Annotated in this window: 99 protein-coding genes and 1 tRNA gene (2 of these 100 running past the window's edge); 46 read left to right on the plus strand and 54 right to left on the minus strand. The window is 64.9% G+C overall.

From position 1 onward, the window contains the following. A protein-coding gene (locus LSQ66_RS18110; RefSeq protein WP_231766582.1) for a vWA domain-containing protein crosses the window boundary here: on the plus strand, window positions 1-498 show its end. Its footprint begins 672 nt before the window's first position; 498 of the gene's 1,170 nt are visible here — the last part of the coding sequence; its start codon lies beyond the left edge, outside the window; its stop codon occupies window positions 496-498. A gap of 1 nt (window position 499) precedes the next feature. Here LSQ66_RS18110 and LSQ66_RS18115 read toward each other — a convergent pair whose 3' ends face one another. Then, window positions 500-1,327, minus strand: a complete 828-nt coding sequence (locus LSQ66_RS18115; protein ID WP_231766583.1) for a response regulator — start codon at window positions 1,325-1,327, stop codon at window positions 500-502. 121 nt (window positions 1,328-1,448) lie between these two features. On the opposite strand from LSQ66_RS18115, the gene LSQ66_RS18120 reads away from it, so the two are divergent. Both LSQ66_RS18120 and parC read left to right on the plus strand, forming a co-directional pair. Continuing rightward, the gene (locus LSQ66_RS18120; protein ID WP_231766584.1) at window positions 1,449-3,446 is read left to right on the plus strand and encodes a DNA topoisomerase IV subunit B; all 1,998 of its coding nucleotides are present in this window, start codon (window positions 1,449-1,451) and stop codon (window positions 3,444-3,446) included. 18 nt (window positions 3,447-3,464) lie between these two features. Continuing rightward, window positions 3,465-5,798 carry a DNA topoisomerase IV subunit A gene (gene parC / locus LSQ66_RS18125; protein WP_231766585.1) on the plus strand — a complete coding sequence of 778 codons (2,334 nt, stop codon included), beginning with the start codon at window positions 3,465-3,467 and terminating at the stop codon, window positions 5,796-5,798. A gap of 131 nt (window positions 5,799-5,929) precedes the next feature. Here parC and LSQ66_RS18130 read toward each other — a convergent pair whose 3' ends face one another. From LSQ66_RS18130 to LSQ66_RS18150, 5 genes are all read right to left on the minus strand, one after another. Continuing rightward, window positions 5,930-6,418, minus strand: a complete 489-nt coding sequence (locus LSQ66_RS18130) for a hypothetical protein (RefSeq protein ID WP_231766586.1) — start codon at window positions 6,416-6,418, stop codon at window positions 5,930-5,932. A 117-nt stretch (window positions 6,419-6,535) separates the two neighbouring features. Continuing rightward, window positions 6,536-7,945, minus strand: coding sequence for an IgA Peptidase M64 (locus LSQ66_RS18135; RefSeq protein ID WP_231766587.1), 1,410 nt, complete (start codon window positions 7,943-7,945; stop codon window positions 6,536-6,538). A gap of 15 nt (window positions 7,946-7,960) precedes the next feature. Continuing rightward, window positions 7,961-9,289 (minus strand): cyanophycinase, encoded by a 1,329-nt coding sequence (locus LSQ66_RS18140; RefSeq protein ID WP_231766588.1) that lies wholly within the window; start codon window positions 9,287-9,289, stop codon window positions 7,961-7,963. A gap of 4 nt (window positions 9,290-9,293) precedes the next feature. After that, entirely contained in the window at window positions 9,294-9,737 is a 444-nt protein-coding gene (locus LSQ66_RS18145; protein ID WP_231766589.1) for a GNAT family N-acetyltransferase, read from the minus strand. Then, window positions 9,734-10,252 (minus strand): hypothetical protein, encoded by a 519-nt coding sequence (locus tag LSQ66_RS18150; protein ID WP_231766590.1) that lies wholly within the window; start codon window positions 10,250-10,252, stop codon window positions 9,734-9,736. Before LSQ66_RS18150 ends, LSQ66_RS18145 begins: the two co-directional genes overlap by 4 nt. 113 nt (window positions 10,253-10,365) lie before the next feature. Between LSQ66_RS18150 and argH the strand changes: the two genes are divergently transcribed. Genes argH through LSQ66_RS18165 form a run of 3 tightly spaced genes read left to right on the plus strand, consistent with a single transcriptional unit; the run spans window position 10,366 to window position 14,088 of the window. Next, window positions 10,366-11,763: an argininosuccinate lyase gene (gene argH / locus LSQ66_RS18155; RefSeq protein ID WP_231766591.1), complete on the plus strand. Its 1,398-nt coding sequence runs from the start codon at window positions 10,366-10,368 to the stop codon at window positions 11,761-11,763. Window positions 11,764-11,819: 56 nt separating this feature from the next. Then, window positions 11,820-12,392 (plus strand): TRAP transporter small permease subunit, encoded by a 573-nt coding sequence (locus tag LSQ66_RS18160; RefSeq protein ID WP_231770148.1) that lies wholly within the window; start codon window positions 11,820-11,822, stop codon window positions 12,390-12,392. A gap of 25 nt (window positions 12,393-12,417) precedes the next feature. Then, the gene (locus LSQ66_RS18165) at window positions 12,418-14,088 is read left to right on the plus strand and encodes a TRAP transporter large permease (protein ID WP_231766592.1); all 1,671 of its coding nucleotides are present in this window, start codon (window positions 12,418-12,420) and stop codon (window positions 14,086-14,088) included. A 3-nt stretch (window positions 14,089-14,091) separates the two neighbouring features. Here the strand turns inward: LSQ66_RS18165 and LSQ66_RS18170 are convergent, their stop codons facing one another. Then, entirely contained in the window at window positions 14,092-14,751 is a 660-nt protein-coding gene (locus LSQ66_RS18170; RefSeq protein WP_231766593.1) for a hypothetical protein, read from the minus strand. Window positions 14,752-15,229: 478 nt separating this feature from the next. On the opposite strand from LSQ66_RS18170, the gene LSQ66_RS18175 reads away from it, so the two are divergent. After that, on the plus strand, window positions 15,230-17,770 hold the full coding sequence (locus LSQ66_RS18175) for a M4 family metallopeptidase (protein WP_231766594.1): 2,541 nt from the start codon (window positions 15,230-15,232) through the stop codon (window positions 17,768-17,770). A gap of 59 nt (window positions 17,771-17,829) precedes the next feature. On the opposite strand, the gene paaZ is transcribed toward LSQ66_RS18175, so the two are convergent. From paaZ to paaA, 12 genes are read right to left on the minus strand one after another with little or no spacing between them, the layout of a single operon-like run. Next, window positions 17,830-19,881, minus strand: coding sequence for a phenylacetic acid degradation bifunctional protein PaaZ (gene paaZ / locus LSQ66_RS18180; protein WP_231766595.1), 2,052 nt, complete (start codon window positions 19,879-19,881; stop codon window positions 17,830-17,832). A 22-nt stretch (window positions 19,882-19,903) separates the two neighbouring features. Further along, window positions 19,904-20,515: a phenylacetic acid degradation protein PaaY gene (gene paaY / locus LSQ66_RS18185; RefSeq protein WP_231766596.1), complete on the minus strand. Its 612-nt coding sequence runs from the start codon at window positions 20,513-20,515 to the stop codon at window positions 19,904-19,906. Between the two features lie 3 nt (window positions 20,516-20,518). Further along, the gene (gene pcaF / locus LSQ66_RS18190) at window positions 20,519-21,724 is read right to left on the minus strand and encodes a 3-oxoadipyl-CoA thiolase (protein WP_231766597.1); all 1,206 of its coding nucleotides are present in this window, start codon (window positions 21,722-21,724) and stop codon (window positions 20,519-20,521) included. Between the two features lie 13 nt (window positions 21,725-21,737). Continuing rightward, window positions 21,738-23,051 (minus strand): phenylacetate--CoA ligase PaaK, encoded by a 1,314-nt coding sequence (gene paaK / locus LSQ66_RS18195; protein ID WP_231766598.1) that lies wholly within the window; start codon window positions 23,049-23,051, stop codon window positions 21,738-21,740. A 13-nt stretch (window positions 23,052-23,064) separates the two neighbouring features. After that, window positions 23,065-23,517, minus strand: a complete 453-nt coding sequence (gene paaI, locus LSQ66_RS18200) for a hydroxyphenylacetyl-CoA thioesterase PaaI (RefSeq protein ID WP_231766599.1) — start codon at window positions 23,515-23,517, stop codon at window positions 23,065-23,067. Next, entirely contained in the window at window positions 23,510-25,063 is a 1,554-nt protein-coding gene (gene paaH, locus LSQ66_RS18205; protein ID WP_231766600.1) for a 3-hydroxyacyl-CoA dehydrogenase PaaH, read from the minus strand. The genes paaI and paaH overlap by 8 nt, the downstream gene beginning before the upstream one ends. A gap of 2 nt (window positions 25,064-25,065) precedes the next feature. Further along, window positions 25,066-25,857, minus strand: a complete 792-nt coding sequence (paaG, locus tag LSQ66_RS18210) for a 2-(1,2-epoxy-1,2-dihydrophenyl)acetyl-CoA isomerase PaaG (protein WP_231766601.1) — start codon at window positions 25,855-25,857, stop codon at window positions 25,066-25,068. A gap of 53 nt (window positions 25,858-25,910) precedes the next feature. After that, window positions 25,911-26,990 carry a 1,2-phenylacetyl-CoA epoxidase subunit PaaE gene (gene paaE / locus LSQ66_RS18215; protein WP_231766602.1) on the minus strand — a complete coding sequence of 360 codons (1,080 nt, stop codon included), beginning with the start codon at window positions 26,988-26,990 and terminating at the stop codon, window positions 25,911-25,913. 5 nt (window positions 26,991-26,995) lie between these two features. After that, the gene (paaD, locus tag LSQ66_RS18220; protein WP_231766603.1) at window positions 26,996-27,529 is read right to left on the minus strand and encodes a 1,2-phenylacetyl-CoA epoxidase subunit PaaD; all 534 of its coding nucleotides are present in this window, start codon (window positions 27,527-27,529) and stop codon (window positions 26,996-26,998) included. After that, entirely contained in the window at window positions 27,530-28,282 is a 753-nt protein-coding gene (gene paaC / locus LSQ66_RS18225; protein WP_231766604.1) for a 1,2-phenylacetyl-CoA epoxidase subunit PaaC, read from the minus strand. 8 nt (window positions 28,283-28,290) lie between these two features. Beyond that, window positions 28,291-28,575 carry a 1,2-phenylacetyl-CoA epoxidase subunit PaaB gene (gene paaB / locus LSQ66_RS18230; protein ID WP_231766605.1) on the minus strand — a complete coding sequence of 95 codons (285 nt, stop codon included), beginning with the start codon at window positions 28,573-28,575 and terminating at the stop codon, window positions 28,291-28,293. Between the two features lie 10 nt (window positions 28,576-28,585). Next, complete coding sequence (gene paaA / locus LSQ66_RS18235; protein WP_231766606.1) at window positions 28,586-29,575, minus strand: 1,2-phenylacetyl-CoA epoxidase subunit PaaA; 990 nt, start codon at window positions 29,573-29,575, stop codon at window positions 28,586-28,588. 119 nt (window positions 29,576-29,694) lie between these two features. Between paaA and paaX the strand changes: the two genes are divergently transcribed. Together paaX and LSQ66_RS18245 are read left to right on the plus strand one after the other, a co-directional pair. After that, the gene (paaX, locus tag LSQ66_RS18240; RefSeq protein ID WP_231766607.1) at window positions 29,695-30,621 is read left to right on the plus strand and encodes a phenylacetic acid degradation operon negative regulatory protein PaaX; all 927 of its coding nucleotides are present in this window, start codon (window positions 29,695-29,697) and stop codon (window positions 30,619-30,621) included. Window positions 30,622-30,696: 75 nt separating this feature from the next. Further along, window positions 30,697-31,485, plus strand: a complete 789-nt coding sequence (locus tag LSQ66_RS18245) for a PEP-CTERM sorting domain-containing protein (RefSeq protein ID WP_231766608.1) — start codon at window positions 30,697-30,699, stop codon at window positions 31,483-31,485. Here the strand turns inward: LSQ66_RS18245 and LSQ66_RS18250 are convergent. Beyond that, on the minus strand, window positions 31,482-32,567 hold the full coding sequence (locus tag LSQ66_RS18250) for a TRAP transporter substrate-binding protein (protein ID WP_231766609.1): 1,086 nt from the start codon (window positions 32,565-32,567) through the stop codon (window positions 31,482-31,484). The genes LSQ66_RS18245 and LSQ66_RS18250 overlap by 4 nt on opposite strands. 164 nt (window positions 32,568-32,731) lie before the next feature. Here LSQ66_RS18250 and LSQ66_RS18255 point away from each other — a divergent pair, with 164 nt between their 5' ends. Beyond that, the gene (locus tag LSQ66_RS18255) at window positions 32,732-33,859 is read left to right on the plus strand and encodes a M14 family metallopeptidase (protein ID WP_231766610.1); all 1,128 of its coding nucleotides are present in this window, start codon (window positions 32,732-32,734) and stop codon (window positions 33,857-33,859) included. A 3-nt stretch (window positions 33,860-33,862) separates the two neighbouring features. Here LSQ66_RS18255 and LSQ66_RS18260 read toward each other — a convergent pair whose 3' ends face one another. Then, a complete protein-coding gene (locus tag LSQ66_RS18260; RefSeq protein ID WP_231766611.1) occupies window positions 33,863-34,594 on the minus strand; it encodes a helix-turn-helix domain-containing protein in 732 nt (243 codons plus the stop codon). A 121-nt stretch (window positions 34,595-34,715) separates the two neighbouring features. On the opposite strand from LSQ66_RS18260, the gene LSQ66_RS18265 reads away from it, so the two are divergent. From LSQ66_RS18265 to LSQ66_RS18275, 3 genes are read left to right on the plus strand one after another with little or no spacing between them, the layout of a single operon-like run. After that, window positions 34,716-35,123 (plus strand): hypothetical protein, encoded by a 408-nt coding sequence (locus tag LSQ66_RS18265; RefSeq protein WP_231766612.1) that lies wholly within the window; start codon window positions 34,716-34,718, stop codon window positions 35,121-35,123. Continuing rightward, window positions 35,124-35,915: a DUF2145 domain-containing protein gene (locus tag LSQ66_RS18270; RefSeq protein ID WP_231766613.1), complete on the plus strand. Its 792-nt coding sequence runs from the start codon at window positions 35,124-35,126 to the stop codon at window positions 35,913-35,915. It abuts the gene before it with no gap. A gap of 57 nt (window positions 35,916-35,972) precedes the next feature. After that, window positions 35,973-37,058, plus strand: coding sequence for a hypothetical protein (locus LSQ66_RS18275; protein WP_231766614.1), 1,086 nt, complete (start codon window positions 35,973-35,975; stop codon window positions 37,056-37,058). Window positions 37,059-37,144: 86 nt separating this feature from the next. Here LSQ66_RS18275 and ltrA read toward each other — a convergent pair whose 3' ends face one another. The 3 genes from ltrA to pmbA all read right to left on the minus strand — a co-directional run bounded on the left by ltrA (window position 37,145) and on the right by pmbA (window position 41,531). Then, complete coding sequence (gene ltrA / locus LSQ66_RS18280; protein ID WP_231766094.1) at window positions 37,145-38,512, minus strand: group II intron reverse transcriptase/maturase; 1,368 nt, start codon at window positions 38,510-38,512, stop codon at window positions 37,145-37,147. A 452-nt stretch (window positions 38,513-38,964) separates the two neighbouring features. Next, the gene (locus LSQ66_RS18285) at window positions 38,965-40,059 is read right to left on the minus strand and encodes a TRAP transporter substrate-binding protein (RefSeq protein WP_231766615.1); all 1,095 of its coding nucleotides are present in this window, start codon (window positions 40,057-40,059) and stop codon (window positions 38,965-38,967) included. 119 nt (window positions 40,060-40,178) lie between these two features. Then, complete coding sequence (gene pmbA, locus LSQ66_RS18290) at window positions 40,179-41,531, minus strand: metalloprotease PmbA (protein WP_231766616.1); 1,353 nt, start codon at window positions 41,529-41,531, stop codon at window positions 40,179-40,181. 92 nt (window positions 41,532-41,623) lie between these two features. On the opposite strand from pmbA, the gene yjgA reads away from it, so the two are divergent. From yjgA to LSQ66_RS18310, 4 genes are all read left to right on the plus strand, one after another. After that, complete coding sequence (gene yjgA, locus LSQ66_RS18295; protein WP_231766617.1) at window positions 41,624-42,226, plus strand: ribosome biogenesis factor YjgA; 603 nt, start codon at window positions 41,624-41,626, stop codon at window positions 42,224-42,226. Next, on the plus strand, window positions 42,216-42,815 hold the full coding sequence (mog, locus tag LSQ66_RS18300; protein WP_231766618.1) for a molybdopterin adenylyltransferase: 600 nt from the start codon (window positions 42,216-42,218) through the stop codon (window positions 42,813-42,815). The genes yjgA and mog overlap by 11 nt, the downstream gene beginning before the upstream one ends. Then, window positions 42,812-43,480 (plus strand): alpha/beta hydrolase, encoded by a 669-nt coding sequence (locus LSQ66_RS18305; protein ID WP_231766619.1) that lies wholly within the window; start codon window positions 42,812-42,814, stop codon window positions 43,478-43,480. Before mog ends, LSQ66_RS18305 begins: the two co-directional genes overlap by 4 nt. Before the next feature lie 120 nt (window positions 43,481-43,600). Then, entirely contained in the window at window positions 43,601-45,454 is a 1,854-nt protein-coding gene (locus LSQ66_RS18310) for an RICIN domain-containing protein (protein WP_231766620.1), read from the plus strand. A 3-nt stretch (window positions 45,455-45,457) separates the two neighbouring features. On the opposite strand, the gene LSQ66_RS18315 is transcribed toward LSQ66_RS18310, so the two are convergent. Beyond that, a complete protein-coding gene (locus LSQ66_RS18315; protein WP_231766621.1) occupies window positions 45,458-46,009 on the minus strand; it encodes a carboxymuconolactone decarboxylase family protein in 552 nt (183 codons plus the stop codon). A 97-nt stretch (window positions 46,010-46,106) separates the two neighbouring features. Here LSQ66_RS18315 and LSQ66_RS18320 point away from each other — a divergent pair, with 97 nt between their 5' ends. Further along, window positions 46,107-47,444 carry an aspartate aminotransferase family protein gene (locus LSQ66_RS18320; RefSeq protein ID WP_231766622.1) on the plus strand — a complete coding sequence of 446 codons (1,338 nt, stop codon included), beginning with the start codon at window positions 46,107-46,109 and terminating at the stop codon, window positions 47,442-47,444. Between the two features lies 1 nt (window position 47,445). On the opposite strand, the gene LSQ66_RS18325 is transcribed toward LSQ66_RS18320, so the two are convergent. The 4 genes from LSQ66_RS18325 to LSQ66_RS18340 form a co-directional block, all read right to left on the minus strand. Further along, a complete protein-coding gene (locus LSQ66_RS18325) occupies window positions 47,446-48,297 on the minus strand; it encodes a fumarylacetoacetate hydrolase family protein (protein ID WP_231766623.1) in 852 nt (283 codons plus the stop codon). A 48-nt stretch (window positions 48,298-48,345) separates the two neighbouring features. Then, window positions 48,346-49,626, minus strand: a complete 1,281-nt coding sequence (locus LSQ66_RS18330; protein WP_231766624.1) for an MFS transporter — start codon at window positions 49,624-49,626, stop codon at window positions 48,346-48,348. A gap of 9 nt (window positions 49,627-49,635) precedes the next feature. Continuing rightward, window positions 49,636-51,018: a KamA family radical SAM protein gene (locus LSQ66_RS18335; protein WP_231766625.1), complete on the minus strand. Its 1,383-nt coding sequence runs from the start codon at window positions 51,016-51,018 to the stop codon at window positions 49,636-49,638. Window positions 51,019-51,121: 103 nt separating this feature from the next. After that, window positions 51,122-51,703, minus strand: a complete 582-nt coding sequence (locus LSQ66_RS18340; protein WP_231766626.1) for a serine acetyltransferase — start codon at window positions 51,701-51,703, stop codon at window positions 51,122-51,124. A gap of 172 nt (window positions 51,704-51,875) precedes the next feature. Between LSQ66_RS18340 and LSQ66_RS18345 the strand changes: the two genes are divergently transcribed. Together LSQ66_RS18345 and LSQ66_RS18350 are read left to right on the plus strand one after the other, a co-directional pair. Next, window positions 51,876-52,325, plus strand: coding sequence for a cache domain-containing protein (locus tag LSQ66_RS18345; RefSeq protein WP_231766627.1), 450 nt, complete (start codon window positions 51,876-51,878; stop codon window positions 52,323-52,325). A gap of 15 nt (window positions 52,326-52,340) precedes the next feature. Continuing rightward, window positions 52,341-54,014, plus strand: a complete 1,674-nt coding sequence (locus LSQ66_RS18350; protein ID WP_231766628.1) for a methyl-accepting chemotaxis protein — start codon at window positions 52,341-52,343, stop codon at window positions 54,012-54,014. 6 nt (window positions 54,015-54,020) lie between these two features. Here LSQ66_RS18350 and LSQ66_RS18355 read toward each other — a convergent pair whose 3' ends face one another. Next, a complete protein-coding gene (locus tag LSQ66_RS18355; protein WP_231766629.1) occupies window positions 54,021-54,587 on the minus strand; it encodes a DNA-3-methyladenine glycosylase in 567 nt (188 codons plus the stop codon). A 153-nt stretch (window positions 54,588-54,740) separates the two neighbouring features. Here LSQ66_RS18355 and LSQ66_RS18360 point away from each other — a divergent pair, with 153 nt between their 5' ends. The 5 genes from LSQ66_RS18360 (at window position 54,741) to LSQ66_RS18380 (ending at window position 60,976) form a co-directional block, all read left to right on the plus strand. Further along, complete coding sequence (locus LSQ66_RS18360; protein WP_231766630.1) at window positions 54,741-55,607, plus strand: HDOD domain-containing protein; 867 nt, start codon at window positions 54,741-54,743, stop codon at window positions 55,605-55,607. A 24-nt stretch (window positions 55,608-55,631) separates the two neighbouring features. After that, complete coding sequence (locus tag LSQ66_RS18365; protein WP_231766631.1) at window positions 55,632-56,780, plus strand: DUF2863 family protein; 1,149 nt, start codon at window positions 55,632-55,634, stop codon at window positions 56,778-56,780. A gap of 78 nt (window positions 56,781-56,858) precedes the next feature. Next, the gene (locus LSQ66_RS18370) at window positions 56,859-58,034 is read left to right on the plus strand and encodes a tetratricopeptide repeat protein (RefSeq protein ID WP_231766632.1); all 1,176 of its coding nucleotides are present in this window, start codon (window positions 56,859-56,861) and stop codon (window positions 58,032-58,034) included. Window positions 58,035-58,097: 63 nt separating this feature from the next. After that, a complete protein-coding gene (locus LSQ66_RS18375) occupies window positions 58,098-60,044 on the plus strand; it encodes a CocE/NonD family hydrolase (protein ID WP_231766633.1) in 1,947 nt (648 codons plus the stop codon). A gap of 68 nt (window positions 60,045-60,112) precedes the next feature. After that, the gene (locus LSQ66_RS18380; RefSeq protein WP_231766634.1) at window positions 60,113-60,976 is read left to right on the plus strand and encodes an alpha/beta hydrolase; all 864 of its coding nucleotides are present in this window, start codon (window positions 60,113-60,115) and stop codon (window positions 60,974-60,976) included. 9 nt (window positions 60,977-60,985) lie between these two features. On the opposite strand, the gene LSQ66_RS18385 is transcribed toward LSQ66_RS18380, so the two are convergent. Continuing rightward, complete coding sequence (locus LSQ66_RS18385; RefSeq protein WP_231766635.1) at window positions 60,986-61,780, minus strand: isocitrate lyase/PEP mutase family protein; 795 nt, start codon at window positions 61,778-61,780, stop codon at window positions 60,986-60,988. An 89-nt stretch (window positions 61,781-61,869) separates the two neighbouring features. Here LSQ66_RS18385 and LSQ66_RS18390 point away from each other — a divergent pair, with 89 nt between their 5' ends. Together LSQ66_RS18390 and LSQ66_RS18395 are read left to right on the plus strand one after the other, a co-directional pair. Then, entirely contained in the window at window positions 61,870-62,784 is a 915-nt protein-coding gene (locus LSQ66_RS18390; RefSeq protein WP_231766636.1) for a LysR family transcriptional regulator, read from the plus strand. A 176-nt stretch (window positions 62,785-62,960) separates the two neighbouring features. Beyond that, window positions 62,961-64,673 carry a M1 family metallopeptidase gene (locus tag LSQ66_RS18395; RefSeq protein WP_231766637.1) on the plus strand — a complete coding sequence of 571 codons (1,713 nt, stop codon included), beginning with the start codon at window positions 62,961-62,963 and terminating at the stop codon, window positions 64,671-64,673. Here LSQ66_RS18395 and LSQ66_RS18400 read toward each other — a convergent pair whose 3' ends face one another. Next, entirely contained in the window at window positions 64,674-65,504 is an 831-nt protein-coding gene (locus LSQ66_RS18400) for an acyl-CoA thioester hydrolase/BAAT C-terminal domain-containing protein (RefSeq protein ID WP_231766638.1), read from the minus strand. Continuing rightward, complete coding sequence (locus tag LSQ66_RS18405; protein ID WP_231766639.1) at window positions 65,497-66,027, minus strand: DNA-deoxyinosine glycosylase; 531 nt, start codon at window positions 66,025-66,027, stop codon at window positions 65,497-65,499. Before LSQ66_RS18405 ends, LSQ66_RS18400 begins: the two co-directional genes overlap by 8 nt. 91 nt (window positions 66,028-66,118) lie before the next feature. On the opposite strand from LSQ66_RS18405, the gene LSQ66_RS18410 reads away from it, so the two are divergent. The 3 genes from LSQ66_RS18410 (at window position 66,119) to LSQ66_RS18420 (ending at window position 68,250) form a co-directional block, all read left to right on the plus strand. Next, a complete protein-coding gene (locus LSQ66_RS18410) occupies window positions 66,119-66,556 on the plus strand; it encodes an Mpo1 family 2-hydroxy fatty acid dioxygenase (protein WP_231766640.1) in 438 nt (145 codons plus the stop codon). A gap of 267 nt (window positions 66,557-66,823) precedes the next feature. Next, entirely contained in the window at window positions 66,824-67,768 is a 945-nt protein-coding gene (locus LSQ66_RS18415) for a DMT family transporter (RefSeq protein WP_231766641.1), read from the plus strand. After that, entirely contained in the window at window positions 67,765-68,250 is a 486-nt protein-coding gene (locus LSQ66_RS18420) for a GNAT family N-acetyltransferase (protein WP_231766642.1), read from the plus strand. The genes LSQ66_RS18415 and LSQ66_RS18420 overlap by 4 nt, the downstream gene beginning before the upstream one ends. A gap of 115 nt (window positions 68,251-68,365) precedes the next feature. Here LSQ66_RS18420 and LSQ66_RS18425 read toward each other — a convergent pair whose 3' ends face one another. The 8 genes from LSQ66_RS18425 to LSQ66_RS18460 form a co-directional block, all read right to left on the minus strand. Then, window positions 68,366-69,907 carry an ABC transporter permease/substrate-binding protein gene (locus tag LSQ66_RS18425; RefSeq protein WP_231770149.1) on the minus strand — a complete coding sequence of 514 codons (1,542 nt, stop codon included), beginning with the start codon at window positions 69,905-69,907 and terminating at the stop codon, window positions 68,366-68,368. A gap of 5 nt (window positions 69,908-69,912) precedes the next feature. Then, entirely contained in the window at window positions 69,913-71,151 is a 1,239-nt protein-coding gene (gene hutI / locus LSQ66_RS18430) for an imidazolonepropionase (RefSeq protein WP_231766643.1), read from the minus strand. Next, window positions 71,148-71,741, minus strand: a complete 594-nt coding sequence (locus LSQ66_RS18435) for a HutD/Ves family protein (protein ID WP_231766644.1) — start codon at window positions 71,739-71,741, stop codon at window positions 71,148-71,150. Before LSQ66_RS18435 ends, hutI begins: the two co-directional genes overlap by 4 nt. Continuing rightward, window positions 71,738-73,108: a formimidoylglutamate deiminase gene (locus LSQ66_RS18440; protein WP_231766645.1), complete on the minus strand. Its 1,371-nt coding sequence runs from the start codon at window positions 73,106-73,108 to the stop codon at window positions 71,738-71,740. Before LSQ66_RS18440 ends, LSQ66_RS18435 begins: the two co-directional genes overlap by 4 nt. Further along, entirely contained in the window at window positions 73,105-73,893 is a 789-nt protein-coding gene (gene hutG / locus LSQ66_RS18445; RefSeq protein WP_231766646.1) for an N-formylglutamate deformylase, read from the minus strand. Before hutG ends, LSQ66_RS18440 begins: the two co-directional genes overlap by 4 nt. Window positions 73,894-73,905: 12 nt before the next feature. Next, window positions 73,906-75,456 carry a histidine ammonia-lyase gene (gene hutH, locus LSQ66_RS18450; RefSeq protein ID WP_231766647.1) on the minus strand — a complete coding sequence of 517 codons (1,551 nt, stop codon included), beginning with the start codon at window positions 75,454-75,456 and terminating at the stop codon, window positions 73,906-73,908. A gap of 8 nt (window positions 75,457-75,464) precedes the next feature. Continuing rightward, complete coding sequence (gene hutU, locus LSQ66_RS18455) at window positions 75,465-77,168, minus strand: urocanate hydratase (RefSeq protein WP_231766648.1); 1,704 nt, start codon at window positions 77,166-77,168, stop codon at window positions 75,465-75,467. Between the two features lie 81 nt (window positions 77,169-77,249). Next, on the minus strand, window positions 77,250-78,911 hold the full coding sequence (locus LSQ66_RS18460) for an amidohydrolase (protein WP_231766649.1): 1,662 nt from the start codon (window positions 78,909-78,911) through the stop codon (window positions 77,250-77,252). 95 nt (window positions 78,912-79,006) lie between these two features. Here LSQ66_RS18460 and LSQ66_RS18465 point away from each other — a divergent pair, with 95 nt between their 5' ends. Beyond that, window positions 79,007-79,645 carry a glutathione S-transferase family protein gene (locus tag LSQ66_RS18465; protein WP_231766650.1) on the plus strand — a complete coding sequence of 213 codons (639 nt, stop codon included), beginning with the start codon at window positions 79,007-79,009 and terminating at the stop codon, window positions 79,643-79,645. A 505-nt stretch (window positions 79,646-80,150) separates the two neighbouring features. Here LSQ66_RS18465 and LSQ66_RS18470 read toward each other — a convergent pair. After that, window positions 80,151-80,843, minus strand: coding sequence for a 2OG-Fe(II) oxygenase (locus LSQ66_RS18470; RefSeq protein WP_231766651.1), 693 nt, complete (start codon window positions 80,841-80,843; stop codon window positions 80,151-80,153). Next, window positions 80,840-81,898: a bifunctional DNA-binding transcriptional regulator/O6-methylguanine-DNA methyltransferase Ada gene (gene ada / locus LSQ66_RS18475; protein ID WP_231766652.1), complete on the minus strand. Its 1,059-nt coding sequence runs from the start codon at window positions 81,896-81,898 to the stop codon at window positions 80,840-80,842. Before ada ends, LSQ66_RS18470 begins: the two co-directional genes overlap by 4 nt. A 129-nt stretch (window positions 81,899-82,027) precedes the next feature. Here ada and hutC point away from each other — a divergent pair, with 129 nt between their 5' ends. The 8 genes from hutC (at window position 82,028) to LSQ66_RS18515 (ending at window position 94,471) form a co-directional block, all read left to right on the plus strand. Continuing rightward, window positions 82,028-82,747: a histidine utilization repressor gene (gene hutC / locus LSQ66_RS18480; RefSeq protein ID WP_231766653.1), complete on the plus strand. Its 720-nt coding sequence runs from the start codon at window positions 82,028-82,030 to the stop codon at window positions 82,745-82,747. 11 nt (window positions 82,748-82,758) lie between these two features. Then, window positions 82,759-87,375 carry a PAS domain S-box protein gene (locus tag LSQ66_RS18485; RefSeq protein WP_231766654.1) on the plus strand — a complete coding sequence of 1,539 codons (4,617 nt, stop codon included), beginning with the start codon at window positions 82,759-82,761 and terminating at the stop codon, window positions 87,373-87,375. Window positions 87,376-87,501: 126 nt separating this feature from the next. Continuing rightward, complete coding sequence (gene trxA, locus LSQ66_RS18490; RefSeq protein WP_231766655.1) at window positions 87,502-87,828, plus strand: thioredoxin TrxA; 327 nt, start codon at window positions 87,502-87,504, stop codon at window positions 87,826-87,828. Window positions 87,829-87,966: 138 nt separating this feature from the next. Beyond that, the gene (gene rho / locus LSQ66_RS18495) at window positions 87,967-89,229 is read left to right on the plus strand and encodes a transcription termination factor Rho (RefSeq protein WP_231766656.1); all 1,263 of its coding nucleotides are present in this window, start codon (window positions 87,967-87,969) and stop codon (window positions 89,227-89,229) included. Between the two features lie 154 nt (window positions 89,230-89,383). Next, window positions 89,384-89,653, plus strand: coding sequence for a type B 50S ribosomal protein L31 (locus LSQ66_RS18500; RefSeq protein ID WP_231766657.1), 270 nt, complete (start codon window positions 89,384-89,386; stop codon window positions 89,651-89,653). A gap of 92 nt (window positions 89,654-89,745) precedes the next feature. Further along, window positions 89,746-91,458: an ArnT family glycosyltransferase gene (locus tag LSQ66_RS18505; RefSeq protein WP_231766658.1), complete on the plus strand. Its 1,713-nt coding sequence runs from the start codon at window positions 89,746-89,748 to the stop codon at window positions 91,456-91,458. Between the two features lie 92 nt (window positions 91,459-91,550). Continuing rightward, complete coding sequence (locus tag LSQ66_RS18510; protein WP_231766659.1) at window positions 91,551-92,309, plus strand: substrate-binding periplasmic protein; 759 nt, start codon at window positions 91,551-91,553, stop codon at window positions 92,307-92,309. A gap of 248 nt (window positions 92,310-92,557) precedes the next feature. Beyond that, window positions 92,558-94,471 (plus strand): AAA family ATPase, encoded by a 1,914-nt coding sequence (locus LSQ66_RS18515; protein WP_231766660.1) that lies wholly within the window; start codon window positions 92,558-92,560, stop codon window positions 94,469-94,471. A 54-nt stretch (window positions 94,472-94,525) separates the two neighbouring features. On the opposite strand, the gene LSQ66_RS18520 is transcribed toward LSQ66_RS18515, so the two are convergent. After that, window positions 94,526-94,945: a hypothetical protein gene (locus LSQ66_RS18520; protein WP_231766661.1), complete on the minus strand. Its 420-nt coding sequence runs from the start codon at window positions 94,943-94,945 to the stop codon at window positions 94,526-94,528. A 232-nt stretch (window positions 94,946-95,177) separates the two neighbouring features. Between LSQ66_RS18520 and LSQ66_RS18525 the strand changes: the two genes are divergently transcribed. Beyond that, a tRNA-Leu gene (locus tag LSQ66_RS18525) sits at window positions 95,178-95,262 on the plus strand. Window positions 95,263-95,295: 33 nt separating this feature from the next. Here the strand turns inward: LSQ66_RS18525 and LSQ66_RS18530 are convergent. From LSQ66_RS18530 to LSQ66_RS18545, 4 genes are all read right to left on the minus strand, one after another. Continuing rightward, a complete protein-coding gene (locus tag LSQ66_RS18530) occupies window positions 95,296-96,006 on the minus strand; it encodes a hypothetical protein (protein WP_231766662.1) in 711 nt (236 codons plus the stop codon). Further along, window positions 96,003-96,653 (minus strand): hypothetical protein, encoded by a 651-nt coding sequence (locus LSQ66_RS18535; RefSeq protein WP_231766663.1) that lies wholly within the window; start codon window positions 96,651-96,653, stop codon window positions 96,003-96,005. Before LSQ66_RS18535 ends, LSQ66_RS18530 begins: the two co-directional genes overlap by 4 nt. 70 nt (window positions 96,654-96,723) lie before the next feature. After that, the gene (locus tag LSQ66_RS18540; RefSeq protein ID WP_231766664.1) at window positions 96,724-97,881 is read right to left on the minus strand and encodes an MFS transporter; all 1,158 of its coding nucleotides are present in this window, start codon (window positions 97,879-97,881) and stop codon (window positions 96,724-96,726) included. Then, window positions 97,878-98,657 carry a DeoR/GlpR family DNA-binding transcription regulator gene (locus tag LSQ66_RS18545; RefSeq protein ID WP_231766665.1) on the minus strand — a complete coding sequence of 260 codons (780 nt, stop codon included), beginning with the start codon at window positions 98,655-98,657 and terminating at the stop codon, window positions 97,878-97,880. Before LSQ66_RS18545 ends, LSQ66_RS18540 begins: the two co-directional genes overlap by 4 nt. Window positions 98,658-98,755: 98 nt before the next feature. Here LSQ66_RS18545 and LSQ66_RS18550 point away from each other — a divergent pair, with 98 nt between their 5' ends. From LSQ66_RS18550 to LSQ66_RS18565, 4 genes are all read left to right on the plus strand, one after another. Continuing rightward, on the plus strand, window positions 98,756-99,493 hold the full coding sequence (locus tag LSQ66_RS18550; RefSeq protein ID WP_231766666.1) for a FadR/GntR family transcriptional regulator: 738 nt from the start codon (window positions 98,756-98,758) through the stop codon (window positions 99,491-99,493). A gap of 107 nt (window positions 99,494-99,600) precedes the next feature. After that, window positions 99,601-100,512, plus strand: a complete 912-nt coding sequence (gene kdgD, locus LSQ66_RS18555) for a 5-dehydro-4-deoxyglucarate dehydratase (protein WP_231766667.1) — start codon at window positions 99,601-99,603, stop codon at window positions 100,510-100,512. Window positions 100,513-100,525: 13 nt separating this feature from the next. Next, on the plus strand, window positions 100,526-102,106 hold the full coding sequence (locus LSQ66_RS18560; RefSeq protein WP_231766668.1) for an aldehyde dehydrogenase (NADP(+)): 1,581 nt from the start codon (window positions 100,526-100,528) through the stop codon (window positions 102,104-102,106). Next, complete coding sequence (locus LSQ66_RS18565; RefSeq protein WP_231766669.1) at window positions 102,094-102,969, plus strand: SMP-30/gluconolactonase/LRE family protein; 876 nt, start codon at window positions 102,094-102,096, stop codon at window positions 102,967-102,969. Before LSQ66_RS18560 ends, LSQ66_RS18565 begins: the two co-directional genes overlap by 13 nt. A 49-nt stretch (window positions 102,970-103,018) precedes the next feature. On the opposite strand, the gene LSQ66_RS18570 is transcribed toward LSQ66_RS18565, so the two are convergent. The 6 genes from LSQ66_RS18570 to LSQ66_RS18595 all read right to left on the minus strand — a co-directional run bounded on the left by LSQ66_RS18570 (window position 103,019) and on the right by LSQ66_RS18595 (window position 109,594). After that, window positions 103,019-103,402, minus strand: a complete 384-nt coding sequence (locus tag LSQ66_RS18570; protein WP_231766670.1) for a 5-carboxymethyl-2-hydroxymuconate Delta-isomerase — start codon at window positions 103,400-103,402, stop codon at window positions 103,019-103,021. Between the two features lie 3 nt (window positions 103,403-103,405). Next, window positions 103,406-105,280 (minus strand): hypothetical protein, encoded by a 1,875-nt coding sequence (locus LSQ66_RS18575; RefSeq protein ID WP_231766671.1) that lies wholly within the window; start codon window positions 105,278-105,280, stop codon window positions 103,406-103,408. A gap of 69 nt (window positions 105,281-105,349) precedes the next feature. After that, complete coding sequence (locus LSQ66_RS18580) at window positions 105,350-106,342, minus strand: LacI family DNA-binding transcriptional regulator (RefSeq protein WP_231766672.1); 993 nt, start codon at window positions 106,340-106,342, stop codon at window positions 105,350-105,352. A gap of 92 nt (window positions 106,343-106,434) precedes the next feature. After that, window positions 106,435-107,508 (minus strand): aldose epimerase family protein, encoded by a 1,074-nt coding sequence (locus LSQ66_RS18585; RefSeq protein ID WP_231766673.1) that lies wholly within the window; start codon window positions 107,506-107,508, stop codon window positions 106,435-106,437. Then, window positions 107,508-108,887: an MFS transporter gene (locus LSQ66_RS18590; RefSeq protein WP_231766674.1), complete on the minus strand. Its 1,380-nt coding sequence runs from the start codon at window positions 108,885-108,887 to the stop codon at window positions 107,508-107,510. The genes LSQ66_RS18585 and LSQ66_RS18590 overlap by 1 nt, the downstream gene beginning before the upstream one ends. Before the next feature lie 119 nt (window positions 108,888-109,006). Next, window positions 109,007-109,594 (minus strand): TetR/AcrR family transcriptional regulator, encoded by a 588-nt coding sequence (locus tag LSQ66_RS18595; protein ID WP_231766675.1) that lies wholly within the window; start codon window positions 109,592-109,594, stop codon window positions 109,007-109,009. Window positions 109,595-109,674: 80 nt separating this feature from the next. On the opposite strand from LSQ66_RS18595, the gene LSQ66_RS18600 reads away from it, so the two are divergent. Then, entirely contained in the window at window positions 109,675-110,862 is a 1,188-nt protein-coding gene (locus tag LSQ66_RS18600) for a YbfB/YjiJ family MFS transporter (RefSeq protein ID WP_231766676.1), read from the plus strand. A gap of 119 nt (window positions 110,863-110,981) precedes the next feature. Continuing rightward, a protein-coding gene (locus tag LSQ66_RS18605) for an MHYT domain-containing protein (protein WP_231766677.1) crosses the window boundary here: on the plus strand, window positions 110,982-113,071 show its 5' portion. It continues 1,276 nt past the right edge of the window; 2,090 of the gene's 3,366 nt are visible here — the first part of the coding sequence; the start codon lies at window positions 110,982-110,984; its stop codon lies beyond the right edge, outside the window.

Here is a 113,071-nt window from a genome sequence, read left to right on the forward strand (position 1 = left end):
CGCCGCAACAACGTGAAGGTGCTGATGCTCTTCGACGTGGGCGGCACCATGGACGACCACATCGAACGCACGGAAGAACTGTTCTCGGCCGCGAAGACCGAATTCAAGAACATGGAGTTCTATTACTTCCACAACTGCGTGTACGACTACCTGTGGAAGAACAACCGGCGACGCAACTCCGAGCGCTTCCCCACCTGGGACATACTGCGCAAATACCCGCCCGACACGAAACTGATCTTCGTGGGCGACGCCACCATGAGCCCCTACGAAATTTTGCAGCCGGGCGGCTCGGTCGAATACAACAACGAGGAAGCGGGCTCCGAGTGGCTCACGCGCTTCACCAGCGCCTTCCCGAAATTCATCTGGCTCAATCCCGAGCCGGAGGGGCTGTGGGAGTACCGGCAGTCCATCTCCGTGATCCGCCAGCTGATGAACAACCGCATGTTCCCCATCACGCTCGAAGGCCTGGAGCGGTCAATGCGCACGCTGAGCAAGTAAGTCAGCTGAGTCGCAGCAGGCGCTTCAGCACCGAACGCAGCGTCGCATCCGACACCGGCTTGTCCACGAAGCCCGCGATGCCTGCGGCCGCCGCGCGCTCCGCGTCATACTCCGCCGCATCCGCGACCATCGGCACCACTACAGTGGAATCCGGCACCGCCTCAGCCATAGCGTAAGCGTCGACGACAGCCGTATTGACCAGCATGACAGCCACAGCGCGCTGGCGGCAGGCGGCGATGGCCTCGTCCGCGCCGCCCGCCCAGGAGGCGGCAACGTCCTGGCGCCGCATGAGCTTTGCGATGTGGACGGCCAGGGCATCGCTGCGGTCCACCACCAGCACCTCGCCGTGCGGCGCGGGCTGGCGCATGGCGAGGTACTCGGCGGGATCGGTCAGGTCGAGGTCCACGCGCGGGCTGCGGCGGCGCTCCGTCGGCGCTGGCTGGCCGCTGGCCGCGCGCTCGGCCAGCGCTTCGGCGCGGCGCTCCACCAGTTTTCCAAGCTCGTGGAACACACTGTCCCACTGTACCGGCAGGCGCAGGTTCGGATAGGGAAAATCGGGATGCGCGAGTTCGATGCCCGGCGCGCCCAGCACCAGTGCCGGCCGCGTTCCGCCCTGCGTCAGTCCTTCCAGCGCCGCCAGCGTGGACAGATGGGTGCCGTTAGCCAAATATAAATCCGGCTCTTGCAAAGAGTGCGCGGACAGGCAAAAATACGCCGGCCCCTTGCCCGGCGCCCGTTTCAGGCCCTGCGCAATGGCGGCGGCAGCCTGCGGCGGAAAGCCGACCAGGCCTACGGCGAACGGGAACTTCTCGGTCTGCTCAGCGGACATGCGATGTTGACGTTGTTTTTACGGCATTTAACCACAGTTCCCGCCCGGATTCGTTCATTCCCCCTTGTTGAGGATAGAATGCGCAGGAATCCGCGTTAACCAAGAACCGCTTCTCTCAAGTATGGCCACTAAAAAACCTGTTTCCGATTACAGCGAATCATCCATCCGGGTCCTCAAGGGGCTGGAACCAGTCAAGCAGCGTCCGGGCATGTATACCCGCACCGAGAACCCGCTGCACATCATTCAGGAAGTGATCGACAACGCCTCCGACGAGGCGCTCGGCGGCCATTGCAAAAACATTATCGTCACGCAGAACCCTGACGGCAGCGTGACGGTGGACGACGACGGCCGCGGCATCCCGGTCGGCCTGCACCCCGAAGAAAACGTGCCGACGGTGGAGATTGTGTACACCCGCCTGCACGCGGGCGGCAAATTCGACAAGGGCTCCGGCGGCGCCTACGCCTTCTCGGGCGGCCTGCACGGCGTGGGCGTGTCCGTCACCAATGCACTCTCGAAGCGCCTTGAAATCTCCGTCTGGCGCAAGGACGACAAGGGCAACGGCTTCCACACCATCGCCTTCGAGAACGGCGACCTCGTTCAGCCGCTGGCCTCCGAGGCTGCGCCGAAGGACGGCAAGAAGTCCGGCACGCGCGTCACCGCGTGGCCTGATCCGAAATATTTCGATTCGCCCCTGATCTCGCAGGTGGAGCTCCAGCGCCTGCTGCGCTCCAAGGCCGTGCTGCTGCCCGGCGTCACCGTCACCCTGATCAACGGCAAGACCGGCGATAAGCAGGTATGGCAGTACAACGACGGCCTGCGCGGCTACCTCACCGAAGCGCTGGCGCAAACCTCCAGCGGCGAAACCGTGGTGCCCCTGTTCGAGGGCGAGCAGTTCGCCGGACCGGATGCGGAAGGCTTCGCGGAAGGCGAAGGCGCGTCCTGGGTGGTGGCATGGACGGAGGAAGGCGCCATCGTGCGCGAGTCCTACGTCAACCTGATTCCAACGCCGAACGGCGGCACCCACGAATCCGGCCTGCGCGATGGCCTGTTCAGCGCCATGAAGAATTTCGTGGAACTGCACTCGCTGCTGCCGAAAGGCGTGAAGCTGCTGCCGGAAGACGTGTTTGCGCGGGCTTCCTTTGTGCTGTCCGCGAAGGTGCTGGACCCGCAGTTCCAGGGCCAGATCAAGGAACGCCTGAATTCGCGCGATGCGGTGCGCCTGGTATCGACGTATTCCAAGCCCGCGCTCGAACTGTGGCTGAACCAGCACATCGACTATGGCAAGAAGCTCGCAGAGCTGGTGATCAAGCAGGCCCAGTCCCGCCTGCGCTCGGCGCAGAAGGTGGAGAAGAAGAAGTCCTCCGGCGTCGCCGTGTTGCCGGGCAAGCTGACGGACTGCGAATCGAGCGACACCGCGCGCACTGAACTCTTCCTGGTGGAGGGCGACTCTGCGGGCGGCTCGGCCAAGATGGGCCGCGACAAGGAATTCCAGGCCATCCTGCCCCTGCGCGGCAAGGTGCTGAACTCCTGGGAGACGGACCGCGACCGCCTGTACGCCAACAACGAGATCCACGACATCGCCGTGGCCATCGGCGTCGATCCGCACAGCTTCGGCGACTCGCCCGACCTTTCGGGCCTGCGCTACGGGAAGATCTGCATCCTCTCCGATGCGGACGTGGACGGCTCGCACATCCAGGTGCTGCTGCTCACGCTCTTCTTCCGCCACTTCCCGGCCCTGATCGAGAATGGCAATATCTGCATCGCCCGCCCGCCCCTGTACCGGGTGGACGCGCCGGCGCGCGGCAAGAAGCCGATCCAGAAGCTCTACGCGCTGGATGACGGCGAGCTCACCGCCATCGAGGACAAGCTGCGCAAGGACGGCCTGAAAGACGGCAGCTGGTCCATCTCCCGCTTCAAGGGCCTGGGCGAGATGAACGCCGAGCAGCTGTGGGAAACCACCATGAACCCGGACACCCGCCGCCTGCTCCCGGTATCGCTGGGCGATTTCGCCCACACCGAAGCCGCCGCGCGCTTCAACATGCTGATGGGTAAAGGCGAAGCCGCCGCCCGCCGCGCATGGATCGAGGAGCACGGCAACGAAGTGGAAGCGGACATCTAAACAGAACACGAATTCGACATGACTCAAGCAAACCTCTTTGACGAGCCGCAGCCGGAACAGCCGGGCGGCAATGGCGGCGACGGCGGCGAAACGCTGACGCTGTCCACCTTCGCCGAGCGCGCCTATCTCGATTACGCCATCTCCGTGGTGAAGGGCCGCGCCCTGCCGGACGTGTGCGACGGCCAGAAGCCGGTGCAGCGCCGCATCCTGTATTCGATGAATGAACTGGGCCTGAACGCCACGGCCAAGCCGCGCAAGTCCGCCACCGTGGTGGGCGACGTGCTGGGTAAGCTGCACCCGCACGGCGACCAGTCGGTGTACGACGCCCTGGTGCGCATGGCGCAGGACTTCTCGCTGCGCTATCCCCTGATCGACGGCCAGGGCAACTTCGGCTCGCGCGACGGCGACGGCGCCGCGGCAATGCGATATACCGAAGCGCGCCTCACGCCGATCTCGCGCCTGCTGCTGGACGAAATCCACCAGGGCACGGTGGACTTCATTCCGAACTATGACGGTTCCTCCGAAGAACCGGCCCTGTTGCCCGCGCGCCTGCCCATGGTGCTGCTGAACGGCGCATCCGGCATTGCGGTGGGCCTCGCGACCGAGATCCCCTCGCACAACCTGCGCGAAGTGGCCGATGCGGCCGTGGCGCTGATCCGCAACCCCAAGCTCTCGCATGCGGAACTGATGAACATTGTTCCCGGTCCGGACTATCCAGGCGGCGGCCAGCTGATTACGCCAGCGGCGCAGATTGCGGACATGTACGCCTCGGGCCGCGGCAGCATGAAGGTGCGCGCGCGCTGGAAAATCGAAGAGCTGGCCCGCGGCCAGTGGCAGGCCGTAGTCTACGAACTGCCGCCGGGGACTTCCGCGCAGAAGGTGCTGGAGGAGATCGAAGAGCTCACCAATCCAAAGGTCAAGCTGGGCAAGAAGGCGCTGTCGCCGGAACAGCTGGCGCTCAAGTCGCTCATTCTCGGCTCGCTCGACACCATCCGCGACGAATCGGGCCGCAATGCGCCGGTGCGCCTGGTGTTCGAACCCAAGTCCAAGAACCAGGACCAGACCGAATTCATGCTGATGCTGCTGGCGCATACCTCGCTGGAGACTTCGGCGCCGATGAATCTCGTGATGATCGGCGGCGACGGACGCCCGCGCCAGAAAGGCCTGGGCGAAGTGCTGCAGGAGTGGATCGACTTCCGCTTCTCCACGGTTACGCGCCGCACGCAGTTCCGCCTGGCGAAAGTGGATGACCGCATCCACATTCTGGAAGGCCGCGAGACCATCCTCCTGAATATCGATGAAGTGATCCACATCATCCGCAATTCGGACGAACCGAAGGCGGCGCTGATCGAACGCTTCCGCCTCAGCGACCGGCAGGCCGAAGACATCCTCGAGATCCGCCTGCGCCAGCTGGCGCGCCTGGAAGCGATCAAGATCCAGCAGGAGCTGGCGGACCTGCGCAAGGAAAAGCAGACCTTGCAGGACCTGCTCGACAATCCATCGTCGATGAAGCGCCTGATCATCAAGGAAATCGAAGCGGACGCCAAGCAGTTCGGCGACGCGCGCCGCACCCTGATCGAAGAAGCGCAGAAGGCTGTCGTGGAACAGAAGGTGGCGGACGAACCGGTCACCGTCATCATCTCCGAAAAGGGCTGGGTACGCGCGCGTACCGGCATCGGCCACGACCCGGCGCAGTTCACCTTCAAGGCTGGCGATTCGCTGTACGGCGCCTTCGAGTGCCGCACGGTGGACACCCTGCTCGGCTTCGGCGACAACGGCAAGGTGTACTCCGTGCCGGTGGCGGCGCTGCCGAACGCACGCGGCGACGGCGTGCCGATCACCACCCTGGTCGACCTTTCGGGCGGCGCGCGCCTGCTGCACTACTTCGCTGGCCCCGCAAACACCCAGCTGCTGATGGCATCCGATGCAGGCTTCGGCTTCATTGCGAAGGCGGGAGACATGGTGAGCCGCCTGAAGGGCGGCAAGGCCTTCATCACGCTGGATGAAGGCGCGAAGCCGCTGCCCCCGACGGTGGTGGCGGAAGGCAGCAGCGCCATCGCGGTGATTTCGGAAAAAGCCAACCTGCTGGTCTTCGGCATGGACGAAATGAAGGTACTGTCCAACGGCGGCCGTGGCGTCACGCTGATGGACCTGGGCGACAAGGAAAAGCTGGTCGCCGCGCGCGCCATCACGCAAAAAGGCGTGACAGTGCTAGGCACGGGCAACGCCTCCAAGCCCAAGGAAGAGAAGCTCGGTGCGACGGCGCTGGCCCCGCACATCGGCAAGCGCGCCCGCAAAGGCAAGCCCATGCCAACCCGCATCAAACCCACCGGCCTCCTCCCGAACAGCTAAAAGCAGCCGAGCCCGTGTCCAACTCTGGTGCCAGGGAAGAAAATTGGACACGGACCCGGCACTAAGCCGCTAGCGCTGGGCTCGTGTCCAAAAATCTTCCCTGGCACCAGAGTTGGACACGAACTGAGCTGTTAATGCTTGGCGGCTTCGGCTTTCACGTCGGCCATGGCTTTGCCTTTCACTTCGGCCGTCTTGGCGGCGGCCTGGGCTTTGTCCTTGTCGGCTTCGGCTTTTTCTTTCGCTACCTTGGCGTCCTGCTTGGCGTCGACTTTCATGGCCTTGGCGTTCGCTTCGGCCACTTCCTTGTCGCCTTTCGCTTCGGCTTTCAGCTTGTCTTCCGGGTCGGCCTTGGCCACTTTTTCGGCGGCTTTGGCGTGCTCCTTGTCAACTTTGGCGTGGGCCTTGGCTTTCTTCTCGTCCGCTTTGGCCTGGGCCTTCGCTACGTCCTTGTCGGCCTCGGCCGCCTTCTTGGCTTCTTTGGCCTCGGCCTTGGCGATGTCCTTGTTGGCCTTGGCCTGTTCCTTGGCAACGTCCGGATTCGCGGCCGGAGTGGTGGCGGTCTGGGCGTACGCAGCAGTGGCGAAAACGCCTGCGAGCAGGGTTGCGAGCAGTTTGTTCATGATGTGCACCTTTCTGTTTGTGGTCTGGATACGCTTCTTGTTCTTGTTGCGTATCCAGAATAGGCACACCCGGCAGCTGGCACTGTGCGCTGCCGCACCATGAAACATTTTGTTTCCTTACTTACGTGAATAGAGGTCGATGGTCTGGCCGATGGCTTCGGCACATACCGTGCAGAAGGCCTCGCTGCGGTCGAACATCACGCATTGCTGCTGCGGGCGATAGTAGCCGGTGGCCTCGTAGTTCGCGCCTTCGAAGGCTCCCACCACCTTGGCGTTCGGCACTTTCGAGAACAGCGCATTCGTCCACGCCAGGTCTTCCTTGAACAGCTGGCTCATTTCGGATTCCGGGCGGTTCTGCTTACGCAGCTCGGCGCGCCGTTTCTGGTAGTCGCGGGAATGGGCTTCGTATTCGGCTTTCGGCCATGAGGTTGGCAGGGCCGTTCCGGGCTTAACGTGCTTCTTCCATTTGAGATTGGCCGGATCGCGCAGCGCCGTGGCGTTCGGCTCCCAGGGTTCGGGGCGCTCGCCAGTGGACTGGTAGGCCACCGGCGAAGTGTAGTACTCGTCCGCCAGCCCCGCGAAGTGGTGGCCGAATTCGTGGACGAAGAGGTAGTTGGCCCAGTCGTTGCTGGCGGCCGCGGTGCTGAACTGGCCGTAGATGCCGCCACCGCCGTAGGTGTCGTTGTTGACGAGGATTTCGATGAATTCGTACGGCGCGTGCTGGGCGATGTCGCGCAGGGCGCGGTTGTCCGTGGTGAGAACGTAGCGCTCGCTGCCGAAGATGTCGTAGCGGGTGTTGAGCGCGGACGCATGATGCGTATTGGTCGAGGGACGGCTGATGCCCGATTCCTCCGTCGGCACGGCTATCGCCCACACGTTGAAGTCCTTCGCGCGCTCCTTGAAGGGACTCACGCTGAACAGGTAGTCCGCCAGGCGTCGCGCGTTCTGCTCGAATTTCGGCAGTTCTGCCTTGGTATAGCCGTCACCCATGATCAGCAGGTCCACCTTCTGCGGCGAAGGGCCGTTCACGCGGATGGCGATCGGCTTGGCGGGCGCCGGCGGCTGCTTGCGCACCACGTCCAGCGCATTCGGGTCCACATCCACGCTCCAGACGATGGAGAACTCGTTGCGTTCGTCGCGTTTCAGGATGCGCACGCGCACCGGCCCTTCTGGCTTGGGGAAGCGCACGGATTCGCCGAAGCCGCGCGTCAGCTTCGCAGCCTCCTCCGTGGTGCGCCATTCGCCGAAGATGGTGGAGAAGCCGCGCGTGTACAGCAGCTTGCCGCTCTTGATGTCCACTACCTCCACCTTGTTGACGCCGCGGTTGGTGTCGTCGATGGCGCGGTCCAAGTCGCCCGGCCAGGGCAGCGGCTCGAGCACCACTCTTTCGATGGCATAGCTCTCGCTCAGGGCGTTGCCGCTGTGGAGGTAGTCGAGGCGCATGGTCGCGGGCTGGGTGGCGCTGGCGGCGCCGCATGCCAGCAGCAGCGCGGCGGCAGCGAGCCGTGCGCGGGTGATGATGGTCATTCAGGAACTCCTTTTTTACTTGTAGTGGTAGAGAGGACGGGCAATTTCGATGGGGCGTACGTCGAGCCGGATATTGAGCACGGAATAGGCCTCGGCCACGCTGGACACGTAGCCGACGCTGTCGGGCGTTTTGGAGAAGCGGAATTCGAAGCCCAGTTCGGGACCGGCGCTGCGCGGATTGCCCGCGGCGATGCCGATGGCTTCCTGCTGGTCGCTGTCGATCAGCCTTTCCATCAGGTCAATCACGGCGCTGTTGCCGAGGATGTCGTTGCTGTAGACAGGCCCGCGCAGGAAGGGGCGCGCCGTATCGAGCCGCCCGCCAGCCTTGTCCGAGGAGGGTGTGAAGCTGCGGGTGGCGATGTTGAACTTGTCGCCCCGGTCCAGGTAGCTGATCGCCACGTTGGCCACGTTGAAGTGCGGGCTGTCCTTGTCCGTGGTGGCGCGCGACATGTCGATCAGCAGCGCGCCCTTGTAGCCGATGATCTCCACCTCGCGCTGGGCGTTGACGACCATGGCGCTGTCCTCGTCGATGCCGAGGCCGAGCTGGTAGCCCTTGGCCAGCATGGCCGGAATCATGCGAGCGAAACGTCCGCGCACCAGCAGGTGCTGGTCGACGAAGACGTCGTCGCCGATGAAGCCCAGGCCGGGCGCAATCTCGTGGCCGTCCGTAATGCCGCTGCGGAGCATGGCCAGCACCGCCTTGGGATTGTAGAACATGGTGCTGCTCATGATGGCCGCGCCCGCGCTGGTGCCGGCGATGACGCCGCCGCGCCGGTACAGGTCCCACACGGCTTCCAGCGCCAGGGTATGGGTGCCATCCTCGCGCACGAGGGCCTTGGTGATGCGTCCCTGGTCGCCGCCTGCGAAATACACGCCGTCCGCCTTGCGGATCTTCTCGGCGAGCGCGGCATCGTCGGCGGCCTTGCGGTAGTCGCTGCCCGCCAGGCGGATGGCCACCGGCACGGCAAAGGCATCCGCGCCGTATTTCTTCAGGTAGGAGATGATGCCGGCCGCAGCGCGCTCGGGGTTGCCCGCCGCCGATGGGAAGACGGCGATGCGGGCGCCCCTCCCTCCCGCCAGCTTGACCACGCGCTGCCAGACGTCCGCGTTGTCGCCGCGCAGGCCGCCGCCGATGATCACCAGCGATCCCTGGGCGTTCGCCGACGGAGGCTGGGCCGGGGCGGCGGGGGAAGGAGCAGGAGTAACGGCCGCCAGCGCAGGGGCCTGCGGGGCCACCTTGAGCAGAGGGCCTTTCTGCGCCTCCTCCGCGCCCAGGGGCAGTGCGCAAGCTGCGGCCAGAGCGATCCAGATTCGGGCGGTTCGGGCAGTGGGCAGCTTGAACATGGCGCTAGCTTCCTTTCGCGTTCCTGTAAATGTCCGGGAAATTGCGCTCCATGAAAGCCTCGGGCTTGGCGGGGGGCGTGAAGCCGTAGCGCGCGTACAGGGGCGCCGCCGTGCTGGTGGCCAGCAGGAAGCGGCGCAGGCCCTGGAGCGAGGGATGGTCCATGAGCGCGTCCATCATGCGCAAACTATAACCCCGGCTACGGTGTTCCGGCAGCACGAATACATCAACGAGATAGGCGAAAGTGGCGCAATCCGTGATAACGCGGGCGAATGCCACCTGGCGGCCATCGTCAAGATAGCCGCCGAAGCACAGGGAACCGGCAATGCTGCGTTCCACGGTTTCGCGGGGAATGCCGAGCGCCCAGGTGGACTGTTCGCTCAGGAAGCGATGAATTAGGCCGACATCCAGCCGCGATTTGTCGTCACTGACTGTCAGTGGCTCCGTCATCCGCGCGGCTTGGTGTATTCGGCCGGGAGCGGGTTCTTTTCGGTTTCGGCCTGCCACAGGAGCGACTGCACCCACCAGCGCTGGCCGTCGTTCACCAGCTGGATGCTGTTAATACCGCGCATGAAGGGCTTGTCGCCCTTGGCGTGGCGCGCTTCGTAGGTGCTGAAAATCTGTGCAATCTGGCCAAACTGGTCGCCGGTGCGGGCGAGTTCGGATTCGAAGAAGCCGTCCTTGGCGAAAACGGGGCCCACGCGGCTGATATAGTCTTCCACCGTCATCACGCGGGTGTTCATGCCGCCTTCCTTGTTCGGGCTGTGCACGATCATGCGGCCGTCAGGCTTGAACAGGGAGCGCAGGCGGTCCCAGTCGCGCTGCTGGCCGGCGGTGCCGGAAATGGTGTCGTAGAGGGCGGCGATGATGCCGTCCACGCTGGCCACGTCGGCAGGCTTGGCCTGCTGGGCCATGGCGCCGGCCATGGCGGTCCAGAGTACCGCGAGTGCTGCAAGTTTCTTCATCGTTTTTCCTTTTGCGATAAAAACGAAACGATACCACCGATGAGCGGCAAGTTGGCGATTTAACCCCTCCTGCCAACCTTGTTTATAATCGGTAAAACAACGGGACATTTATCATGACAGCACAACTCTCCAAAAAAAGCGAAGCCTGGTCGGCGCGTTTTTCCGAACCAGTCTCGGATCTGGTGAAACGTTACACAGCCTCCGTCTTCTTCGACAACCGCATGGCAAAGGCCGATATCCAGGGTTCCCTGGCTCACGCCGAGATGCTGGCGGCCCAGGGCATCATCCCCGCCAGCGACCTGGCGGACATCCAGCGCGGCATGGCGCAGATCGGCCAGGAGATCGAATCCGGCCAGTTCGAATGGCTGCTGGACCTCGAAGACGTCCACCTGAATATCGAAAAGCGCCTGACCGAACTGGTTGGCGACGCGGGCAAGCGCCTGCACACGGGCCGCTCCCGCAATGACCAGGTGGCCACCGATATCCGCCTCTACGTGCGTTCGGCCATCGACGACATCGTGGGCCTGCTCAAGCAGCTGCGCGGCGCCCTCACCGACCTGGCGGAGCAGCACGCCGATACCATCCTGCCCGGCTTCACCCACATGCAGGTGGCGCAGCCCATCACCTTCGGCCACCACATGCTGGCCTATGTCGAAATGTTCGGCCGCGACGCCGAGCGCATGGCCGACTGCCGCAAGCGCGTGAACCGCCTGCCGCTGGGCAGCGCCGCGCTGGCCGGCACCACCTTCCCTATCGACCGCCTGCGCGTGGCGAAGACCCTGGGCTTCGACGACGTTTGCCACAACTCGCTGGACGCCGTGTCGGACCGCGACTTCGCCATCGAATTCACCGCCGCCTCCTCGCTCATCATGACGCACATCTCGCGCATGTCCGAAGAGCTGGTGATCTGGATGAGCCCACGCGTCGGCTTCATCGATATCGCGGACCGCTTCTGCACCGGCTCTTCCATCATGCCGCAGAAGAAAAACCCCGACGTGCCGGAACTCGCCCGCGGCAAGACAGGCCGCGTCTACGGCCACCTGATGGCCCTCCTGACCCTGATGAAGGGCCAGCCCCTGGCCTACAACAAGGACAACCAGGAAGACAAGGAACCGCTGTTCGACACCGTGGACACGGTAGTCGACACCCTGCGCATCTTCGCCGACATGGCGGGCGGCATCACCGTCAAGCCGGAAGCGATGCGCGCCGCCGCCCTGCAGGGCTACGCCACCGCCACCGACCTCGCCGACTATCTGGTGAAGAAGGGCCTGCCCTTCCGCGACGCGCACGAAGCCGTGGCGCACGCCGTGCGCACCTGCGTGGACGCAGGCTGCGACCTGTCCGACCTGTCGCTGGACCAGCTGCGCCAGTTCTCCCCGCTGATCGGCGACGACGTATTCCATGTGCTCACGCTGGAAGGCTCCGTGGCCGCGCGCGACCACGTGGGGGGCACCGCGCCGAACCAGGTCCGCGCCGCCATCGAAAGAGTGAGAAAACAACTCGCCACGTAGCACCGCAGCGGCTAGCAGCATTCCAATACCGACAATAAGAGGAGACTCAGATGTTCATGCCACTCTCCAGGGCGATCGATGCCCTGAACGACAAGATTGCGAGCGCTGTCTCATGGGCGCTGCTGCTGGCGGTGGTGATCTGCACCGGCAATGCGATCATCCGCTATTCGCTCAATATGAGCTCGAACGCCTGGCTGGAGATCCAGTGGTATCTGTTTGCCGCAGTCTTCATGCTCGCCTCGCCGCATACCCTGCGGCGCGACGAGCACGTGCGCATCGACGTGGTGACCGGCCGCTTCTCGCGCCGCACCCAGGTCTATATCGACCTGTTCGGCTTCCTGCTCTTCCTCATGCCGATCTCGCTCGTCATCCTCTACTTCGGCATCCCCTTCGGCATCGAATCCGTGCGCAGCGCCGAGATGTCAAGCAACGCCGGTGGCCTGATCGTGTGGCCCGCAAAGATACTCGTCCCGATCGGCTTCATCCTCATGATCCTGCAGGGCGTTTCCGAGATCATCAAGCGCGTGGCCTACCTGCAGGGCAAGCTGCCTGAAAGCGCCATCAGCAAGCACGCGGTGACGCCGGAGGAAGAAATCGAAGCAATCAAGTCCGCAAACAAGATCAGCTGATAACAAAGAGAACGGATCAAGAGACATGGAAGCATTCATCATTGCAAACCTGGCGCCGATCATGTTCGGCGCGCTGGTGATTTTCCTGCTGTCCGGTTTTCCGGTGGCGTTCGCGCTGGCCGCCAACGGCCTGTTCTTCGGCCTGGTCGGCATTGAGCTTGGCCTGCTGAAGCCCGAACTGCTGCAGGCGCTGCCGAACCGCATCTTCGGCATCATGGCCAACGACACACTCCTGGCCATTCCCTTCTTCACCTTCATGGGCCTGATCCTGGAACGTTCGGGCATGGCGGAGGACCTGCTGGATACCATCGGCCAGCTGTTCGGCCCCATTCGCGGCGGCGTGGCCTATGCCGTGATCTTCGTGGGCGCACTGCTGGCGGCAACCACCGGCGTGGTGGCAGCCTCCGTGATCTCCATGGGCCTGATCTCCCTGCCCGTGATGCTGCGCTATGGCTACGACCGGAAGCTTGCCTCCGGCGTGATTGCCGCATCGGGCACGCTGGCCCAGATCATTCCGCCTTCGCTGGTGCTGATCGTGATGGCCGACCAGCTGGGCCGCTCCGTGGGCGACATGTACCGCGCCGCCTTCGTGCCGGGCCTCCTGCTCACCGCCATGTATGCGGGCTATGTGCTGGCTGTATCCATTTTCCGTCCCAGCCATGTGCCCGCCCTGCCGCCGGAGGCGCGCAACCTGCGCGAGCCGAACGGCGACAGCGGCGTGCGTTCGCTGGCTGTGCTGCTGCTGGCCGCCGTCGCAGGCGCCTATGCCTTCACCCACTTCTACGATGCAAGCCATCCTGAAGCGCACCAGGACGAAGTCGGCATCTTCTCCGCCGCACTGGGCATCATCGGCGCCTTCGCCTTCGCGCTGGCAAACCGCTACCTGAAACTGGGCCTGCTTTCGCGCATGGCCGAACGCGTGGTGTTCGTGCTGATTCCGCCGCTGGCCCTGATCTTCCTGGTGCTGGGCACCATCTTCATCGGCGTCGCCACCCCGACCGAAGGCGGCGGCATGGGCGCGATGGGCGCCATCCTGCTCGCCCTGATGAACCGGCGCCTGAACTTCGGCCTGCTGAAGCAGGCCATGATGTCCACCACCCGCCTTTCCTGCTTCGTGATCTTCATCCTGATCGGGTCCACCGTGTTCGCGCTGGTGTTCCGCGGCGTGAATGGCGACCTGTGGGTGGAGCACCTGCTTTCCAGCCTGCCGGGCGGCGTCACGGGCTTCCTCATCGTGGTCAACATCATGTTCTTCGTGCTGGCCTTCTTCCTGGACTTCTTCGAGCTGGCCTTCATCCTGGTGCCGCTGGTGGGTCCTGTCGCGGAGAAGCTGGGCATCGACCTGATCTGGTTCGGCGTGCTGCTGGGCGTGAACATGCAGACTTCCTTCATGCACCCGCCCTTCGGCTTCGCCCTCTTCTATCTGCGCTCCGTAGCGCCGAAGGAAGTGAAGACCACGGATATCTACTGGGGTTCCATACCCTTCGTGCTGATCCAGGTCGTCATGGTGGCGCTGATCATCGCCTTCCCAAGCCTCGTCTCCATCGAGTCCAAGACCGACATGAACGAGCAGTTGGAGCTGAAGATCGACCAGCCAGCCGATTACGGCGCACCGCCCACGGAGGAAGCGCCGAAGGAAGAAGAGCAGCCCGCCTTCAACCTGGAGCCGGAGACGGCCGAGCCGGAGAAGAAGTAAGCCCTAGTGCGTCACCAGGGTTGACAGCACGGAGAAGGCAGCGCCGGTGTGCTCCTTCTCCAGCAGCAGCGTCAGTTCCGTGTGGGTCGAGATCATGTTCACGAGGTTGATCTTGTCCCACGCCAGCTTCTTCAGAATGCCGTGATAGACGCCGGGTGTGCGGTGAGATTCCGCCGCCAGCTGCAAGGTCACCGCATTCAGGTCGTCGAGCCTCGCCAGCAGGCGCTCCCCCGCAAACACTTCCTCCACGAGCGGGATCAGGGGACGGCTGCATACCACCATCACCTCATTGCTTCCCCGCGTCACCGTGAGATAGAGCCCCTGCAGCAGGCCCGATTGCGCCAGCAGCTGGCGGTGGCAGGCGTCGGTTGCCTCGGAGTGGCGGTAAGTCATCTCCACCAGGTCCGTGCGGGCCGTGAGCTGCCCATGGCGCCGCGTCAGGGCCGGATCGCCATGCGCCGCCGCGGCGGGCAGGCGCTCGGTGACACGGCGCAGCGCCATCACCACGGCGGCCTGGCCCACGGGCTTCCACAGGTCCGACTCGAGCTGCGGCTGCAGCTGCCGCGCCAGCTCCGACAGATTGATCAAACCGCGCCGCAAGCCTTCACTCAGGAAGGGCGACTCCAGCACGATGCGTTCGACTTTGTTTGTAATGGACAGCATTGGACTCGCAGGAAAAAAGAATAGCCACCCCGGCGCCGCTCGCGGCGAGGGGAACAGGTTTCGATGTCGAGTGGTACTGCGCTGCCTAACTTGGGGGCCGTGCCTTGGCGGGTGGGCGGAGGATGCTGCGAGAATCTTTGCTCATTTTGCGTCCCTGATGTTTGCCTCAGCGCGGCAGGAATGTGCGCTGCGTGTTTAAGCCCGTCGGTGCATGCGTGGCCCTCCGGTGCATGATTTCAGTGTACGACGCATGATGCGAAATTTGCAAAAGATTTCGTGACGTGCGCGCAAGCTGTTGCGCAGGCGATTCATACACGCCGTGAATGTCTCATTCTTAACACCTGCGCCGCGTACGACTCATTTCCAAAGATTTTTGACACCGCCAAAGCGGGAGGAATAGTGTCGCGTTCACCCGCACTCCGGCGCCGCCGGAAAAGTCTGCGGCTCCACTTCCCTCACCAAAAATCACGGAGATGAAATGACACTACGCAAAAGCATTTTCGCCGTCGCTGCCGCGTTGGCTGCACTGCCCGCCGTTCAGGCGCAGGAACGCGGCGTACTGCCGCAGACGCTGATGTCCGCACCCGGCCGCGCCATGAGCGCGGGCGAAAACGCCAACCTCGCAGCACGCCTGGCCGACCGCCGCGCCGCGGCAGGCCTGGACGATGAACACGGCTTCCGCCTCGGCCAGCAGCACCCCGGCGCACAGGGCACCCGCATCAGCCGCGCGCAGCACACCTTCAAGGGCCTGCGCGTGTTCGGCTCTGAATCCGTGGTGGTGACGAACGACGATGGCGACATCCTCAGCGAATCCGTGTCCGACCGGCGCGGCGGCTTGGGCGGCGCACGGGCTCAGGCCGCGGGCGGACTGACCGACCTCACCCCATCGATAACGGCCGAGGAAGCCATCGCCAAGGTGGTGCAGAAAGTATCGCCGGGCGGCGCCCATCGCTGGAAACCGGAAGCGGAGCTGCTGATCTGGCCCGTCATGAAAACGGTGCGCCTGCCATCCGCGGCCAACAAGCCCGATTCGGCGCTGAACGCCATGGATGTGGAAGACGTGGTGGACCACTACGAGCTGGCCTATCTCGTGAAAACCCGCATGGCCGACAGCCGGAAGCTGGTGTATCACGACACCGTGGTGAACGCAAAGACCGGCGCCATCATCGCCCAGTGGGAAGCGCTGCAGAACGTCGTCGGCAGCGGCAAGAGCCAGTACAACGGCACGGTGCCGATCAACACCACCCTGAGCGGCAGCACCTACCAGATGCTGGACGCGACCCGTGGCGTCGGCGGCCAGTACGGCGGCATGGCGATCACCAACGCCAATCACAGCCCCGAATCCAACCCGAATCCGGGCAGCATCTACACCAACAGCACCAACACCTGGGGCGACGGCCTGCAGTACATCAATGGCGGCAGCACCACAAACGCCAACGGCCAGACCGCCGCGGTGAACGCGCTGTGGGGCCTGATGAACACCTACGACACGATGAAGAATGTGCTGGGCTGGCAAAGCCTGGACGGCAACAACACCTCCACCTACATCGCAGTACACGTGGACACCCAGTACGACAACGCCTTCTTCGAGCCGGGCTGCAAATGCATGTACATCGGCGACGGTGGCACCAGCTTCAACAACCTGGGCTCCATCGACGTGATCGGCCACGAAATGGGCCACGGCGTGATCGACGCCACGTCCAACCTTGTGTACTCGGGCGAATCGGGCGGCCTGAATGAGTCGAACTCCGACATCGCGGGCGAAATGACGGAAGCCTATGCGCGCGCTGGCGGCACCGGCACCGTGGTCCCGGCAACCGGCAACGACTGGATGACCGGCAAGGAGATCAGCAAGAGCGGGCAGCCCCTGCGCTGGCTCTACAAGCCAAGCAAGGACGGCAAGAGCCCCAATGCCTGGAGCAACACGCTGAAGACCCTGAACGTCCACTACAGCAGCGGCCCGAACAACCGCATGTTCTACTTCCTGTCCCAGGGTTCCAGCGCGGATTCGGCCAGCGACTACTACAGCTCCTACCTGACCCAGAACCCGCGCAACATGACCGGTATCGGCAACGACAAGGCCTACCGCATCTGGTTCAAGGCAGCGACCACCAAGTTCACCTCGTCCACCAACTACGCGGATGCACGCAACAAGGTGCTGCAGGCGGCGGAAGAACTGTATGGCGTGGGCAGCGCGGAAGCGACAGCGGTGAAGCGCGCCTATGCGGCCATTAATGTGGGCACGGACGTTCCCGAAACCACGGGCGGCGGTTCGGTCTCGATCAATACGCAGCCGGCCAGCATCACGGTAGCACCGGGCGCCACCGCTTCCTTCACGGTGGGCGCGACGGGCGGCACCGCGCCATACAGCTACAAGTGGTATCGCAACAATACCCTGATCAGCGGCGCGACGGCGGCCACCTACTCCTTCACCGCACAGAGCACCGACAACGGCGCCGTATTCAAGGCAACGGTGACGGATTCCTCCACCACCCCCGTCACCGCCACCTCCGCCAATGCGACCCTCACGGTGAGCAGCGGCGGCGGCACCTCCACCGAGCGCGTGGTCAACGGCGGCTTCGAATCCGGCACCACGGGCTGGGCGGGCACCACGGGCGTGATCGGTACTTTCAGTGGCCAGACGGCCTACGAAGGCTCCCGCTACGCATGGCTGGGCGGTAACGGCAGCACGGCGACCGAAACGCTGACGCAGGACGTGGCGATTCCATCGACCGCCACCTCCGCCTCGCTGAGCTTCGCGCTGCACATCGACACCGCCGAAACCACGAGCAGCACCGCCTACGACAAGCTGGTGGTCACGGTGAAGAACACGGCGGGCACGGTGCTTGGCACGCTGGCGACCTATTCGAACCTGAACAAGGCCACCGGCTACCAGGTCCGCACCTTCAGCCTGCTGCCGTACAAAGGCCAGACGGTGCGCCTGTCCTTCGCCATGACGGAAGACTCGTCGCTCCAGACCTCCTTCGTCGTCGACAAGGTCAGCCTGGTAACGCAGTAACAGCCTGGCTCGTGTCCACCCTTGGGGTCAGACCCCAAGGGTGGACACGGGCTGAACTATTAGCTGCGCTTGGAGACGAGAGTGAGGATGTCGTAGCTGGCCACCAGTTCGTCGTTCTGGTTCGTGACCTGGACGTCCCAGGCCACCACGCCCTGGCCGACGCCCTTGTCGTCCTTGCGGTTGCGGTCGACCTTGCGCTTGCAGGTGAGGCGGGCGCGGATGGTGTCGCCGATGCCAACCGGCGTGATGAAGCGCAGGTTGTCCAGGCCGTAGTTGGCCAGCACGGGGCCGGGCGCTGGGGACACGAAGAGGCCTGCCGCCGCCGACAGCACGAAGTAGCCGTGCGCGATGCGCTTGCCGAACTGGGTGTCCTTCGCGGCGATGTCGTCGAAGTGCATGTAGAAGTAGTCGCCCGATACGCCGCCGAAGTTGACGATGTCCGCTTCGCTCACCGTGCGGCGGTGCGTCAGCAGCGAGTCGCCCACTTCCAGGTCCTCGAAGTATTTGCGGAAGGGGTGCAGGTCGCTTTCCTTGACGGCCGCGCCGCGCACATACTCGCCAGTGATGGCCGCGAGCATGGTCGGCGATCCCTGCACAGCGGTGCGCTGCAGGAAGTGCTTCACGGCGCGGATGCCGCCCAGTTCTTCGCCGCCGCCCGCGCGGCCAGGACCGCCGTGCTTCAGCTGCGGCAGCGGCGAGCCGTGGCCCGTCGAATCCACCGATGCTTCGCGTTCCAGCACCAGCACGCGGCCATGGTGCGCCGCCGCCACAGGAACGGCATGCGCCGCGATCTTCGGGTCTTTCGTCACCAGCGTCGAAACAAGGCTGCCCTTGCCGCGCGCGGCAAGCGCCAGGGCTTCGTCCATGTCGCCATAGGTCATGAGCGTGCTGACAGGGCCGAAGGCTTCGATGTCGTGCACGGCGTCGTTCTCCATGGCGTTGCGGCACATGAGCAGCGTCGGGGAGAAGAAGGCGCCTTCGGATACGCCCTCGCCAATCAGTTTCAAGTCGCCCTTGGCGCCGAAGATCAGCTCATTGCCTGCCGCCAGGCGTTCCACCTGCGCGGCCACGTCGCGCTGCTGGTCCTTCGAGGCCAGAGAACCCATGCGCACGCCTTCCACGGACGGGTCGCCCACCGTAACCTTGGCCAGGCGCTCGCGCAGGCGTTCCGCCACGGCGTCCGCCTGCTGGCGCGGAACGATGATGCGGCGGATGGCCGTGCACTTCTGGCCAGCCTTGCCCGTCATCTCGCGCGCCACTTCCTTCACGAAGAGGTCGAATTCGGGATCGTCCGGCTGAACGTCCGGCGCGAGGATGGCGCAGTTCAGCGAATCGGCTTCCGCCGTGAAGGGAACGGAGTTGGCGATCAGGTTGCGGTTGGCGCGCAGCTTGGCGGCCGTATCGGCGGAGCCGGTGAAGGTGACCACGTCCGAACCGCCCAGGCGGTCCAGCAGGTCGCCGGTGCTGCCGATGACCAGCTGGAGGGCGCCATCCGGCAGCAGGCCGGAATCGTTGATCATGCGGATCAGGGCTTCCGTCAGATAGCTCGTTGCCGTGGCAGGCTTGCCGATGCAGGGCAAGGCGGCGAGGAAGCTCGGGGCGAACTTCTCGAGCAGACCCCAGATGGGGAAATTGAAGGCGTTGATGTGCACCGCGATGCCACCGCGCGGAACGAGAATATGCGTGCCGGAGAAGCCGCCGCGCTTGCCGAGCGCCATGGCCGGGCCTTCGTGCAGCACGTTCGACGATGGCAGCTCGCGGCTGCCCATGCTGGCGTAGGCGAACAGGGTGCCGATGCCGCCTTCCACGTCCACCCAGCTGTCCGCACGGGTTGCGCCGGTGAGGTGGGAGACCTTGTACAGCTCCTCCTTGCGCTCCATGAGGTAGAGCGCCAGCGCCTTGAGGCACGCGGCGCGCTGCTGGAAGTCCAGTGCCATGAGGGAGCGAGTGCCGGTCTTGCGGCCATAGTCCACGGCTTCGGCGAAGTCGATGGCTTCGGCGTGGGTATGGTAAATCAGGCTGTTGGTCAGGGCGCTGTGCAGCGGCGAGGCGGCTTCCTTGCCGTGCCAGCGGCCGCCGATGAAGCTTTGCAGGGTTGCTACGTTGGACATGTGATCTCCGTTCGTTATTGCGTCATTCGGACGCATTCTTGTGCTGGTGCAGCGGCAGCGAGCTTTCCCACTGCATGCGCTGGCGGTCAGGCTCCACTTCCGTCAGCGCCTCGACTTCACGCATCGTTTGCAATGAGCGTACGGCCAGGTCGTGGTAATGCGCCGTGCCCGAGTTTTTCCATTTCAGTTCCGCGTCAGTCACCTGGCGCACAACGCGCGCGGGCGTGCCCATCACCATGCTGCGCGGTTCGATGACCATTCCAGCTTTGACAAAGCTCATGGCGGCAATGATGCTCTCGGCGCCGACGACGGCGTTGTCCATGACCACGGCATTCATGCCCACCAGCGAGTTGCGGCCGATGCGGCAGCCGTGCAGCACGGCGCCGTGGCCGATATGGCCATCCACTTCCACCACCGTGTCCGACGCGGGGAAGCCGTGCATCACGCAAGTGTCCTGCACGTTCGCGCCCTCTTCCAGGATCAGGCGGCCAAAGTCGCCGCGCAGCGACGCAAGGGGCCCGATGTAGCATCGCGGACCGACGATGACATCGCCGATCAGCACCGCCGTCGGGTGCACGTAGGCCGTCGGGTGGACGACCGGGCGCACGCCGTTGATTTCATAAACCTTGACCATCGCTTAAACCCGTTCGATAACAACGGCGATGCCCTGGCCAACGCCGATGCACATGGTGCACAGGGCGTAGCGCCCGCCGGTGCGTTCCAGCTGGTTGACGGCGGTGGTAACCAGGCGCGCGCCCGACGCACCCAGGGGATGGCCGATAGCGATGGCGCCGCCGTTTGGATTCACATGGGCTGCATCGTCAGGCAGGCCGAGGTCCCGCGTTACGGCCAGCCCTTGTGCGGCAAAGGCCTCGTTCAGTTCGATCACATCCATCTGGCCGATGGTGAGGCCCAGCTGTTCCAGCACCTTCTTCGACGCTGGCGAGGGACCGAAGCCCATGATGCGCGGAGCAAGACCGGCCGTCGCCATACTCAGCACCTTGGCGCGCGGCTTCAGGCCGTACTTGTCAACCGCTGCAGCGGAAGCCAGCAGCACGGCGCAGGCGCCGTCGTTGACGCCCGAGGCATTGCCCGCGGTGACCGTGCCTTCCGGCTTGACCACGCCCTTCAGCTTTGCCAGCTGCTCCAGCGTGGTGTCCGGACGGGGATGCTCGTCGGCGTTGACGATTTTCGGGTCGCCTTTCTTCTGCGGAATGGTGACGGGCACGATCTCGCTGGCGAAATGGCCTGCGGCGTTGGCGGCGGCCCAGCGCTGCTGGCTGCGCAGGGCGAAGGCGTCCTGGTCTTCGCGGCTGACCTTGAACTCCTCTGCCACGTTCTCCGCCGTTTCGGGCATGCTGTCGATGCCATACTTCGCCTTCATCAGCAGATTCACGAAGCGCCAGCCGATGGTGGTGTCCTCGATTTTCGCGCTGCGCGAGAAGGCGCTGTCGGCCTTGCCCATCACGAAGGGGGCGCGGCTCATGCTCTCAACGCCGCCCGCGATCACCAGATGGGCCTCGCCGGACTTGATGGCGCGTGCGGCAATGCCGATGGCGTCCAGGCTCGATCCGCACAGGCGGTTGATGGTGTTGGCTGGCACCTCGGCTGGCAGGCCTGCGAGCAGCGCAGCCATGCGGCCGACGTTGCGGTTGTCCTCGCCCGCCTGGTTGGCGCAGCCGTAGTAGACGTCGTCCACCTTCGCCCAGTCCACGCCCGGATTGCGCTGCATGATGGCGGCAATGGGCACGGCGGCCAGGTCGTCGGCACGCACCGAAGACAGCGCGCCTCCGTAGCGGCCGAAGGGAGTGCGCACAGCGTCGCAGATAAAGGCTTCGTTCATTGATATGTCCTTCTTATTTGGGGCGTTTGTCCAGCACGCGCTTGGCCTTGCCGGTGAGGGTTCGTTCGATGCTGTCGGCGGCCTGCAGTTTCACTGTCGTCGTCACGCCGACATAGGTCTTGATGTGGTGCTCCAGTTCGCGCGCAAGCGCCCCGGTTTCGCTGTCGGTCAGCTTCACTTCGGGGCGCAGTTCTCCGATCACGTCCAGCTTGTCGAGATGGCCCTCGCGCGACACCACCAGCTGGTACTGCGGCGCGAGCTTGGGCATTTTCAGGATCAGCTCTTCGATCTGCGTTGGGAAGACGTTCACGCCGCGGATGATGAGCATGTCGTCCGAGCGGCCCGTGATCTTGCCCATGCGGCGCATGGCGCGCGATGTGGGCGGCAGCAGGCGGGTGAGGTCGCGCGTGCGGTAGCGGATGACGGGCATCGCCTCTTTCGTGAGCGAGGTGAATACCAGCTCGCCTTCCGATCCGTCCGGCAGCACCTCGCCCGTTTCGGGGTCGATGATCTCGGGATAGAAATGGTCCTCCCAGATCACGGGACCATCCTTGCTCTCGATGCACTCGCTGGCCACGCCGGGGCCGATCACTTCAGAAAGGCCGTAGATGTCCACCGCGTCGATACCCGCGCGCTTCTCGATCTCGCCGCGCATGGCGTCGGTCCACGGTTCGGCGCCGAAGATGCCCACCTTGAGCGAGGATTCCGCCGCGTCCAGGCCCTGGCGCTGGAATTCCTCGATGATGTTGAGCATATACGACGGGGTGACCATGATGATCGAGGGCCTGAAGTCCTGGATCAGCTGCACCTGCTTCTCCGTCTGCCCGCCGGACATGGGAATGACCGTGCAGCCCAGGCGCTCGGCGCCGTAGTGGGCGCCAAGGCCGCCCGTGAACAGCCCGTAGCCGTAGGAGATGTGCACCATGTCGCCCTTGCGGCCGCCCGCCGCGCGGATCGAACGGGCCACCATGTCAGCCCACATGTTCACGTCGTTCTGGGTGTAGCCGACAACGGTGGCCTTGCCGGTGGTGCCGCTCGACGCATGGATGCGCACCACCTGCTCGCGCGGTACGGCGAAGAGGCCAAAGGGATAGTTGTCGCGCAGGGTCTTCTTGTCCGTGAACGGGAACTTCGCCAGGTCGGCCAGGGACTTCAGGTCATCCGGATGCACGCCCTTTGCATCGAAGGCGTTGCGGTAGTGCGGCACGTTCTCGTAGGCGTGCTTCAGCGTCTTCTTCAGGCGTTCCAGCTGCAGCGATTGCAGCTCGTCCCTGCTGGCGCGCTCGATCGGCTCCAGGTCCGATGGCGCGGGATGTCGTTGGACCATTCCGGTCTCCTCTTCAGCGCTGGACGGGCGCCACTTCACCGCTGACCCGGTGCGATTTGCCACGGAAGGTTGCGATCAGGCGGCCGTCCTGGTTCTTGACGGTGACGTCGTAAATGCCGGTCTTGCCGGCCAGCGCCTGCTCCACCGCCTCGGCGGTCAGCAGGTCATCCTGGCGGCCTGGCGCCAGGTAGTCGATCGTGCAGCCCGCGCCTACCGTGTTGAGGTTATGGCTGTTGCACGCGAACGCGAAGGCGCTGTCCGCCAACGCGAAAATGAAGCCTCCATGGCAGGTAAGGTGCCCGTTCAGCATATCGGCCCGCACCGGCATCGTCATGCGCGCATAGCCGGGACGGATCTCGATCAGTTTCATGCCCAGGCTCTGGCTTGCCGTATCGCGCGCATACATGGCGGCGCCTGCCGCCTCGGCCAATGCCTGGGGATTCAGTGCGGAAGCCGCATCATGCATGGATCTTCGCTCCGCTTGCCTGCTTGCGGCGCAGCAGCGGCGACACGCGGTAGCGGTCCTCGCCATAGGCCTGCGCCAGGTTCTCCAGTACCGTGACGATGTGCTTCACGCCCACCGTATCCGCCCACGCCAGGGGGCCGCGCGGATAATTGACGCCCTTCTGCATGGCGATATCCGCCGCGGCAGCGCTGCACACGCCCTGCTGTACGGCGTCCGCCGCCTCGTTTGCCAGCATGGCGACAGTGCGCATCACGGCCAGGCCGGGAACATCGTCCAGGCGGGTGACGGCAAAGCCCGCGGCCTGGAACATACCAATGGTGGCGTCGATGGCGCGCTGGCTGCACTGGTCCGCCGCCGCGATGGCGATGCGCGGCGAAGCCGCAGCGTCGAACACGAGGTCGTAGACGATGGTATCGGGATGCTTGTTGTCTGCCGCGCGGCGCGTCGCAGTGCGGCCGTCCGTCAGGTAGATGGCGGCGCCGTTGCAGTGGAAGGCCGGGGCCTCCGCGTGCTGATGTCCTTCGGCGGACTTGCGGTTGGTGACGGCGATGCCGTGCTGTTTCAGGCGGTCCACCATGCCCTGGGTGAGCGCACCATTCGCGCCGGCCTCGAGGCTGTAGCCCACGTACTCCGGCTTTTCACGCAGCGCTTCCGTTTTCGGTTCGGGCTTCGCCGCGTCCGCGCCATACTGGTACAAGCCTCGGCCGGATTTTCGGCCGAGGAAGCCTGCGTTCACCATCTCCTGCTGCAGCACGGATGGTGTGAAGCGGGGATCGTTGTAGTAGGCATTGAAGACGGACTGGGTGACGGAGAAATTCACGTCGTGGCCGATCAGGTCCATCAGCTCGAAGGGTCCCATGCGGAAGCCGCCAGCTTCGCGCAGAACGGCGTCGATGGTGGCTGCATCCGCCGCCTGCTCGTTCAGCAGGCGCCAGCCTTCGGCATAGAAAGGGCGCGCCACGCGGTTCACGATGAAGCCCGGCGTGGACTTGGCATGCACCGGATTCTTGCCCCAGGCGGCGGCCGTGTCATACACAGCCTGCGCGGCGGCGGCATCGGTGGCCACGCCGCTGATCACTTCCACCAGCGCCATCAGGGGCACGGGATTGAAGAAGTGCATGCCCACCAGTCGCTGCGGGCGGCGGAGCTTCGCGGCAATGGCCGTGACGGAGATGGACGAGGTGTTGGTGGCGAGGATGGCGTCATCGGCGACAATGCCTTCCAGGTCCGCGAACAGGGAACGCTTGACGTCGAGGTTCTCCACAATGGCTTCCACCACCAGCGCCGCATCCGCCACCTGGGCCAGGCCGTTCACGCCATGCAGGCGGGCGCGCGCACTATCCGCGTCGGCGGCGCTCATCTTGCCCTTCTCGGCCAGCTTGTCGAAGACGGCGCCGATATCGGCGATGGCCTTGCTCACGGCTTCGGCGCGCGTATCGAACAGCTTCACCTGATGCCCGGCGGCCGCTGCCACCTGCGCAATGCCCGAACCCATTGCCCCGCTGCCGATAACGGCAACCACACTTCCCCGTGCGATAGCCGCCATGCTTATTCCCCCTTGAATTGTGGTGCGCGTTTGGCGATGAAGGCGTCCACGCCCTCGCGGTAATCGTGGCTGTTGCCCAGCTCACGCATCATCTGGCCTTCGAGTTTCAACTGTTCTTCCAGCGTGTTGTGGTAGCTGATCTGGAAAGCCTTCTTCGTGTAGGCGAGGCCCTTGGTGGGCGCGGTGGCGAAGTGTTCGGCCATGGCCATGGCTTCGTTCATGAGCACTTCGTCCGGAATCGCCTTCCAGATCAGGCCCCACTGTTCCGCGCGGTCGGCGCTCAGCTTCTCGCCCAGCATGGCGAGGCCGGTGGCGCGCGCGTGGCCGATCAGGCGCGGGAGAATCCAGGTGCCGCCGGTATCCGGAATCAGGCCCAGTTTGCAGAAGACCTCCACGAAGCTGGCCGATTTCGCGGCAAGCACGATATCGCAGGCCAGCGCCAGGTTCGCGCCGGCGCCTGCGGCCACGCCGTTCACGGCGCAGATCACAGGCATGGGCAAGTCGCGCAACGCCAGCACCAGCGGCGCGTAGAATTTTTCGACGGATTCGCCCAGGTCCACGCCCTTTGCGCCCGGCTCCACGGCGCGGTCGGAGAGATCCTGCCCGGCGCAGAAGCCGCGGCCCGCGCCCGTCAGCACCAGAACGCGCACCGATTTGTCGGAGCGCAGCTTCTCCAGCGCGTCGCGCACTTCGAGGTGCATGGCCTGCGTGAAGCTGTTCAGCTTATCGGGACGGTTCAGCGTCAGCTTGGCGATGCCTTCCTTAATCTCGAACAGGATATTCTGGTAGCTCACTGTTGCCTCCTTGTATTTGTTTCTTAAAGGGGTCTGTCCCCTTTAAGAAATTGTTATTCGGCCTGGTCGAAGTCGATGACGACTTTGTCGGTTGCGGGGAAACTCTGGCAGCTCAGCACGAAGCCGCGGGCGATCTCGTAGTCTTCCAGCGCGTAGTTCACGTCCATGTCCACCTTTCCTTCCAGTACCTTGCAGCGGCAGGTGGAGCATACGCCGCCCTTGCAGGAGTAGCGCATGTCCAGGCCCGCGCGCAGGCCTGCGTCGAGGATGGATTCCTTGTCCTTGTCCATGCTGAAGGTGGCGGCGTTGCCGTCCATGATGACGGTGACTTCGGTCTGCTGCCCAGCGCCCATCTCGGCCTGCGTGCGCGGCTTGTGCTGGTGCTTGGGAATGCTGGCGGCGAACAGTTCGATCTTGATGTTCGGCTTGGGCATGCCCGCTTCCTGCAGCGCTTCCGACACGCCGTGCATCATGTCTTCCGGGCCGCAGATGAAGGCGGTGTCGTAGTCTTCGATGCGGATCCAGTGCTGGAGCAGCTGCTTCGTCTTTTCCTTCGTGATGCGGCCGTTGAAGAGTTCAATGTCCTGCTGCTCGCGGCTCATCACGTAGACGATGTTCAGGCGCTCAAGGTAGCTGTCTTTCAGTTCCATCAGCTCGTTCTTGAAGATCACCGACGAGGAGGCCCGGTTGCCGTAGAACAGAGTGAAGGTGCTTTGCGGCTCGGTGAGCAAGGTGGTCTTGATGATGGAGAGCACGGGCGTGATGCCGCTGCCCGCCGCAAATGCGAGGTAGTTGCGCTTGTTCTCCGCCGACAGGGGCACGTTGAAGTGGCCCATGGGCGGCATGACGTCGATGGTCATGCCCGGCTTCAGCGCTTCGTTGGCCCAGGTGGAGAAGGCGCCGCCCGGGGTGCGCTTGATCGCCACGCGCAGGCTGCTGTCCTGCACCGCGGAGCAGATGGAGTAGGAGCGGCGCACGTCTTCCTCGCCGATCAGCGTGCGCAGGGTGAGATGCTGGCCCTGCTGGTACTTGAAGCTGTCCTGCAGTTCCGGCGGCACGGCGAAGGTGACGGCGATGCAGTCGCGCGTTTCGTTGTGCACTTTGGCGACTGCCAGTGGATAGAATTTGCTCATGGTGTTCAGTGGCACTTGAAGTAGTCGAACGGCTCGCGGCAGTCCAGGCACTTGTACAGGGCCTTGCAGGGCGTGGAGCCGAACTGGCTGGTGAGTTCCGTGTGGTGCGATCCGCAATGGGGACAGGCGACGTCCGGCGCTTCCAGCCTGCCGGGGCCGCGCGAAATGCCGCGCAGGCCGCTGATGTCCACCACCTTCTGCGCGGGCGGGGCGATGCCGTAGCCTTTCAGCCTGGCCTTGCCCGTTTCGCTCATCCAGTCGGTGGTCCACGCTGGCGAGAGCTGGGTGACGATGCCGATCCTGTGCAGGCCGTGCGCCTTGAGCGCTTCGCCGATGGCATCGGAGATCACCTGCATGGCGGGGCATCCCGAATAGGTGGGCGTGATGGTGACGGTGCAGCCGCCGTCGCCCACTTTGACATCGCGCACGATGCCGAGATCGACCACCGAGATCACGGGAATCTCGGGATCGGCGACGTCCGCCAGCCAGGCCCAGACCTGGTCTGCGCTCACCGCCTCGGCAACGTCAGCGGCGCACATTTACCACTCCGCTCCAGGATAGGCGCGCTGCAGGAACTGCATCTCGGCCAGCAGGTAGCCCAGGTGCTCGGTGTGGCGGCCTTGCTTGCCGCCCTTCTGCATCCATGCATCGGCCGGCGGCATGGCGAGCGTGGCTTCGCCGAAGATGTCCGATACGTGGTCGAGCCATTGCTGGCGCAGCATCGCCGCATCCTGCGCGATGCCGGCGGCAACCATGGCCTGGTCGGTGTCGTCGTAGTTGAAGACTTCGCCCGTGTACATCCACAGTTCATCGGCCGCCGTTTGCGTGTAGCGGTGGCTCGTTTCAGTGCCGTCGCCCAGGCGCACGATCAGGTCCCCGCTGCGGCGCAGGTGGTAGGTGACTTCCTTCAGCGACTTCTCGGCGATTTCCGCTATGCGGGTATCGGACGACTTGGTCAGCGCGCCGATCAGGAAGTAGTGCCAGGTATCGAAGAAGAACTGGCGCATCAGCGTGTGCGCGTAGTTCCCGTTCGGCTGCTCCACCAGCAGCACATTGCGGAAGTCGTGCGCGTCGCGCAGATAGGCCAGGCGGTCCTCGTCGCGGCCCTGCCCTTCCAGCTCGCCCGCGTAGCCGAGCCACATGCGGGCCTGGCCGAGCAGGTCGAGGGCGACGTTGGTGAGCGCCATGTCTTCTTCCAGCGCCGGACCCTTGCCGCACAGCTCGGACAGCCGCTGGCTCAGCACCAGCGCGTTGTCGCCCAGGCGCAGCAGGTAGTTGACTTTGTGATCCATGCGCAGCCTCAGAGATTCTTCACTTCTTCCGGCATCGGGAAGAAGGTGGGATGGCGGTACACCTTGCTGTTGGACGGCTCGAACAGCGCGCCCTTGTCGGCCGGACTGCTGGCCACGATGTCGGCGGCGCGCACCACCCAGATGCTCACGCCTTCATTGCGGCGCGTGTAGACGTCGCGCGCGTTGTTGATCGCCATTTCCGCGTCCGGCGCGTGCAGGCTGCCCACGTGCTTGTGCGCCAGGCCGTGCTGGCTGCGGATGAATACTTCCCACAGGGGCCATTCTTTGCTCATGCTGTCTCCTTCAGGCCGCGGCCTTCTTTGCTTGTTGTTTGTCCGCGTGGGCGACGAGCGCCTCGCGGAACCACGCGCCTTCTTCCCAGGCGGTGACGCGCGTGCGCAGGCGCTCGCGGTTGCAGGGGCCGTTGCCCTTCAATACGTTGTGGAATTCGGACCAGTCGATTTCGCCGAAGTCGTAGCTGCCGCGCTCCTCGTTCCATTTCAGGTCCGGGTCGGGAATGGTCAGGCCCAGGAACTCGGCCTGGGGCACGGTCTGGTCCACCATGCGCTGGCGCAGTTCGTCGTTCGAGAACAGCTTGATGCGCCATTTGCTGGACTGGGCGCTGTTCACTGAGTCGGCGTCGGAAGGACCGAACATCATGAGCGATGGCCACCACCAGCGGTTCAGCGCATCCTGCGCCATGGCCTTCTGTTCGGGCGTGCCGCGCGCGAGGGCCATCATGATGTCGTAGCCCTGGCGCGCGTGGAAGGATTCTTCCTTGCACACGCGGATCATGGCGCGCGAATACGGGCCGTAGGAGCAGCGGCAGAGGGGAATCTGGTTGATGATGGCCGAGCCGTCCACCAGCCAGCCGATGGCGCCCATGTCGGCCCAGCTCAGGGTGGGGTAGTTGAAGATGCTCGAATACTTTGCCTTGCCCGAGTGGAGGGCAGCCAGCAGCTCGTCGCGCGATACGCCGAGGGTTTCGGCTGCGCTGTAGAGGTAGAGGCCATGGCCCGCCTCGTCCTGGATCTTGGCCAGCAGGATCGATTTGCGTTTCAAGGTCGGGGCGCGGGTCACCCAGTTACCTTCCGGCAACTGACCGACGATTTCCGAGTGGGCGTGCTGTGAGATCTGGCGGATGAGGGTCTTGCGGTAGGCCTCGGGCATCCAGTCCTTGGCCTCGATCTTGATGCCGGCGTCGATGCGCTCCTGGAAGGCGCGCTCCTCCTCGCTCATGTCATCCAGCGTCCGGACGTTTTTCAGCCCGGTTTCCACCATTTGTGCATACATGGCTTGCCTCCAATTCTGTATCAGTCCATCATACGATACAAATTCCGCTTTGACTACGGGATTTTTGTGTCATATAAAAATTCCGTATCCCTTCGCAGCCGCTGGTTAGAATAGTGTCTATGCAGAAAATCACTTCCGTTGACGGCTGGATCGCCCAGTCCCTGGCCAGCGAGCCGCCGCGCGCCAAGTCCCTGGTCATGACCGTGTTCGGGGATGCCATTGCCCCGCACGGCGGGGAGGCCTGGCTGGGCAGCCTGATCGAGCTGCTGGAGCCCTTCGGTGTGAACGACAGGCTGCTGCGTACTTCCGTGTTCCGCCTGGCCCAGGAAGGCTGGCTCGGCTCCCAGCGCGACGGACGCCGCAGCGCGTATGCCATCACGCCCGAGGCCATGCGCCGCTTCACGCGGGCGTTCCGGCGCGTCTACGCGCCCCTGCAGCTGCATTGGGACGGCAGCTGGACCCTGGTGCTGGGCGCAGGCAGCATCACCGCCCCCGAACGCACCGCGCTGCGCAAGGAGCTGCTGTGGGAGGGCTACAGCATGATCGCGCCGGGCATTGCCGCGCATCCCGCAGGCGATGCCGAGGCGCTGGACGAGCTGCTGGGCCGCACCGGTATGCGGAACAAGGTTTACGTGGCGCTGGCGGCCCAGCTGCCGGGTGTGCAGGGCAAGCCGCTGGCGGACCTGATCGCGGAGGGCTGGGACCTGTCCGAGGTGGTGGCGGGGTATGAGCGCTTCGTGGCGCACTTCTCGCCGTTGCGTGCCTTGCTGAGGGAACAGCCCGCCCTGACGCCGCAGCAGGCCTTCATGCTGCGTACCCTGCTCATCCACGCCTACCGCCGCGTGCAGCTGCACGACCCGCAGTTGCCTATCGAGCTCCTGCCCGATCCCTGGCCCGGTACGGCCGCCTACGAATTGGCGCGCGAGCTCTACCAGCTGAGCTACGAAGCCTCCGGCCGCCATGTCCTCGCCGCCCTTCAGCGCGAGGCGCCGGAAACCCAGCCGGTGCAGCCAGCCTTCCTAGAACGCTTCGGAGGACTGCGCTAGATTCCTGTTGGTATCGTGCGCCGCGGGCCCAGCGTATGGATAAGCTAACGGGACATTTCCTTCCCGGGGGCCACCATGACCGTTCGTTCCCTGACTTGCATTCTCTTCGCCTGCCTGCTGCTCTCAAGCTATTCCGCCAGAGCCGAATGGACAGCCACGGCGCAAATCACCAATCTGAGCCTGACCGTCCAGGATCTTACGCCAGGCGATGGCCAAACTGCAGAGCTGTATTATGGCAACGCCCATAGCTACCGCGCTGGCTGGCTAGACATCAACGGCACCTCGTATTCGGAATTTCAACACAGCGATCAGCTCCCGGTTCCGCCCGATATGGGCCTGTACTACGCTTCGCATGGGGCCAGTATTGAGCTGGAAATCCTGCCTGGCATGTTCAGTTCGCGCAGCGAAAGCACGGGAACGTCCGCCACCATGAACACCGACGTGGAGAGATCATATATCGCTTTAACGAGCTCCCTGGGCCTTGGGCTTGCACCTCACTCCGCGTTGCGCATGAGCGTTCAGTTCTCAGGGGCCTTGCAGCGTGTGGGCCACGAAGCCGACCCGTTCCAGGCCCACAGTTTTGGCCAGATCTACGCATTAACGCCTACTGGCCCAATCGGCTGGGATCAAGGCGTTCTGATGGCCCATGGAGATGACGCGGACATGTCTTTGGATCGCGAGCTGTCATTCGTCGTCCGCAATGACAGCGACGCCGTGTCGTATTTTTCCGTCTATGTGGAACAGTACACCGCCGTTACCATGACGGCTCCAGTGCCGGAACCCGCCACTTATGCCATGCTGCTGGCAGGGCTGGTCCTGCTGTCGCCACACCTGCGCCGCCGCATGGCGCGGCTCCGCGGCTAGCGGCGGGTAGCGCTGATAAGGTAGTTCTGCATCGTCGCTTCGGCCACCGAGGCCCATTGGTTCTGGGCCTGGCGGAACTTCTTCCACGGTTCGTAGATCGTCTTGAACCTGGCGTTCTTCGCCGCCTCCTCTTCCATCACGGCTGCCGAATGCTTGTAGGCGGCGTCCATGATGTCTTTCGAGAAGTTGTGCAGCTTGGCGCCGTTCTTCAGCAGGCGCGCCAGGGCCGCCGGGTTCTTGGCGTCGTAGTCGGCCTGCATGATGACGTGGCACTCGTAGCTCGCCGCTTCCAGCGCTGCCTGGTATTCCTTCGGCAGCTTCTCCCATTCCTTGATGTTGATGTAGAAGGAGAGCTGCGGACCTGCTTCCCACCAGCCGGGCGAGTAGTAGTGCGGCGCCACGCGCGCAAGGCCCAGCTTCTCGTCGTCGTAGGGACCGACCCATTCCGCCGCGTCGATGGTGCCCTTCTCCAGCGCCGCGTACACGTCGCCCGCGGGAATCTGCTGCGGCACCACGCCCATGCGCTCCATCACGCGTCCCGCGAAACCGGCCACGCGCATCTTCAGGCCCTGCATGTCCTTCACGCTGCGGATCTCCTTGCGGAACCAGCCGCCCATCTGGGTGCCGGTGTTCCCGCCCAGGAGGTTGATGATGCCGTAGCCCTTGTAGAAATCGCGCAGGAGCTCGCGGCCGCCGCCCTGGTCCATCCACGCCGTCTGCTGGCGCGAGGTGAGGCCGAAGGGCACGGCGCAGTCGAAGGCGAACGTCGGGTCCTTGCCGAAGTAGTAGTAAGCCGGGGTGTGGCCGATTTCCACCGTGCCCGCCTGCACCGCGTCCATCACCTGCAGGCCGGGCACGATTTCGCCCGCCGCGAACTGGCGGATATTGAACTTGCCGCCGGTGAGCTGGGACACGCGTTTTACGAACTGGTCGGCCGAGCCGAAGATGGTGTCGAGCGTCTTCGGGAAGCTGGAGGCAAGGCGCCAGTTGACCGCTGGCTGGGCCTGCGCCAGGGCCGGCGCGGCCAGGGTGGCCGCGCCTGCACCGGCGGCGGTTTTCTTCAGGAAGGAACGGCGTTGCATGGACGATCTCCTCTTGGGCTGTTATCGGGACATTGTACTTCGCCATGGAAAGCTTGCATGATCGGCCACAGTGTTTGGCGCCATTTGCTATGCGTGGCTGGTGCAAAACCGCTATCATGTCGCCTCCGCGCTACGGCGCACCCGATTAATTCACAGGACACACAATGTCTATCAAAATCAGCAGCCAGTTCGACGCTGGCGCCATCGATGTGGTCAGCATTACCAGTGCGGGCGACATCGATCTCAATATCCGCAAGGACAGCGCGGCCGACATCATCCAGTGGTTCTACTTCCGCGTGCAGGGCGCCGGCGCCACGCCGCTGACGATGCGCTTCCTGAATGCCTCCAAGGCCGCCTATCCGGACGGCTGGAAGGACTACCAGGCCGTGGCCAGCTACGACCGCGACACCTGGTTCCGTGTGCCCACCAGCTACGACGGCGAAGTGATGACCATCGAGCACACGCCGGAATACGACAGCGTGTACTACGCCTATTTCGAGCCGTATTCGTGGGAACGCCACCTGTCCCTGCTGGACAGCGCCCAGCTCTCGCCCCTGACGCAGATCGTGGACCTGGGCACGACCCTGGACGGCCACGACCTGAACATGCTGATCGTGGGCGATCCCGATGCGAAGAAGAAGGTATGGGTCATCGCGCGCCAGCATCCTGGCGAAACGATGGCCGAGTGGTTCGTGGAGGGCATGCTGGAAGCGCTGCTCGACCCGGCCGATCCTTTCGCGAGCCAGTGCCTGAAGGAGGCCGTGTTCTACGTGGTGCCGAACATGAATCCGGACGGTTCTGTGCGCGGCAACCTGCGCACCAACGCCGCGGGCGCGAACCTGAACCGCGAGTGGAATACGCCGAGCATGGAGCGCAGCCCCGAGGTCTTCCTGGTCAAGGAAAAGATGAAGGAAACCGGCTGCGACATGTTCCTGGACATCCACGGCGACGAAGGCCTGCCTTACGTCTTCATCGCAGGCAGCGACTCGCTGGAGAACTTCACGAAGGAGCAGAAGGCCGAGCAGGACCGCTTCATCGAGGACTTCAAGATCGCCAGCCCGGACTTCCAGAGCGAGTTCGGTTATCCGGACGCCCCTTTCACACCGGAAGTGCTCACCATGGGTTCGCCCCATATCACCTACCTCTTCGGCTGCCTGTCGCTGACCTTGGAAATGCCGTTCAAGGACAACGCGAACGATCCGGACGACGTCAACGGCTGGAACGGCGCGCGCTCCATGAAGCTGGGCGCCGCCATCCTGCAGCCCGTGCTGCAGGCCCTGCGCCGCGGCTAAGCGCTAGCGCATCAGGCTCTGGAATGCCTTCGGCATCCAGGGCCGCGCGGCGAGCAGGAAGGTCAGCGAGTGGCGCTGGTCGTACGGCAGCCGCGCATCGTCCTGATGCTGCTGCGAGAATTCGTCCGCCACCTGGCGCAGCCGGTCGAGCAGCGCCTGCGTGGACGCCGGCGAGAGCATCACGCTCACCAGCTGCAGCAGCTCCTTCGGGCCGTCGAAACGGCTGTCCAGATAATCCCCATACGCCTCGTCGCGGAAGTAAGCCTGGATCGGTCCATTCGGAATCCAGCTGAAGGTGCGCGCCACCAGCAGGCGGTATCTGTTGTTCGGCCTGAGGATCAGGAAGCCGATGCGGTCCAGCCGCAGCAGGTAGGCCAGCGCTTCGGCCTCCGTGAGCCGGTAGGTCGCCACGATCTGCTCCAGCGGCAGCAGGTTCAGCGCCGCCACCGCCACCACCAGCAGGCGCTTGTCGCCGATGATCTCTTCTTCCTGCGCCCGCGTAAGCTGAGTGACCAGGTGCGGCGCATCCGTCGCCGCCTGCGCCAGCTCCATGAAATCCATGCCGATGGCGGCAAGCACCTGCTCCAGGCGTTCCAGCGAAAAATGGCGCAGCGCGAAGGTGCGCTTCACGCTCGCCTCGGAAATTCCCAGCTTCGCGGCAAGGTCGGCATAGGTTACACCCTTGGCCTTGAGCTGCCGTTTCAGCGCATCAATAAGTTGTACAGTGGTCGACATAGCAGAATGATAGTATCACTTTTCGATACCTTATCCGTAATATCTTGCTACGGATTAACTTTTCCTTGATGGCTGGCGGCGGCGCGGCGATGATGGCGCCACTTCAACGAGGAGAACAAGAATGAAACGTCTGATGATCGCCACCCTTCTGAGCATCGCCATGAGCGCCAGCCATGCGGGCGACGCCTCCCAGGCTTCCAATCCGTCCAACGCCATTGGCGACATGTCGGCGACGGTAGTGGCGGGTTCAGTGCTGTCCGTCGCCGTCACCGGCAGCGTGGTGGTGGCGAGCGTGAAGGAGATCGGCGACGACCTCGAGATCCTGCTTGAAGGCGCCTCCGACGCCAGCACGGCCACCGTCCGCCTCAGCGGCAAGGCGGCAAAGGGCCTCTCCGTCGCCGCTGGCACGGTGGTGCAGGTGACGGCCGTTTCGACGGGCCATTTGCTGGTGGCCTCGGGCAAGGTACTGGCTTTCATCCCGAACGAAGCAGGCAAGGCCCTGCTGCACCACAGCCGCGTGGAGGGCTGAGTGAAGCGTCTTCTGATCTGCCTCCTCTTTGCGGCAGGCTGCCTGGCGCCGCGCGCACAGGCGGGCCAGACCTGCGAGGAGAAACCCGTCACGGTCCAGGATGCGGTGAAAGCGCTGGACCTGGCGGAGCGCAGCTTCAAGCTGCTGGATGAAAGCGGCGCCCAGGTGGCGCTGATCTCCCGCGCAGGACAGGACCTCTCCAAATATGGCCTGCGCTTCTCGCACATGGCCATCGTTTGGCGCGATCATCCGGAAGGCCGCTGGACCGTGGTGCATGAACTGAACGACTGCGGCAGCGCGAACTCGGCCCTCTACAACGAAGGCCTGGGGAACTTCTTCCTGAACGATATGTACCGCTACGAGGCGGAGATCGCCATTCCGGGCGAAGCGGTGCAGCAACGCCTCGCGCAGCAGCTGGCCAGCCGCACGCCGGTGCGCCTGCACCAGAAGCGCTACAACATGCTCTCCTACGCCTTCTCCACGCAGTACCAGAACTCGAACCAGTGGGTGCTGGAGAACTATGCCGCAGCCGCCAGCCCCCAGGGGCAGGTGGAAACGCGCGAGGAAGCGCAGAAGTGGCTGCGCAGCGCGCGCTTCCGTCCCATTACGGTGGAGGTGAACGCGGCCACGCGGCTCGGGGCGCGCATGTTCCGCGCCAATGTGGCTTTCGACGACCATCCCTTCGACCGCCGCATGGCGGGCCAGATCGATACCGTCACCACTTCGGCCATCGTGCGATTCATGAAGGACCAGGACCCGGCGACGCGCGTGTTCCTCGTGCCCGCTCTCTGATCTTCATCAAGCGCCGCCGGACGCGTCGTCGGAAGATAGGAGCACAAGGAGGCCCCTATGAAAAAGCTGACGATCGCCGCACTGGCGCTGCTGGCCGGCTGCACCATGCCCTACCGGCCTGCCCAATTCGCGGAGGCTGGCGCCTCCTTCCCCGGCCTTGCGGATTTCGCGGCACAGTCGCCATCGCGCCGGGCGGACGTAATGCTGGTTCACGGCATGTGCACGCACGACGCCACCTGGGCCGCCGAAACCGTGGACCTGCTGGCGCAGCAGCTGGGCGCCAACGTGGGCACCAAACCGGGCCCCGGCCTGCGCGGCCTCGCGGGGGGCGTCGAGATCATTCCCAGCACCGTCACCACGCCTGCGGGAGAACTGCGTTTCCAGGCCCTGGTCTGGTCACCGCTCACCACGCCCCTCAAACAGCAGCTGTGCTATGACCAGAGCGGGAAATCGGAGATCTGTACCGGCGCCACGCCGTACACGCTGAAGCGCGCGCGGTGGAACGCGCAGGTGAAGGACTGGCTGGTGGACGACTGCATTCCCGACGCCCTCATTTACCAGGGTGTGTCGCGGCCGCAGATCCGCGCCGCGATGCGCGAGGCCATCCTGCGGGCGAGCAGCGAGTCCGATCCCTCCTCGCCGCTGGTGGTGATCTCGGAGAGCCTGGGCAGCAAGATCCTCTTCGACACCCTGCTCGAAATGAGCGAAACGCCGGCCACGCAGCGCGCAGCGATGGAGGTGGTGGGCAGGCTTTCCTACCTCATCATGGCCGCCAACCAGATCCCCTTGCTCTCGCTCGCGGACCAGCCGCTGGATGGCGCTGGCCGCAGCGCCGCACCCGCCCTGCCCGACAGCCTGCAGCGGCTCTTGCTGAAACGCCGTCCGCCCGATGCGGGCCGCCGCTCGGTCACCCGCCTGATACTGGTGGCCTTCACCGATCCCAGCGACCTGCTGTCGTACACCCTGCTCAAGGACCGTTATGCGGAGAGCGGGGTCGTTCTGCACAATGTGCTGGTCTCGAACACGCCCACATGGTTTGGCCTGATTGCGGACCCGGTGGCGGGCCATCTCGATTACCTCGCCAATCCGGACGTGGGACGCATCATCAGCTGCGGGGAGCCGAAGAGCGCCCTGTGCAAATAGGCATAGGGGCGGTCAGTTTGACTGACCGATCCCCTGCCACACCACCCGGCATGCGGGTCCGCACCGGGCGGTTCAAGAAGTTGAGGTCAGGAAAGGCGAGGCACACCCAGGCGGTCAAAGTAGGCAATAGTGAGGGTGGTTTTCAGCAGCCTGTCACTGTTGCGCCACCAGCGACGGCTATTCGCCGCCACCTGTTTTGCCACCGATGGCGCGGCCCCAAGTTTGACCAATTCCCGGTACATGGTAGTTCCGCGTTTCCAGTGCTTGAGCTGGATTGCCCGCAGCCTATGACGCAGCCATTCATCGAGTCTCCGCCAAATCTTCGGAGTTTGCGCCAAGTGGAAGTACCCCTTCCATCCCAGCATATAGATGCGTAGTTTTGCCACCACTTCCGCCATGCTGCGCCCGCCGGAGCGGCCGGTGAGCTCCCGGAGGCGTTGTTTAAAGGCTGCCAGCGGCTTATGAGCCACTGCGCGCTTCACTTGGCCTCCGCGTGCCACCCACAGACTGTAACCGAGGAACTTGCGACCAAAGGCGCTGGCCACCGCGCTTTTGCTTTCGTTGACCATGAGGTGCAACTTGGCATAACAGCGCCGCAACAGCGCCATCACCCGCTGCCCCGCCTTGATGCTGCGTACGTAGACGTTCGCATCGTCGGCGTAGCGCGCGAAGCGATGGCCGCGCCGCTCCAGTTCCTTGTCCACCTCATCGAGCATGATGTTGCCAAGTAGCGGGCTGAGCGGGCCACCTTGAGGCGCTCCATCAGTCCGTTCCAGCACCACGCCATGGTCCATGATGCCGCTGTTCAAATAGGCCCGGATCAGCCGGATGACCCCGGCATCTTCAATGCGCTTGCGCAGACGGTCAATCAGGATGTCATGATTGACCCGATCGAAGAATTTCGACAGGTCAACGTCAACCACGACTCGCAGGCCCGACTGGACATACGCTTGGGCGGCTAAGACCGCGTCTTGCGCACGCCTACCCGGACGGAAGCCGTAGCTGTGCTCGCTGAAGGTGGGATCAAGTATCGGTTGCAGCACCTGCAGGAGTGCTTGCTGGATCAGGCGATCCGTCACCGTCGGGATGCCAAGCTCGCGCTCACCGCCGTCCGGTTTCGGGATCGTCACCCGGAGCACCGGGCTGGGCCGGTACGTCCCTGACAGCAGTTGTTCGCGTATGCCCGGCCACGCGGTCGCCAGATGATGAGAGGTTTGGTTGATGTCCAGACCATCGACGCCAGCTGCTCCCTTGTTGGCGCGCACACGCTTGAACGCCCGCCGCAGGTTCTCTGTTGTCAGCGCCGCAGCAAGCAGCGCTGTCCCCGTGTTTCCGGTGGCATGCCGCGGGCATTCCGCTTCGTCGCTGAAAGCATCAGACAAGGCTTCACCTTGCCTTACGGCCTCCCGCCCCGCCTGCACGGGCATCTGACGCATGGCTGGCTGCATCGGCATATCGGACTCACTCCTTCTCGTTCGGTCCTTCACTGGCGGAGTCGAGCCTTCCCGGCGCTACCTCCAGCTACTATGACCTCTGCTGAGACCCCGCTCCGATTTTTTTTTCGTCACCCTTTCAGGCATAAAGCGGGGCGTCCCCAGGTAAGGGCCGCACTCCTTCATCACACAACCGCCGCATCTACACCACCGTCCTTTGACCACAAGAGCTTTGCGGTTTTATGCCCGCTTGCCCTGAGCAGCAGTGCCTTCTATGCGATTCGTGTTCCTCGGCTCATGATTTACGCTCCACGCTTCCTTCCCACGGTCGGTTACCCTTCCGCAGTTGCGCTTCGCTCCGCTCACTGTGGTCAGCTCGCGGCGGGACTTGCACCCGCAGGAGTACGCCCATGCTGGGCGCACATAAAAAAAACCCGCCACGCAGGCGGGTTTTCGCGGAGCCGCAGGGCAGCTTACTTGCCGCCACGTCCTGCGCTGATCAGGAAGTTCTGCATGGTGGCTTCCGCCACCGATGCCCACTGGTTCTGCTCCTGGCGGAACTTCTTCCACGGCTCGTAGATCTTCTTGAACTTGGCGTTCTTGGCCGCTTCCTCTTCCATCACCGCCTGCGCCGTCTTGTAGCAGGCTTCCATCACGTCCTTCGGATAGTTGCGCAGCTTGACGCCGTTCTTCAGCAGGCGTGCCAGGGCGGTCGGGTTCTTCACGTCGTACTCGGCCTGCATGCCCACGTGCGCCTCGTAGCTCGCGGCTTCGATGGCAGCCTGGTATTCCTTCGGCAGCTTCTCCCACTCCTTGATGTTCACGTAGAAGGAGAAGGATGCGGAAGCTTCCCACCAGCCCGGCGTGTAGTAGAAAGGCGCCACCTTGAAGAAGCCCAGCTTCTCGTCGTCGTATGGGCCAACCCATTCCGCCGCATCGATGGTGCCCTTTTCCAGCGCAGGGTAGATGTCGCCGCCGGCCAGCTGCTGCGGCACCACGCCGTGGCGCTCCAGCACGCGGCCTGCGAAGCCTGCCACGCGCATCTTCGTGCCCTTCAGGTCCGCCACGGACTTGATCTCCTTGCGGAACCAGCCGCCCATCTGCGTGCCCGAGTTACCGCCCAGGAAGTTGATGATGTTGTAGTCCTTGAAGAAGGCGCGCGTCAGTTCGCGGCCGCCGCCCTGGTCGTACCATGCGGTGTGCTGGCGCGAGGTCAGGCCGAAAGGCACGGCGCAGTCGAAGGAGAAGGTCGCATCCTTGCCGAAGTAGTAGTACGACGCGCTGTGGCCGCACTCCACGGTGCCCGCCTGCACGGCATCCATCACCTGCAGGCCAGGCACGATCTCGCCGGCTGCGAAGGAGCGGATGTTGAACTTGCCGCCGGTGAGCTGCGACACGCGCTTGGTGAAGGTGTCGGCTGCGCCGAAGATGGTGTCGAGGGATTTGGGGAAGCTGGAGGCCAGGCGCCAGTTAATGGTGGGCAGGCCATCCGCGGCCAGGGCCGGCGCGGCGATTACGCCTGCACCCGCACCCGCTGCTGCCTTCTTGATAAAGGAACGACGTTCCATACGATATGTCTCCTCAAGGATTTAGACGTCACGGAAAACGCTACAGCACTGAAATGCTGGGACACAGTGTATGGAATCGCTTGCAAGCTTGCAATCAAAATATGATGTTGTGCAACAGGTCAGTTCCCTGCCACGACCATCTTCTCGATCAGGATGGAGCCGGTCTGCTTGGTGCCGCGCACCAGCACGTCCGTGCCCACGCCCGCGATCTGCTGGAACATCTCCTTCATATTGCCCGCGATGGTGATCTCTTCCACCGGATACTGGATAACGCCGTTCTCGACCCAGAAGCCGGAGGCGCCGCGCGAGTAGTCGCCGGTGACGTAGTTGGTGCCCTGCCCCATCAGCTCCGTGACCAGGAGGCCGGTGCCCATCTTCTTCAGCATGCCCGCGAAATCGTCCTCGGGGCGCGTGAGCGAGGAAGTGAGCGACAGGTTGTGCGAGCCGCCCGCGTTGCCGGTGGTTTTCATGCCCAGCTTGCGCGCCGAGTAGGTGGAGAGGAAGTAGCCCTGCAGGACGCCGTCTTTCACCACGTCGCGCCGCGCCGTGCGCACGCCCTCTTCGTCGAAAGGTGCAGAGCCGATGGCGCCGATCACGTGCGGGTCTTCCACCACATGCACGTGCGATGGGAAGATGGACTTGCCGAGGGAGTCGAGCAGGAAGCTGGATTTGCGGTATAGCGCACCGCCGGACGTGGCCTGCACAAAAGCGCCCAGCAGGCCTGCGGCCAGGGGCGCTTCGAACAGCACGGGGCAGGTGCGCGTGGCCATCTGGCGCGCATGCAGGCGGGCCAGGGCGCGTTCGGCGGCGTAGCGGCCGATCGCTTCCGGCGAAGCCATCTTCTTCGGATCGCGCACGGAGCTGTACCAGTCGTCGCGCTGCATGTGGGCGCCCTTGCCCGCAATCGGCGTGGCCGACAGGGTGTGGCGCGAATAGGGATAGCCGCCGATGAAGCCGCGCGAGTTGGCCGACACGAAGTGCGACTGCTGCACGTGCACGCCCGAGCCTTCGCTGTTGCTGATGCGGGGATCGACATCGAAGGCCGCCTGCTCGGCGCGGCGCGCCAGCTCCACGGCTTCCTCGGTTGAGATGGGCCAGGGGTAGAAGAGCTGCAGGTCCTGCGGGTTCTTCTCCAGCATGTCCTCGTCGGCCAGGCCCGCGCAGTCGTCTTCCGCCGTGAAGCGGGCGATGTTGTAGGCCGCTTCCACGGTGGCCTTCAGGGAGGCGGTGGAAAAGTCCGAGGTGCTGGCATTGCCGCGCTTCTTGCCGACGAAGACGGTGACGCCGATGCCCTTGTCCTTGTTCTGTTCGATGGTCTCGATCTTGCCCTTGCGAACCGACACCGACAGCCCGCTGCCTTCGCTGATCTCGACAGCCGCGTCGCTGCCGCCCGCCTGCCGCGCGTACTGCAGCACGTCGCGTGCAAGCTGTTTCAACTGGTCCTGGCTATGGGTGAAATGGGATTCGCTCATGGGTGTTTTGGCTCGGCAAGGCTTCAAAACGGGTATCATAGCAGCCGTTTACAGTTTTTACAGGCGCGGTTTCCTACCGCGCCCAGCTCATCATGCCAAATGCTAACCGGGGCGCCGTCGGCTTCCAGTCTTCCGAATTCCAGGAAAAGTACGAACGCCCGTCCAAAACCGAACTCAAACGCCAGTCCGACGCCCTGCAGGAGCTCGGCCAGGAGCTGGTCGAGCAGCCGCGCGACCGCGTCAAGCGCGTGCCGATGCCGGAGGACGTGCGCGACGCCATCCTGGAATGCCAGAACATCAAGAACCATGAAGGGCGGCGCCGCCAGCTGCAGTTCGTGGGCAAGAAGATGCGCACCCTGAGCGACGAGGAAGTGGCGCTGATCCGCCAGACCATCGAGGGCTGGAAAGGCGCCTCCAAGGCCGATACGGCCGCGCTGCACGCCCTGGAGCGCCGCCGCGAGAAGCTGCTGGCGGACGACAAGGCCCTGACCGTGCTGCTGGGCGAGCATCCTGAACTCGACGGCCAGCACCTGCGCACCCTGATCCGCAACGCGCGCAAGGAACAGGCCGAAAACAAGCCGCCCAAGGCCTACCGCGAAATCTTCCAGATCCTGAAGGACATCGACACCAAGGCCAAGGGCGCTGCCGCCGCAGCCGCCGGGGAAGAAGAGGAAGGCGAAGACGATGAGGAGTGAGCTGGTCGTCGGCCTAGTCTCCATTTCCGACCGCGCCAGCGGCGGCGTCTACCAGGACCAGGGCATTCCAGCCCTCGAAGAATGGCTGGCCAAGGCCCTGGCCACGCCCTTCCGCGTCGAAACCCGCCTGATTCCCGATGAACGCGCCCAGATCGAGGCCACGCTGGTGGAACTCGTGGACCAGGTGCGCTGCGACCTCGTATTGACCACGGGCGGCACCGGCCCTTCGCGCCGCGACGTGACGCCCGAGGCCACTCTGGCCGTAGGCACGAAGGAGATGCCGGGCTTCGGCGAGCAGATGCGCCAGATCAGCCTTCACTTCGTTCCCACCGCGATCCTCTCGCGCCAGGTGGCCGTGATCCGCGAAACGCCGGACCATGCGGCCCTCATCATGAACCTGCCGGGCCAGCCCAAGTCCATCAAGGAGACCCTCGAGGGCCTGAAGGATGCGGACGGCAAGCAGATTGCGGGCGGCATCTTCGCCGCCGTCCCCTACTGCATCGACCTGATCGGCGGCCCGTATATCGAAACCGACGAAGCCGTGTGCAAGGCCTTCCGCCCCAAATCCGCGATAAGGAAAAGCTCGTGACCAAGATCCTTGAGAACATCGAAGTCTGCACCTCGGACAGCCCCGAAGTTGCCATCATCTGGATGCACGGCCTGGGCGCGGACGGCAACGACTTCGTGCCCCTGGTCGATGAACTGGACCTGGCGGGCCTGCCCGGCATCCGCTTCGTCTTCCCGCATGCGAACACCATGCCGGTGACGATCAACGGCGGCTACGTGATGCGCGCCTGGTACGACATCATCCACACCGACCTTGGCCGCCAGGAAGACGAGAAAGGCCTGCGCGATTCGCAGGTGCTGGTGGAAGCGCTGATCGCGCGCGAGAAGGCGCGCGGCATTCCGGCCAGCCGCATTATCCTCGCGGGCTTCTCGCAAGGCTGCGCCATGACCTTGCAGGCGGGCCTGCGCCATCCGGAGAAGCTGGCGGGCCTGATGTGCCTCTCCGGCTACGTGCCGCTGGCCGACAAGGTGGCCGCCGAGCGCAGCGCCGAAAGCCGGCAGACGCCCATCTTCATGGTCCATGGCCGCATGGACCCCGTGATTCCCGTGGCCCGCGCCACCGCCTCGCGCGACCTCCTGCTGTCGCTGGGCTACCAGGTCGAATGGCACGAGTACTACATGCAGCACTCGCTGTGCCAGGAAGAAGTCGTCCACATCTCCGCCTGGCTGAAGAAGATCCTCGGCTGACAGGCCCCTCGTCCCCGGCCGAATCGCGGCGTGCTCCTGAAAAAGCATGCGCGATTCGCCATTGCCCTGTAGCATGTTCCCGCACCTCGGATCGTTGTCGTGACTTTCGAAAGGAAAGCAATGAGCACACCGCTGATCAAGGGAATACTCGAGAAGTACACGAATCAACAGCTCATAGCGAAATTCGCCCCCGCGCTGTGCTACCACACGCGCGAGCGCTACCGCCCCTGCAGCATCGAATTCCTGCTCAATAAGGCTGTTCTGCTGCGCCAGCCCTTGAAGCCGGACGGGGAAGTCGACTGGGATGCGCAGGGAACGGTGGTAGCGGACAAGCTGACTCCCAATGACCTGGGCGCCAACACGGACAAGAACCTGCGGCTCCAGCTCCATTCCGATGCCTACGCGGGACAGCCTTGGAACGAGGCGCCCGTCTATGTGTCGGTGCAGCGCGATCCGAACGGCGTGTTCATCGACATCAACTACCATTTTCTGTTCGCCTACAACGGCGCGCAGACAATGCGCGCATTGCGCCCCGGCGACGATTTCAACTGCATTGTCCCGACATACGGTGAACACGAGGGCGACCTTGAGTCGTATAGCGTCCGGCTCTCCGCTGCTCCGGGCAGCTCCGAACCGGCGCCGGTGCGCCATCGTTTCGAGGCCCACGGCAACGACGCCTTCTACTGCGACGAGGAGGTGCTCCGCGTGGACGGAAAGGTGCTCGTAGGCCTGGCCTTCAACTCTCATGCCGCCTATAACATGAAGGGCAAGAATCCCGCCGACTGGCAGATCCTGCCGGGAGGTGTGGACATCGGCGAATGGGGCGCTCACCCCATCGACGTGCTTCCCGACTCGATTTACCAGCGCTGGAGCCCGGCGTTCATCGAAATCGGCATCGACGCACAAGGCCAGGCGGTCAACCGCCAGTCCTGGGTACAGTTCAGGGGCAGGCTTGGGCGGCACGGCACATCGAAATACACCAGGGCCACAGGCATCTACGGCGACCTGACCTCCGATCAACGGGGTTTTGTGGAGCTGGGGCTGAAACTTGCGGGAGGACTGCCAAGCAACCAGCAAGGGCCCATGGGACCGCAAGGCCGTACCACGATGCGGCAGGATAAGCCAATCGATCCCTCCCTCATCGTTGCCGTGCGCCTGCAGGCCCGCAGCGACCTGGCCCTGTCGGTCGATCTCGGGAACCCCGCCGGTGATGTGGTGGTTCGCGCGTACAGGAAAAGCGAGGAGCAGCTCTGGTACAAGCTGCATCAGGGTGGCGGCAACTACTGCTTCGTGAACGTCGCCTCCGGCCTGGCCGCGGCGGGGGGCCTCAACAGGAGCAAGGTCTGGCAAACGCCCTTGGTCCAGGTTCCGAAATCGCTGGGATGGTCGCTGAAAGGTGCAGCCATCCGTCCCGCAAACAATTCGGACCAGAACCTGAACGTGCCGGGAAACGACGATCATCCCAATGAGGGACCTGTCTGGGTATGGGACTGGGGCGGAGGCCGCGCCAACGAGTGCTGGACCATCGCGCCGCCCGTCATGCCGGTGTATCAGGACCGCGTCAGGATCGCCCTGCGCTACAAGTCCGGCAGCACTACCCTCGTCGTGTCGGCCGACGACGCGGGCGCCGTCAGGGTGCAGCCGCTGGCGGATGGCGACGAGAAGCAGCTGTGGGACAGGCTGCGCTTCGACGACGAAGGCGGCCAGCAGTGCTATGCCTTCTTCAACGCGAAGACTGGAAAGGCGCTGCTGGCCAAGGGCTACAGGCAGAACCTCGCCGTGGACGGCAAACTGTTCTCGATCTGGAACTGCACCGACGTCGCAATCCGCTTCAAATGGGACACGGGCCAGAACTTCAACGTCGCGGGCAGCGACCAGTCGCCGGGCGCTGGCAGCGCGGTGTGCCTGTGGGACTGGGGCGGCGGGAACCCGAACGAGCGCTGGGAGATGCAGGTGGTGAAGCCCTACACCTGACCCTCAGGGAAGCGGCGCAGCTGGCGACACGGGCGTCGCCGTCTGCGCTGCGTTCATCACCATGGCGAGGAAGGTGTAGTAGCCGCACAGGCCCATGAGGTCCACCACGCCGTGCTGCCCGAAGTGGTGCAGCGCCGCGCCATAGGTGGCGTCCGAGACGCGCTTCTCCTGCTGCAGCTCAATGCAGAAATCGAAGACCGACTGTTCTTCCGGCGTCAGCCCCGGGGGCTCGCGGTATTCCGCAATCGCGTCGATCACTTCCTGCGCAATGCCCGCCTGCGCCGCGATCGGGGCATGGATGGCCCATTCCACCTGCTGGTTCCAGGCCCGCGCCGTCACCAGGATCGCGAGTTCGGAAAGCCGCGTGCCGATGGCGCTGCGGTAGCGCAGGTATTCGCCCATGCGCTGGGCGCAGTCCATCAGCTCCGGGCTGCGCAGCAGCGGCACGAAGGGGCCGTACAGCGCGCCGCGCGGCCCGTCGATCACGGATTGCGCGGCCTGGCGCTGCTGGGGCGTCATCTGGTCGAGGGGGATGGGGCCGAGGCGGTCTGTCATGGTGCTCCGATATTCGCACAGGACTCGGCAAAAATCAAAAACGCCATCTTGCCCGCAGGCTACTGTCAGGTGTCGATCACCACAGGAGGAACGCGCCATGACACGACTGATTCACCGCCACCTGCATAAAACGCCGCCCGCCGCAGTCTGCGCCTTCGGCATGACCATCCGCGACGCGGAGGGCCACAGCTATCTGGATGCAAGCGGCGGCGCCGCCGTGTCCTCGCTGGGCCACAGCCACCCGGACGTGCTGGCAGCCATGCAGTCGCAGCTCAGGACCACGGCCTATGCGCACACCGGCTTCTTCACCACGGACGTAGCCGAGGAGCTGGGGGAGCGGCTGGCGGCCGATGCGCCGGGCGACCTGAATCATGTCTATCTCGTGTCGGGCGGATCGGAGGCGATGGAAACGGCGATGAAGCTGGCCCGCCAGTACTTCGTGGAGAACGGCGAATTCCAGCGGCGCGTCTTCATCGCGCGGCGCCAGAGCTTCCACGGCAATACCCTGGGCGCGCTGGCCCTGGGTGGCAACGAGTGGCGGCGCAAGCCTTTCGAACCGCTGCTGATGGACGTCGCGCGCGTGTCGCCCTGCTACGAATACCGCCACCGGCCTGCGGGACAGGACCTGCACGATTACACGGCGGGCCTCCTCTCGGAGCTGGAGGCGAAGATCAACGAAGTGGGCGCGGAGAACATTATCGGCTTCTGCGCGGAGACCGTCGTGGGTGCTACGGCGGGCGCCGTGCCGCCGACGCCCGGCTACTTCAAGGCAGTGCGCGCCCTGTGCGACCGCTACGGCATTCTCATGATCCAGGACGAGGTGATGTGCGGCATGGGCCGCACCGGCACCCTGTACGCCTTCGAGCAGGACGACATCGTTCCCGATATCGTGGCGCTCGGCAAAGGCCTGGGCGCGGGCTACCAGCCCATTGGCGCGGTGCTGGCGCGCGACCACATCATGGACCGCCTGCGCGCAGGCAGCGGCGTGTTCCAGCACGGCCACACCTATATCGGGCACGCGGTGGCGGCAGCGGCGGCGCTGGCGGTGCAGAAGATCATCAAGCGCGACGCGCTGCTGAGCGCCGTGACGGTGCGCGGCGCCACGTTCAAGCGCATGCTGCGCACGGCCTTCGGCGCGCATCCCAATGTGGGCGATATCCGCGGGCGCGGCATGCTGATCGGGCTGGAGCTGGTGCAGGACCGCGAGACCAAACGCCCCTTCGACCCCGACCTGGCGCTGCATGCGGCCGTGAAGGAACAGGGCATGCGCTGCGGGCTGATGGTCTATCCGATGGGAGGCACTGCCGATGGACGGCGCGGCGACCATATCCTGCTGGCGCCGCCCTTCATTGCAACGGAAACGGATCTGGGGGAGGTGGTGATGCGCCTGGAAGACACCCTGGAGCGCGCCCTGGCCAGCATCCGCCCCGCCTGATTCAGAATTCCTGGAAGCCGATGACGTCCTGCTGCTGCTCGCCGAGGCCGGCGATTCCCAGCCGCAGGAAGTCGCCTTTCTTCAGGAAGCGCTGCGGTTCGCGTCCCATGCCCACGCCGGGCGGCGTGCCGGTGGCGATGATGTCGCCCGGCTCCAGGGTCATGAACTGCGACAGGTAGCTCACGATCTGCGGCACCTTGAACACCATGGTGTCCGTGCAGCCGGTCTGCATGCGCTTGCCGTTCAGTTCCAGGTAGAGATCGAGCTTGTCCACGTTCCAGACTTCGTCGCGCGTGACGAGCCAGGGGCCGACCGGGCCGAAGGTGTCGCAGCCCTTGCCCTTGTCCCACTGCCCTCCGCGCTCCAGCTGGAACTCGCGCTCGGACACGTCGTTGACCACGCAGTAGCCCGCGATGTATTTCTCGGCATCGGCTTCGCTCACATGGCGCGCGCGGGCGCCGATGACCACGCCCAGCTCCACTTCCCAATCCGTTTTCTTCGAGCCTTTCGGCAGCATGATGGGATCGTCCGGCCCGGAGAGGCAGCTGATGGCCTTCATGAACACGATAGGCTCGGTGGGCACGGGCAGCCCCGATTCCGCCGCATGGTCCGCGTAATTGAGGCCGATGCCGATGAATTTTCCCACCTTCGCCACGGGCACACCGAAGCGCGGGTTGCCGCGCACCAGGGGCAGCGTATCGTGCGGGATCTTCGCCAGCTTGCGCAGCACCTTGTCCGACAGGTTCGCGCCGTGGAAGTCGCTGACCACGCCGGACAAGTCGCGCACCTTGCCTTCCTCATCGATCAGTCCCGGCTTCTCCTTGCCGGGGCGGCCGTAACGCACCAATTTCATGTCATCTCCTACGCGCGGAATTCGCTGCTGCTTGTCAAAGTGCAGATTCTACAGCGTTCCGCGCAGCCGCCTCCTTTGGCGCATCACGAACCAGCACAGGCCAGGGAACTGCGCCGCGATGAGGATGCCGAATGCGGTCTGGTAGGCGGCCGCGGGATAGCGGTTCATCGAGTCCGGCTGCCACATGCCAATCACCTGGCCGAAGCCTGCCTGCACAAGGAAGGCGCCGAGGAAGATGAGCAGGTTAAGGCAGGTCGAGGCCCGCCCCGTCAGCGTGGAGGGCATGGACTGGGTGACGATGGCGTACTCGATGCCGGTGATGGTGCCCACCAGCGTAAACAGCACGGAGAGCATGGGAAATCCCGGCGCCCATCCCAGCACGAAACCCGTCTGCACGATGATGAAGAGCGACACGCCCACACCCGCCACTGTCAGCGGCGGAATGCCGCGCCGTCCCGCCCACTCGGTGATCATGCCCACCGCAATGGCGCCGAAAATCACCGCCGCCATGCTCAGGTAAAGCAGCCAGGCCACGGACTGCTCGCCGAGCTTCGCCACGTCGGTGAGCCAGCGTCCTATCCACAGGCCCTGCACGCCGAAGAACACCGTGTGCGGTATGAGCACCAGGGCCGCCACTTCTCGGAAGGATGCGTGGCTGCAGATCTCCAGCACCATCCTGCGATGAAATGGCTTGGGCTGCGCGGCGGGCGGCGTGGGACTCAGGAGCCAGATCAGCAGCGACACCAGGATGCAGGCGCCTGCGAGCCAGATGAAGACCCAGCGCCAGTCCATGTGGTGCAGCGCCAGCCGCACGGGCAAGGTGGCCGAGGCCGCGCCGAGCCCACCCGCCGCGATCAGGTAGCCCTGCACCGATGGCAGGCGCGCCGGCGCGATCCAGGTGGAGATGGCCTTGAGCGCCGCCATGAAACAGCCAGCCAGCCCCAGTCCCATGATGCCGCGCGCCCAGATCAGCTGCGTGAAGCTGCTGCTGCCGGCAAAGGCGAAAGTGCCGATGGCGGCCAGCAGCAGCATCGCCGACTGCACGCGGCGCGGCCCAAAGCGGTCCAGCGCCAGCCCCACCGGCAGCTGGGCGAAGGCGAAGGAAAAGAAGTAGGCGCTGGTGAGCAGGCCAAGCTGGCCGGGCGACAGCGCCAGCGCCGACACCAGCTGCGGCGCCAGGATGGCGTTCACATTGCGCAGCAGGCAGGACAGGTAGTGCCCCAGCGCGTAGGGAAGGAACACGAGGCAGAGCACGGCCAGCGCCGAGAGCTGGCCGGGTATGCGCTGCCTGCCCGGCATGGGCAGGACGCCGGCGGGGTGCGGGTCCATGGCATGGCCTTAGGCGGCGTCGCTATGGCTGGCGCAGCGTGCGCGCCCCTGGGAGATGGGAATCACCTTGCGTTCCGGCGCCTCCTCGGGCACCGGCGCGCTCTCGAAGAAGAAGCGCTCCTTGCCGAAGGCGGGCTTGAGCTGGTCCAGCCAGTGCGCTTCGGGGTCGTATTGCGCGTAGAAGGGACGCCGCACCCAGTCGGGATTGCGGGCCTGCAGGAACTGCAGCGCAAACAGCTTTTCGCCGCCGATGTTCACCACGCCGTCGATCACCACCTTGCCGGGGAAGGCGCTCATCGAAGGTCCGCGCACGGTGCGCGCCAGGCCGGACACCATCTGGTAGGCCTGCTGGAAGATCTCGTGGGCGCGCGCCAGCGGCAGCTGGAAGTATTCGCGCGGTCCCGTGTCGCGCTCCACGAACATATAGTAGGGAATGGCGCCCAGGCGCACGCCGGTGCGCCACAGCTCGGCCCAGCTGTGCGGGTCTTCATTGATGTGGCGGATCAGCGGCCCCTGCATGCGCAGCGTGGCGCCGGTGCCGACGATGCGCTTGACGGCCTGCTGCGCAATCGGTTGGCGCAGTTCCACGGCGTGATTGTAGTGGCCCATGATGGCCATGTTCTTCCCCGAGGCCACCACCTTCTCGAACAGGCGCAGAAGGTCGTCCGAGTCCTTGTCGGAGACGAAGCGCTGCGGCCAGTAGGCTACCGACTTGGTGCCGATGCGGATGTTCTGGATATGCGCCAGCTCTGGCGCCAGCAGGGGTTCGATGAAGCCCGCCAGCGAGCGCGTATTCATGATGAGGGGATCGCCGCCGGTGATCAGCACGTCCGTCACTTCCGGGTGCAGCTTCAGGTAGGCCACCAGTTCGGCCGTTTCGCTGGCGTCGAACTTCAGGTCGTCCATGCCCACGAACTGCGGCCAGCGGAAGCAGAAGGTGCAGTAGGCGTGGCAGGTCTGGCCCGAGCTGGGGAAGAAGAGCACCGTCTCCTTGTACTTGTGCTGCAGGCCGCGCAGGGGAAGGCCGTTCATGCGCGGCACGTTGTGCGTCATCTGGCCCGCGGGGTGGGGATTCATGCGCAGGCGGATCTCGCGCGCGCAGGCTTCGATGGCCGCTTCGTCGCCCGCCTGCACCAGGTCGCGCAGGCGCGCATATTCGTCCGGGCGCAGCATGTCGCGGTGCGGGAAGGTCAGGCGGTAGATCGGGTCGTCCGGCACCTTGTTCCAGTCGATCAGCTGTTCGAGCACGTATTCGTTGGTGCGGAAGGGCAGCACGCGCGATACCACCTGCACCGCTTCCCGCAAATCTTCCGTCAGCCACTGCCATTGGCGGGCCTGGCGGATGCTCTGTCGCGTATAGGGCTTGAACTTGGCTGGCTCGGCGACGTTCATGGTGGTCTCCTGTTGATGGGGTAGGAATCCACATGCTAGTGATACGGCATTCCGCCGCGTTGCCAGAACTCAATATCCAACAGGAAATAAATCGGGACTTGCGTTAACGCAGTTCAACGCTTTTCAGCTTGGCCAGTACGGCCTCGTCCGTCACGGGGCGCCAGGCGGCCTCCTCCCAGCATTCCCAGCCGCCCGCCTTGCGGTAGAAGCGGTTGTCCGGCGCGCGGTCCTTGCGGATGATCTCGGAAGAGCCCGCCACCACCACGCTGTTGTCCGGCACGTCGCGGAAGACCACGGCGTTGGCGCCGATGCGCACGTTGTCGCCCACCTTCACCTTGCCCACGATCTTGGCCCCGGCGCCGATGTAACAGTTGCGCCCGATCTCCGGCGCACCCAGGCCCTTCGAATCGGGCAGCATGTTCGAGCCTATCGTCACCTGCTGGAAGATGACGCAGCCGCTGCCGATCCGGGCGTCGCCCGAAACGAAGATGCTCTTGATCCCGTGCGGGAAGCAGGGCTCGCTCTCGAAGCTCGAATTCCAGGCCAGCGAACTGTTGTTCTCGTATTGATACAGGGCGTACACGCTGGTGTACAGCTTCTTCAACAAGGGGTTCTTCGTGCCGATGCACAGCGTCTTCAGCTTCCAGATGGAGCCGAAGGGCAAGGCGAGCAGTCGTCCCAGCATTTTTCCTCCGCCTTAGGCAAAAATTAATAATACTGCAACAGCAAAATGCCCGCAAACCCAGCCGTGCGGCCCGGCTTTGCGGCGCCTCAATCTCCACTGTAGCTGTGCGGCATATATTCCAATCGGCATCATTGCCATTTGGCACTTCCCTTCTCTTTCCAAAGGATGCGTTATGAAATCACTGCTGATCGGCAGCCTGGCCTGCCTGGCGATGGCGTCCGCCTTCGCCGCCGACATTACGGAAAAAGACGCGATCGCGATGGCCGAGCGGGGCGCCAGCTTCATCAAGGCGCACGGCAAGGACGAGATGATGAAGAAAATCACGGCCAAGGACCCGGACTTCGTGCAGGGCGCCCTGTACGTGGACATGCGCGACATCAAGACCGGCATCGTGCTGGCCCACCCCTACAATCCCACCATCGTGGGCAAGGACCTGACGGACGTGCCGGACGCAAGCGGCAAACGCTACCGGCGCGAGATCATCGAGCTGGCCGCCGCCAAAGGCAAGGGCTGGGTGGACTATATGTACAAGAACCCGGAGAGCGGCAAGATCGAGCCGAAGACCACCTACATCCTGCGCGTGGGGGATGTAGTGCTGGAAGCCGGCATCTACAAAAAATAGACGCGGGAGCCCGCCATGCTCAATCGACTGCGTATCGGTCCCAAACTGCTGCTCGCGCCCGGCGTCGTGCTGGTTCTGCTGCTGGCGATTACGGCCAGCGCCTGGTACGGCATGGTGCGGCAGAATGCATCGATGGAAAACCTGGTGCAGGTGCGCGCCGCCCGCATGAAGGCGGCGGCGGACGTGGCGGGCGAAGCGCGCTTTGCGCACGCGAATGCATACCAGCTGCTGGCCTGGACCAACGGCAGCTTCGCGCAGAACCGGCTGGACGCGCTGACGGCCCAGATCCGCAACCGGCACAAGGAGATCGGCAAGCAGCTCGAGGCGCTGGCGAAGGAGGCCCATGCGCGCGAGGCCGTGCTGCTGGAAGCCTCGTCCAAGGCGCTGGCAGGCTACCACAAGGCGGTTCAGGAAACCATCGAGCTGGCGCAGGTGGACCAGTCCATCGCCACCAATGCCATGAGCAAGGCCGAACGCCAGTTCGTGAGCCTGAACGAGCAGCTCTCCAAGCTCTCGGCCCTGGAGCAGGAGATGAGCGCCGAAGCCTTTGCCGTGGCCAAGGCGGACTTCCGCTCGCTGGGCAGCACCATGGCGGGCATGTGCCTGCTGTCCATCGTGCTTTCGCTGCTGGTGTCGATGCGGGTGCGCTCGGCCCTGCTGCGCGATGTGAACGCCATCGCGGATGTGGTGCGCGCCCTGGCGGCGGGCAAGCTCACTCACCAGAACAGCAGCGAGGGCAAGGACGAGATCGCCGAAACCTCGCGCGTGCTGGACCAGAGCATCGCGCGCCTGAACCAGACGCTGAGCACGATACGCGGCGCCGTGCAGTCCATCGATACGGCCTCGCATGAAATCGCCAGCGGCAACCAGGACCTGTCGAACCGCACGGAACGCCAGGCCGGCTCGCTCGAAGAGACCGCCAGCGCCATGGCCAGCCTCACGACGGCCGTGCGGCAGAACGCAGAGCACGCGCGCGAAGCCTGCCGGCTGGCGGCCACGGCCAGCAGCATGGCCCAGAAAGGCGGCGAGGCGGTGTCGGACGCGGTGCGCACGATGGACTCCATTCGCGCCAGTTCGCGCAAGATCGTGGAGATTATCAGCGTCATCGACGGCATCTCCTTCCAGACCAATATCCTCGCGCTGAATGCGGCGGTGGAAGCGGCGCGCGCCGGAGAACAGGGGCGTGGCTTCGCCGTGGTCGCTTCCGAGGTGCGCACCCTGGCCCAGCGTTCGGCGGCGGCGGCCAAGGAGATCAAGGCCCTGATTGCGGCATCGGTGCAAACCATCGACAGCGGCGTGGCCTCGGTCAGCCAGGCGGGCAGCAGCATGGGCGATATCGTGGCCTCGGTAGAGCAGGTGAACCACATCATCGAGCGCATCAGCGAGGCCAGCGCGGAGCAGGCCCAGGGCATTTCCGAGGTCAACAGTGCAGTGGGCCAGATCGACGACGTGACGCAGCAGAACGCGGCCCTGGTGGAGCAGGCGGCCGCCGCTGCGGAAAGCCTGCAGGAGCAGGCCGTCAGCCTGTCGCGCGCGGTGGCGGTATTCGAGCTGGATGGCGGCGGCGTCCCTGCCCTGCCCCAGGCGGCGCTGGCGCCCGCGGTCGAACGCCGCGCGCCCGACAGCCCCATGCGCGCCGTCCCCCCGCGCCCCGCCGCCGCCCGCACACCGGAACGCCACAGCGCCTAGAGGCCGTTAGCGGAAGGGTTTGCTGACGAAGCGGGAACCGGCGAGGCCGAAGCGCCAGGGAACTTCCATGGCCTTGGAGATGCCGATGCGCGGCCCTTCCACCACCTGCACCGTGCCTTCGCGCGCGTGCAGTTCAAAAGGCGGCGAGGACAGGGCCATGCCGTCGTTGGCGCGCGTGACCCCCAGGGCCTGGCAGACGCGGCCCGGCCCGGAACACAGCAGGCGCACGTCCTCCACGCCGCGCCGCTCGCGCATCGCATCCAGCCCCGCGAGGGGCTCGATGGCGCGGATCAGCACTCCCGCCCCGTGCCCGTCCTCCCGGCAGACAAAATTGAGGCACCAGTGGATGCCGTAGGAGCGGTAGACATAGGCGTGGGCAGGCGGACCGAACATGGAGCGGTTGCGTTCAGTGGGGCCGGAGAAGCTGTGCGATGCCGGATCTTCCCGGTCGTAGGCCTCCGTTTCCACGATGCGGCCGCCAACCCCGTTCACCAGCGCGATCACGCCGATCAGGCGGCGGGCCACCTCGTGCGAAGGATGGCTGAAATCGATCCCTGCAAGCGTAGTTGTCATGCTGGCATTCTAGCGCGGCCCGCGAAACACTGTCTTTTCGCTATCGAAACACCCGAATAGCGACAAAAAGTGAAGAAAAAACGATCACGGCATGCAATTGCCCTGCCGAAACAGGCGATAATAGCCAGGCACCTTAGCAGAACCGATATTCAGATGAACACTGTAGCAGCCCCCGCCCCGGTCATGGATAACTCAGTCGAAGACGCCCTGCTGCGCTCGATCCGTATTCCGCCGCGTCCCAGCCTGCTGGTCGACCTGCAGCAGGAACTGGGGGAACAGGACCCTTCTCCGCGCCGCATCGCCCGCATCATCGGCAACGACGTAGGCATGTCCGGCGCCCTGCTCAAGCTGGCCAATTCGCCCTTCTTCGGCGCCGCGCGCAAGGCCAAGTCCGTGGAGCAGGCCATCAATTTCCTTGGCATCAACCACTGCGCCGCCCTGCTGACCGGCCTGCTGGCCCGCCAGGCCGTGGGCGACAAGGACGGCGCCCTGAACCAGTTCTGGGAAACCTCGGCGCGCCGCGCCCAGGCCCTGGTGTTCATCTCGCGCAAGCTGCGCATCGCCCCGCCGGACATCGCCCACACCTTCGGCCTGTTCTGCGACATCGGCGTGCCCCTGCTGATGGAGCGCTTCGCCGACTATCGCGACACCTTCGACCGCGCCACCAAGGCCGCCGAGCGCAAGTTCACCGACATCGAGGATGAGCGCCATCAGACGAACCACGCGGCAATCGGTTGCTTGCTGGCCCGCAACTGGGGCCTGTCGCCGGACGTGTCCTGGGCCATCCTGCACCACCACGACTACGAAGTGCTGAAGGACGATAACACCGACGACGCCATCCGCTCCCTGGTGGCCGCCTCCGTACTGGCCGAACGGGGCATTCAGCGCTACCATGGCAACCGCGATTCGCTCGAATGGGAAAAAGGCGGCGCCCTGGCCTGCCAGCACCTTGGCGTGGAAGAGGACGAAGCCGACGACCTGCTCGAGGAACTGCACGAGACTTTCCATACCGAACACTGAGCCCGGGCCGCCGGGCACGAGCACATGCCCAAGAACAAGCGTCCCCAGCCCCGCAAATCCGCCACCCCGCCCGAAGAGAAAGAAGAAGTCCTGAGCCAGGCCCTGAGCAGCCTGGCGCTTGCCCTTTCCGAGCGCGAGGAGGATGAAGACGCCCTGCGCGCCAGCGAGCGCGAATTCCAGCGCCTGCTGCGCCGCTACCTGAACCAGCAGAAGGACGAGATCCTGTACGGCGCCATCGAGCTGGCGCGCGACGAGGACATCGGCGCCTACCAGCTGCTGCGCAGCGCCATCGAGGACGCCGCCTGCACCCAGCTGCTGACCCGCGAGAATGCGCCGCCCATGGAGATCGACGCCTTCGCCATTCCCCTCTTCGTCCACAGCCGGGGCGGCCTGGTGCAGGCCGAGACCTTCCAGGACGAGGCCGCCTACAGCGCCCTCCTGGCCAGCTTCTCCGAGGCGGGGCTGGAAAGCCCACGCGCGCGCCTGGTGCTGGTGCAGCATGCCTACGATGCCGACGAAGCCATCCGCATCGGCTACAGCCAGATGCACGCCATGGCGCGCGAGGCGGCCGCCTCGCTGACGGACAAGAAGATGCGCGAAGCGCCCGCGCTGCAACGCAGCATCGCAGGCTGGGCACCCTCCGCCTTCGGTCCCGAAGACGAGGCCATGGAGCTGCGCTTCCTGCTCGGCTTCTCGCTCAAGCGGGCGGACGATCCCTTCTATCAGGTGCCGCAGGACGAAGCCGCCGCAGACGCCTGGTTCGCCACCCGCATGCAACGCTATCAGGCGTGGACGGAAAAGGCGGCGCCGCTGCTGCGCCGCTGCCTGGCGTCCGCAGGCCGCAGCCTGGAGCTCAACTTCCTCTACCAGGACCATTTCTTCAGCGCCCGCCGCCAGGCCCTGGCCGAACGCGGCACCCTGGCCCTGATCGCCGAGCTGGGCGCCGCCGCGCGCAGCCATGGCGGACCGGTGCACGTGCGCATCGCCCCGGCCGAGGCGCAGGGCGAAGTGGTGCTGCGCGCCGCTCTTTATGGCGGCGACCAGCTGCTCGCGAGCAGCAACCGCCCCTTCGACCTGGGCGACGACCTGCAGGAGGCCGTGGAGGATTTGCGCGACGCCCTTGGCACCCAGGGCATCACGGATATCCGCGTGGAGGAAGGCGGGCAGGAATAGCCAAAGCGGCAACCCTACTTTGGCTTTGACAAGCTAAATTCTCAGGAGGATACTGAGTTCATGACTTGGAGGTCCATCATGAAACACCTAGCCCTGATCCTGGGCGCGCTCCTGCTTTCCGCCTGTTCCATTGCGCCGCTTGCTCCCCCGCCTGACGACCTGTTTGCCGACCACCTGTTCCAGGCTGCGGACGACCAGATCCCCACCGAAGCCATCTTCGCGCTCACTCCTGCGATGAAGGACTATGCGGCCTCGGTCAGTCGCACCATGCGCCGCAGCGAGGCGCAGCAGGCGCTGTTCGACGCGCTGTACAAGCGCGACCAGCTCCAGCTCGATTACGATTCCGCCGTCACCCGCACCGCGGCCCAGGCTTTCGAATCGCGCATGGGCAACTGCCTGTCGCTCGTCATCATGACGGCGGCGCTGGCGCGCGAGATGGGCATGGAGGTGAAGTTCCAGAACGTGATCTCCGGCACCACCTGGTCACGCAGCGGCGACATCTATTTCAACAGCGGCCACGTCAACGTAGTGCTGGGCTCGCACCGCAGCCTGTCGGACCAGGGCTTCGGCTACTACCGTTCCCGCGTCGTGGACTTCATGCCGGTTCCGGACAGCTACCGCAAGATCGAGGAGATCATCGACGAGGGCACCGTCCTGGCCATGTTCATGAACAACCGCGCCGCCGAGGCGCTCGCCCAGGGCAAGCTGGACAACGCTTACCGCTGGGCCCGCCGCTCCATCGAAACGCGCGGCGACCTGCTGCAGGCCTACAACACCCTGGCCGTCATCTACCAGCGCCATGGCAACCTGCCGCAGGCTGAACACGTGCTGCGCTTCGCCATGGCCCGCAGCCCGGAGAACGTGGCCGTGATGCAGAACCTGGTCAACCTGCTCGACCAGCGGGGCCAGACCGCGGAAGCGGCCATGTACCGCCAAAAGCTCGCCAGCATCGATCCCGAACCCGCGTTCCACTACTTCCGCCTCGGCCAGAAGGCCATGGAGGAGGGGAACTACCGCAAGGCGCGCGAGATGTTCGCGCGCGAACTGGACCGGGAGCCGGACTATCATGAATTCCATTTCTGGTATGCGCTGGCTTCCTGGCAGCTGGGCGACTACCGGGCCGCGAACGAACACATGAAGCAGGCGGAAGCGAGCAGCACGACGCGCAAGGACCATGAACTGTATGCAGGCAAACTGGACCGCCTGCGCAGCCTCCAGGCCCAGTCGAACAAGGCCCCGCGAACTGCCAATTAATTACTTTTCCTTCAATACGGTTTACACTGGCGGCCCCATGTATTCATCGTATTGAAGGAAATCATGCCCCGCCAGCTTACCGTTCTTGCCCTTTCCCTTTCCCTGGCCTTCGGCGCCGCCCACGCGGCAGCGCTGGAGACCGTCCACGCCGACGAAGCGCAGGCCGCCAAGCCCAGCCTTCGCGAGCACTACACCAAGTACGAATACCGCATTCCCATGCGCGACGGCGTGCGCCTGTTCACCACCGTCTATGTGCCCAAGGACAGCTCGAAGAGCTATCCCTTCCTGATCCAGCGCACGCCCTACAGCGCCGGCACCCAGCACGGCGGAGAGCTGCATTACGGCGTGGACTTCATGCCCCAGTCCATCGGCCCATCGAAGGAATTCCAGGAGGCGGGCTACATCTTCGTCTACCAGGACGTGCGGGGACGCTACATGTCCGAGGGCAAGTGGCAGGAGATGACGCCGCATGCCAAAGCCCAGCTCACCGCGGGCGAAGGCAACGAGAGCCGCGACATGCACGACACCATGGAATGGCTGCTCAAGCACGTCCCCAACCACAACGGCAAGGCCGGCATCTACGGCATCAGCTATCCCGGCTTCTACACTTCGGCCAGCATCATCGATTCGCACCCGGCCATCAAGGCCGCTTCGCCGCAGGCGCCGGTCACAGACCTGTTCATGGGTGACGACTCCTATCACGGCGGCGCCTTCATGCTGGCGGCGAACTTCGACTTCTACTCCGCCTTCACGGAAGAGAAGAACCCGACGCCGCTGCCGAAAACCTGGAACCGCTTCGACTATGACAAGGCCGACGGCTACGACTTCTTCCTGGAGAAGCTCACCCTGTCCAATATCCTCGGCACGCTGACGGACAAGCAGCGCGCCCTGATCCAGCCCACCATCGAGAACGACAGCTACAACGGCTTCTGGAAGGAGCGCAATATCGCTCCCCACCTGAAGAACATCAAGGCGGCCGTGCTCACCGTGGGCGGCTGGTTCGACGCGGAAGACCCGCAAGGCCCGCTCACCACCTACCACGCCATCGAACGCCAGAACGCGGGCATCTTCAACGGCCTGGTGATGGGCCCCTGGGTGCACGGCGGCTGGGCGCGCGGCGAGGGCAAGAGCCTGGGCCACGTGCAGTTCGACAGCAAGACCAGCGAATACTTCCGCAGCAAGATCCAGTTCCCCTTCTTCGAACAGCACCTGAAAGGCGTGAAGCCCGCCCAGCCGATTTCCGAGGTCACGGTGTTTGAAACGGGCAGCAACGTGTGGCGCCAGTACACGGCCTGGCCGCCCGCGCCGGCCAAGGCGCGCACTCTCTTCCTCGCGCCGGACGGTAAGCTGAGCTGGCAGCAGCCTTCGGGCGGCGCCGCCTTCGACGAATACATCGCCGATCCGCGCCGTCCCGTGCCTTACATCGCCTATCCGGCCACCGGCGTGCCGCAGGAATACGCCGTGTCGGACCAGCGCTTCGCATCCACCCGTCCGGATGTGCTGGTGTACCAGAGCGATGTGCTGGAAGAAGACCTCACGGTTGCGGGTCCGGTCACGCCGAAGCTCTTCGTTTCCACCACCGGCACCGATGCCGACTGGGTGGTGAAGCTGATCGACGTCTATCCCCATGAATACCCCGAAGCCCCGGAGCAGCGCGGCCGGGACGTTGCGCCGCCGAAGCTCACCATGGCTGGCTACCAGCAGCTGGTGCGCGGCAATCCCCTGCGCGGCAAGTTCCGCAACAGCTTCGAGAAACCCGAGCCTTTCGTGCCGGGCAAGGTCGAGGCCATCAGCTACCACCTGGGCGACGTCAATCACACCTTCCGCCGCGGCCACCGCATCATGGTGCAGATCCAGAGCTCCTGGTTCCCGCTGGTGGACCTGAATCCCCAGACCTTCGTCAGCATCCCCAAAGCGAAGCCCGAGGACTTCAAGAAGGCCACCCAGCGCGTCTACCATGCGCCGGGCCAGGCTTCCGGCCTGCAGCTGATGGTGCTTCCGCCACAGTAAGCGCTAAAAATGCAACAGGGTTGGCGCATCGGGCGCTGCCCTGTTGCGTTTGCCGTTAGACTGGAGCCATGAATAATTCCAGGAAAATGGCCCTTGTGGCGGGCGTGGCGGGCTTCCTGTGGGCCAGTGCTGTTTCCGTCATGGCGGCCGGGCAGCGCCGCCTGCTGTTCAATCCCACGTTGATCCGCGAAGTCCAGAGCCCGCGCAGCGCAGGCCACCGCACGCGCGCCGTTGTCCTGCGCGCGAACGACGGCACGCGGCTGGCGGGCTGGCTCATGACGCCTCGGGAACCGGGGCCGCATCCGGCGGTGCTGTATTTTGGCGGACGTTCGGAAGAAGTGTCGTGGGTGGCGCGCGACGCGGGCACCCTCTTCCCCGGCATGACTGTGCTGGCCATGAACTACCGCGGCTACGGCGATTCGCGCGGCATTCCGGGAGAAGAACACATGGTGGAAGACGGCTGCATGCTCTTCGACTGGCTGTGCAGCCGCCGCAATGTGGACAAGACGCGCATTGCCGTCGTCGGCCGCAGCCTCGGCTCCGGCGTGGCGGTGCAGGTGGCGAAGGAGCGTCCCGCGAGCGCCATGGTGCTGATCACGCCTTACGACTCCATTCTCGCCATCGCGCAGCGCCGCTTCCGGGGCGTGCCGGTGAGCTTCGTGCTGAAGCACCGCTTCGAGTCGGTGAAATACGCCTCGCTGCTCAAGGCGCCCACCTATATCCTGCGCGCCGCCAGCGACGACATCGTGCCGCATTCGCACACCGACCAGCTGGTGTCCCAGCTGACCAGCGTGCGCCTGGACGAGACCATTCCGGACTCGGACCACATGAACATTCCCTATCTGCCGGAAACCCAGCAGCGCATCGCCCGCTTCCTCACTTCGCAGTTCGCGCCGCCGGTGCTGGAAGAGCTGGCCCCCAGCGCAGCCTGATCTTCGTACTCAAACTCCGAAGCTGGCGTTCACCTCCGCGTAGGACGCGGCATGGGCCAGCAGCGGCTCCGACCGTCCGTCCGCGAGGAAGGCGCGCGCCATGACGGAGGTATGGGCCCACATCGTCTGCGGCAGCCAGGAGCCGGCGCTGATGCGGCGCACACCCAGGGCCGCAAGCTGCGCGGCTGGCGCAAGGCCCGGCCATGCCACGACATTCAGCAACAGCGGAGTGCCCCCGGCGATGGCCCGGATCTCCTCCGGCTCGGAAGCGCCGAGGGCGAAGATGCCGTCCGCACCCGCCTCGCGGTAGTCCCTGGCGCGCCTCAGCACCTCCGCAACGTACTCGCCCGGCGGCGCAAGCTTGCGCGCATACACGTCGGTGCGCACGTTGATGTACAAGGGAAGGGCCGCGCTTTCGGCAGCCTTACGCGCCGCCTCGATCTTGCGGCACAGCGCCGCGGGCTCGCCGCTCCCGTCCTGGATATTGATACCCACCGCACCGGCTTCCATGAAGCGCGCCACGTTATCGCCGACGGTGGCGGCATCGTCCGCATAGCCGCCTTCGATGTCCACACTGAGCGGAATGTCCACCACGCGCCGGATGCGCCGCACGGCGGCCAGGTGTTCCTGCAGGGGCAGCACATCGCCATCGCGGTAGCCCAGCGACCAGGCGACGCCCGCGCTGGTGGTGGCGATGGCCTGCGCGCCAGCGGCGGCGATGGCGCGCGCGCTGCCCGCGTCCCAGGCGTTCGGCAGGACAATGGGTGTGGCCTGCAGGTGCAGGGAGTGGAAAGGGCTGTTCATGGCGGCTCCGTGAAAAAGTCCATTTTATGCACGGCGCTTTGCGACGATAATAGCTACAATCGACACACATTCATTCCACCGAGGAAGCAATGGAAGCGCCTTCCCTGAACCTGGTCCGCGCCTTTGTCGCCGTCGCCGAGCGCCAGAGCTTCGTGCGCGCGGCGGAGGAGCTGGGCATGACCGCCTCCTCCGTCAGCCGTCTGGTGAAGACGCTCGAGCGGCATCTGGGCGTGGTGCTGATCGCGCGCACCACGCGGGCCATGTCGCTGACGGAGGCCGGGCAGCGCTATTTCGCCGAATGCAGCGCGGCGCTCGAACAGCTGCGGGGCGCGTGGGAGCGCATCAGGGACGAGCAGGAACTGCCGCGCGGCATACTCAAGCTCAGTGCGCCGCTCGTGTTCGGGCGGCAGCATGTGGTGCCGCATTTGTCGGCCTTCATGCAAACCTACCCCGACGTCCAGCTCGACCTCATCATGACCGACCGCTACGTGGACATTGTGGGCGAAGGCCTGACGCTGGCGATCCGCATCGGGCAGATGGACGACTCCAACCTGCTGGCGCGCAAGCTGTTGCGCAACCGGCGCATCCTCGTCGCATCGCCGCAGTATCTCGCGCAGCATGGCACGCCCCCCACGGTGGACGAACTGAAAGAGCACCGCTGCCTCGTGTCCACGGCAAGCCACGACGGCGAGAACTGGCGCCTCGTGGGCGCGGGTGGCGAACGCACCATCCGTCCCCGCAGCCGCCTGCGGGCCGACAACGGGGACGCGGTCCACCGCTTCTGCCTGGACGGCCACGGCATTGCCTTCCACTCCGCGGTCACGATGTCCGCCTCCATCCTGCAGGGCGAGCTGGTGCAGGTGCTGCCCGAATGGACGGGCCGCGAAACCGGCGTCTACTGCGTCCGCCCCTCCCAGCCGCCCGGCCCCGCCGCCCGCGCCTTCCTCGACTTCCTCACCGCCCGCTGGCGCACCGCCCCCGAGCTCTCCCCCTACCTCCCCTGACCACAGCCCAGTTCGTGTCCAACTCTGGTGCCAGGGAAGAAAAGTGGACACAAGCGCAGCCGTAGCATGGCTAGGGCCGAGGTCGTGTCCACTTTTCTTCCCTGGCACCAGAAGTGGACAGGGGCTTAGCCGTAGCTGCTATATTGCTGCGAGAATTTATAACCCTTCGGGACAATATGACACGCCTTCCTCTTATCCTCGCCGCCGGCGCCGTGCTCGCTGGCTGCGCCGCGACCCAGCCGCCGCTGACCGATTTCACCGCCAATTCCGGCTCCGCCCGCTCGCCTGAACAGCTGGCGCTGAGCTTCGAAAAAGTGGATCTCGCGCTGCGCGTCGATCCTGCCACCAAAAGCATTGCCGGGGATGCTGCCCTGACCTTCCTGGCCACCGCGCCGGTCTCGCGCATCGCCGTCGAACTGGACCGCAACCTGCCCGTCAGCTTCGCGAGCGTGGATGGCGTGGCGCTTGCTCCATCGGCCATCAGCAACGAGGAAGGCCGTCTGTATCTCACTCTGCCCTCGCCGCTCGCAGCGGGCGCCAGCACCACCGTCCGCATCCGCTACAGCGGCGTGCCGCACGTGGCCAAGCGCGCGCCCTGGGATGGCGGCTTCGTATGGAGCAAAACGGAGGACGGCCTGCCATGGATCGCCACCGCCGTCGAAGGCGAGGGCTGCGACCTGATCCTGCCCTGCATCGACCATCCGCAAGGCAAACCGAAACAGATCGATATGCACGTCACCGTCCCCGCGCCTCTGGTGGCGGCCGGGAACGGCATCTCCGCAGGCATGGACGAGAAGGACGGCTGGCGCACCTATCACTGGCGCGCGAAGAACCCGAGCACCTATGGCATCTCCCTCAATATCGGCCCTTATGAAATGCTGTCCGGCGAGTACGACAGCCGATACGGCAACAAGATCCCGCTGCGCATGTGGTATCTGAAAGGCCATGACAAAAAGGCTGCGGGGCTGTTCGAGGAGTTCGCGCCGATGCTGGCCTTCTTCGAAAGCTATATCGGCCCCTATCCCTTCGGCGACGAGAAGATGGGCGTGGTCGAAACGCCGCACCTGGGCATGGAGCACCAGACCATCAACGCCTACGGCAACGGCTATGCCAAGTCGCCCCTGGGGTACGACTGGCTGCTGCACCATGAACTCTCCCACGAGTGGTTCGGCAACCAGATGACCAACGCGGACTGGGACGATATGTGGCTGCACGAAGGCTTCGGCAGCTATATGCAGCCGCTCTACCTGCAGCACATGCGCGGCGAGGCGGCCTTCCATTCGGAGCTGTTCAACCAGCGCAAGCAGATCGCCAACAAGGCTCCCATCGTCAGCGGCAAGCCGATGCGCATCGAAGACGTCTACAAGGACGAACGCGGCGGCCCTGGCCTGGACATCTACGTCAAGGGCTCGCTCGTGCTGCACACCCTGCGCAACCTGATCGGCGACGATGCCTTCTTCCGCGCCACGCGCCGCATGGTCTACGGCACCGAAACGCCGCGCCCCGGCAATTTCCAGCCGCGCTACAGCAGCAGCAAGGAGTTCATCGCCATCGTCAAGGAAGTGAGCGGCCGCGACCTGGGCTGGTTCTTCGACGCCTACCTGTACCAGGCCGCGCTGCCGGAACTAGTGGAGGAGCGCAAGGACGGCAAGCTCCAACTGAGCTGGAAGCTGAAGAACGGCGCTGCCTTCCCGATGCCAATCGAAGTGCGCATCAACGGCCGTATCGAGCGGCTGGCGATGGCCGACGGCAAAGGCGAGATCAGCCTGCCCGCTGGGGCCCTGTATACCATCGATCCCAACTCCCGCGTGCTGCGCCACGAGGCGCAGTTCGAGGAATGGCAGCGCTACGAGAAGGAGCGCAAGCAGAAGAAGGCCAAGGCGTCCTGATTACAGCGTGCGAAGGAACTGCTCCACGACCGATTGCCTGATACCCGGTGCAGCTTCCTTGCTGAATCCGTGCCCGGTCGGCCAGGCTTCGTGCCGCACCGGGAATTTGAATCCCTTTGTGTTCAGGTAGTTGACGATATCCTCCGACATGCGCGTGCTCGGCCAGATTTCATCGTTCCTGGCCGAGATGAGGAAGATGGGACCGTTGATCCGTTCTACAGGAATCCGGTAGCCGGACCACTCGCCGACCTTGTCCAGCGCCATTTCGAATCGCCGGGCCAGCGGCAGCGATTGGTCGTCATCCAGTGACAGAGCGGGAATGTCCTTTCCGCGATAGGTCCAGGCCGACCTTGGCATCGTCCGGCCATACCAGGGCACTTCGCTCGGCGTTGCAGCCACCACGGACTTGATCCGCGCATCCATGCTGGCAACGAGAAAGGCAGCTTCACTTCCGCGCGAGCCCGACACAATGCCGATGCGCGCAGCATCCACGCCCGGCGCCTGGGAGACATAGTCCAGCGCGTCGATAAAATACTCGAGCGGAATCTGGTCGAGGGTCATCGGGAGCCCCGCCTCCTTGAAGTAGGCCAGCGCCAGCACTGCGATGCAATGCGGGGCCAGCATCTCGCCGCTCGAATTCCCGGTCGATAAACCGCCCTCGGAACCGCCGAAGGCCATCACGGCCGGGAGCTTGCGGTCCGCCTGCGGCAGATAGAGATTCGCCACCAGATTTTTATAGGCGACCTTCTCGATCTTGTAACTGCAGGTCTCCGCTTGCGCCTTCGCGCAACCGAGAACAATCGCTACGGCAAAGGCCAGTTTTCTAAGCATGTATCTTCCTTTTCGAATTCAGTACGTGACTCAAGGCCGACCACACCTCACGTTTTTGCGCATAGGCCAGCGTGTAAGCGGGGCTGCTCGATGGGAGGTTGAAGATGCGGTAGCGCGAAGCATGCTCGCCCAGCACCTTCAGGCCGAGCGCGTGCGCCGTGCCACCGTTGAAGGCTAACGCCTCGATATCCGGAAACCGCGCCAGCAAGCCCGGCAGATCATTGTCGTCGCGGTCGCGGATGCTGCTGTCCAGGCTCCCCGGGCGGTGCGCTTGGGCCACCACGTCCCAGAGGCCGACGCCATGCTGGAGGAGGGTTCGCAGACGGTTTTCGTAGTCGAGGGGAACAAGTTCCACGCCGATCACCCCGGACATCAAGGCCCAGAACTTGTTCTGGCGGTTGCCGTAGTACTGCTGCACCGCCAGCGATTTTTCGCTGGGCAGGCTGCCCAGGATGAGCAGGCGGGTGCGCTCGTCCACCACGGGGGCGAAACAGCGCTTGCGGAGGTCGGTGGAAGGGCTCATCCACGGCATTCTAAGCGAAGCCGTGCATCGGCGGCCGGTGTTTGGGAGTAGAATCAAACGGTAGCGCTTTGCCAACAATACCGGAGTGCCCATGAGCGACCAACGTACCATCCACGAGCTGCTGGCGCAGTATGCGGAGAGCCACCGTGATCCCGCCAACGAATTGATTCACATCGTCTGCGTGCCGCTGATCGTGTTTTCGCTGCTGGGGCTGCTGTGGGCCCTGCATCCGCTGCTGGCGGCCGTCGCCGCAGCGGCGGCCATGGTGTACTACTTCCGCCTGTCCGTGCCCTTCGCCAAGGGGATGCTGCTGATGTCCATGGTGATGCTGGGCGTGCTCGCGGCATTGCCGCCCATCGCCGTGCTGCCGCTCAGCTTGGCGATTTTCGTGCTGGCCTGGGCCGGGCAGTTCATTGGACACAAGATCGAGGGCAAGAAGCCGTCATTCTTCGATGACCTGCGCTTCCTGCTGATCGGACCGCTGTTTGTGCTGAGCTTCCTGTACCGGCGCCTGCGCTGGGCTTACTGATCAGCTCAGCCCGGGCACGCGCGGCAGGAGATGCGAGGGCAGCACGTCGAAGATGACGAGCACACCGAGCATGGCGGCGACATAGCCGACCACGGTCCAAACCTTGACTTGCAACGACCTTTGCATTGCCAACCCCGAACGCGTACTTAGTCTTTCCATAATACGCCTGCCGCGCGGCGGACGCACGGCCTTCCCCGCGCCAGCGGCATCGCCGCAACAAAACCTGTCCCCTCGGCAAGCTGAAGAAGAAGCGCGTATACTTGCCCGATGCCCTCTCCTCTTCTCTTCATCACCGCATGCCTCATCTGGGGTTCCACCTTCTGGGCCATTACCCTGCAGCTGGGCGAGGCGCCCCCTGCCGTCTCCGTCGTTTACCGCTTTGCCCTGTCCTCGGCCGTGCTGTTCGCCTGGTGCGCAGCGCGCGGCGACCGCCTGCGCCTGGCATGGCCGGCCCAGCGCTGGACCATCCTGCAGGGCTGCGCTACCTTCGGCCTGAGCTATATCTGCACCTACTCGGCCGAGCAGTACCTGGTGTCGGCGCTGGTCGGTGTGCTGTTCGCACTCATGGTGTTCTGGAACCCGATCCTGATGCGCCTGGTGTTCGGCACGGCGCTGACCTGGCGCATCTGGGCGGGCGGCAGCGTGGCCATCTGCGGCGTGGTGCTGCTGTTCTACCAGTCCATCGGCCAGGCCCTGCACGATATCCAGCGGGGCGGCCAGGGCCACTTCCTGCTCGGCCTGGCACTCGGCCTGTGCGCCACCGTCGCCAGCTCGATGGGCAATGTGCTGGTGGTGAAGGTGCGCCAGAATGAAGCGAATGTGCTGCTCACCATGGCGTGGGGCATGCTCTGGGGCACCTTGCTGATCGCCAGCTGGGTCGTCGTGAGCGGCCAGAGTTTCGTGCTGCCCACGGCGCCGAAGTACTGGGCAGGATTACTGTACCTGTCCCTGTTCGGCTCCGTGATCGCCTTCGCCTGCTATTTCACGCTGATCGATCGCATCGGCAGCCAGAAGGCCGTGTACATCGGCGTGGTGACGCCCGTGATCGCCGTGCTGCTGTCGATCCGCCTCGAACATTTCCGCCCCGGCCTCGTGGAATGCGTTGGCATGCTGCTCTGCCTGACAAGCGTGGCGTGGGCCCTGCGCGCGCCGGCGCTCAAGCCGGTATCCACCGAATCGTCCCTCCCTGAACCACTGAAGAAAGCATCATGAGCAAGTTGAACATCCGTCCCGCGCGTCCCGACGACGTGCCGCATATCTTTGGCATGATTTACGAACTGGCCGTGTTCGAGAAACTCGAGCATATGGTCGTGGCCAATGAGGCGATGCTGCTGGACGCGCTGTTCGGCCCTCGCCCGCCTTGTGAAGCCATCGTGGGAGAGGAAGAGAACGGCGAGGTGGTGACCTTCGCCCTCTTCTTCCACAACTTCTCCACCTTCCTCTGCAAGAAGGGGCTGTATCTCGAAGACCTGTATGTGAAGCAGAACCGCCGCAGCAAGGGCTATGGCAAGGACATGCTGGTGGCCCTGGCGAAGCTGGCCGTGGAGCGGGGGTGCGGCCGTTTCGAATGGTCCGTGCTGGACTGGAACGAGAACGCCATCAACTTCTACGAGAAGATGGGCGCGGTGGTGATGCCGGACTGGCGCATCTGCCGCGTGACGGGCGACGCACTGGACGCGCTGGCCGCCGCCTGAAAAAAAGATCCCACGCGGCAATTTGCGGCGTGGGCTCGAACCCAGTTGTCAGTTGGGAGGGGAGATGAATCAACAGTTTCACTATAGTCCCCTGCCCGGCTGAAACAACCGGGCTTTACAAAATCTTACCGATACTCGATGGTTGCTTACATATCCATCGTTCGGCCAACTCGAAAACAGCCTGCGTGAGCAGTGCCAGCACCGCGGCGGGCAGGGCGCCGGCCAGCAGCAGCTGCTTGTCGTTGAGGGCCAGGCCCGTCGTAATTCTCTCCCCGTAGCCGCCCGCGCCGATAAAGGCCGCGATCGTTGCCGTGCCGACACTCATCACGGCGGCCGTCTTCACCCCTGCCAGGATGACCGGCATGGCCAGGGGCAGTTCCACGTGCACCAGGCGCTGGCGCCAGCTCAGGCCCAATGCCCGCGCCGCATCGCGCAGGCCGGCCGGTACGCCCGCGATGCCGGTGCAGGTGTTGCGCACGATGGGCAGCAGGGCGTAGGTCGTCAGGGCCACCAGCGCGGGCAGCGTGCCGATGGCGCCGAGCAAGGGGATCAGCATGGCCAGCAGCGCCAGCGAGGGAATGGTCTGCAGCACGCCGGTTGCGGCGAGCACGGGCTGGCGCAGCGGCGCCGCGAAGGCGGCCAGCACGCCGAGGGGTATGCCGATGGCGCAGGCGATGGCCACCGAGATTCCCACCAGCGCGAGGTGCTGCCGCGTGAGAGGCCACAGGTCCGGCGCGAATATCCTCGCGAGCAGCGAACTCTCCGCCGCCGCAGGGGACAGACCCCGGACGGGGTCTGTCCCCGGTGTCCCAGTCCGCAACCGGTCACGGTCAGCGGCTTCCGGGACGCGCCTGATCCATTGTGAGGCGATTGCCGCAAATGCCTGCCCCCGCAATTCCGCCGCCGCGTTCATTGCAATCATGTCCTTCTCGCCGATGCGCCCCTCAAGCCGCTGCAAGGCCTGCCACGCCTGGGGAAAGCGCTGCGGCAGATCGAGGCGATAAAGAAGCACGGCATCGTAGCGCGGGAAGTAGGCCTTGTCGTCGGCCAGCACGCGCAAGCCGTATTCGGCGATCTTGGCATCGGTCGAATAGATGTCGATGACATCCACCTCCTTCTGCGCCAGCGCTTCGTAAGCGATGCCGTGATCGAGCCCCTTCGGCTGCTGTGGCAGCCCGTAGCGGCGTGCGAGGCCCGGCCAGCCGTCCGCCCGGCCGATGAATTCATGCGACAGGCCGAACTTGAGTTCCTTGCGCGCAGCCAGATCGGCGATTGACATTAGCGGCATGTCGCCGCGCACCGCCAGCGCGTAGCTGTTGTTGAAGCCGAGCCGCACGGCTACGCCAAGCCCCAGCGGCGCCAGCGCGCGGCGCATGTCCTCCAGCGTGCCAGGCTTGTCGTTCTTCAGGATTTCCTGGTCGATGGTGCCCAGGTATTCAGGATAGATGTCGATGCTGCCCGACTTCAGCGCTTCGAGCACGATGGCGGTATTGCCCAGCCCCTGCCTATGCTCCGTGTTCACATGCGGGGCCGCCGTTTGCGCGATGATCTCGCCGAGGATATAGGACTCGGTAAAGCGCTTGGAGCCAACGCGCAGCGTGCCCTCGTCGGCACAGGCATTCAGGGAGAAGAGGCTGGCGGCCAGCCAGATCCACACCGCCCTCACTGGCGTCCTGTCACCGGAACGACGGGATTGCGCCACAAACCATTGTTGACCACCGCCTTGCAGGGATTGAAGCCGAAGGCGTAGGACAGGTCCGCGGGCCGGGCGATCTGCCACAGGGCGAAGTCGGCGCGTTTGCCTACTTCCAGCGTGCCGATGTCGTCCTGCAGGCCGAGGGCGCGTGCAGCGTTCACCGTGCAGCCGGTGAGCGCCTCGAGGGGCGTCAGGCGCCACAGGGTGCACACCATGTTCATGGCCAGAAGCAGGGACGCCATGGGCGAGGTGCCGGGATTGTTGTCCGTGGCCACGGCCATCGGCACGCCCGCCTCCCGCAGCGCCGCAATGGGCGGCGGCGTGGTGTCGCGCAGAAAGTAGTAGGCCCCCGGCAGCAGAACGGCGACCGTTCCCGCCTGCCGCATCGCATCGATGCCCGCGGCGCTCAGGTGTTCGAGGTGGTCCGCCGAGAGACCGCCGTAGCGCGCCACCAGTTCCGCGCCGCGCTGGTCGGAAAGCTGTTCGGCATGGAGCTTGACAGGCAGGCCCTGCTCCTTTGCCGCGCGGAATATGCGCTCGGTCTGTTCGTTGGTGAAGCCGATGCGTTCGCAGAATGCGTCCACCGCGTCCATCAGGCCATCGGCGGCGAGCTTGGGGATCATGGCGCAGACGGCGTCCACGTAGTCGTCCGCCCGTCCGGCATATTCCGGCGGCAGCGCGTGCGCGCCGAGGAAGGTGGCGGACACGCGCACGGGAAGCAGGCCGCCGACGCGGCGCGCCGTGCGCAGCATCTTTGCCTCCGCCTCCAGCGACAGGCCGTAGCCAGACTTGATCTCCAGCGTGGTGACGCCTTCGGCCAGCAGGCTCCCAATGCGCGGCAGGCTTTGGCGCAGCAGCTCTTCCTCGCTCGCGGCGCGCGTTGCGCGCACGGTGGACATGATGCCGCCGCCAGCCTTCGCAATGTCTTCGTATGTTGCGCCGTTGAGGCGCGCCTCGAATTCGTCGCTGCGGTTGCCTGCGTGGACAATATGAGTGTGGCAGTCGATGAGGCCGGGAGTCAGCCAGCAGCGCGCGGCATCGCGCGTGTCGTAGGCCGTGCCATGCTGCGCCGCGTCCGCGTCGGGCCCGAGCCAGGCGATGCGGCCATTGCTGACGGCAATCGCCGCGTCGCGCAGCTCTCCGTAGCCGCCACACATGGTGGCGAGATTCACGTTGCGGATCAACAGATCCCAGCGTTGCGTCATGTTTCCTTGTCCTCGTTGCGGATGATGTCGACAATGAAGACTGTCGCCTGGCCCGCCTCGAGCGTCCAGACTTCTTCCTTGTCCAATACCACCGCATCATAGCGCACCATGGCAATACGCTCGCTGCCGCTGAAGACGGCCATGCTTTCGCCTTCCGCGAGGAAGATCACCGTGCAGTCGCTGCGACGCTCCAGCGTCGAAAAATCACGCACCACGCGCCGCTCGAGCTGGTGGGTGCAGCAGCTGCGCCGGGTCATCACATTGAAGTCGGTGGTGGCCGCGCCGTCCACCGTGGCGGTGACGGCAGTCTCCCCGGGGAAAGCGACCATCGGTTCGCGCTCGCTGAGGGCAACCTGCCTTTCGTTGCCCACGTCGAGAACCACTCCCGGGCCTTCGATCAGGGTAAGGGTGCGGTCGATACCGGGGAAGACAGAGAAAGGCCCGCTCTGCGTGATGGTGGCGATGCTGACGCGCCATTCAAAATCGTCGAAGGTGGCGCCGGGCGGGCAAACAATCAGTTCCGTGGTGGAACCGCCGCCGTTCTTCCAGGGCGTTGGGTGCAGGCTTGCGTACTGAATCAGTCGGGTCATGATCGTAGCTCGCGCAGTTCGGCCAGCGTCTGTCTGAAGCGAGCGGCGATGGCCGGTTGCGCCACATGCTCCCGGTCGCGCACCACCCAGCGGCCGCCGACCATCACGTCGCGCACTAGATTATCATTTCCACTGAAAACAAGGGTGCTCAATACGTCGGCAGGGGCCAGGCCATGCAGGTTGGGATGCTGCTCATCCAGAACCAGCAGGTCCGCCCGCTTCCCCGGGGCCAGCTCGCCCACCGGGCGGCCGGATGCCTGCGCGCCGCCCCGAAGCGCGGCCTGCCACAGGAAATCGCCCACCTTGCGCTGCTTCGGGGATACCGCGATATTGCGGCGCTGCTGGCTGAGGCGCTGCCCGTATTCGAGCCAGCGCAGTTCTTCCACCGGGCTTTGCGACACGTGGCTGTCGCTTCCCACGCCGAAAACGCCGCCCTGGGCCAGGAAAGGTTCCAGCGGGAAGATGCCGTCACCCAGATTGGCCTCGGTGGTGGGGCACAGGCCCGCCACGGCGCCGCTGCGGGCTATCGCGGAGATCTCGTCTTCGGAGAGATGGGTGGCGTGCACCAGGCACCAGCGCTGGTCCACCTCGACGTGGTCGTACAGATACTGCACCGGCCTGCGTGCGCTGAAGTCGAGGGACTGCTTCACTTCCCCCTGCTGCTCCGCGATATGGATATGCACGGGACGCTGCACAGGCAGGCCCGCCAGCGCTTCCCTGATCTGCTGCACGGATGCGGCGCGCAGGGAGTGCGGCGCCAGGCCCACTTCCAGCTGGGGGCCGCGCTGCGCATCGAGTTCGCCGATAATGCGCAGGATGTCGTCAACGCTGCTGCGGAAACGGCCCTGCTCGGGCTTGAGCGGCGCCTCGCCGAAACCCGAATAGCTGTACAGGACGGGAAGCATGGTCATGCCGATGCCCGTGTAGCGTGCCGCGTCGGCCACGTGCAGCGCGGTTTCGGCGGCGCGCGCATAGAGGTTCCCGTCCGGCGCGCGGTGAACGTAATGGAACTCGCAGACGGAGGTATAGCCATGCCGCAGGCATTCGCTGTACAGCTGCGCGGCGATGGCGCTCATCTGCTCAGGAGTGATCCTGCGCGCGAAGCGGTACATCAGGTCGCGCCAGGTCCAGAAGCTGTCCGGACTGTCGCCCGCCTGCTCCGTCATGCCGCTCAGGGCACGCTGGAAGGCATGCGAATGCAGGTTCACCATGCCGGGCATGACGAAGCGCGCCTGCGGTACGCCTTGCGGAGCCTCCGAAGCCTGCACCGAGGTCAGGTTCCCTGCGTCGTCCCACTGCAGCAGCACGCCCTCATGCCAGCCGTCGGCCAGCAGGGCGCTGTGCGCAAACAGCGCCTTGGACGTCATGCGCGCGCCCAGTCGGCCGCCGCCTGCGTCATGCGGCGCAGCAGTGGCTGCACCTGTTCGGCCAGGTCGGGGCGGTAGGCGAAGGGCTCCGTTTCGTCCATGTAGGTGCACTGGCACATTTCGAGCTGTATCGCATGCACGCCCTGCTCCGGCTTGCCGTAGAAGCGGGTGATGTGCCCGCCCTTGAAGCGGCCGTTGATGGCGATGGTGTAGCGGCCGTCATCCTTCGCCTGCCCCGTCACCGCGTCGCTCAGGCCCGGATCGCAGCTGGCGCCGTTGGCCGTGCCGAAGTTCAGGTCCGGCAGCTTGCCATCGAAGAAGCGCGGCACGACGGAGGCGATGGAATGCGCCTCCCACAGCACGACGCGGCCGTGCAGCGCCAGCAGGCGGTCCAGCTCTTCACGCAGCTGAAGATGGTAGGGTTCCCAGTACGTCGCCAGGCGGCGCTGCACCTCGGCCTCGCTCGGAGCCTTGCCCGGCAGGTAAAGCCGCTCGCGGCCGAAGGTATCGACGGGGCACAGCGCCGTGGTGTCCTGGCCGGGATAGAGATTGGTGTTTTCCGGCGGCCGGTTCAGGTCGATCACATAGCGCGACCAGCGCGCGGACAGCGTGGAGGCGCCCATCTCCTGTAGGAAGCCATACAGTTCCGGCAGGTGCCAGTCGGTATCGGCTTTCACCTGCGCGCAAGGCGTCATGTTGGCGGCGATATCGTCCGGAATGTCGGTGCCCGCGTGCGGCATCGACACCAGCAGCGGCAGGCTGCCTGCCTTGAATTGGAAGTCCATGGCTCCTCCTTCTTACGGGTGCAGCGGCGTGAACAGGCTCTTGCAGCTTGCGCTCAGTTCACCTTTCATTACCATCTGCTTCGCAGCCTCGATGTCGGGCGCGAAGAAGCGGTCCGCATCGAAGAACGGCACTCTCTGGCGCAGCTGGGCATGCACATGCTCCAGGTGCGGCGCCGTGCGCAGGGGGCGGTGGAAATCGATGCCCTGCGCCGCGGCCAGCAGTTCGATGCCGACGATCGTGGCCGTATTGTGCGCCATATCGTCAAGACGGCGCGCCGCGAAGGTGGCCATGCTCACATGGTCTTCCTGGTTGGCCGAGGTGGGAATGGTGTCCACGCTGGCGGGATGCGCCAGCGACTTGTTTTCCGATGCCAGCGCGGCAGCCGTGACGTGGGCGATCATGAAGCCCGAGTTGACGCCAGGTTCGCGCACCAGGAAGGGCGGCAGGCCGGAAAGGGTGGCGTCGATCAGCAGTGCGATGCGGCGCTCGGAAATGCTGCCGATTTCGGCGATGGCCAGAGCCAGCGTGTCCGCCGCGAAGGCGACCGGCTCGGCGTGGAAGTTACCGCCCGAAACCACCTGCACCTCGCCGTCGTTGAACAGCAGCGGATTGTCGGTGACGGCATTGGCTTCGATCAGCAGGGTGCGCGAGGCATTGCCGATCAGGTCCCAGCAGGCGCCCATGACTTGCGGCTGGCAGCGCAGGCAGTACGGGTCCTGCACGCGTTCGTCGCCCACCAGGTGGGAGGCGCGGATCGCGCTGCCCGTCACGAGCTGGCGGTAGATGGATGCCGCGGCGATCTGGCCCGGCTGGCCGCGCGCTTCGTGCACGCGGGCGTCGAAAGGCGAATCGCTGCCCTTGGCGGCATCCAGCGAGAGCGAGCCTGCCACCATGCCGGCTTCCAGCAGGCGTTCGGCCATGAACAGGCCATGCAGGGCCAGGGCTGCCGAGGCCTGGGTACCGTTGATCAGCGCCAGGCCTTCCTTTGCCGCGAGCACCACGGGCGCAATGCCCGCCGCCTTCAGCGCGTCGGCCGCCTGCATCAGCTCACCGTTCACGCGCACCTCGCCCACGCCCAGCAGCGCCAGCGTCATGTGAGCCAGCGGCGCCAGGTCGCCCGATGCGCCCACCGAGCCCTTGACTGGGACGGCAGGCATGATGCGGGCGTTGTAGAGGGCGATCAGCGTTTCGATCACAACGGGACGCACGCCGGAGTAGCCGCGCGCCAGGCTGCCGATCTTCATCAGCATGAGCAGGCGCACCACATGGTCCGGCATCAGATCGCCCGTGCCCACGGAATGCGAGAGGATCAGGTTGCGCTGCAGCTGTTCCAGCTTGTCGTCCGGAATGCGGGTCTTGGCCAGCAGCCCGAACCCGGTGTTGATGCCGTAGGCTGCATCGCCTTTGGCCACAATAGCCTGCACCGCCTGGGCGGAAGCTTCGATCACCGGCCAGGCTTCGGCGGCCAGGCTCACATTGGCGTGCGCGCCCCAGGCGGCGCGCAGTTCGCCCAGCGTCATCTTGCCGGGCTTCAGGGTCCATCCGTTCTTGTTCTGCTTCATCGTCTGCTTCACTTGATCATTGGGAGGTTCAGGCCATTGCGCTTGGCGCAGGCAACGGCGCTCTCATAACCGGCATCCGCATGGCGCATCACGCCCGAGCCGCTGTCGTTCACCAGCACGCGCGCCAGGCGCTTTGCCGCGGCATCAGTGCCGTCTGCCACGATCACCACGCCCGAGTGCTGGGAGTAGCCCATGCCAACGCCGCCGCCGTGGTGCAGGGACACCCAGGTGGCGCCGCCCGCCGTGTTCAGGAGGGCGTTCAGCAGCGGCCAGTCGGAGACTGCGTCGGTGCCGTCCTTCATGCTTTCCGTTTCGCGGTTCGGGCTCGCCACCGAGCCGGTGTCCAGGTGGTCGCGGCCGATCACGATAGGCGCCTTCAGTTCACCGCTGCGCACCATCTCGTTGAAGGCCAGGCCCGCGATATGGCGCTCGCCCAGTCCCAGCCAGCAGATGCGCGCAGGCAGGCCCTGGAAGGCGATGCGCTCGCGCGCCATGTCCAGCCAGCGGTGAACCTGGGCGTGGTGGGGGAAGAGCTCCTTGATCTTGGCGTCGGTCTTGTAAATGTCTTCCGGATCGCCGGACAGGGCCACCCAGCGGAAGGGGCCGCGCCCTTCGCAGAACTGCGGGCGGATATAGGCGGGCACGAAGCCGGGGAAGTCGAAGGCATTGCGTACGCCTTCGTCGAAGGCCACCTGGCGGATGTTGTTGCCGTAGTCGACCACTTTCGCGCCCATCTGCTGGAAGTCGAGCATGGCCTGCACGTGCACCGCGCAGGAGCGGGCGGCGGCCTTCTTCAGTTCCGTGTGGCGGCTGGAGTCCTGCTGCGCAGCCTTCCAGTCGGCCACGTTCCAGCCGCGCGGCAGGTAGCCGTTGATCAGGTCATGCGCGGAGGTCTGGTCGGTCACCAGGTCCGGCACCAGGCCGCCGGCCTGGGCGCGCTTCACCAGCTCCGGCAGCACGTCCGCCGCGTTGCCCAGCAGGCCGATGGAGATGGCCTCGCCGCGCTCCTTGTGCTCGCGCACCATGGCCAGCGCCTCGTCGATGCTGGCGGCCTGTTTGTCCAGATAGCGGGTGCGCAGGCGGAAATCGATGCTGCTCTGCTGGCATTCGACGGTGAGCGACACGGCGCCCGCCATGGTTGCGGCCAGCGGCTGCGCGCCGCCCATGCCGCCCAGGCCCGCCGTCAGGATCCAGCGCCCTTTGAGGTCGCCGCCGAAGTGCTGGCGGCCCGCTTCCGCGAAGGTTTCGTAGGTGCCCTGCACGATGCCCTGGGTGCCAATATAGATCCAGCTGCCCGCCGTCATCTGGCCGTACATGAACAGGCCCTTGCGGTCCAGTTCATTGAAGTGTTCCCAGTTGGCCCACTTGGGCACGAGGTTGGAGTTCGCGAGCAGCACGCGCGGCGCGTCCTCGTGCGTCTGGAACACGCCCACCGGCTTGCCGGACTGGATCAGCAAGGTCTGGTCGGCTTCCAGCTCCTTCAGGGAGGCGAGGATCTGGTCAAAGCACTCCCAGTTGCGCGCGGCGCGGCCGATGCCGCCGTACACCACGAGGTGCTTGGGGTTCTCGGCCACTTCCTTGTCCAGATTGTTCTGGATCATGCGGTAGGCCGCTTCCGCGCCCCAGGTCTTGCAGACGCGCTCAGGACCACGCGGTGCGCGGATATCGCGGCTGGCGTCGAAACGGGGATCGTTGCTCGGTTGGCTGCTCATCTCTTCTCCTCATGTGAAGGGCGGGCCGGACGCACCCGCGGATCGTCACAGGATAAGTTGTCTATACAACCCAGTCAACTCTTATTTTTTGTAGACCTGTTTGCCGCCGACCCAGGTTTCAAGAACGCCGATCTTGCCGATTTCGGAGGCGGGCACGGTGAAGAGATCGCGGTCGGTCACGATGAAGTCCGCCCATTTGCCCGGCTCCAGGGAGCCGAGCATCTTCTCCTGGCGCGCCGCATAGGCTGCATCCAGCGTGAAGCAGCGGAAGGCTTCCTGCAGCGTCATCGCCTGCTCCTTGTACCAGCCGCCCGAGGGAACGTTGGCCATGTCCTGCCGCGTCACGGCAGCGTGGATACCCTGGAAGGGATTGGGCGACTCGATGGGGAAGTCCGAACCGCAGGCGATGCGCGAGCCCTGCTTCAGGAAAGTGCGCCAGGCGTAGGCGCCCTTGATGCGCTGCGAACCCACGCGCTGCTCGGCCATGTTCTGGTCCGACGTGGCATGGGTGGGCTGCATGGAGGGGATGATGTCCAGCTTCCTGAAGCGCGGGATGTCCTCCAGCGCCACCACCTGAGCATGTTCGATGCGGTGGCGGCGCGCGGCGCTGCCCGGATACTTCTTCAGAAGCTTTGCGTAAGCATCCAGGATCTGGCGGTTGCCCGCGTCGCCGATGGCATGCACGTTGACCTGGTAGCCCGCCTTCATGGCCTTCTCCATCTTGGCCATGATCTCTTCGTTCTTGTAGAACAGCAGGCCGTGGGTGTGCGGGTCGTCGCTGTAAGGCTTGATCAGGGCTGCGCCGCGGCTGCCCAGGGCGCCGTCCGAATACAGCTTCACGGAACTGAGGGCATAAAGATCGCCGGCATAGCTTTGCATCGGCCCGTTCTTCGACAGCTGGTCGAAGTCCGCCTCGGCGCCGCCGATCATCGCGTAGATGCGGGCGGTAAGCTTGCCGTGGTCTGCGTAATCGCGGTACAGGCGGTCGGTGCCCACGTCGATGCCTGCGTCGTGGGCGCCGGTCAGGCCTACCTTCGCCATTTCGGCAAGCGCGCCGTCCAGGGAAGCGCGCGCCTCCGCCTCGGTTGGCGCGGGAACGACCGCGCGCACCAGGTCCATGGCGCCGTCGACCAGGATGCCGGTGGCGTTGCCGCTGGCGTCGCGTTCGATCTTGCCTCCTGCCGGATCTTTCGTGTCCTTCGTGATACCGGCCAGCGCCAGCGCCTTGCTGTTCACCCACATGGCGTGGCCGTCGACGCGCTGCATCAGCGCCGGGCGGTCCGGCACCACGCTGTCCAGTTCCGCTGCCGTGGGGAAGCGGCCCAGCTTCCAGATCTCCTGGTTCCAGCCATTGCCCATAACCCAGCTGCGCTGCGGATTCTTCTTCGCGAAGTCCGCCACCGACTTCAGGGCCGCTTCCAGGGTCGGCGGCGTATAGAGGTCCGCTTCGGTGGCAATGGCGCCCAGGCCCAGCACGTGGCCGTGCGCGTCGATCAGGCCGGGCAACACCGTGCGGCCCTGCACGTCCACATGGCGGAAACCCTTGGCCCGTCCAGCCACCTCGTTGGCCGTGCCGACGGCGACGATGCGGCCGTCGTCGTCGAAGGCCAGCGAGGAGAACTTCACCAGCTGGTTCTTCGCGTTCAGCGTGTAGCCATTGGCATTGTCGATGACGGTACCCGCCTGGGCCTGGGCCACGAAGGCGAGGCAGGCGGCGGCGAGCAGATTGCGGCGGAGGGACATGGTCGGCCTTTCACGATTGTCGGATTCAAAAGCAAGAATCAGAGTGTAGCGAATTTCACCGGCTGGTCCAATCATCCTTTCGACTGGAGACCTTCATGATTACCGTATACGATTACCTCCCATCGCAGAATGCCTACAAGGTGCGCCTGCTGCTGAACCACCTGGACATGCCCTACCACACCGAGATCGTCAGCATTTTCGAAGGCGAAGGCCAGAAGTCTGGCTTCCTTGCGGTGAACCCGGCTGGCGCAGTACCCGCGATCCGCCTTGAGGATGGGCGCGTGCTGGCAGAATCGAATGCCATCCTCACCTTCCTCGCGCACGGCACGCGCTACCTGCCCGCCGATGCGTTCGGCCAGGCGAAGGTGCAGCAGTGGATGTCGTTCGAGCAGGACTATGTGGGCGCCATCGCCACGCTGCGGCACTGGACGATGACAGGCAAGGCAGCGCGCCGCCCGCTCACGCTGGTGGAGATGCGCCGCAACGGCAGCCTCAAGGCCCTGTCGATCCTGGACCGCGAGCTGGCCATGCGGCCCTTCATCGCAGGCGAGGACTACACCATCGCGGACATGTCCCTGTTCGCCTACACCCACCGCGCCGACGAAGCCGGGCTGCCGCTGCAGGACTATCCGAACGTGCAAGCGTGGATCGCCCGCGTGCGCGCCCAGCCGGGCTTCCTGGACGAACACCACCCCTACTCGATCGACCCTCACTCGGCGGGCGAACTGCCCTGACCTTGACAGCGATCATCGCCAGCACGGTAGCGCACGAGCACTCTTTGATCTCATCACCTGCGGTCAAAGAATGCTCGAACAACCGCCATTTTCCTAGCCGGTGTGGGGATGTATATTGTGTGCGGGGGTCTGCGGAATGCAATTGCTGGCGGCAATGGCTGAGCGTGGCGCTGACCCCAGGTGGCGGCCCCCGACAGGATATAAATTGTTTGCTTCCGCCTTAACACTGGCCGCACTTACGCTCGGCTATCTTGCCCACGCTATTGTTGCTCTGTGAAGGATCAATCATGGACACCGCAAAGCCACCATCTTCATGCAAGCCTGTTCGTCGGAAGTCTCTATGGTTTACCACCCTGTCCTCCTCCTTGGCGGGAGGGGTTTCGCTGGGTGTGGCTGTTCTTGCCTTCGATCCAACGGCAGCCGTCCTTGCGGTCGCCGTCGGTCTGGTCACATCATTGGTGGCTTACGCTGGTCTTATTTGGGTGGAGCGTGACCTGCCCTGAACTCAGGCGGCGTCGTGGAAGATGATGCCGAGGGTGTGGCGCTGGCCGGAGCGCAGGCGGCTGACGCCGTGGCGCATGTTGACGCGGTAGACGCCGCGCGTGCCGTTCACCGGACGGTGAAAGACGGGGAAGATCACGCAGTCGCCCTGCTCCAGCGGCACCACCTCCGCGCGCGACTGCATGCGCGGACGCTGCTCGGTCAGCACGAATTCGCCGCCCTCGAAATCGGCGCCGGGCTGTGACAGCAGGAAGGCGGCCTGCAAGGGAAACACGTGGTCGCCGTACAAGTCCTGGTGCAGGCAGTTGTAGTCGCCCGCCTTGTATTGCAGCAGCAGCGGCGTGGGACGGGTCTGGCCCGCCGCGTGGCAGCGTTCCAGAAATTCCTCGTGCGTTGCAGGAAACCGCACATCCACCTGCATGGCCTCGTACCAGCGGTTGGCGATCTCCGCCAGCGGCGGATACATGCGCTCGCGCAGCCGGGCGATCAGCGGCGGCAGGGGATAGCGGAAGTACTGGTATTCGCCGCGTCCGAAGCCATGGCGCTCCATCACCACGCGGCTGCGGTACAGATCCGCGTCAGCATACCCTTCCGCCAGCGCAGCGCACTGCTTCGGCGTCAGCACGCCGCGCAGCACGGCGCAGCCGAAGGCGTCCAGTTCTTCGGCGATTCGGTCCCAGTCGAACGCCCCGCTCATTTCGAGCTTTCGCGTTCGAGCAAGGCCTGCTTGCGCTCGACGCCCCAGCGGTAGCCGGAAATGGAACCGTCGTTGCGCACCACGCGGTGGCAGGGAATCGCCACCGCAATCGCATTGGCGGCGCAGGCTCCCGCCACGGCGCGCGCGCCCTTCGGGGCGCCGACGATGTCCGCCAGCTCGGCATAGCTCACGGTGCGGCCTGCCGGGATCTCGCGCAGGGCCTGCCATACGCGCTGCTGGAAGGCGGTGCCGCGCACGTCCAGCGGCAGGTCGAGGCCGATCTCGGGCGCCTCGACGAAGCCGATGACGCGCGCCACCACCTTGTCGTAGTCCGGATCGGCGCCAATCAGTTCGGCCTTCGGGAAGCGGTCCTGCAGGTCGCGCGCCAGTTCCTCGGGATCGTCGCCCATCAGGATGGCGCAAATGCCCTTGTCCGTGCTGGCGACCAGGATGGCGCCCAGCGAACACTCCGCAATGGCGAAGCGGATCACCGCCCCGCTGCCGCCCGCGCGGAAGGCGGACGGCGTCATGCCCAGCGCCTGCTGCGACTCGGCGTAGAAACGGCCGCTGGAATTGAAGCCCGCCGCATAGATCGCGTCCGTCACGGTGGCTTCCTTGGCCAGGCGCTGCTGCATGCGCGCCTTGCGCTGCGCGCTGGCGTAGGCCTTGGGCGTAATTCCCGTCACGGACTTGAAGATACGGTGGAAGTGAAAGCGGCTCATGCCGCTGGCCTCGGCCAAGCTGGCCAGGTCCGGCTCCGTTTCCGACGCGTCGATCAGGCGGCACATCTCGGCCACCATGGCCGCGTGGCGCTCGGCCAATGGCGGCTGGTCCGGCTTGCAGCGCATGCAGGGACGGAAGCCTGCCGCTTCGGCATCGGCCGTCGTGGCATGAAAGGCAACGTTGCCGCGCAGGGCCGGGCGCGCGCCGCAGGAGGGACGGCAATACACGCCGGTGGTGCGTACCGAATAGTAGAACTGGCCGTCTGCCTCGCGGTCGCGCTGCTGTACGGCGGCCCAGCGTTCCTCGTCGGTCTGGAAGGTGGCGGTGCTCATCTTCTGCTCCAAAATGAATGTCGATGGCTGCATGGTAAGGAGCCAGCCTCCATCCTACACTCCGGCTCTTGCTTTTGAATTCGGTAAAAGCGATGCTAGAATCGCAAGACCCCGCCCGCGGAGAACGCATTGGACGCAACGCAAGCACAAGACGGCACCCCTATCTTCCAGCGCATCAAGGACTTCCTGGTCGCGCAGATCGCTGCCGGCCATTGGAAAGAAGGCGATGTGATCCCCTCCGAGCAGGCCCTCGTCAAGCAGTTCGGCGTGTCGCGCATGACGGTCAACCGCGCCGTGCGCGAACTGACCGCCGAGGCGGTGCTGACGCGGCGCCAGGGCTCCGGCACCTTCGTGGCGCCGCAGAAGTACCAGGCCACCCTGCTGGAGATCCGCAGCATCGCCGACGAAGTGCGCGCACGCGGCCATGCCCACCGCAGCCGCCTGCACCTGCTGGAACGCGCCAAGGCCAACGAGCTGCTGGCCAAGCAGTTCGACCTGCCCTCCGGCCATGCCCTCTACCACTCGGTGCTGGTGCATTACGAGAATGGCGTGCCGATCCAGGTGGAGGACCGCTGGGTCAACCCGCTGTGCGCACCCGACTACATCGATCAGGACTTCACGCAGCAGACGCCCAACGAATACCTTGTGGCGGCCGCGCCGCTGCAGGGCGCGAGCTACAGCCTGGAGGCCCTGGCCGCGCCGCGCGACATCGCCGACATGCTGGCAATGGAAGCGCGCCAGCCCTGCCTCGTTCTCAAGCGCCAGACCCGTTCTGCCGGCAAGGTGGCCTCGATCGCCACCATGTGGCATCCCGGCCACCGCTACCAGTTCACCGGCACCGTTTCCTGAGCCTCCGGCATATGGGAACTGCCCTGCGACCGCCCCGCCTGCTGCGTCTTGCCGCGCTCACGCTGCTGGCCTGGGACATGCAGGCCCTTGCGGCCGACAAGGTCGCCGTGCAGCTGAAATGGACGCACCAGTTCCAGTTCGCAGGCTATTACGCCGCCCAGGACAAGGGCTTCTACCGCGCCGCGGGCCTCGACGTGACACTGCTCGAGGCGGAGCCGGACAGCGATCCGGTGCAGGCGGTGCTGGACGGCCACGCCCAGTACGGCACCGGCAACAGCAGCCTGCTGCTGCGCCGCGCCCAAGGCCAGCCCGTGGTGGCGCTGGCGCCCATCTTCCAGCATTCGCCTCTGGCCCTCTTCACCCGGCACGACTCCGGCGGCACGCTGCCGCGCCCCGGCAGCCGCGTGATGCTGGCCCTGGGCGACGACGAGATCCGCGCCTACCTGCGCAAGCAGAACGTGCGCCTGCAGGACCTGAAGCTGTTGCCGCACTCGAACCTGGATGAAGACCTGATCGGCGGCCGCGTCGACGCCATGACGGGCTACGTCACCGAAGCGCCCTTCGTGCTGGAACGCGCGGGCTTCCGCTTCGACATGCAGACCGCCCGCTCGGCCGGCATCGATTTCTACGGCGACGTGCTGTATACCACCGAGAACGAGCTGCGCAGCCACCCCGAACGCGTGCGCGCCATGCGCGAAGCCACGCTGAAGGGCTGGCGCTACGCCATGGCCCATCCCGGCGAGATCGTGGACCTGATCCTGGCTCGCTACCCCAGCCGCCATACGCGCGAGCAGCTGATGTTCGAGGCCCAGCAGACCGCGCCCCTGCTGGCGCAGGACGTAGCGGATCTGGGCAGCAGCAGTCCCATACGCTGGCGCGCCATCGCCGACACCTACGCCTCCCTGGGCATGATGCCCTCCGGCTTTCCGCTCCAGGGTTTCCTGTACGAAGAGCCCGAGCGCGGCCCGCTGTGGGTCTGGCTGGCGGCAGGCACGCTGGGTGCGCTGCTGCTGGCCTTCGCCGCCTGGCGCCTGCGCCGCATGTCCTTTGCACTGCGCGGCGCGGAGCAGCGCCTGGACGACGCGGAGCGCTTCGCCAGCTTCGCCCTCGAAGGATCGGGCGAAGGGCTGTGGGACTGGCAGCCGCAGAAGACAGAGCTCAAGCTCTCGCCGCGCTACGGCGAAATCCTGGGCTACGCGGATGGCGAATTGCGCCCCGCGGACGTGGGCCAGTGGCTGGGCCACGTGCACCCCGACGACCGTTCCCGCCTGGTGCAGGAAATGGCGCGCGTCGAGGCGCCGGAAGCGGAAAAGGAACACTTCCTCTGGGAGTTCCGCATGCGCTGCCGCGACGGCAGCTGGAAGTGGGTGCTGGCGCGCGGCATGGTGATCGCGCGCGACGCCGAAGGCCGTCCGCTGCGCATCAGCGGCACCATGGCCGATATCGCCGACCGCAGCCAGGCCGACGAGGCGCGCGTGGCCGCCATCCTCGATGCAATGCCCGGCGCCATGCTGGCGGCCGAAAGCAGCGGGCGCGTACGCTATGCGAACGCCGCCTGCGCCGACTGCTTCGGCTACCAGCCGGAGGAGATGAAGGGCCTTTCCATGGAACTGCTGGTGCCGGACGTGATGCGCAGCGTGCCGGGCGGGCTGCGCGAGCTGTTCTCGCGTCCCCGCCTGCCGGGCCGCGTGCTGACGGCGCGCCGCAGCGACGGCAAGCATTTCCCGGCCATGGTGCATATCGCGCCGATCCAGCTGGCAGGCCAGCAGCTCTCCGTGGTGTCCCTGCGCGACATGACCCGCCGCCAGCGCAGCGACGAAGCCCTGCACACGAGCTCCGAGCGCTACCGCCTGATCGTGCAGACGGCGGCCGAAGGCATCTGGATGACGGATGCGGAAGACCGCACCACCTTTGTCAACCCCACCATGGCGCGCATGCTGGGCTACGAGCCCGAGACCATGCTGGGCCGCCCCATGAGCGATTTCATGGACGAGGAAAGCCGCGCCCTGCTCAAGCGCCAGCACCACCAGCGGCGCCCCGGCCAGGCGGAACAGGGCGACGCCCGCTTCTACCGCAAGGACCGTTCCTCGCTCTGGTGCCTGCTCTCCACCACCCTGGTGTACGCGGACAACGGCGCTTACGCGGGCACGCTGGCCATGATCACGGACATCACGGACCGCCGCCTGGCCGAAGTGGCGCTGCGCAATTCCAGCCAGCGCATGGCCTCCGTCTTCAATGCCGTCACCAACGGCCTGGTGGTACTGAACGGCGAGGGCACTGTCCTCGAATGCAATGCGGCCGCCAGCCGCATGCTGGGCAATTCGGCTGCCAGCGGGGCCTCTCTCTGGCCCGGCGTGCACGAGGATGGCCGTCCCTTCGCCCCCGAAGAACATCCGGTGCGGCGCGCCCTGCACAGCGGCGAATCGGTGCGGGACGTGGTCATGGGCGTGGAAACCGCCGACAGCGGCATGTGCTGGCTCTCCGTGAACGCGGAGCCCATGAGCGACGAATACGGCGCCGCCACCATGGCCGTGGCCAGCCTCACCGACATCACCTACCGCAAGCGCAGCGAAGACGCGGTGCGGCGCGGCGAGCAGCGCCTGCAGGAAATCATCAAGATGATGCCCATCGGCCTGTTCCTGAAGGACGCCGAAAGCCGCATGATCCTGATGAACCCCGCCAGCGAGCAGCAGTTCGGCTACCGCTTCGAGGACCTGGAGAACGGCGTCTACGCCCACAAGCATCCACCCGAGGAGATGGCGCGCTTCCGCCAGCGCGACCTGGAGGCCTTTGCCTGCGGCGCCCTCATCGACTTCGAGGAATCGCTGTGGAACCCTTCGCTGCAGCAGCTGCGCCACCTGCGCACCTTCAAAAAGCCTGTGTTCGACGAGAACGGCACGCCCGCCTACCTGATCTGCATGTCCATCGATATCACGGAGAGCAAACAGGCCGAACGCGCCCTGCGCGAACTGAACGACCACCTGGAAGAGCGCGTGGCCCAGCGCACCGAACAGCTCGACCAGGCCAAGCAGATCGCCGAGGAGGCCAGCCTGGCCAAGGGCCAGTTCCTCGCCAATATGAGCCACGAAATCCGCACGCCGATGAACGGCGTGATCGGCATGGCCTACCTGGCGCTGAAGACCGAGCTCGATCCGCGCCAGCGCGACTACCTTGAAAAGATCCGCTTCGCGGGCGAACACCTGCTGCGCATCATCGACGACATTCTCGACATCTCGAAGATCGAGGCCGGCAAGCTGGAAATCGAGCAGCTGGACTTCGCCATGGACCACGTGATGCAGACCCTCACCACCGTGGTCGCCCCCAAGGCAGCGGGCAAGGGCCTGCTGATGGAGTTCGACATCGACCCGACGCTGCCCGCCGTGCTGCGCGGCGACCCGCTGCGCATCGGCCAGGTGCTGATCAACTATGCCAACAACGCCATCAAGTTCAGCGAGGAAGGCAGCATCGTAGTGCGGGTGGTGAACGTGATATCGGACGAGCAGCACTGCCTGGTGCGCTTCGAGGTGAGCGACCATGGCATCGGCCTGTCGGAAAGCGAGATCGGGAAGCTGTTCCAGTCCTTCCAGCAGGCCGACACGTCCACCACCCGCGAATACGGCGGCACGGGCCTGGGCCTGGCCATCTGCAAGCAGCTGGCGCAGCTGATGGGCGGCGAAGTGGGCGTGCGCAGCGCCCCCGGCGCGGGCAGCACCTTCTGGTTCACGGCGCAGCTGGGCATCTCCGAACGCACCGTGCCGGACGTGATCAAGCAGGTGGGCGATGCCGCGGCGGCCCTGGCCGACAGCGCGCGCAACACGGCGGCCCTGGCCACCCTGCAGGACGCGCGCATCCTGCTGGTGGAGGACAACACCTTCAACCAGCAGATCGCCCTCGAAATGCTGGAGGAGGCGGGCTGCGTGGTCTGCCTCGCCAACAACGGCGTGGAAGCCCTGGACCTGCTGCGCCAGGCCAGCTTCGACTGCGTGCTGATGGACGTGCAGATGCCGCTGATGGACGGCCTGGAAGCCACACGCCGCATCCGCAACGACGCCCGCCTGGCCAACCAGCGCGTGCTGGCCATGACAGCCACCGCCACCAGCGACGACCGCGCGCGCTGCATCGAGGCGGGCATGGACGATTTCATCTCCAAGCCGATCCAGCCCGCGCTCATGGTGCAGACCATCGCCCGCTGGCTGCCCGAGCGCACGCCGCGCGCCGCCGAGGCCCGTCCGCGCACGGCGGCCGCCTTCCCCACCCTGGCGGGCGACCCGGAAGTGATCGACCTGACGGTGCTGGCCCAGCTGCTGGGCTACCACCCGGACAAGATCCGCAAGTTCGCCTTCAAGTTCCTGCAAAGCACCGAGCAGGCCTTCAGCGACATGGAGGACGCCCTGCAGGCGGGCGACATCCAGCAGGTGCGCGAACTGGGGCACCGGGTCAAGGCCGCCGCCCGCACCGTGGGCGCCCTGGGCCTGGGCGACCTGTGCCAGCGCCTGGAAAAGCTGCCCGCCTCCAGCCAGGAGGAAGAGGCGGCCATGGCGCGCGCCCTGGTGGCCCGCCTCTGGCCCCTGCTGGCCCGCATCACGGAGCAGATCATGGCCAACACCACTTTCGCGAGCGAGGACTGAGGCGCGGACGCGGTGCTGGAAAATAGGTTATGATTGTTGCATTGAAAGACGCGGTGGCGCCTCCATGTAACGCCCATGGCATGGTGCCAGGCAACATTAATCCCACCCTCTCGAAGAGGAAACAAGATGAGCGACAATATCAAACACATTACCGACGCATCGTTTGAAGCGGACGTGCTGAAGGCCGACCGCCCGGTGCTGGTCGATTTCTGGGCCGAATGGTGCGGCCCTTGCAAGAGCATCGCCCCGATCCTGGAAGAAGTGGCCAAGGAATACGATGGCAAGCTGACCATCGCCAAGCTGGACGTCGATTCGAACCAGGCCGTGCCGGGCAAATTCGGCATCCGTGGCATTCCGACCCTGATCCTGTTCAAAAATGGTGTTCCTGCGGCACAAAAAGTGGGCGCCATGGCGAAAGGACAGCTGACCTCTTTTATTGACAGCAATATTTGAGTTATATTGGCGGTGCTGCGCCCGCAGCACTGCCTGCCTGGCCGGGGATCGAGGCATCAGCCCTTTCCCTTTTGACAATTAAGTCCACGCAGTTCCCTCCCCTACCTTACTTTCCCATCCCGGGACACTCAAACACCTATGCATCTATCTGAACTCAAGGCCTTACACGTTTCCGCATTGCTGGAAATGGCCATCGGTCTCGATATCGACAACGCCGCGCGCCTGCGCAAGCAGGAGCTGATGTTCGCCATCCTGAAGAAGCGCGCCAAATCGGGCGAGCAGATCTTCGGCGACGGCGCCCTCGAAGTGCTGCCTGACGGCTTCGGCTTCCTGCGCTCGCCGGACGCCAGCTACATGGCCTCCACCGACGATATCTACATCTCCCCTTCCCAGATCCGCCGCTTCAACCTGCACACGGGCGATTCGATCGAGGGCGAGGTGCGCACCCCGAAGGACGGCGAACGCTATTTCGCCCTGGTGAAGGTAGACAAGGTCAACGGCGAATCGCCGGAGGCCTCGAAGCACCGCATCCTGTTTGAGAACCTGACGCCGCTGCACCCGCAGGAACCCCTGCGCCTGGAGCGCGAGATGAACGGCGCCGAGAACATCACCGGCCGCATCATCGACCTGATCGCCCCCATCGGCAAAGGCCAGCGCGGCCTGCTGGTGGCCTCGCCGAAGTCCGGCAAGTCCGTGATGCTGCAGCACATTGCGCACGCCATCACCGCCAACCACCCCGACGTGACCCTGATCGTGCTGCTGATCGACGAACGTCCGGAAGAGGTGACGGAGATGCAGCGCTCGGTGCGCGGCGAAGTGGTGGCCTCCACCTTCGACGAACCGGCCACCCGCCACGTGCAGGTCGCCGAGATGGTGATGGAAAAGGCCAAGCGCCTGGTCGAAATGAAGAAGGACGTGGTGATCCTGCTGGACTCCATCACCCGCCTGGCGCGCGCCTACAACACCGTGATCCCGGCCTCGGGCAAGGTGCTGACCGGCGGCGTGGACGCCAACGCCCTGCAGCGTCCGAAGCGCTTCTTCGGCGCGGCGCGCAACGTGGAAGAAGGCGGCTCGCTGACCATCGTGGCCACGGCGCTGATCGAAACCGGCTCGCGCATGGACGACGTGATCTATGAGGAATTCAAGGGCACCGGCAATATGGAGGTGCACCTGGAGCGCCGCCTGGCCGAGAAGCGCGTCTACCCGTCGATCAACCTGAACAAGTCCGGCACCCGCCGCGAGGAGCTGCTGATCAAGCCGGACCAGCTGCAGAAGATCTGGATCCTGCGCAAGCTGCTGTACTCGATGGACGAAATCGAGGCGATGGAGTTCATCCTCGACAAGATGCGCGCCACGAAGACCAACACCGAGTTCTTCGACATGATGCGCCGCGGCGGCTAAGAACAGCCACCGCAACAGGCCTCCGCTTCGCGGGGGCTTTTTTTTGTGCTAAACTAGTCGGCTGTTTAAACCCTGGCAAGTGATCAGCAATCGGGTCGAGAAGCAATATGGACCGCCGAAGTGCTGTTTGGCTACCAAACTTTGAGAGAAACGCATGAAAGCTGATACCCATCCAGAATACCGCGAAGTCCTGTTCCACGACCTGTCCTGCGACTTCAAGTTCCTGACCCGTTCCACGATCCAGACCCGTGAATCCGCCACCTACGAAGGCAAGGAATACCCGCTGGTGAAGATCGAGGTTTCCTCGGAATCCCACCCCTTCTTTACTGGCCAGCACAAGATCGTCGACACCGCCGGCCGCGTGGAAAAATTCCGCCAGAAGTTCGGCAAAGTCGGTTCCAAGACCGCCGTCGCTGCAGGCTAATCAGCCCGGCCACGAAAAAAAGGCAGCTGCGGCTGCCTTTTTTTATTGTTTTGCCTGATACTCCCAGTTTCCAATAATAAGCATTCCTCCGCATGAAGCCTGTCCGTCTTCCCGCCGCCGCCGTTCTCGCCCTGCCGCGCTGGGCCCTGTTTGCCCTGGGCCTGCTTTACATCCTGCCGGGCCTGATCGGACGCGAACCCTGGAAGAACGACGACGCCGCCAGCTTCGGCATCATGTGGACCATGGCGCACGGCAGCTGGCAGGACTGGCTCTGGCCCAATATCGCCGGGCTCTCCGCCCCCGAGGAAGGCCCGCTCGCCTTCTGGTTCGGCGCCCTGTGCATCAAGCTCTTCGGCTGGCTGACGGGCGACGTGATGGCCAGCCACCTCTCGGCCGTGGCCGTCTTCCTGCTGGGCGCCCTGTCCCTCTGGTACACCACTTTCGCCCTGGGCCGCCGTCCCGAAGCCCAGCCCCTGCGCCTGGCCTTCGGCGGCCAGCCCGAGCCGGACGACTTCGGCCGCACCCTGGCCGACGCCGCCCTGCTGATCTATCTCGGCTGCATGGGCCTGCTGGCCCACAGCCACGAGACCACCTCCGAGTCCCTGCTCACTTCCCTGCTCGCCCTCAGCCTGTACCGCTCCGTGCGCTACATGGAGAAGCCCTCCCTGCGCAATGCCGCCCTGATCGGCCTGGCGCTCGGCCTCATGGTCCTCACGCGCGGCTGGGTCGCCCCCCTTGCCCTGCTGGCCGCCCTCTTCATCTGCAGCCGCTTCCTCGCCCTGCCCGCCGCGCGCACCCTGCGCGAGCTGGCCGTGACCTTGGCGGCAGCCCTGGCCCTGGCCCTGGTGTGGCTGCTGCCCGCCTGGCTGCTCCAGCCCTACGGCCAGCCTCCCCTGGCGGCCTGGTGGGCCTGGAACCTGGCCCAGCTTTCCTGGCCGGGCGCCCAGTCCCTGTCCACCTTCCTGAAGGATGGCGTGTGGTTCTTCTGGCCTGCCTGGCCCTTCGCCCTGTGGGCCGTGTGGGCCTGGCGCCGCCAGAGCAACCTGCTGCACATCGTGGTGCCCACCACCTTCGTGGCCATGGCCAGCCTGCTGCTCCTGCTGCACCCGGCGCCCGAACACGCCCAGCTCCTGCTGCTGGTGCCGCCCCTGGCCATCATGGCCGCCTTCGGCCTGCTGACGGTGCAGCGCGGCGCCATCAACGCCATCGACTGGTTCTCCGTCATGGTGCTGACCCTGGGTGCGGCCGTGCTGTGGGTGTTCTGGTATGCCCAGCTGACCGGCTGGCCGAAGCAGCCCGCGCGCAACGTGCTCAAGCTCATTCCCGGCTATGTGCCGGAGTTCCACTGGCTGGCCTTCCTCGTGGCGCTGTTCGCCACCGTGGGCTGGTTCCTGCTGGTGCACTGGCGCGTATCGCGCCGCCCCTCCGTGCTGTGGCGCGCCGTGGTGCTTTCCTCGGGCGGGGTGATCCTGATCTGGATTCTGCTCATGACGTTGTTCCTGCCCAACATCAACTACAGCAAGAGCTATGCGGCGGTGGCGCACCAGATTGCGGCTGCCGTGCCCGCCGATGCGCGCTGCATCGCCAGCAATGCGGGGCCCGCCCAGCGCGCCTCCTTCGCCTTCTACGGCAAGCTGCGCTTCGACGGCGTGCGGCCCGGCCACTGCGATCTGTTGCTTCTGCAAGACAGTACCCGGGGCGGCGCTGGTGCGGCGCATCCCGGCCCTCAGTGGACCCTGCTGTGGGAGGGGCGGCGCGCATCCGACCGCAACGAGCGTTTCCGTCTTTTCCGCCGCGCACCATAAGACCTTGCCGCTCTGACATTGCTGAGCCCGACAGGGTACTGTTATGCTAGTTTCAACCGGCGGGATCAGCTGGCGTAATCGTAGAGGACGGGATGGCAAGAGGATTGGCGGCTGTAGCGCTCTGTCTGGCAGGCTTCGCCCTGCCCGGCCACGCCGCACCTCCGCTTCCCGCCGCCTTCCCCGCCCTGCTGGTGACCACGGAGCATTCGCCGCCTTCGAGCATGAAGAACGGCGAGGAGATCACCGGGCGCGAGACCGAAAAAATCCGTGAAATGCTGAGCCGCAGCGGGGTGGCGTACAAGCTCGACCTGCTGCCCTGGAAGCGCGCCTTCACCATGGCCCAGCGCGATCCCAACACCTGCGTCTATTCCACCACCCGCACGCCCGAGCGCGAAAAGCTGTTCAAGTGGGTCGGCCCCACGGACGAGGCGGAATGGGTCTTCGTCGGGCGCACGGACCGCAAGTTCCAGCTGCGCAGCCTGGAGGACGCCCGGCCCCTGCGCATCGGCACCTATAACGGCGACGCGCGCGACGACTTCCTGCGCGCCCAGGGCTTCCAGGTGGACCCGGTGCAGAACGACCACCTCAACCCCCGCAAGCTGCTGCTCAACCGCATCGACCTGTGGGCCATCTCCATCCGTCCCGGCAGCAATGCGCTCCAGCAGTTCCACCTGGAGGGACAGATCGAGCCCGTGCTGACCTTTTATAAAGTAAAGGTCTATCTGGCATGCAACCCTTCCGTACCGGACGCGATGGTCGAGCGCATGAACGCCAGCCTTGATACAATGCGCCGCGACGGCAGCTTCGCGCGCATCGAACGCAAGTACGAGCACTGGGCTGAACAAAAATAAAATCTTGCAGTTTTGCGCTGTTGCGCGCTGGCGATTTTTCTTCAGGACATCAAACACAAAGCTTGCGGACGCCGTTATAGTCCACATATACGCTACGTTGCCGTTCGGCATCGACAATAACATTCTCCCGGCTGCGCCCCGCCCCGCGCCCCCGGCTCCTGCTGTACAGATCTGCCAGCGCCCCACCGCCGCGCTGCAATCGCTCCCCGACATTTAACCGACACCGTTTGGCTTATTGAGTCTGCTCCATGTTCAATTTCTACAAACTTCAGCTCGCACTCAAGAACACCTGGGTCCGCATTGGCCTGGCGCTTGCGCTGGCCGCGGCCGTGGCCTGGTTCTCCTTCTCCAACCAGACCGCGCAGGACAGCAGCCCCATCGTGCGCTCCCAGGATATTGCCGAGATCACGGCCCTGGTTGCGAAACGCGACAAGCTGGACTACCTGCTGATCGCGCGGCCCCTGTCGGACTCGCCGCGCTATATCTACAAGCTGAAGGGTACGGCCGAGCTGCACGTGGTGAAGGTGCCGAGCACCTCGCACATCAACCTGGAGCGCGAAGTCCTGCTGCGCAACGGCGTGCCTTATGCCATCGCCAAGGAAGACTTCCTGGCCTCGCACAAGGCCGTGCTGCAGGATGACGGCGGCGCCACCGCGGCCGTGAGCTCCTTCGTGCAGCGCCACGCCTTCGACATCTTCGTGGTGGCCCTGCTGCTCTTCGTGCTCAAGTTCGGCATTCCCGGCATGGGCCTGTCCGCCTCCGTGATTGCGCCGGACAAGCTGAAAGGCTCGATGGACGACCTGATCGGCATGGAAGACATCAAGCAGGAAGTGCTGCACCTGGAAGACATGATCCGCAACCGCGCCGTCTACAAGCAGCACAATATCGACAAGCCCTTCAACGTGATGCTGACCGGCCCCGCAGGCACCGGCAAGACCAAGCTGGCGGGCTACCTGGCCAAGCGCCTGGGCTATCCGCTGATCCAGGCTTCCGGTTCGGCGCTGGAGTCGGGCTATATCGGCGGCGGCTCCAAGGCCCTGAACTCGCTCTACCGCAAGGCGGCCGCGCGCGGCAACTGCATCATCTTCCTGGACGAGGCGCAGGCCCTGTTCATGCCGCGCGGCCGCGGCGAGAAGAAGTGGGAAGACGACACCGCCAACACCCTGCTTGGCCTGCTGGACGGCGTGAAGAGCGACGAAGGCAAGGGCGTGATCTGGGTGGTGGCCTCCAACTTCGACGACAACAACTCGCAGATGGACGAAGCCATGCTGCGCCGCTTCTCCGTGAAGATCAACTTCCGCCTGCCGAACAAGGCCGAGCGCGAAGAGCTGCTGCGCTCCTTCCTGAAGCGCAAGGAAGAAGGCTTGGTGGACTGGAGCGACATGGACCTGAACCAGGTGGCCGAAATCACCAACAACCTCAGCCCCGCGCTGCTGGAAACGGTGGTGGACCGCGCCTCGCTGCTGTCGATCCAGGAAAAGAGCGTGATCAATACGGAGCTGATGTTCCGCGCCTTCGAGCGCGCCACCATCGGCCTCACCGACCGCGCCACCACGGCCGAGAAGACGCGCCAGCGCGAGCGCATCGCGCTGCACGAGCTGGGCCACTTCTTCATGCAGATCGACCCCTATCTGCGCGAAGGCCTGCCGCTGGCGGAAGTGAAGGAAAAGTCGCACCTGCTGAAGATCTCGACCGAGTCGGTATCCAAGCTGAATGCGCTGGGCTATGTGCTGTCCGCAGGCGACGACATGTCCCTGCGCACCCTGGAAGAGATGGAGCGCGACGTGATGCAGCTGTACGGCGGCGTGGCGGCGGAAGAACTGTTCTACGGCGCGCGCGGCATCTCCGTGGGCAGCCAGAACGACATCCAGAAAGCCACCTCGATGCTGGACATGATGGTGAACCGCCTGTCCATGTACTCGCGCTCGAAGCTGGACTACAGCCAGTTCAAGAGCGAGATGAGCGGCGAGCACACCCTGGTGCAGGTGGAGGCCAAGGCCGATGAGCTCTACAGCGATACGCTGAAGGCGATCGGCGACTACCGCACGGTGATGGAAGGCCTGCGGGACGTGCTGATGGAACAGTATGTGCTGACCAAGGACCAGGTCTTCGCCTTGCTGGAAGAGCGCCTGGACACTGAAGCGCTGCGCCTGGCAGCGTAAGACAGGAAGGCCCGCTGCCCAGGCGGGCCTTTTTCTTTCACGGCCGCGGAAAACTTAGCGGCGTGCGATCACGGCGCCTTCCACCGGCAGCATGGCAACCGGGTTGGGCAGCAGGTGCATGTTCGTGACGGCGACCGTTTCACCGCGGTCGGAGAAAGCGACGTCCACGCCTTCAGCGGTGCGGAACTTGCCCGGCGCCACGGGATACAGGCGCGTGCGTTCTGCCCCCTTCATCTCGGCATAGTAGCGGTTGGCTTTTTCGGAAAAGCGCACCACCGAACCATTGTCGAACTTGTAGGTGTAGGCATAGTCCAGGAACTCGCTGGTGCCGAGCTGGTAGCGGGGAGCCTGGGTCGTGCTGATCTGGACGCTGCCGGCCTTTGCCGGGTCCTGCAGCGATTGCGGGCCGGCGATAGCGGTGGCCATGCCGGTGAGCGAAAACACGGCGAGGGCCGCGATAAAGGTCTTCTTCATGATGGGATTCTCCAAGTGGTTGCCTGTTTGTCCCCGCCTCTCAGTAATGTGCGGCGACAGTGACAAGGTAGCAAATGGCAATTTCGGAAGATCCCTGAAAGCGACAAAACGCCAAAAACGCGGGATAGAATGCACGCCTTCCCGGATGGATGGAAAGCAAGCAGAGCCGCCACCCGTCCGGCTCGAGGGTTGCCGGAGCCACTTAAATCAGTGATAATGCGGCTCGCATTGCGCCCGAGTGGTGAAATTGGTAGACGCAGGGGACTCAAAATCCCCCGCCGCAAGGCGTGCCGGTTCGATTCCGGCCTCGGGCACCATCAGCACATCCGCTGACTCAAACCTCCCCCAACTTACCCGGCCTTACAGGTGAAAGCCTTGTCCATGGCCCGGTCGAACATGGCGCGATCGATCACGCAGGTCGAGCCTGCGGATCCCTTGTGGACGCCGCAGAAATTGTTCCCTATCTCTACCGTCGCAATCCTCTGCAGCAGGGCGTAAAGGACCTGGCGGTTGTCTCCGCAGGCGCCGTCGAGCGGCAATGGGTCATCCTTGCCCTTGCCGATGCTTGCCGCCACCGCTTCCGCGTATGCCGCAGTGGGGTTGGGGCCGTAGGGGCAGTTCGGGAAGATCCCGACCGAACCGACGCAGTCGTTGGGCGGCGCATACAGGCTCATGATCGACATGGCGGTCTGCGGTCCGGCTTCGGCGCGGCGCTTAATCCACATACCCCAGGCGCCAATGCCCGCTTCGACGCTGGAAAAGATGGCATGCCCTTTCTTGTCCTTCCCCGTCTGTCCCGGCCAGGGGCCTTTCGCCGGAGTCTTCAGCGCGCCCACATTGTTCAGGCGCAGAGGAATGGGAAGGCAGCCGGCCCGCGTGTCCGGGATGGCGGCCGCTTTCCCGTCAATCCATATCTGGATGCCTTCGCCACGCGTGCCGTCCGGCGCGAAGAACTCGGGCGTGTTGTTGTACGGTTTTTTGACGAGGTTGCCGCATTCCGTGGCCTGTCCAGTCTGGGCCTGCAGTGCGGCCGCCAGCAGCACCGTTGCCAGCGCGCTCAAGATGCCTCCGCCGCAACATTGACGATGACTTTATGCAGCGGCAGCTTGTCCTTCGGCGTGTTCGAATTGAGGATATTGAGGATGAAGCTCGCCAGTCCGGCCTTGGCGGTCTTCTGGATGGTTTCGTTACCCAGGTAATAATTTGCGCGCAGGCGGACGATCTCCTCCGCATCCTTCTGAACTTGTCTAGTCATATCGGTCAGATGGGTCCCGCTGGCCTTGTTGATGGTGACTCCCTGTGTGACAGCGACGTCGGATGTGTTGAGCTGGCGAAGCGGAGGCACATCGAGGGACACCACACCGGGCTCCACCTCCTTGAGGTTCCACCGCCAATCGGTCGGAATATCAAAACCGAATTCGTATTTGTAGTTCCATTTGAACTCGATGTCCGCGCGCCAGGTCATTCCCTTGTCCTGGGCCACTTTGGAGAAGGAGTCTTCAATCGCCGCAAATGTGAATTTGTGGGCCTGGCTCAGTAATCCGGCGTCGACATGGGTCTTGCGGACTCTGTCCACTTCCTTGACGATCGTCTTCACTTCCTTCCTTGCCGCTGCAGCATCGGCCTTGGCGCTGCTGGCCTGCTGAAACAGAAAAAAACTGACCAACGCCAGCACCACTACCGCCACCCACGAAACAATCCTGTCCATCCATGCCCCCAGTTGTTGATTTTGGACAGTACATTTTACTAACTTTGCGCAGGCAGAAACTCACCAACGATCACTGTGCAGTTTTTTTGACTGCGCCGGTGCTGAACGCAATCACCAGTCCGGCGAGCGACAGGCCGCCCAGCGCGACGGCGATATTGCTGTGCGCCGCCACCCAGCCGATGGCTACTGGGCCCATCAGCAAACCTGTATAGCCCACCGTGGCGGCCGTAGCGAGGCCGCCGCCTGCCGACATGCCGGGCAGGCGCGTTGCCGCCGCGAAGATCAGGGGCACCACATTGGCCGCGCCCAGGCCGATCAGGGCAAAGCCTGCCGAGGACAGAATGAACCAGGGGCTGGCCGCCGCCAGCGCCAGGCCGAGGAACATGGCCAGGCCGCCCACGGCCATCATGCGCTGGGCGCCGAAGCGCAGCACCAGGCCGTCGCCCGCGAAGCGGCAGGCTGCCATGGCAATCGAAAACGCCGAGTAGCCCATGGCGGCCGTGGCCGCGTCCACCCCGGTGCGCTCGGTCAGCAGCAGCGCGCTCCAGTCCACCAGGGCGCCCTCCACGGCCATGCACAGCAGGGCCAGCAGCCCCAGGAAGAGCGCGGGACCGCGCGGCAGGGCGAAATGGCTGGCGCCGGTGTGGGGCGGCACGACCAGCACGCGGGGTGCGACAAGCGCCAGGCCCGCCACAGTAATCATGCTGGTTGCGAGCGTGCCGCTGCCGTCGCCGTAGCCCAGGCCGATCAGCAGGCCGCCCAGCGCGGCGCCTGCAAGCCCGCCCAGGCTGAAGAAGCCGTGAAAGGACGACATGGTGGGCTCGCCGCGCGCCGTTTCCACCTCGCTGGCGTTGGCGTTCATGGATACGTCCATGATGCCGTTGCTGGCGCCGAAGAAGAAGGCGGCGGTGAACAGCAGGGGCACGGCGCTCAGCGCGGTCAATACGGCCGTCATGACGGCGAAGGCCAGGCCGGAGCACAGCATGACGGAGCGCGTACCCCAGCGCGCGCTGAGCCAGCCCGCCAGGGGCATGGCGGACATGGCGCCCGCCGCGATGGTCAGCAGCATCAGCCCCAGCACCCCGGTGTCGATGCCCGCGCGCGCCTGCACCACGGGCACATGCGCGGCCCACAGGCCCACGCCCGCGCCGTTGAGGAAGAAGACGGTGGACACGGCCCAGCGCGCGGCGCGCACGGTGGAGGTGGTGGCGGGAAGCACGGCGCTCATGGGCGGACCTTTTCGGCAAGAAGACATTCGGGACCGGGCTGGCGCTCGCGCAGGCCGGCCAGCAGCTCCGCCGGCACGTCGTGTTCGAGCACCAGGTGGTCGAGGTGGCTGAGGGGGGCGATATGGAAGGGCGCGGGCGCTTCCAGGCGCTCGTTCAGGATGGCGGCGGCGCGCCGCCCGCTGTGCTCCAGCATGGCGCGCTTGAACACGGCTTCGTCCGCATGCGTGGAGGACAGGCCGCGCCGCGCTTCCACGCCGCACATGCCCACGATGCACAGGTCGGCATGCATCGTGGACAGTTCATCCAGGGTGCGCGAGCCCAGCACGGCGCCCAGCTGGCCGTTCAGGGTGCCGCCCAGCAGCACCACCTGGGTCAGGCGGAAGTCCGCCAGGGCCATGGCGATGGGCGGGCTGTTGGTGACGATGGTTTGGGCATGGCCGTCGTCCAGCTGCCGCACCATGGCCAGGTTGGTGGAGCCTGCGTCGACCAGCACCACGTCGCCCGGCCGCACGAGGGAGCACAGGGTGCGGCCCAGCGCGGCCTTGCGCGGCTGCTGGGCCGCCTCGCGCTGGCTGAAGGACGGCGGGCCGCCATGGCGCTTGACGGCCCCGCCGTGCACGCGCCGCAGCAGACCGGCCACGTCCATTTCCCGCAGGTCGCGCCGGATGGTGTCCTCGGACGTGGCGAAGCGGGTGGCCAGCTCGGCAGCCAGCACCCGGCCTTCCTGCTCCAGAGTATCGAGGATGTGGCGCCTGCGTTCTTCGGGGAGGGTCATGAATGCCTGACAATGCTTAATGAGTACACGATCATACACGAACAGGAATATTCGTGCATCGACGTGGTTGTCGTACAACGCGCTGCTATAATGCGCAAATGACCGCCTCCCTTGCCACCCCTATCGCCCTGCCCAAAAAGCGCCATCGCAATCTTGCGGAAGGCGTGGTGGAGCAGTTCACCACCAGCATCCGCGACGGCGTGCTCAAACCCGGCGAGAAGCTGCCGACCGAGTCCGTCATCATGGAACTGCATGGCGTGAGCCGCACCGTGGTGCGCGAAGCGATCTCGCGGCTGCAGGCGGCGGGCATGGTGGAGACGCGCCATGGCGTGGGCACCTTCGTACTGGAGCCGCCGACACAGCTGCGCATCTCGGCCGACACCATCCGCACCATCGGCGATGTGCTGGCCATCCTGGAGCTGCGCATTTCGCTGGAAACGGAAGCGGCCTGGCTGGCCGCCTCGCGCCGGAGCGAAGAGCAGCTGCGCCAGATGGGCGAAGTGGTGCAGCGCATGAAGGAAGGCCTCACCGTGGAGGCCGATGTGCAGTTCCACCTGCTGATCGCCCAGGCCACCGGCAACCCCTACTTCGTCGATATCCTCAGCCACCTGGGCAATACGATCATTCCCCGCGCGCGGGTGAACTCGGCCCAGCTGGCGCACGACGATCCCGCCGTCTACCTGCAGCGCGTGCAGCGCGAGCACGAGGATATCTACCAGGCCATCCTGCGCCAGGACGCGGAAGGCGCCCGCGCCGCCATGCGCACCCACCTTTCCCACAGCCGCGAACGCCTGCGCAAGGCCCAGGAATCCATCGGAACCGGCGCTTCGGCCTGAGCACTGCGCGAAAGCGCTTGCTTTGCGCCGCCCATAGTTGTACGATGTCATACAACATCGGTTCTGAAACCGATTTCTTTCCATATTCTTATCGAGAGCGAGAAGACATGCAACCTAAAGAACTTCAATCCATTCTGTCCGCCGGCCTGCTGTCCTTCCCGGTCACCGACTTCGACGCCGAAGGCAACTTCCGCGCCGACACCTACGCCAAGCGCCTGGAATGGCTGGCTCCCTACGGCGCCTCCGCCCTGTTCGCGGCAGGCGGCACGGGCGAGTTCTTCTCGCTGACCCCGAACGAATACACCGGCATCATCAAGACCGCCGTGGACACCTGCCGCGGCAAGGTGCCGATCCTGGCCGGCGCCGGCGGCCCGACCCGCCAGGCCATCGCCTACGCCCAGGAAGCCGAGCGCGTGGGCGCCCAGGGCATCCTGCTGCTGCCGCACTACCTGACCGAAGCGAGCCAGGATGGCCTGATCCGCCACGTGGAAGAGGTCTGCAAATCCGTGGACTTCGGCGTGGTGGTGTACAACCGCGGCGCCTGCCGCCTGACCCCGGACTCGCTGGAGAAGCTGGCCGACCGCAACCCGAACCTGATCGGCTTCAAGGACGGCATTGGCGACATCGAACTGATGGTGTCCATCTGGCGCCGCATGGGCGACCGCTTCAGCTACCTGGGCGGCCTGCCCACCGCGGAAGTCTACGCCGCCGCCTACAAGGCGCTGGGCGTGCCGGTCTACTCCTCGGCCGTGTTCAACTTCATGCCGCGCCTGGCCATGGACTTCTACCACGCCGTGGCGAAGAACGATCACGCCGCGCAGAACAAGATGCTGGACGAATTCTTCCTGCCTTACCTGGCCATCCGCAACCGCAAGTCCGGCTACGCGGTGAGCATCGTTAAAGCAGGCGCGAAGATTGCAGGCTATGATGCAGGTCCCGTCCGCGCACCGCTGACCGACCTCACCGAGGAAGAGATGGCGATGCTGGAAAAACTGATGAAGGCACAAGGCCCGCAATAAAGGAGCAACGAGCATGCAAATCAAAGGCGAAATGATCATCGGCCGCCAGGCCGTGCAAGGCAAGGAAGGCACGGTCAAGGCAGTCGATCCATCGCTCAACGCGCAAATCGAACCGGCCTTCGGGCTGGCCAGCGCTTCGGAACTGGAGCGCGCCTGCGCCCTGGCATGGACGGCGTTCGACCAGTACCGCGAACTGCCGCTGGAGCGCCGCGCGAAATTCCTCGAAACCATCGCCGACCGCATCATGGATCTGGGCCCTGCGCTGATCGAACGCGCAATGCAGGAAACCGGCCTGCCGCAAGCCCGTCTGGAGGGGGAACGTGGCCGCACCTGCAACCAACTGCGCCTGTTCGCAAAAGTGGTGCGCGACGGCCGCTTCCTGACAGCGACCCTGGACTCCGCCCTGCCCGACCGCCAGCCCGCCCCGCGTCCCGATCTGCGCCTGCGCAAGATCGGCCTGGGCCCGGTGGCCGTTTTCGGCGCCAGCAACTTCCCCCTCGCCTTCTCGGTGGCGGGCGGCGACACGGCGTCCGCGCTGGCTGCGGGCTGCCCGGTGGTGGTGAAGGCCCACTCGGCCCACCTCGGCACTTCCGAGCTGGTGGCGAAGGCCGTGCAGAAGGCGGCGATCGAATGCGACATGCCGGAAGGCGTGTTCTCCATGCTGATCGGCGCAGGCCAGACCATCGGCCAGAACCTGGTGGCGCATCCGCATATCAAAGCGGTGGGCTTCACCGGTTCGCGCAGCGGCGGCATCGCGCTGATGAAGACCGCGGCGGCTCGTCCCGAGCCGATTCCCGTGTATGCGGAAATGAGCAGCATCAATCCCGTCTTCATGCTGGAAGGCGCGCTGCAGTCGAACGCCAGGCTGCCGCAGGCATTCGCCGATTCCCTCACGCTGGGCGCGGGCCAGTTCTGCACCAATCCCGGCCTGCTGCTGGCTATCGACAGCCCGGCGCTGGACAAGTTCATCGAAGGCGCCAAGGCCGCCATCGAAGCGAAGAACCCCGCAACGATGCTGACCCCCGGCATCCACCAGGCCTACACCTCGGGCGTGGCCAAGCTGGCCGCCATCGAAGGCGTATCGCTGGTGGCGCAGGGCGCGACGACCGGCATGACCTGCGGCGCCGTCGCAGCGCTGTACTCCACCGATGCCGCCAACTTCCTGGCCAAGCCGGATCTGGAAGGCGAAATCTTCGGCCCATGCTCGCTGCTGATCCGCTGCCGCAACGAGGCCGAACTGGTTCAGGTGGCCGAACACGTGGAAGGCCAGCTCACCGCTGCCGTGCACGCGACGGCCGCCGATATCGCGACGGCGCGCAAGCTGCTGCCAACGCTGGAACGCAAGGCAGGCCGCATCCTGTTCAACGGCTTCGGCACGGGTGTGGAAGTGGCGCATGCCATGGTGCACGGCGGCCCCTTCCCTTCGACCTCGGACAGCCGTTCGACGTCGGTTGGCGCATCGGCCATCGACCGCTTCCTGCGCCCGGTGTGCTACCAGGACGTACCTGCGGAGCTGCTGGCGCCCGAGCTGTCGAACGACAACCCGCTGAACATCGCGCGCGTCGTCAACGGCGACCTTGCATGGAACGCGTAAGCGGCGTTCAGTGCACGGTGGGCGAAAGCCCGGCGTGGGATGCGGCGCAGCAGGCCTGGTTCTGGGTCGACATCCCGGCAAAGCGCATCTGGCGGCTCGATGCCGCCGGTGTGTCGCGCTACTGGGAAGTGCCGCAGATGGCGGCCTGCATCGCACCGCGTTCGGGCGGGGGCCTGATAGCAGGCATGGAAACCGGCATGTTCAGTGTCGCGCTGGGCGAAGGCAGGGAGGCGGAGACAACTCTCCTCGCCTCGCCTGCCGCCGGTGAACTCGGCGAAGGCATGCGCTTCAACGACGGCCGCACCGACCGGCAGGGCCGCTTCTGGAGCGGCACCATGTTCATGGACATGAGCGCGGGGAAGGACGCCGGCAAGCTGTATCGCTACGATGCGCGCGGCCTGTCCTCGCCCGTTGTCGAGGGCCTGTTCACGCAGAACGGCCTTTCCTGGTCGCCGGACGGCAGGACCATGTACCTTTCCGATTCCCATCCCAAGAGCCGCAAGGTCTGGGCCTTCGACTACGACACTGAAACCGGCACGCCAACGCGGCGCCGCGAGTTCGCGGACCTCGCCCAGCATGTGGGCCGCCCCGATGGAGCGGTGGTGGATGCGGACGGCTGCTATTGGAGCTGCGCGAACGATGCGGGCTGCCTGCTGCGCTTTACGCCGGACGGCAGGCTCGATCGCAAGCTCGACCTCCCCTTCGCGAAACCCTCCATGTGCACCTTTGGCGGCGCGGACCTGCGCACGCTGCTGGTGACATCCATCGTTTCAGGCAAGGCCGAAGATGCGGAATGGGGCGGCGCCGTCGTCCTTCTGCGCCCCGGCGTTCAGGGCCTCGCCGACAGCCCCTTCAACGGGTGAGCTCGTGTCCACTTTTGGGGTCTGACCCCAAGGTTGGACACGAACTCTGCTATGCGGAGGCCCATTTGGATTCGGCCACGGGATGCCCCTCGTCGATGTGGAGAGTGGCGCGGATGGAGCGCAATGACTTCACGCGGCCAAGCTGGCCGTCGGCCTGCGCCAGCAGGGCCTTGCTGATGCGCTCCAGCAGCTTCGGGTCGCGGCCCGCCGTGATGCGCAGCGTGAGGTAGAGGAAAGCGCGGTCGGGCGCGCCGTCCGCCACCGCGTAATACGGCGCCGGATAGGCCAGCACCCGCGTTCCCGTCAGCGGAAAAACCGATACTCCCTCATCGTCCTGGAACTGCGTCAGCGTGCGCGCCAGCACCACGCAGAGCGCCTGCATGTCGAGATGCTGGTCGAGGTTGGCCGTGTATTCGATCTTCAGGTGTGGCATGGCTTAGCGGTATTTCAAGGTCCATTGGATGACGAGCGGCTTGTCCATCGTGAGCTGGCCGCTGCTGCAGCTGACCAGGGTCTTCATTGGGCCATACGGCGCCTTGTACAAGTCGCTGCCGTTCGTGGGCTCGGCCTTGCAGCCGCCCAGCCCCTTCACACTGTACTCGTACACCGCCCCTTCCGCAAAGCGCACCGTCCCCGCTTGGACCTTCGCGCCGTCGGAGAAGGAGGCGAAGTCCAGCGATATCTGCTTCACTTCCTGCTTGCCCACGGGCGTGTAGGTGTCCGTGCGGGTGATGACGCCGGGCGCCATCGTGTAAACGGAATCGAGCTTGATGCGGCTGTCCTTCGCGGGCGCCTTGCCTCCCTGTTTCGCCAGCTCGTCCTGGTGGTAGCTCACGGTGTAGCGGCCTCCCTTGCGGCTGTCCTTGATGTTGCGGATGTAGGAAGTGCCGAGCAATTCCGTGCCGTCGGCCAGCGTGATCTTCGGCAGCAGCTGCGGGTGGGCGGAGCCGCTGTCCGCAATGCCGCTGACGATACCTGGCGCGAAAGGCAGCGGGTAGTAGGGGCTGTTGTTGTACTGGCTTTGGCCGCCGTTGATCATGAGGAGGCTGAACACGTTCTTCCTGTCGCGGAAGACGGCCATGGCGCGGTCGTATTCGCCCTGGGCAAACCAGGTGAGGCTGAACTTCGGCTGGGTCTTGTCCAGCCATGCCTGCAGGTCCTGGCGCGGCGCCTTGTCCTTCATGCCCGCCATATTCCACTGCTCGTTGGTGAAGATGAGCTGGTGCAGCAGGGAGAAGTTCTCGCCCAGGATGCGGTGCTTGCCGCGGTAAGTGTCCGTGCGGCGGCCCTGGTTCCACATGTCCACCGAATTCATCGCGGGGTTGAACCAGAAGTCCATGTAGCGCGCCGCGATGCGCGAGCTGTAGGCGTAGGCGTATTCCTTTTCCTCTGGCGTGAGAACGCCGAGATAGGCGGAGATGGAGAGAATCTCCAGCATCGCGGTCTCGCCGTAGGGCCCAAGGCTGCGGCCGAAGCTGAAGCCGCTGCCGGAAGGGTTGGCGACATTCAGCGCCACCGTGGCGGCCTTGCGCAGCATGGCCTTCAGGTCCGGCGTGACTTCGACGCCGGTCTCCACGAATCGCTCGCAGATTTCGGCAATCAGCAGAATGCTGTAGCGGTCGAAGCGGCCTTCGCCCGAAGTCTCGTCCGAGAAGCCGTACTTGCCGGAATAGGCGGCGTAGTGTTCCAGCATCTTGTTAAGGAGGACCTTGGCGCCGCTGTCGTCTTCCCATCCCATCAGCACGCGCAGGCGCGCGATGCTGAAGGCGACACCGTAGTAGTTGGTGGGAAGGTTCATCAGCTCATAGCCCGGCTGCGTGACGAAGGCTCGCCAGTCCAGCTGCCTGCGCAGCTTTTCGAGGGTGGCGGGCTTGATGGCGCGCTCCAGCAGGCCCGCGTCCTTCAGCTGGCGCAGCATGAGCATGTAGTAGTAGATGCCCCAAGTGTGGTTGTCCATGTCCACCGTCATGTCGGCGATGTCGCTGTACTGCTGCAGCAGCTGCGGCAGGCGCGGATCGTCCTTCGGGGTGTTGAGCAGCGCATGGCCGAGGCCTGCGGCCACTTTCCCGGGCAGGAACTTGTCGCCGCTCTTGAAGGGCGCATAGCCGTCGATCTTTATGCCTTCCTTTTCCTCGGCCAGCTTGCGGAAGAAGTAGTCCAGCTGCTTATAGGCGTTGTCCTGCACGATGCGGTTCAGGGGCTGCGCGGACAGCGGCGGCACGTAGTCCGCATAGGGATTCCCGGCCTGGGCCAAGGGTGCGGCGCCCAGCGCCAGCAGGGCTGCGGAGAGGATGGTGCGGGAAAGTCTCATCGGCTTCTCATGGAAGTTAAACGTTTAACTTGATGGTAGAAGATTTTGCTCCGCAGGTAAAGCGAAAAGTTAGTTCCGGTTGAGGGTGGAGGAGCGCAGGATCAGCTGCGGCTCGATCATGGTGAAGCTGGTAGTAGGCTTGCCCTCGATGGTATCCAGCAGCTTTTCCATGGCCGCGACGCCCATGCGCTCACTTTGCAGGTCCACGGTGGTAAGCGGCGGCGAGGTGTAGTTACCGAACTGGATGTTGTCGAAACCGGCCACCGAGATATCGGCGGGCAGCTTGAAGCCCAGCGTCTGCGCGGCCTTCATGAAGCCCAGCGCCATGAGGTCGTTGTAGCAGATCAGTGCATCGGGGTGTTCGGAACCCAGCATGATGGAGGAGCAGATGCGCTCCCCTTCCAGCGCCGAGGGCGCGCTGCCGTCGAAAACCTGCAGCGACATGCCATGCGCCGCCAGGCATTCGCGGATGCCGCCCATGCGCTCCTCGTCGCGCCGCGATTTGGAGAAGCCCAGGTAGGCGATGCGCTTGTGCCCTAGCGTGACGAGATGGCGCGTGACCATGTAGGCGCCGCGGTGGTCGTCGCTGGCCACGTGCGGCAGGTTCAGGTGGCTCAGGCGGCCGAAGAAGACAAGGGGCTTGTCCAGCTCCACCAGCCAGCCCATCTCCTTTTCCTGCATGCGCGAGAAAACGATCATGCCGTCCACCCGGCGGCTCAGGGCTTCAAGCAGGGGGCGCTCGCGGCCCGGATTCTCTTCCGTGTCCACGAGCAGCACGGTATAGCCATGCTGGAGGGCCACGCGGTTTGCGCCCTTCACGATGCTGGTGAAGTGGGGGTTGGCCACGTCCAGCACCGACAAACCGACGGTGCGCGTGCGTCCCGTGATCATGGACTGCGCGAGGGGATTGGATTTGTAGCCGAGTTCCGCGATGACCTTGGTGACCTTCGCTTCCACCGCAGGCGAGAAGCGCTGCGTGCCATTCATGAACTTGGATACGGTGGCCGTGGAGACGCCGGCTGCCGCCGCGACATCGCGGATGGTCGGTACATTTTTCTTCATGGAGTTATCGGAAACGGTAATCGCTTAACGCGCGAACCCGATAGTAACATGATGGCGGCGGTTAAAATTCATCCACGGCCGCAAGTTAAACGTTACTTTGCAATGGAAAAACGGAAGCTGGTCCATGAGCGGAAGACCTGGCCGGGGCGGAGCACGGTGGAAGGGAAGCCAGGCTGGTTGGGACTGTCGGAAAGGTGCTGGGTCTCGAACGCGAAGCCATCGTTGCGCTGGTAGGCGCGCCCCTCCCCTCCCGTTTCGCTGCCGTCGAAACCGCCACCCGTATTGAACTGGGCCGAGGGCTCGGAAGTGCGCACCTCCATGCGGCGGCCGCTCTCCGTTTCATCGATCACCGCCACCAGGCCCGGCCTGTCGAATACGAGGCTGTGATCGAAAGCAGGATTTGCGCCCGCGCTGGCAGGCCGGGTGAAATCCAGCGGGGTTCCGCGCACGGGCGCGAGCTCGCCGGTAGGCACCTTCTTTTCGTCCGTCACCGCGTAGCGGCTTGCGCCGAAGCGGAAGCGGTGGCTTGCAATGCCTTCGCTGCCAGCGCCCGCGAGATTGAAGTAGGCGTGATTGGTGAGGTTCACCACCGTGGGCGCATCGCTGCGCGCTTCATACTCGATGCGAAATTCGTCCCGCTTGCGCAGCAGGCGGTAGGTGACGCTCACTTCCAGCCTGCCAGGGTGGCCCTGGTCCCCGTCCGGGCTAACAAGCGTATAGACGGAACCGATGGAGGCGGCATCGGCGAAGTCGCGCCGCTTCCACAGGCGCTTGTCGTATCCGTGCGGATCGCCATGCAGGGCCGTCCCTTTCGCATTGGCGGGCAACTGGATCGTGACGCCGTCCAATGTGTAGCGCGCGTTGCCGATACGGCCCGCGTAGCGCCCGATCACCGCGGCAAAGCGCCGCTGGGTGCGCAGGTAGGATGGCAGGTCGGGGAGATTGAGGATGATGTTGCGGCGCCGGCCCTGCCGGTCCGCCACGTCGGCGCGCAGCAGGGTCGCGCCGTAGTCGATATACGAGAGCCGCATGCCGCGCTCGTTGGCCAGGGTGACCTTCTCGACTGCTTCGCCGGTGGGCATAAAGCCAAACGGCTGCACCGTGATACCGGTGCAGCCGCCCTGCCCCGCCGCGCACAGCAGGGCAATCGCCAGCGCTATGCGCATCAGAGGTCCGTGATTTCCTTGTGGCGCGGCACCAGGGTTTTCATCACGCCCCACGCGAGCAGGTAGGCCACGGCGCAGATGGTGAACATGATCATGTAGCCGGTGCTGATCTGGCTCAGCGCGCCGTAGTAGTCGAACAGCCAGCCGCCCAGCTTGGAGATCACCACGCCGCCGATGCCGCCCGCCATGCCGCCGATGCCCACCACGGAAGCGACGGAGCGCTGCGGGAACATGTCGGACACGGTGGTGAACAGGTTGGCCGACCACGCCTGGTGCGCCGAGGCGCCCACGCCGATCAGCAGGATAGGCAGCCAGGGGCTCACGCCGCCCAGCGGCTGCGCCAGCAGCACCACGAGCGGGAAGAGCGCGATCACCAGCATCGCCTTCATACGGCCGTCATAGGGAGACTGGCCGCGGTTCATAAAATAGGCCGGGAAGTAACCGCCGCCGATGGAGCCTACCATCGTCATGCTGTACAACACGGCCAAAGGGATGACTATGTCCGCCGGGCCCATGCCATACTGGGCCGACAGGTATTTGGGAAGCCAGAACAGAAAGAACCACCACACGCCGTCGGTCATGAATTTGCCGAAGGCGAAGGCCCAGGTCTGGCGGTAGGCCAGCAGGCGGAACCACGGCACCTTTGCGCCCGCAGGCGCGGCCTGCGCGGTGCTGCCTGTGTCGCTGCGGATGAAGGCCAGTTCATCGGCGCCCAGGCGCTTCTGCTTTTCCGGCGCGTCGTACAGGATCTGCCATGCCACCATCCACACGAAGCCGATGGCGCCAATGGCGATGAAGGCGGCCTGCCAGCCCCAGGTCAGCGCAATCCAGGGCACGGTGAGCGGCGCCAGAATGGCGCCCACATTGGCGCCGGAGTTGAAGATGCCGGTGGCGAAGGAGCGCTCCTTCTTCGGGAAGTATTCGGCCGTGGCCTTGATGGCGGCGGGGAAGTTGCCCGCCTCGCCCACCGCCAGCACGGCGCGCGAGAGCATGAAGCCGAGGATGGAAGCGGGAACCACCGCCAGCCCCAGCGCGCCCATCACGCTGCCGACGGCGGAGCCCATGGGCACGGAGTAGGCATGCATGATTGCACCCAGCGACCAGATCACGATGGCCAGGATATAGGCCTTCTTGGTGCCGATGCGGTCCACCACGCGGCCTGCGAACAGCATGGCCACCGCGTAGACGAACTGGAAGGCGGCCGTGATGTTCGCGTAGTCCGTATTGGACCAGTTGAATTCCTTGGAGAGCTGCGGCGCCAGCAGGCTCAGCACCTGGCGGTCGAGGTAGTTGACGGTGGTGGCGAAAAACAGGAGCGCACAGATGGTCCATCTGTACTTGCCAACGACTTGCTGGCTGACAGGCTCATTCAGCTTCATAGGATCACTTTTTAGAAGTGGTTATCGTTCGATCTCTCGGTCTCCAGCGAGATCAGCTGCTAGTTGTATGTCATCGTACAACTTAAGCTTGGCTTAGGCAAGAGGATTTCTAGCCAGGCTTACTTGCGCAGAAGAAGGCTGACCAGGGCGTCCGCGCTGGCGCGCAGGCTGTCAGCGTCGTGGTAGAGCCGCTCGATCACCACCATGCCGCGCGTGTGCAGCACGAGCAGGCGTGCGGCCGCGGCGGACGGCAGGGTCAGCTCTTCGGCGGCCGCAGACAGGCGGGCCTCCAGCAGGCGGGAAAGTTCGTCCACCAGCTCGCGCAGGGCCGATCGGATAGGCTCTTCCTGGGCCGCCTGTTCCGTGGCGGTGCGGGTGGTCATGCAGCCGCGCGTGGCAGGGGAGTCCGGGCTGCAGGGCTCGCTCATGGAGCTGATGCAGAGATCGAGGAAGGCGTGCAGCGATTCTTCCAGGGTCGGCTGGTCCAGGGCGTCGCCCACGGCGCCCAGAAAACGGGCCTTGTGGCGGCTGTAGGCCAGCAGGAAGATGGACTGCTTGTCGCCATAGGCGTTGTAGAGGGAGCCGCGCAGCACGCCGGTCGCCTCCGCCAGGTCCTGCATGGAGGTCGCGCCGAAGCCCTTCTGCCAGAAGAGGTGCATGGCGCTTTCAAGCGCCTTGTCTTCGTTGAATTGTCGGATACCGGCCATGGAGGGATTTTAGGCTTTCTTGACACATGCGTCAAATTTGACTACCCTGTCAAACATCACCGGCCAAGGAAAGTGTCCCCATGCAGTCCGATTCTCCCGCGCCCATGCGCGCCATCTTTGCCGGGCTATGCGCCAGCCTGGTCGGCATCGGCCTCGCCCGCTTCGCCTACACGCCCCTCATTCCCCCGCTGATCGAAGCGAAATGGTTCGCGGCGGACGATGTGCTCTTCCTCAGCGCCGCCAACCTGGTGGGCTACCTGGCCGGCGCCCTGGCGGGACGGCCCCTGGCCCAGCGCCTGAGCGCCCGCCTCACCCTGCAGCTGATGATGGCGCTGGCCTCCCTCACTTTCTTCGCCTGCGCCATTCCCGTCTCGGTGAGCTGGTTCTTCGTGTGGCGTTTCCTCTCGGGCCTGTCGGGCGGCATCATCATGGTGCTGGCGGCGACTTCCATCCTGCCCCACGTGCCGCCCCAGCGGCGCGGCATGGCCAGCGGCATGATCTTCCTCGGCGTGGGCTTGGGCATCGCGGGCTCCGGCACGGTGCTGCCCCAACTGCTCTCCATGGGCCTGACCCAGACCTGGATCGGCCTGGGCGCCATGGCCCTCGCGCTCACGGTGATGAGCTGGACCTGGTGGCCCCACCCGCTCCCGGCTGCCCCGGGAGCAGCCGCAGCCGCGCCGCCGCCGAACGGCCACGCGGGCGCGCTCCGCCTCCTCTACCTCCAGTACGCGCTAAGCGCGGTGGGCCTGGTGCCGATGATGATCTTCATCGTGGACTTTATCGCACGCGGCCTGGGCTGGGGCGCACACGATGCGGCACTGTTCTGGGTGCTCTACGGCTTGGGCGCCGTGATCGGGCCCATGCTGTACGGGACCATGGCCGACAGGCTGGGCGTGCACGCCACGAGCGTGCTCTCCCTGCTGGGACAGGGCGCGGCCATTGCCGTCCTCATCACTTCGCGGCAGCACTTCGCGCTCGCCCTGGCCACCTTCGTGCTGGGCACCTTCCCTCCGGGAATTGTGCCCGTCTATCTCGGCAAGATCTCGCAGGCGGTGCAGGGCAATGCGGCCGCGCACTCGGCCGCCTGGAGCCGTTCGACGACCATCTTTGCCCTGATGCAGGCGCTGGCGGGCTACGGCAGCTCCTGGCTCCTGTCCGCCAGCAATGGCAACCACCGCCTGCTCTTCACCCTCGCAGCGGGCGCCCTGTTGCTGTGCATGCTAGCCGACCTGATAACACCCCGTCGCGAAAGCGCGACGACAAAATAGCAAGACTGAAAAGCGCCCAGAGGGAAGCGTTTGCGCAGGCACAAGGCCAGCCAGTAGAGGTCAGGTTTTCCGATCGGAAATATGGTAAGGTTGAGCAGCTCCCGCTCCCTTCCCACCCCATGGACTACGCATCGCTGCAGAACCTGTTCTCGCCGCCAGCAGACCCATCTCTGCTGAATTACGGCCTGTACAACACCCGCCTCGTGGTGCTGTCGGTGCTGGTCGCCATCTTCGCTTCGTGGATGGGATTGCAGATGGCGGGCCAGTCGCGCGCGGCCCCTTCGCGCACCCTGCGCCTGGCGACCCTGTTCACCGGCAGCCTGGCCCTGGGGGCGGGCGTGTGGGCCATGCACTTCATCGGCATGCTGGCCTTCGACCTGTGCACCTACACCACTTACGATCCCCTGATCACGCTGCTGTCCATGCTGCCCAGCCTGGCAGCCTCCATGGTGGCGCTCTCGATCACGCGGCGCGCCCAGCTCACCTGGCGCACCTTGCTGGCGGGCGGCGTACTGGTAGGGGCGGGCATCGGCGCCATGCACTACAGCGGCATGGCAGCCATGCGCGTCGGCCTCGCCCTGCACTACGATCCCGCCATGTTCGCCCTCTCCATTGTGGTGGCGGTGGTGCTGGCCACGCTGGCACTGGGCGTGCGCTTCGGCCTTCGCGGCTCCTACCTGAAGCTGCGTCCCGGCACCCGCCTCATGATCAGCGCCGTCGTCATGGGCTGCGCCATCTCGGGCATGCATTACACGGGCATGGCGGCCGCGCGCTTCATCGGCGTGCCGCCGCCCGGCTCCGCCCCCACCGACACCAGCTTCATCGCCTTGGCCGTGGGCGCCATCACGGTGCTGTTCACCATCTTCGTGATGGGCGCGAACGGGCTGCTGCGCTACCGCGAGCTGTACCGCCACCTGCACCAGAGCGAAAGCTGGATGCGCGCCCTGCTCACCACTACGGTGGACGGGGTCATCACAGTCGACAGCCAGGGCATCATCCATGAATTCAACCAGTCGGCGGAACGCATCTTCGGCTGGACCTGCGAGGAAATCCGGGGCAAGCATATCCAGACGCTGATGGCCGATCCCGGCCGCTCGCGCCGCGACGGTTTCCTGCACTTCCTCGATACCGGCGACGATGCCCGCGCCCGCGCCGGTTCCGAAGTCACGGCGCTGCGCAAGGACGGCAGCATCCTGCCTATCCGCCGCGCCATGGGACACGCGCGCCTTGCCGACCGCGATCTCTATGTGCTCTTCATCACGGACATCAGCGAGCGCCGCGCCATCATGCAGGCCCTGCGCGAGAGCGAGCTGCAGTTCCGCTCCCTGATCCGCAATATTCCCGGCATCTCCTTCCGCTGCCGTGTAGAAGGCGACCGCTCGCTCGTCTTCCTGAGCGACGGCGTCGAGCGCATTCTCGGCTACCCCGTGCACGATTTCGTCGGCCCCCAGCGCTCGCGCACCTTCGACGAGCTGACCACGCCCGCCGACCTGCCGCGCCTGAACGCCACCATCGACCACTGCGTCGCCACCGGCCAGCCCTACACCGCGGAGTACCGCCTGCGGCATGCGGACGGCAGCCTGCGCTGGATGTGGGAGCACGGCGCCCTGGTGCGGGGCGACGACGGCGAGGCGCACTGGCTGGACGGCGTGATCCTCGACATCACGGAACGGCGCCAGATGGAAGAGGACCTGCGCCACGCGAAGGAGAAGGCGGAACTGGCGGCCGCGTCGCGCGCCACCTTCGTGGCGAACATGAGCCATGAGATCCGCACGCCCATGAACTCCATTCTTGGTTTCACGGACGTGCTGCTCGATACCGAACTGCGTCCCGACCAGCGCGCCCACCTCGACACAGTGCGCAATGCGGGCCGCGCCCTGCTGCGGCTCCTGAACGAGATTCTCGACACGGCAAAGCTGGACAAGGGCGCCGTGGAACTGGAGCTGGCCGACTTCAATCTCCTGGCCCTGATCGACGAGCTCTCGTCCACCTACAACGCCACGGCCAGCATGAAGGACCTGAAGCTGAAGATCGAGATCGCGCCCGACCTGCCGCCCTGGCTGCACGGCGACGAACTGCGCGTGCGCCAGGTGCTCACCAACCTGCTGGACAACGCCATCAAGTTCACCGCCGCGGGCAACGTCACGCTCGCCGTGCAGCAGGAAGGCGAGGGCCTGCACATCGCCGTCAGCGACACCGGCATCGGCAT

Source organism: Massilia endophytica (assembly GCF_021165955.1).
GTDB lineage: Bacteria > Pseudomonadota > Gammaproteobacteria > Burkholderiales > Burkholderiaceae_D > Rugamonas > Rugamonas endophytica.

What these genes read in the sequence shown, in the direction of transcription:
- LSQ66_RS18440 (WP_231766645.1), bottom strand. Translation starts at nt 73,108, where the DNA reads ATGACGTCCAAGGCGCTGTTTGCGCACAGCGCCCTGCTGGCCGACGGC.
- kdgD (WP_231766667.1), top strand. Translation starts at nt 99,601, where the DNA reads ATGCAACCTAAAGAACTTCAATCCATTCTGTCCGCCGGCCTGCTGTCC.
- LSQ66_RS18420 (WP_231766642.1), top strand. Translation starts at nt 67,765, where the DNA reads ATGAGCAAGTTGAACATCCGTCCCGCGCGTCCCGACGACGTGCCGCAT.
- argH (WP_231766591.1), top strand. Translation starts at nt 10,366, where the DNA reads ATGACAGCACAACTCTCCAAAAAAAGCGAAGCCTGGTCGGCGCGTTTT.
- LSQ66_RS18350 (WP_231766628.1), top strand. Translation starts at nt 52,341, where the DNA reads ATGCTCAATCGACTGCGTATCGGTCCCAAACTGCTGCTCGCGCCCGGC.
- LSQ66_RS18170 (WP_231766593.1), bottom strand. Translation starts at nt 14,751, where the DNA reads ATGCTGTCCATTACAAACAAAGTCGAACGCATCGTGCTGGAGTCGCCC.
- LSQ66_RS18410 (WP_231766640.1), top strand. Translation starts at nt 66,119, where the DNA reads ATGAGCGACCAACGTACCATCCACGAGCTGCTGGCGCAGTATGCGGAG.
- paaX (WP_231766607.1), top strand. Translation starts at nt 29,695, where the DNA reads ATGCAGAAAATCACTTCCGTTGACGGCTGGATCGCCCAGTCCCTGGCC.
- LSQ66_RS18560 (WP_231766668.1), top strand. Translation starts at nt 100,526, where the DNA reads ATGCAAATCAAAGGCGAAATGATCATCGGCCGCCAGGCCGTGCAAGGC.
- LSQ66_RS18115 (WP_231766583.1), bottom strand. Translation starts at nt 1,327, where the DNA reads ATGTCCGCTGAGCAGACCGAGAAGTTCCCGTTCGCCGTAGGCCTGGTC.
- LSQ66_RS18375 (WP_231766633.1), top strand. Translation starts at nt 58,098, where the DNA reads ATGCCCCGCCAGCTTACCGTTCTTGCCCTTTCCCTTTCCCTGGCCTTC.
- LSQ66_RS18435 (WP_231766644.1), bottom strand. Translation starts at nt 71,741, where the DNA reads ATGACCCGACTGATTCAGTACGCAAGCCTGCACCCAACGCCCTGGAAG.
- LSQ66_RS18595 (WP_231766675.1), bottom strand. Translation starts at nt 109,594, where the DNA reads ATGGCCGGTATCCGACAATTCAACGAAGACAAGGCGCTTGAAAGCGCC.
- LSQ66_RS18585 (WP_231766673.1), bottom strand. Translation starts at nt 107,508, where the DNA reads ATGCGCATAGCGCTGGCGATTGCCCTGCTGTGCGCGGCGGGGCAGGGC.
- LSQ66_RS18250 (WP_231766609.1), bottom strand. Translation starts at nt 32,567, where the DNA reads ATGCAACGCCGTTCCTTCCTGAAGAAAACCGCCGCCGGTGCAGGCGCG.
- LSQ66_RS18260 (WP_231766611.1), bottom strand. Translation starts at nt 34,594, where the DNA reads ATGTCGACCACTGTACAACTTATTGATGCGCTGAAACGGCAGCTCAAG.
- paaI (WP_231766599.1), bottom strand. Translation starts at nt 23,517, where the DNA reads ATGCATGATGCGGCTTCCGCACTGAATCCCCAGGCATTGGCCGAGGCG.
- LSQ66_RS18310 (WP_231766620.1), top strand. Translation starts at nt 43,601, where the DNA reads ATGAGCACACCGCTGATCAAGGGAATACTCGAGAAGTACACGAATCAA.
- LSQ66_RS18535 (WP_231766663.1), bottom strand. Translation starts at nt 96,653, where the DNA reads ATGGACAGGATTGTTTCGTGGGTGGCGGTAGTGGTGCTGGCGTTGGTC.
- LSQ66_RS18130 (WP_231766586.1), bottom strand. Translation starts at nt 6,418, where the DNA reads ATGAACAAACTGCTCGCAACCCTGCTCGCAGGCGTTTTCGCCACTGCT.
- LSQ66_RS18340 (WP_231766626.1), bottom strand. Translation starts at nt 51,703, where the DNA reads ATGCTGGGACGACTGCTCGCCTTGCCCTTCGGCTCCATCTGGAAGCTG.
- LSQ66_RS18175 (WP_231766594.1), top strand. Translation starts at nt 15,230, where the DNA reads ATGACACTACGCAAAAGCATTTTCGCCGTCGCTGCCGCGTTGGCTGCA.
- ada (WP_231766652.1), bottom strand. Translation starts at nt 81,898, where the DNA reads ATGAGCACCGCCACCTTCCAGACCGACGAGGAACGCTGGGCCGCCGTA.
- LSQ66_RS18265 (WP_231766612.1), top strand. Translation starts at nt 34,716, where the DNA reads ATGAAACGTCTGATGATCGCCACCCTTCTGAGCATCGCCATGAGCGCC.
- LSQ66_RS18505 (WP_231766658.1), top strand. Translation starts at nt 89,746, where the DNA reads ATGAAGCCTGTCCGTCTTCCCGCCGCCGCCGTTCTCGCCCTGCCGCGC.
- LSQ66_RS18255 (WP_231766610.1), top strand. Translation starts at nt 32,732, where the DNA reads ATGTCTATCAAAATCAGCAGCCAGTTCGACGCTGGCGCCATCGATGTG.
- LSQ66_RS18385 (WP_231766635.1), bottom strand. Translation starts at nt 61,780, where the DNA reads ATGAACAGCCCTTTCCACTCCCTGCACCTGCAGGCCACACCCATTGTC.
- LSQ66_RS18150 (WP_231766590.1), bottom strand. Translation starts at nt 10,252, where the DNA reads ATGAAGAAACTTGCAGCACTCGCGGTACTCTGGACCGCCATGGCCGGC.
- hutU (WP_231766648.1), bottom strand. Translation starts at nt 77,168, where the DNA reads ATGAGCAGCCAACCGAGCAACGATCCCCGTTTCGACGCCAGCCGCGAT.
- LSQ66_RS18160 (WP_231770148.1), top strand. Translation starts at nt 11,820, where the DNA reads ATGCCACTCTCCAGGGCGATCGATGCCCTGAACGACAAGATTGCGAGC.
- LSQ66_RS18415 (WP_231766641.1), top strand. Translation starts at nt 66,824, where the DNA reads ATGCCCTCTCCTCTTCTCTTCATCACCGCATGCCTCATCTGGGGTTCC.
- LSQ66_RS18400 (WP_231766638.1), bottom strand. Translation starts at nt 65,504, where the DNA reads ATGCTTAGAAAACTGGCCTTTGCCGTAGCGATTGTTCTCGGTTGCGCG.
- LSQ66_RS18515 (WP_231766660.1), top strand. Translation starts at nt 92,558, where the DNA reads ATGTTCAATTTCTACAAACTTCAGCTCGCACTCAAGAACACCTGGGTC.
- LSQ66_RS18275 (WP_231766614.1), top strand. Translation starts at nt 35,973, where the DNA reads ATGAAAAAGCTGACGATCGCCGCACTGGCGCTGCTGGCCGGCTGCACC.
- LSQ66_RS18545 (WP_231766665.1), bottom strand. Translation starts at nt 98,657, where the DNA reads ATGACCCTCCCCGAAGAACGCAGGCGCCACATCCTCGATACTCTGGAG.
- LSQ66_RS18285 (WP_231766615.1), bottom strand. Translation starts at nt 40,059, where the DNA reads ATGGAACGTCGTTCCTTTATCAAGAAGGCAGCAGCGGGTGCGGGTGCA.
- LSQ66_RS18485 (WP_231766654.1), top strand. Translation starts at nt 82,759, where the DNA reads ATGGGAACTGCCCTGCGACCGCCCCGCCTGCTGCGTCTTGCCGCGCTC.
- trxA (WP_231766655.1), top strand. Translation starts at nt 87,502, where the DNA reads ATGAGCGACAATATCAAACACATTACCGACGCATCGTTTGAAGCGGAC.
- LSQ66_RS18575 (WP_231766671.1), bottom strand. Translation starts at nt 105,280, where the DNA reads ATGAGACTTTCCCGCACCATCCTCTCCGCAGCCCTGCTGGCGCTGGGC.
- parC (WP_231766585.1), top strand. Translation starts at nt 3,465, where the DNA reads ATGACTCAAGCAAACCTCTTTGACGAGCCGCAGCCGGAACAGCCGGGC.
- LSQ66_RS18120 (WP_231766584.1), top strand. Translation starts at nt 1,449, where the DNA reads ATGGCCACTAAAAAACCTGTTTCCGATTACAGCGAATCATCCATCCGG.
- LSQ66_RS18550 (WP_231766666.1), top strand. Translation starts at nt 98,756, where the DNA reads ATGACCGCCTCCCTTGCCACCCCTATCGCCCTGCCCAAAAAGCGCCAT.
- LSQ66_RS18245 (WP_231766608.1), top strand. Translation starts at nt 30,697, where the DNA reads ATGACCGTTCGTTCCCTGACTTGCATTCTCTTCGCCTGCCTGCTGCTC.
- paaK (WP_231766598.1), bottom strand. Translation starts at nt 23,051, where the DNA reads ATGGTCCAACGACATCCCGCGCCATCGGACCTGGAGCCGATCGAGCGC.
- LSQ66_RS18390 (WP_231766636.1), top strand. Translation starts at nt 61,870, where the DNA reads ATGGAAGCGCCTTCCCTGAACCTGGTCCGCGCCTTTGTCGCCGTCGCC.
- LSQ66_RS18165 (WP_231766592.1), top strand. Translation starts at nt 12,418, where the DNA reads ATGGAAGCATTCATCATTGCAAACCTGGCGCCGATCATGTTCGGCGCG.
- LSQ66_RS18355 (WP_231766629.1), bottom strand. Translation starts at nt 54,587, where the DNA reads ATGACAACTACGCTTGCAGGGATCGATTTCAGCCATCCTTCGCACGAG.
- LSQ66_RS18405 (WP_231766639.1), bottom strand. Translation starts at nt 66,027, where the DNA reads ATGAGCCCTTCCACCGACCTCCGCAAGCGCTGTTTCGCCCCCGTGGTG.
- LSQ66_RS18510 (WP_231766659.1), top strand. Translation starts at nt 91,551, where the DNA reads ATGGCAAGAGGATTGGCGGCTGTAGCGCTCTGTCTGGCAGGCTTCGCC.
- LSQ66_RS18345 (WP_231766627.1), top strand. Translation starts at nt 51,876, where the DNA reads ATGAAATCACTGCTGATCGGCAGCCTGGCCTGCCTGGCGATGGCGTCC.
- LSQ66_RS18135 (WP_231766587.1), bottom strand. Translation starts at nt 7,945, where the DNA reads ATGACCATCATCACCCGCGCACGGCTCGCTGCCGCCGCGCTGCTGCTG.
- hutG (WP_231766646.1), bottom strand. Translation starts at nt 73,893, where the DNA reads ATGGACTTCCAATTCAAGGCAGGCAGCCTGCCGCTGCTGGTGTCGATG.
- hutH (WP_231766647.1), bottom strand. Translation starts at nt 75,456, where the DNA reads ATGAAGCAGAACAAGAACGGATGGACCCTGAAGCCCGGCAAGATGACG.
- pcaF (WP_231766597.1), bottom strand. Translation starts at nt 21,724, where the DNA reads ATGAACGAAGCCTTTATCTGCGACGCTGTGCGCACTCCCTTCGGCCGC.
- LSQ66_RS18470 (WP_231766651.1), bottom strand. Translation starts at nt 80,843, where the DNA reads ATGAGCGGGGCGTTCGACTGGGACCGAATCGCCGAAGAACTGGACGCC.
- paaE (WP_231766602.1), bottom strand. Translation starts at nt 26,990, where the DNA reads ATGAGCAAATTCTATCCACTGGCAGTCGCCAAAGTGCACAACGAAACG.
- paaB (WP_231766605.1), bottom strand. Translation starts at nt 28,575, where the DNA reads ATGAGCAAAGAATGGCCCCTGTGGGAAGTATTCATCCGCAGCCAGCAC.
- paaZ (WP_231766595.1), bottom strand. Translation starts at nt 19,881, where the DNA reads ATGTCCAACGTAGCAACCCTGCAAAGCTTCATCGGCGGCCGCTGGCAC.
- paaY (WP_231766596.1), bottom strand. Translation starts at nt 20,515, where the DNA reads ATGGTCAAGGTTTATGAAATCAACGGCGTGCGCCCGGTCGTCCACCCG.
- paaD (WP_231766603.1), bottom strand. Translation starts at nt 27,529, where the DNA reads ATGTGCGCCGCTGACGTTGCCGAGGCGGTGAGCGCAGACCAGGTCTGG.
- LSQ66_RS18320 (WP_231766622.1), top strand. Translation starts at nt 46,107, where the DNA reads ATGACACGACTGATTCACCGCCACCTGCATAAAACGCCGCCCGCCGCA.
- LSQ66_RS18325 (WP_231766623.1), bottom strand. Translation starts at nt 48,297, where the DNA reads ATGAAATTGGTGCGTTACGGCCGCCCCGGCAAGGAGAAGCCGGGACTG.
- LSQ66_RS18540 (WP_231766664.1), bottom strand. Translation starts at nt 97,881, where the DNA reads ATGAGCGCCGTGCTTCCCGCCACCACCTCCACCGTGCGCGCCGCGCGC.
- LSQ66_RS18145 (WP_231766589.1), bottom strand. Translation starts at nt 9,737, where the DNA reads ATGACGGAGCCACTGACAGTCAGTGACGACAAATCGCGGCTGGATGTC.
- LSQ66_RS18140 (WP_231766588.1), bottom strand. Translation starts at nt 9,289, where the DNA reads ATGTTCAAGCTGCCCACTGCCCGAACCGCCCGAATCTGGATCGCTCTG.
- ltrA (WP_231766094.1), bottom strand. Translation starts at nt 38,512, where the DNA reads ATGCCGATGCAGCCAGCCATGCGTCAGATGCCCGTGCAGGCGGGGCGG.
- LSQ66_RS18395 (WP_231766637.1), top strand. Translation starts at nt 62,961, where the DNA reads ATGACACGCCTTCCTCTTATCCTCGCCGCCGGCGCCGTGCTCGCTGGC.
- LSQ66_RS18315 (WP_231766621.1), bottom strand. Translation starts at nt 46,009, where the DNA reads ATGACAGACCGCCTCGGCCCCATCCCCCTCGACCAGATGACGCCCCAG.
- LSQ66_RS18520 (WP_231766661.1), bottom strand. Translation starts at nt 94,945, where the DNA reads ATGAAGAAGACCTTTATCGCGGCCCTCGCCGTGTTTTCGCTCACCGGC.
- yjgA (WP_231766617.1), top strand. Translation starts at nt 41,624, where the DNA reads ATGCCAAATGCTAACCGGGGCGCCGTCGGCTTCCAGTCTTCCGAATTC.
- paaC (WP_231766604.1), bottom strand. Translation starts at nt 28,282, where the DNA reads ATGGATCACAAAGTCAACTACCTGCTGCGCCTGGGCGACAACGCGCTG.
- LSQ66_RS18330 (WP_231766624.1), bottom strand. Translation starts at nt 49,626, where the DNA reads ATGGACCCGCACCCCGCCGGCGTCCTGCCCATGCCGGGCAGGCAGCGC.
- LSQ66_RS18360 (WP_231766630.1), top strand. Translation starts at nt 54,741, where the DNA reads ATGAACACTGTAGCAGCCCCCGCCCCGGTCATGGATAACTCAGTCGAA.
- paaA (WP_231766606.1), bottom strand. Translation starts at nt 29,575, where the DNA reads ATGTATGCACAAATGGTGGAAACCGGGCTGAAAAACGTCCGGACGCTG.
- LSQ66_RS18580 (WP_231766672.1), bottom strand. Translation starts at nt 106,342, where the DNA reads ATGAAGAAAAATGTACCGACCATCCGCGATGTCGCGGCGGCAGCCGGC.
- paaH (WP_231766600.1), bottom strand. Translation starts at nt 25,063, where the DNA reads ATGGCGGCTATCGCACGGGGAAGTGTGGTTGCCGTTATCGGCAGCGGG.
- LSQ66_RS18370 (WP_231766632.1), top strand. Translation starts at nt 56,859, where the DNA reads ATGAAACACCTAGCCCTGATCCTGGGCGCGCTCCTGCTTTCCGCCTGT.
- LSQ66_RS18460 (WP_231766649.1), bottom strand. Translation starts at nt 78,911, where the DNA reads ATGTCCCTCCGCCGCAATCTGCTCGCCGCCGCCTGCCTCGCCTTCGTG.
- LSQ66_RS18365 (WP_231766631.1), top strand. Translation starts at nt 55,632, where the DNA reads ATGCCCAAGAACAAGCGTCCCCAGCCCCGCAAATCCGCCACCCCGCCC.
- LSQ66_RS18570 (WP_231766670.1), bottom strand. Translation starts at nt 103,402, where the DNA reads ATGCCACACCTGAAGATCGAATACACGGCCAACCTCGACCAGCATCTC.
- LSQ66_RS18465 (WP_231766650.1), top strand. Translation starts at nt 79,007, where the DNA reads ATGATTACCGTATACGATTACCTCCCATCGCAGAATGCCTACAAGGTG.
- LSQ66_RS18380 (WP_231766634.1), top strand. Translation starts at nt 60,113, where the DNA reads ATGAATAATTCCAGGAAAATGGCCCTTGTGGCGGGCGTGGCGGGCTTC.
- LSQ66_RS18565 (WP_231766669.1), top strand. Translation starts at nt 102,094, where the DNA reads ATGGAACGCGTAAGCGGCGTTCAGTGCACGGTGGGCGAAAGCCCGGCG.
- LSQ66_RS18590 (WP_231766674.1), bottom strand. Translation starts at nt 108,887, where the DNA reads ATGAAGCTGAATGAGCCTGTCAGCCAGCAAGTCGTTGGCAAGTACAGA.
- mog (WP_231766618.1), top strand. Translation starts at nt 42,216, where the DNA reads ATGAGGAGTGAGCTGGTCGTCGGCCTAGTCTCCATTTCCGACCGCGCC.
- LSQ66_RS18600 (WP_231766676.1), top strand. Translation starts at nt 109,675, where the DNA reads ATGCAGTCCGATTCTCCCGCGCCCATGCGCGCCATCTTTGCCGGGCTA.
- pmbA (WP_231766616.1), bottom strand. Translation starts at nt 41,531, where the DNA reads ATGAGCGAATCCCATTTCACCCATAGCCAGGACCAGTTGAAACAGCTT.
- LSQ66_RS18500 (WP_231766657.1), top strand. Translation starts at nt 89,384, where the DNA reads ATGAAAGCTGATACCCATCCAGAATACCGCGAAGTCCTGTTCCACGAC.
- LSQ66_RS18335 (WP_231766625.1), bottom strand. Translation starts at nt 51,018, where the DNA reads ATGAACGTCGCCGAGCCAGCCAAGTTCAAGCCCTATACGCGACAGAGC.
- rho (WP_231766656.1), top strand. Translation starts at nt 87,967, where the DNA reads ATGCATCTATCTGAACTCAAGGCCTTACACGTTTCCGCATTGCTGGAA.
- hutI (WP_231766643.1), bottom strand. Translation starts at nt 71,151, where the DNA reads ATGACGCAACGCTGGGATCTGTTGATCCGCAACGTGAATCTCGCCACC.